Source organism: Caldibacillus debilis DSM 16016, assembly GCF_000383875.1.
GTDB classification, from domain to species: domain Bacteria; phylum Bacillota; class Bacilli; order Bacillales; family Caldibacillaceae; genus Caldibacillus; species Caldibacillus debilis.
In genome coordinates, this window is sequence record NZ_KB912879.1 from 57672 (window position 1) to 173014 (window position 115343).

The following is a 115343-nucleotide window of genomic DNA, read 5'->3' on the forward strand; positions in this document are numbered from 1 at the left end:
CAAGCTGTACATGGTCCCGCTCCTGGACGCATCGGAAAGGGAGACGAATCAATTGTTAATCTTCGATCTGAAGAACGAAAACTGGGAAACCGTCCGCTTGCCGTTCCAAAATGCGAGATATTTGAGATTGACCGATCATAAACTATATATTTTCGAAGAGAATACGGATGCCGATCACCATACGATGGCAATCATGAACCTGAAAACCAATGAAATCGAAGATACGGTAACGTTTGATTACGAGGCAAAAGAAGTCTTGATCGATAAGGATACAATGGTTTCCGGAAGCGATGGAAAGGTATACATTTATGATTTAAAAACGCGGAAATTGAAAAAGGCATTTGCCATTAAAAACGCGGACGATTGGATGTTTGGCAGTCTGTTGGTAAGGCCTGAGTGAACGCCTTCGGATCCGAGCGCCAAGATCTTTACATATCAAGGCTCCGGTCCACCGGGTTCGACGTTTTCCTCTCGCTGTCAAGGGACAAATCCCGGCCGTTTCAACCATTCCCGGGACCGGCAAAGGGGATGCGCGGATGCGTGGCGCCAAACGCCGGCCTTTCAAAGCTCCTTCCCCTGATGGGGAAAGGGCTTTTTTCATGCCGGAAAGGCCGCCCGATCGGGCAGCCTTTCCAAAAGCTCCTTCTGGATCACCGGGTGCCGACCGCCGCTGAAAATATCCGGACAGCTTTTGGCGATCGCGGGCAAACCCCGTCGCTTCGAAAATCCCCTTCGCCTTGCCTTTCATTAAATCGGTACAAAACCCGCAAAAGCTTCTGGCAGGGCGGGCCGCCCAAAAACGACCGGCTATAAGACCGTTCCGGGCATCACGCCCGTGCCGGGGATAGATTGCGCGCGTGCGGCTGTCAGTTTCTTTCCGGGAATATTACCCGTGCCGGGACTTTACGGGTGGCGCTGCGGGAAATGCCGGCATCCGGCCATGCGCGCGAATGGATCTGCCGGAGTTATGGCAAAACGACGGTTTCCTGTTGATTTCGAGCGATCAACATCCGGACACGGCCGGATTTGTAAAAATGGCATCAATCCCCGATCAGCTCGACATTCATATTGCTTTCGTTGATGACCGACACATCCTTCGGGATCCGCAAATAGATGAGATGATAAGGGAATGCCGAACCCTCGAAAGAACCATCATCGCCGTTCTGCTCATTTTTTCTTCCCAAAAATTGTTTCGTCACATCGTCCATATCAAAAAAGGCGTAGTGAACGTGCAATTTTTGCGGTCGGATGATGAATTGATCCTCGTCCCATTTCAACTGGGGCGGACGGAGCGGGATCACCGTCGTAAATCCGTTCAGTTTTACTTCGGCGGCATTTTTATAAAGCACGCCTTCGATTTTTCCGTCATTTGTCTTTTTTCGCTCGATAACAATCGAAAAATGCCAATCAAGATCCTCTCGATCATTTTTAATATATAATGCTTTAAACGGATATTGCTTTTCCCACCTTTTCTCGACCAACGAAGCGTCGGCTTCCTCCCCTTTCCCCGCCCGGACCGTCTCATACAGCTCGTCGTATTTTTTCAGCGGATCTTTTTCGACGACGGTCTCGATTTCCGTAAACCTTTCCTCCGGGATCAGGGCATACGCCACATGAACAATGCATAACAGGGCGATATAGCCGGCCAAAAAATAGTACACTTTTTTCCAGGGAAATATCGATCGTTTCGCCTTTGCAAAAAGAGTGGTCAAAAGGTAAATGAGGAAGACGAAAATCAAGATACTGATCAATGTGAAAGCGATCATGATTTCACCTCCATCCTGTTGGAGATCAGGATCGAAAGCAGGAACAGGAGCATGATGGTAAACAACATTTTGATCGAAAAAATCATAAAGGATGATTCATGGGTGTAAAAATGAATGCATTTCTGGAAAAATTGCCCGATCTTGCTCGTTCCATTGGAATACATGAATCCCAACCACAGGGCGGGCAAAATGGCGATAAACCGTTTATTGAGCTGCACGGCCATTCCGGTCAAATAACCGAAGCCGCATACCAGCAATAAATAAAGAACCATTGCCAATGCCCCGATGAATAACGAAGAAGCATCGGCGGCCGAGTCCGCGGGGGCCACAATCCGGCCGTCCGTAAAAAAAGCAACGATTACCTTTACACAAATCCCCGATAAATATATGCACAAACCGCCGATCAGACTGATGGTCGCCAAAAAGAGCATGTTCGACAGATGGCTCGTCACCCGATTCGTAACAAAGACAAAATCATCATAACGATAGGCTTTTGTCGTGATGAGGACCGCGGAAATAAATGCCCATATCATCGTAAAGAGAAAAACCATATTGGCGGAATAATGCGAATAGTCGATTTCCAGATAATTATCATGGGAAACGGATCCGCCCGCCGGACCGACGGAAAAGAAGATGCCCAACAATTGAAGGAAAATCAGTGAACTGAAAACTTGCGAATAAGATTTCATTTTAAAAAAATATTGCTTTTTGACAAGTTCAGACGGTTTCACTTCGACGAAAGACATCATCAATGCCTCCTTTGCGCTTCTTGGTCAAATACACGCACGTATCGCTCGACGACACCGGCGAAACCTCCACGCCCCAGCTCATCATCCGCGCCAGCTCATCTTCCGGGAAATCATTTCGAACAACGGTATAGACAAGGTCAAATCCCAATTCCTGCTCATGCAAAATTTCACGGTTTTTTACGCATCTTTCGATGGTTTCCCGCTTTCCTTTCAATCCGATCGCCCATTTTTTCAGGTCATCGGCGGATATGTGCAAAAGGGCCTTCCCGTCGTCGATCAACAGCACATTTTCCAGCAAATCTTCGATTTCTTGCAAATGATGGCTCGAAAGAAGAATCGTCCGCGGATGGGCGAGATAATCCTTTAACAACGCCCGGTAAAAATCCTTTCTGATCGCCGCATCCATCCCCGACGTCGGCTCGTCAAAGATCGTTAAGGGGGAGCGCGAAGCGAGCCCCAAAATCATGTGGAACGTGCTTTTCATCCCCTTCGAAAGATTCCGGTGATATTGGTCCGGCCGGAGGGAAAAATAGTCAAGAAGGCCCTTGGCCAAATGATGATTCCAATTTTTATAAAAGGATCCGGCCGTTTCTAAAATTTCATTTAATGTCAATGAATCCGGGAGGCTGATTTGGTCATCGATGAAGATGGAGTTGGCCGAGACGAAAAGATTGTTGAACGGCCGCCGGGAAAAAACTTGAATTTGGCCGGAAGTCTCCCGCAAATACCCGGCAATGATTTTCAGCAGCGTCGTTTTTCCGGCTCCGTTTCTGCCGACAACACCCGTAATCGTATTTTCTTCAATGGAAAAGGTCATGTTTTTTAAGATTTTTGTCCGCCCGTAGGATTTGACCAAATCCCGCGCATCCACCACGATCATGTTTTTTCCTCCCTTTCTTCATACGCCTTTTTGATCATCGCGAATAACTCCTCCACATCGACGCCCAAGGTTTTCGCTTCCGCCACTACCTCCTGCACCAATCGTTTCAGCGTTCGGTTTTTCCGTTTCTTAAGGATCTTCTCTTTGGCATCCGTCGTCACAAACATGCCCAGACCCCTTTTTTTATAAAGGATCTGTTCATCCGCCAATATATTCAGCCCTTTTGCCGCAGTGGCGGGATTAATGTTGAACATCTCAGCCAGCTGATATTGGGAATACACCTTTTGGTCGGCCGTAAAATTTCCCGCAAGGATTTCGTTTTCCAGCCATTCCGCGATTTGTATGTAAATGGGCTTTAAACCATCCGGATCAAAGATCAACCTATTTCCTCCCTTCGTCGGGCGAAACTTCCCGCATTTAGCGCAGATGCGGGGAGAGCAAGGATCAACACATTTCCCCTCTTAGAATTAGTGCATTACTGTTGTAATGTAGTATATAAAAGTTGGGTCGGAAATGCAAGGGATTCTTCAGGAAAATTTTCAAAAATATCCTTCCTTCACGGGAAGGATGGCTGGACTATTGAAGGATCCGCCGGATTCGATCGGTCCATTCGGCCCGACCCATTTTTCCTGATTCGGGATCTCCCGATTTCAAGATTTTCCCTCCATTTGCCGGCATCCACACAAAAAAAGGCAGCCAAAAAAGGCCGTTCCGGCCTTTTTATGGCTGTCCGGGTTGTTCCGTAAATCTTTGATCAAGTTCGGAATTTCGGATGCCGCCCATTCATCGGTTCCATCCGTCACTCCGGAATGTAAGGCAGCTCCCCGACTTTGGGTATGTTGATGACATGCGTATCCGTATAGGCAAGAATCCCCTCTTTGCCATATTCGCGGCCGATCCCCGATTGTTTCACGCCGCCGAAGGGGAAACGGACATCCAATCCCTGGACGGCCGCCGTGTTAATCATCGTGGTTCCGGCCTGAATGCGTTTGGCGACTTCCAGCGCATGGCGCTCTTCTCCCCAAACGGAACTGGTTAAGCCATAAATGCTGTCATTGGCCAGCCGAATGGCATGATCATCATCATCAAAGGGCAGGATCGGCACGGTCGGCCCAAACTGTTCTTCCACGACAATCGGGTCATCGTAATTGGCTCCTAAAACCAAAGTCGGCTGCAAGAAATAGCCGGTTTCAAAGATGTCCTCATCCAATACCTTGCCCAATTTAATGACCTTCGCTCCCTTGCGTGCCGCGTCGTCAATCAAGCTCTGCACATACTCCATTTGTCTTTTGTTGTTTACGGGACCAATCGTCACCTCTTTATTGAACGGATCGCCGACGCGAATCCACTTGTTTGCCGCTTCAATATATTTTTCCACGAATCGGTCATAAATCGAGCGGTCCACATATACCCGTTTCGCGATCATGCAGATTTGTCCGGCCGTCAGGAAATTGGAAATCACGAGGCGGCGCATGGCCCTTTCATCATTCACGTCAAAATCCCTTAAAATAATCGCCGCGTCATTTCCTCCCAGTTCCAGCGTCATGTCCTTGATGGTGTCTGCCGCAGACTTCATAATATGGGAAGCCGTTCGTGTTCCCCCGGTGAACGCGATTTTTGCAACTTTCGGATTCGTCGTTAATTCGACGCCGATGTCACTGTCCCCGTTCACAAGGTTTAATACGCCTTTCGGGAACTCATCGGCAATCATTTCAACGACCTTGCTTACGGCGAGCGGCGCAAACGGACTAGGTTTCAAAACCATCGTGTTGCCTGCCAGAAGCGCGGGCGCGATTTTGATCGTGGAGAGGGACAGCGGATAATTCCACGGTGTGATCGCCGAAATGACTCCCTTTGGATCCCTTGCGATGATGGTTCTCCCATTATCATGTTCGATGACTTCATCTTTCAGCACTTCTTTGGCATTGTCACAGGCATATTCCATCCACATTAAGGAAACGGCGATTTCTCCCTCCGCATCATACAAGGGTTTCCCGTGTTCCCTGGAGAGGAGTGTTACGATTTCCGGCGTCGCGTCCTTAATCTTCTGAATGGCTTTTCTCATCCGTTCGACGCGCTCATCGACGGAAGTTTCGGCCCAGCCGGGAAAGGCGCGGTAAGCGGAATCGATGGCCCTGGCCGCTTCCTCGCGGGTGTTGACCGGATAATAGCCGACGATTTCATCCGGACGGGCCGGATTTTCCCGCGGCGCCAATTTTTCGGATTTGATTTTTTCGCCGTCAATGATGGCATGGACAACGATCGGTTCTTGCGGCATAAAAAAACCCCCTTCACGCAAGTTGCATTGTTCTCCGGCCGCATTGGCATTTCAATTTGGCCAATATCAATACTATCACGACAAATTTTTATTTTCCATTAATTAGACTTAATATCAACACAGAATCATTTTTCAATAGAACCGGTGAGCAAATCCCCCGCAGGATCCCGTCCGGGCTGCGTTCGCCGCATGCAAGGAACGGCACCCCTTCGGCAGCCCTTCCGATAAAATCACGCCCCGAAAAGCCTCAAGTCTCATAAAATTTGCATCATTATGATAAGATAGAAATTATCTATCCTATGAAATCCATGAAGGAGGAAAGTCGTATGTCCCTGGAAAGCGTCAGAGCCCATCTGAAAAAATGGAACCGGGACCGGGATATTATGGTCTTCGATACCCCGAGCGCCACCGTGGAACAGGCCGCCGCAACCATCGGCGTCGAACCGGCCCGCATCGCCAAAACCTTGTGCTTCCGGGGCGAAGGAAAGCGGGCCCTCTTGGTCGTGACCGCCGGCGACGCCAAAATCGACAATAAAAAATTCCGCCATACCTTCGGTTTTAAAGCGCGGATGTTAAGCGCCGAGGAAGTGCTCGAACAAACGGGCCACGCGGTCGGCGGGGTTTGTCCCTTCGGATTGGCCAATGATTTGGACGTCTTTTTAGACCTGTCCTTAAAACGGTTCAAAACCGTTTTCCCCGCATGCGGAAGCATCAACTCCGCCATCGAAGTGAGCCCGGAAGAATTGCAGGAATATTCCGGGGCCAAGGATTGGATCGACGTCTGCAAAGATTGGCAAGAGCCGGTTACGGAAGGGAAAACTTCAGACGGCGCAGGGAAAACAGGATAATTCCCGTTCATTGCGGGTTTATCCTGTTTTTTTTTGGCAGTTCCGCAGCAGAAAAATTCATTTCGGCGGATACAGGTAATCCTTTTTGTCATGTCCCTCCCCACGGTTTGAGGAAAATGGAAGATTGCCGCACCGCGGCGCGTCTTTGTTTCCATTTTCCGTTCCCCGCACTCCCTCCTTATCTCCACCCACTTCTTCCCTGCCCCGTCCTTTTTGTAATCAAAGGTCCGGTCCGGACTCCCGGAATTCGCTCAACCCTCCTCTTCCCATTTCCACCTTTGCCGTTAAAATTCTCCCCTTCCATCGAAAAACCTCCCTTTGACATATTCCTGATATATTCCGCTGCTATTCTTTGAAGTGCAATCGGGTTGCCGCAAACGGAGTTTTATTCGTCGATTCCCTGGTTGGAAATACATGCAACCGTTCGCCTTCATCACCTGAAAGCGCCGCGGGAGCGGCACAAAGGACTTTTTCCGGGATCAGGGGCGAAGAAAATATGGAAGAAAGGAAGGTTGAACGGCAACGCCATCATCTCAATTTTTCCGTACGGCCTTTCCAAACAAGGTTTCCCGGAGAAATATTCCTCGCGTTATGCAATCCCGTTGAGAAGCGCCGGGAAACCATCATTTAAAACCTCTCCGCAAACGCGTATGATTTTTTGTACCGTTAATGTCCAAAGACGGTATGGACAATTGCCATAAACTGCGGCCGGAAGCAGGCAAACCATTTGACCAAATACCCTACAGGGTATATGATAGGGATAGTGAACAGGGCGGCAAAGTGTTTATCCGCCGTAAAATTTTCCTTTATTAAATACCCGTACGGGTATATGTATATATCCGGCGTGAAGGTGAAGATGCCGTTTCGGAAGCGGGAAAACCGGCCTTCCCCTTGGAGGCTGCTTTGCCGTCCGCGAAAGGAATCATCGTGGAGGGAGGAACAGGTTTTGAAAGAACTGTCCGCCAAGGAAGTGGAACGATTGCTGCAAGAAGGAAAAAAACTCAACATTATCGATGTTCGCGAAACCGAAGAGATGGCGGAAGGGAAAATTCCCGGGGCGGTAAACATTCCTTTGAGTATATTGGAATTCCGCCTTCATGAACTGGATCAAACGAAGGAATACATTTTGGTCTGCCGTTCCGGAGGCCGGAGCGGTCTTGCCGCCGAGCTTTTGGCGTCCCGCGGTTTCCAGGTCATCAATATGAGAGGCGGCATGCAGGCTTGGGAAGGAGAGGTGGAATGACCCTTTTTGTTCTTAACCTAGTAAAATGCGGGCCCTGCCGGAAAAATGATTGAAGATGAAGATCATCAAACCGCCGTCGTTCCGGCACCCGCCTGGCTGCCAACTGACGACATTCGGAACGAACCACAAATCCATTCACGGGAGGTTTGTGAAAATGAACAAAGTAACCGTTTATACAACGACCCATTGCCCTTATTGCATGATGTTAAAAAAATTTTTAAAAGAACAGGATATCCCATTTACCGAAGTCAATTTGGACAAAAATCCAAGCATGATCGCCAAACTCGTGAACACGACCGGCCAATTGGGCGTTCCGCAGACGGAAGTGAACGGGCGATGGATCATCGGCTATGACCCGGCACGTATTCTAGAAGCATTAAAATAAATCGGACTTACTGACCAATACCCACGGGATGCCCGTGCATCCCTCCGACCTTTCGGATCGATCGGGCCAAACATGCAAACATGGCAAAAATTCTAAAAAACGGGATCGCATGCGCCAATCGCCCGTAGGCGGGATACGCAAATGATCCTCCTATCGGCATTTCGGCGGAAAGGAAAAACCAACCGCAGGAGGGAACAGGATGGTAAGAAAAGTGATTATCGTCGGTGGAAGCGCCGGCGGGGCGACGGCCGCGGCCAGGCTTCGAAGGCTGAGCGAAGATGTCCATATTGTTTTAGTGGAACGGGGAGAGCATGTCTCCTATGCCAACTGCGGGCTGCCCTACTATATCGGCGGAATCATTAAAGAAAGAAAAAAACTTTTCGTGCAAACCGTTAAAGGATTGTCGGAACGATATAACCTTGATATCCGAATTCTCAGTGAAGCAGTAGGCATAAATCCAAACAAAAAAATCGTTCGAATCAAAAACTTGCAGACGGGAGAATGGTATGAGGAATCCTACGACAAATTGTTGCTGTCCCCGGGCGCGAAGCCGGTCATTCCTCCCATTCCCGGATTGGAGGAAAATGAAAGATTGTTTACATTAAGAAATATTCCCGATACGGATCGGATAAAAGATTTTATCGATCGGCATCAACCGCAAAAGGCGGCCGTCATCGGCGGCGGTTTTATCGGAATCGAAATGGCGGAAAATCTGGCCCGTCAAGGGATTGAAGTGACCATCATCGAGACGGCGGATCAGATCATGGCGCCGCTGGACTTCGAAATGGCGCAAATTTTGCACAGACATTTGCGGGAAAAAGGAATCCGGCTCATCTTTAAAAAAGAGGTGCAGGCCTTCAAAAACAAAGGGAAACAAATTATGCTTTCGGACGGAACAGAAATCGGCACGGATATGACCTTTCTCTCGATCGGAGTCCGGCCCGAAAACGAACTGGCGAAAACCGCCGGGCTATCCTTGGGCGAACGCGGGGGAATCATCGTCAACGAATATTTGCAAACTTCCGACGAACATATTTACGCCATCGGAGATGCCATCGAAACCGTGCATCCGATCAGCGGCAAAAAAGGAACGATTCCGCTGGCGGGCCCGGCCAATCGCCAAGGGAGGATCGCCGCCGACAACATCATGGGAAAAAAGGAGAAATATTACGGGACTCTCGGAACTTCCGTCGTGAAAGTTTTCGATTATACGGCAGCCGCAACCGGATTAAACGAAAAAACATTAAGGGGCCTGGAAATTCCGTACGAAGCCGTTCATCTTCACCCGAGTTCCCATGCCGGCTACTACCCCGGAGCCGGTCCCATCGCCTTAAAACTTTTATTCGATAAAGGGTCGGGAAAAATATACGGCGCCCAAGCGATCGGGCGCGAAGGCGCCGACAAAAGAATCGACGTCATCGCGACGGCGATCAAAGGCGGATTGACGGTCGATGATCTGACCGATCTCGAATTGTGCTATGCGCCGCCTTATTCGTCGGCAAAGGACCCGGTTAATCTGGCCGGCTATGTCGCCTCCAATATATTGGCCGGCGACTTGGAACAAATCCAATGGTATGAGGTGGATGAAATCATTGCCGGGGGAGGGTTGCTCATCGACGTTCGCGAAGCGAAGGAACGGGAACGGGGCTATATCAAAGGTTCGGTCCATATTCCCCTGAACGAATTGAGAAACCGGCTCGATGAACTGCCGAAGGGAGAAACGATTTATGTCGCCTGCCAATCGGGGCAAAGAAGTTATTTGGCCAGCCGGATCTTAAAAAACCATGGCTTTTCCGTAAAAAACCTGGACGGAGGCTGGAAAACTTATTCCTATGCCTACGGGCTCCTTCCGTAAAGGCGCAATGTTTCTGTGGTCCCGATTGAACAGAAATGGTGAATTTTCATGGGGGGAATGAACGAATGGAATACAATGCGCAGATGAAGAACAGGATCAGACGGATGGAAGGGCAGCTTCGCGGGATATTGAAAATGATGGAAGAAAATAAAGATTGCAAAGAAATCATTACCCAATTAACCGCTGTCCGTTCCGCATTGGATCGGACGATCGGCGTCATCGTCAGCGCCAATTTGGTCGAATGCGTGCTGGCGGCGCAACAGGAAGGAAAGCAGGCGGATGAACTCATTAAAGAAGCGGTCAATTTGTTGGTCAAAAGCCGGTGAATATTCGGAAGGGTTTTCCCGGAACGGTTGCGGAAACGGATCGGCACATCAAATTTCTCCGTTACATTTAAAGCACATCTGCCGGAGGTAAGCAAAAAATGGAAGACAAGGAATACTTAAATTTGAATTTGCCGGGGATCGGATTCCCGCTAAAACTGCCACGAATATGATCCGGCCCATTTTTCCATCATGAAAGGAGGGTTTTGGAAGTGGATGTTTTGGGGTATCTACTCCTTGCGGCCGTCATTTTCTTTGCCATCCGTCCCCTTCTGCCGGTGAAAGGGGTCAGGCAGATCAGCGCCGCCCAGCTGAAAAACGAATTAAAAGATAAAAACAAACAATTCGTCGATGTTCGCACACCCGGCGAATTCCAATTAAACCATATCCAGGGTTTTAAAAATATCCCGCTGCAGCAGCTGCCGCAAAGAATGAACGAGCTGTCCAAGGAAAAGGAAGTTGTCGTGATTTGCCAAAGCGGCATAAGAAGCAGGAAAGCCAGTTCCTTGTTAAAAAAGCACGGATTTAAAGTAACGAATGTTAAAGGCGGAGTGAGCGCCTGGCACTGACGGCGGACAATCCCGTCCGAAATCCGTTGGATCCTGCGCTTGGCTTCAAATGGGAACAGACAGAGTGGGAAACGCGGAATATGGGGCAACAAAGGCCAGTTATACCCGCCGGCATTTTCCAATCTGCCTGTCATGCCCGAACTTTTCAAATGAAGACTTGCCGGGCGGAACCATATGGAAGACGGTGACGATCCCCGCTTAATGAAGGAATATTGTCAGCCCACAATATCCTTCGGCTGGGAGGACCCGGGGGATCATTTTTTGACGATGGCGTAGGAATCAATCACCTCCATTGTATCCGTCCGGAAAGTCCCGATTTCAAAAGTTTCCGGCGTGACACGCGCGACGGAAAATGCCGGGGGGTACAGCTGGCTTTTTGCCGCCGCGTAGTCTTCGTTTTCACCCCGGACCAAATCATAATACTTGCTGCCGCTGGCGGAGTTGGCCGTAAAGTAAACGGTGCCCGGCGGGTCGACGACGCGGCCCCGCCCGTCGGTTCGCTGCACCGGCAGGGGCTGGTTTCCCTTCATCGGAAAGGTTCGGACATAGGAATGGTCATGCCCCATGAATACAACGTCAATGCCCAGTGCGTCAAGCGCGGGAACGAGGTCCTTGCGCAGCCGGATGATGTCCCGGTCCTGCGAATGGTTGGCCGCGCTGTAAATCGAATGATGGAAAACAACGAATTTCCATTTGGCATTTTGATTTTTTTCCAATGTTTCTTTCATGAACGCGATGTGTTCTCCCACATTCCTTACCGCAGCCTTGCCTTCGCCGTCCTTTTTGTTCGTATTCAAAACCATAAACAGGGCGTCGCCGTAGGCAAACCAATAGTCTCCGCCGGCTGACGTCCTTCCGAAGGAAGATTCATTCGGCACATGAAAATGATATCGGTACAGTTCCGATGCATCATGGTTGCCGACGGCCGTCGCAAAGGGGATTTGTTTTAAAAGACCCGGCGAAAAATAATCGGCATATTGCTCCTCATTATACGGGTCATCGACTTGATCCCCGGCGCAAATCACAAAACTTGTATCGGGGAAGGACCTGTACGCTTTTTTCAGCGTATCCTCCCATCCGGCCGCATCGGACGCCGAATCGCCGCTTGCCCCGATTTGCGGATCGGATACAAAAAGAAACGTGAAGGCGTCGCCCCGTCCGGTTTGAAACGTAAATGGGCCGGTCCACTTCCCCTTTCCGTCCCCCAGGCGGTAAACATATTCCGCGGAACTGTCCAAGCCGGTGACCGTTCCTTTATGGGACGAAAACCCGGGGCTGGCGGATGAAAGTAGCGCCTTTACCGTTTTCGCGTGATCAACGGGAAATTCGGAACCTTTCATGAAGGACTTTTCCGCGATTTGGATAACACCCGGTACCGATGTTTCCGGGGTATACCAGGAAAGGTTCACTTCCGTCTCATCCCTTCCGACACCTAAAGCGATATCCGTCGCTTCATACCCGTTTTCCACCGCACGATTCACCGCTTTTTTCTCCATGAAGGCGAATACGGCCAGGGAAAACACCGCCGCAATCAAAAGTGTGGCCAAAAAATATTTTCCTTTTCGCGACAATTCGATCGACCTCCCCATTTTCCGGGGATTGGAAAAAAGATCCGGCAGACGCCGGCTCCCGATTGTCCGTTTGCTATTGCAACAGGTGATGCAATAACCGGTCCTTATCGTCAAAAAATTGCTTCATCAAGGCGTAATGGTTTGTCTCTTCCAGCCTTTTTTCGAAGATCCCCTCCTCCGTCAGCTCAAAGATTTTTGCTTCCGGATAGGCCATGAGGATCGGGGAATGGGTCGAAATAATAAACTGGGATTCCCGGTTGACCAGTTCGTGGATTCTCCGCAGCATGGAGATCTGCCTGAGCGGGGACAAAGCCGCTTCCGGCTCATCCAAAATGTATAGGCCCTTCCCTTGAAACCGGTGGAGAAAAACCGAAAAAAAAGATTCCCCGTGGGATTGCCGATGCAGGGATTTTCCGCCGAAAGTCATCACCGCTTCGGGCCCCAATTCCTCCACATAGGTCGCCACATTGTAAAAAGACTCCGCCCGGAGAAAGAAACCGTCCTTCGGCCGGTATACCCCTTTTGCGATCCGCAAAAACTCATGCAGCCGGGAATGGGTGTCGAAGGTGGAAAAGCGATAATTCCGGGTCCCGCCTTCCGGATTAAAACCGAGGCCGACAGCGATCCCCTCAAGCAGCGTCGATTTGCCCATGCCATTTTCACCGATCATATAAGTCACATTGGGATGCAGATCCAATTCCCGGAGATTCCGGACGACCGGAAGGTTCAGGGGATATTCGTCATAGGAATCGATTCTTTCCCTTTTCAGCGTAATCCTTTTGATATATTGGGTATCCGGATTCAATTTCAATTTGTCCAACGGAGCTCCTTTCTTTTATTGGCCGATCTTCCTTGACGACTCCAATCAGCCATATCCAATCGAAAGATTTCTTTTCGTATTGTCTCTGTCAGATCAAGGAATGGGACTATCCCAAAAATACCTGAATCCCTCAATAGGTCAAGGTAGAAATATCCGACAAGAAGGTATTTTCGGGCCTTACGTATGGTGACGAATTTTCGTCATGGGCATGATCCTGCGAATTTTTCGGTAAGGTCCCGGGATCGGGCTTTCCGTCGGGATTTTACTTTCGTCCGGATCCGGGCTTTTTTCCGCATTTTTCTGTCGGTCTGGAATCGGGCTTGCTTCCCGGATCTTTCGTCAATCCCCGGAATGGGCCATGGTTTGCAGGGAGCAGGTCGCAGAAAACACCCAAGCCGATAAATCTTCTGTTACTCTCAGAAGATTCCTTTTTTAAAATTGCTAAAATCATTATATTTTTACCCTCAATTCTCTTAACCAATCAAAAGTATTGCCAATATAAGGAATATGGAATGCAAGGCAAACATTTGGCATCGGAATTCTGCTCTTTTTTTCTGGTCTATGTCTTTCCCAAGAAACCAATGCACAGTTATAGGTTTTCGCACAAGCGATCAACCAGCTGTCGGCGACGGATGCAAATTCGTTTTTGGCGGCATCGGTAAATTGGGACTGATGATAAGCCCAATTTATAATTTCTCTGTAGGATTCGATTACTTCTTCATTATCGGTAGATACAAACCACCTGCCGAATACTTGATTTACCCATATTTTCAATTCATCCTCTTCATGATAACGATCAATTTCATCTTTTACCCGGTCGATGCTGATGATGCGTCCCGCTTCCGCTTGCTGTTTTATTTTTTCCCAGAAGGAAGGGACGATGTCAAACGCATAATATTTTTTATATGCGTCAATAAAAATATTTGCGTCCAACAAATAGACTCGACCGCCGCTCACAGACCGTTCCCCCCAAAGCCCAATCGCTCGGCAAATTCGATAAAAGTTTTCCCTTGCAAGCCGGTCAGGCGATAGGCCTCGTGATGCAGCAACTGACCATCTTTCACGGCATTGATGACCGCTTCCGCAAATACACGGCCCACACGATAAAGTGAAGTATAATAAAAATTGCCATCACTGCTTTCCCGGTTTTCCCGTTGTTGGTTCACATATTGGCTTTGATAGAACTCAAAAAATTCATTTTTTGTAATTAATTTTAAATCCAATGCCCGGCGTGCGGAAACGATCTCACTGACCTTAAAATATCGGGCCACGAGCTGAAATCTGTCCGGTTCCTCCCTCACCTCAGGCCAGAAATCCAAAAGTTCCTTTTCAGGGACAAGGAATTCGGCGGCAACCCTGTTGCACGCTTCCTCAATGTTCGCATCCGCAGGCTGCAAACTTTCCAAATCGAAGGCTGCGCTCGCACCAAACCAAACATGGGCCAATTCATGGGCCAACGTAAACATTTGAGCGGCCTTGCCATCCGCCCCGTTGATAAAAATAAGGGGAGCATATTCATCCACAAGGACAAATCCTCGAAATTCATTCACGTCTAATTTTCTGTAGTTATTGTTCCCCACCACCCCATTGATGACGACTATGATTCGCTGCTCTTCAACCTTTCGAATGAAAAGACGGAAAGCTTCCTGCCAAGTTTTACATTCGGCCGCCCAGCCCTTTTTCAGTCCCAGCGTCCGCCTGATGTCCTCCGCCACTGTTAAATAATCATCGGTGATCTTGTATTTTCCGACAAATTTTAAAGGATGTTCTTCATTATCTATCAAATATTCCCTCATCCAGTCTTGGCGTCTTTCCATGGTATAGACCGTATCTTTGAGATTGGCGCTCGGATCCGTTTCAACCGAATCATTTTTCGTCCGGTAAAGAGGAATGGGCAGTTTTTCTTCCGGCGGTTCTTTCAGAAAAAAATAACCAAAGGGAGTAAATGTGAAATTAGCGAATTTTTCCAGTTGCTTAAATGTCGGAAGTTCTTCCCTCTTCATCCAATATTCAAACTTAGGGAAATTTTTCTTGATGACCTCCAAACATTTTCCCGAACGTTTAACGGCCCATTCCAATATTTCCGGATTTACATGAACCCTTGTCATGAGATCATCCCCTTGCCGGATGGATATGCCTGTCATTCATTGCCATTTTATCCTTCGGCCTATTCTATTATTTCGAAAAAAGGCAAAAAAATCCTTCCATTCCACCCGCCATTTCCGTTCTCACGGATGATTCCAAGGAACATGTCCCCCCTGCTTCCGCACGAAAACCTTGTGTTAAAATCATATTGTAGAACAGCCGCGAAAGGGGGATATTCCGATTCGACTCCAAGATAAAATAAGGAAACTCCCATCCTCCCCCGGAGTTTATTTGATGAAAGATGCCATCGGCCATATCATTTACGTGGGAAAATCGAAAAATTTGAAAAACAGGGTCCGGTCCTATTTTCAAAACGGCAAAACCCGCTCGCGAAAATTGGAAAACCTGGTCAAAAACGTTAAGGATTTGGATTATATCGAGACCGACACGGAATTTGAGGCGTTGCTGTTGGAAAATCAGCTCATTAAGAAACTGGATCCCAGATACAATAAAAAATTGAAAAATCCCCGATCCTATACCTATATCGCGATCCGTACGGGCGCAGACCGGCCCGGGATCCGGACGGCCGCCGCAAAAAAAGAAAATGACGGCAGCCTGTATTTCGGCCCCTTTCCCAACCGGACGACGGTGGAAAAAGCGATACGGGGATTGAAAGAATTTTTGCGAATCGACTGCACGAACCCATCAAGTTCCGGGCATCCCTGTCTGAACTATTCCCTCGGACTTTGCTTCGGGATCTGCCTCGGCGGGGAAGCCGCGATCCGATATCGGCAAATCCTGAGCCAAATCGCCCTGTTGCTGTCGGCGAAAGATGCGGCCATCCTGAAGGAAATGAAGGAAAAAATGAAAGAGGCGGCCGCCCGTTATGATTTTGAAACCGCCGCGAGATACCGGGACTATTGGATTTCCGTCCGTTCTTTAATCCAAAAGGAACAGGCGATCCGTTTTGCCGAAAAACGCCGCAACATCGCCTTGCTCGAAAGATTGAACGAAGAAACGTGCAAACTTTTTCTCATCAAAGGGAATCAAATCCTCTCCGCGGAACGGCTCCGGCTGGACAATCGGGGGCGCGACGGGCTGAAGCAGCGGATCAAATCCCGCATCGTATCGGTTTTTGGCCAAGCGGACGCATCCCCGCAGGAAATGCATAAGGAAAACGTCGATGAAGCGGAAATCATCTATCAATATTTGCGGAAATCCGGCCGCCCTTTTCTCGTCGTCCCGAAAAAATGGCTGCAAGATCATGGGGGCGGCAAATTGGACGAGGGCATCGACCGCTTGCTGGCAATTTTGCGGGCTTGAACCGGGAGCATGACCGAAATCGGGCGGTCGGCGGCGGCTCATCCCCCTTCCCCGCATCGCCCGGCATGCGGGTCGGGAAGGGGGCATTTTATGCGCAAGGAAGCACGTTGAGTTTTCTTTTTAGGAAAATTCGGTTGATTTTCAAATCCGTTTTCAAGAAAAAGCGCCGCACCCCGCAAGAAAAAAATTCCGTAATTTACCATCTTTTGTGTTTTTTCAACGGGAGATCGTCTTTGCATATGGCAATTGTCATTCCTCAACCAAACGGTCCGCCAGCGACAGGATCCGTTCCCGTCTTTCGGACGGAAGCTTTTCCAAAAAAGTTTTTAACGAGAAACGCAAGGTCTTTTCCGCTTCGGATACCTCCACGGCTTGAACGTCCGAGTGAAACGGCTGCCTTTTGATCAGGGCTGCGATTTCCATGTCTCCGAGGGAATCGAAAAGCAAAAGGATCTCTTTGACGCTCAGACGCGCGTCGAGCAATACGTCTTCCAGATCATCGAAAGCTTTCACTTTTTCCCGTATCAGGGCAAGCTTATCCGTTGAAAAGCGGCACACCAGCAACTCGGCAATCATTTCCCTGTACGCTTCATCGGCCATTTTCGCATTGGAGAAAAATCGGATGCTTGGCTTTCGTTCCGGGTGCAGCGGGGGAACGAAGGTTTTATCGAGCGTGTTCGTCCTGACGGCATGGAGAATATTCGCCGTGATCTTCGGCAGGCTTTTTTCGATATAGTCGCGGAGGGAAGGCCTTGTTAAATTCTCCAGTTCCGACAAATCGCCCGCTGCCTTCCGGATTTTGCAGGCAATGGCCCGATCTTCATCCCCCGACAGTTCCTCCTGGAGAGCGCGGACTTCTTCCGGGTTAATTTCCAACTTCCGGACATTCCCTCCCGCCAACAAACAGCCGATCGCCCCCGTCAGCACCTGTTCAAAAATATTGATCAGCAAATGTTGATAATTTTCATCATAGCCGCTGAGCAAATGATGGATGTCTTCCGCGGCAAAATGCCGGCAAAATTCATTTTCCAGGTAAACATTCTCGAGATATTTTTGGATAAACTCGACCCCGGCCAAGTCCGTAACGGGACGGCAAAGCTGATAATCGATGGAAGCCGGAATTTCGTGGGCTTCAAAATCCGGATTGTAGGTGTTGAAAAAGATCCCGATGCCGCTTTTGCCGAGGGTTGCGTTATACGCCTCATTGACGGTGACGATTTTGTTCTTTAAAACCAGATGATAAAAATGTTTTGCGGTATGAAGTTTTGCGCCGAGGATTTTCCGCCCTTTTTGATACATGTCCTTGACCGTTGCCGTTTTCAGTTCCTGCACCGCAGCTTCCGGATCGGGCAATGTCTTCAGATACAAGCCGATGGTGTACAAGTTGGATTTCATGATGCTTTCCGCTCTTTCCGTCCGGATCGAGCTGCTTTTGCCGCGGCTCCATTCGTCCGCTTTAGCCGCCAATAACTCAAGGCACTGCCGTTGGATCTTTTCCAAATCGGAATCGGTCAAAAACCCATAATGATGCCCCGCTTGCAAAAGGGAAAGGAAGTAGGTTTCGCCGCTCAAGTTTGTCCTGTCCATGATGCGGCGTTTTTCAATATCCGTCATCGTCAACCCCCATCTCATCTTCCGGACGATCCGGATCCGTACCGTCCCGCATCCGCCGGGCAAAGGAATCAAGGGCATCGGCAAGCAAAGCGGGGGACCCGTGGCATTTGCCGTCAAATTGTTCCTTCATGAATGCGATCAAATCATCATCGCTTATGAGATCCATCGTTTCATTTTTGAAGTAATAAAACAGTTCGGTAAGCTCCCGGAGGGTTTCGATCCAACCGTCCTTCGTGAGATACGGGGAATCGCAGAATTCCGCGATGATTTTCGGGATGACGCCTCCGCCGAATTCGATGCGGCCGTTGCTTTTTAATGCCCGGTCTCCCGTTTCCAGCAAATCAACGGCATCCCGCTCGGTGAGAACGAGTCCGTACCGTACGGTCATGGAATTGCAGCTGAGGATCTCCTCCACCGGCTTTTTTTGGATCAACGGGGAAAAAATATTCAGGATCTCCAACGGCATGGAAAGGATCACCTCCAAAAATTTTCGAAAAATGTATTGACAAAAACGAAAGAATGTGTTATGGTATAATGGGGATATTTAAACATATTTAACATTTATATTTTAACATCGCTGATCCGAAAAAGCAATCCGTTCGGGTTGGCGTCTTTTGTCCAAATTCGGGTGCCATTGGATTTTGCCTCCAACAGTCAAAACCGAAGGTTTGTGGAAAATTCGGCGTCCGGATGGGCGAATGCGGATCTTCACAAAAGGAAAGCGTGCCCCTTCTTTTTTCGCAACTTTTGGGAATCCGTCCCTTTCGGACAAATAAGGATCCGGTGCCACTCATCCGCGTCCGTTAGGCCCACCCGGAAAACCTCCGAAATAAAAAAAACCCCTCCCTTATGCCCGGAAGATCCGCCTATTCCGAATCGGTTCCATCGAACGTTCTTCCGTTTTCTTGGCCGGTCAGGAGGGCCGGATAATTTCATTCATCAACCGCCGTTTTTCCGCCCTTTTTTGGCCATGCGGCCGTCTTTCCCGCCGATGAACGGATAACCATGCAATAATCCTAGCCCGATTTTCTCTTTTTCGGCTTCGGCTCCGGCAGCTCGTCATACGTCGCTTTGGCCGCCGTTTCCAAAAGCTCTCTGTCGTCGATTTCATCGATTTTGAAATAGGGTTTCGCGCCTTCGTACGGCGGTTCCTCGATGACGGCGCCGAGCACCTTTTTGCCCCCTTCGGTCGGTTTGAGAAAAAATTGATTGTCGCATACCAATCCGATGATTTTTCCGTTGCAATAAATGCCATATTCTCCAAACATTTTTTTATAGGTGATGTTTCCCGCGCCCCTCATTTGATCACAAACATATTGGACAAATTCCGGATTTGAAGCCATTCCCATTTTCCCTCCGCAAGATGATTTTTTTTCGAGTGGCCGGCTCACCGCTCAGACAGCAATATCCTTCCCGCAATATGATCTTCTTTAAACCCCTATTCTTTTATGATCCCGGAACTCGATCCGTACATGACCACCTTCCCGTATTGGTTCCGGTATTCCGCTTTCATTTCGATCGTTTTGTATCCCTCCTTTTGTTCGACCTTTTCAATGATGACTTCACAAGTAACGGTGTCGCCGGTAAAAACGGGGCGGATAAATTCGCTCTTCAATTCCCGGGCGATATAATTCAAATCGCCGCCGATTTTTGTCCCGATGCTGGCCGTCAGCAGCCCGTGTACCATCAAACGGCCTTGATCGTCCGGCCGGACATGGTGGATTCCCCGGTCGCCCGTCAATTCGCCGAACCGCAGGACGTCTTCCGCCGTGAAGGTCCTCGACCAGGAAAACTTGTCCCCCGTTTGAATATTCATTCCTCTCCCCTCTTTCACGTAATCTTTTTCTTCTATTATAGCATTGAATGACCATTCACTCATTTTAATTTTTCCTTGACTTTCCCCCGGCAACACCCGATATTGGAAGCGCAAAACCTCCCTTCCCGGAAAAAACCGAATTTCACGGCCTGTCTTTATCACCGGAAAAATAAAAAGGTGCGGGCGCATTCGCTTGCGGATCAATCGTCCTCGCCGCCCATCCCTGGACCGGCGGTTTATAAGCACAAAAAAGGGGCCGCCCCTTAATCGGTTTGGCCCGAAAAGAAACCGCCCCCTTGCCCGGCCAGCCGGCGCAGGCTTTCTCCCTGCAGCCGGTACACCGTCCATTCATCCATCGGCCGCGCCCCCAAATGTTTATAAAACCCGATGGAAGGCTCATTCCAATCCAAGCAGCTCCATTCCAGCCGCCCGCAATCCCGATCCACCGCCAGCCCGGCCAAAAAGGAAAGCATCGCCTTCCCGATCCCCTTGCCCCGCATTTCCGGCTTCACATAAAGATCTTCCAAATAAATGCCCGGTTTCCCCAAAAAGGTAGAAAAATTATGGAAGAACAAGGCGAAGGCGACCGGCTGATCTTGATACTCGCCCAAGATCACCTCGGCGTTTTTTCTTTCAAAGAGGTACTTCGCCAGATCCGCTTCGGTCGCCTTCACCTCGTCGAGCATTTTTTCGTACTCGGCCAATTCTTTGATGAATCTCAAAATAAGCGGAACATCCTTTTTTTCGGCAAAGCGGATGCGAAAATCCGTCAACTTTGCATCAACCGCCATTGTAAATCTCTCCTTCCGATCCTGCCTTTCGAATATGTCAAGCTATTGGACTTGAATAGAACAAAAATATGGGAAAAACAACTTGCGAAAAATTTTGGCCATTTTTCCCCGCCGACGCATCAAACCGCGCCGTCCTTGGAAAAACGTCCTGGGAAACCCGCCAAGCGGAAAAAGTCTTCCAAGACCCATGATCTCTTCCCTTATTTTGAACCTTGACTGGAATGATATAAAATCAATGATAACAAAAGCAAACCCAAGGCAAGGATCTTCGTCCCGTTCAGGGGCATGCGCTCGCCACCGAAAAATCCGAAATGATCGATGACGGCGCCGAGCAACATTTGCCCGGCAATGGCCGACATCAAAGTGGCGGTAACGCCGATCCTCGGAACGGAAAAAACGACCATGAGCACATAAAAGGCGCCCAATATCCCTCCGGTCAATTGCCATTTCGGCACGGCGGCAGCCGCTGAAAGCTCGCCCCGGCCGAAAAAGATAACCACCATGAGCAGCACGAGGGTACCGATCGCAAAATTGATGAAGGTTGCCTCGATCACCCCCGATTTTTTGCCCAGTTCCCCGTTCACCTGGGATTGGACGGCGATGGCTGCACCGCCGAGCAATGCCAGAAACGGCAAGAAAAATTTCATCATGGCCATCTCTCCTTTTGTCAACCGGATTGCCGATCGCAAAAATATCTTTACAAATGAATATATTATTATTTTCCGAAACATCTCACAATCTATTTTTCGTTTCCGGACCGACAAAAAATAGATGATGTTTCTTTCCGCAGCCGGATGTCTCCTTCCGGGATGAACGGGGCAGGTTATGCACGCTCTTCCTTTTTCATCCTGATGGCATTCGAAAAGAACGGGATGAAGACGGTTTTTCCTCATAGCCATATTCCCGTTCATCTCGGCAATAGAGGTACATTTTTCCTTGTATACCTCCCCTTCTGCCTCAAGCACCGCAGCATCATCCTCATTTTTGAAGGAACGGTTGAACGATTCCTCCCGGACGGGCACATTCGTTTTTGACATTTTCAATCCCTTTTGCCGGGGATGCACATGGCGGTTCGACCGTTCCGTCTTTCCGGGGTGACGAAAACGAGCCGTCAAAAACGCGGGCCAAATCTTTTGCGAAAGGAAGGTGCGTTTGCGGATGAAATGGAAGAAACAAGCCGTCGAAGGCGGACTTACGGCGGGCGGACCGTTCCTCTTGTCAGGGCAGAAAAAGGCCTTTTCCTCCTTATGTTCATAAAATTTTCAAGGACTTCCATCAGGAAATTATGTCATAATAAAATCGGATTTATTGATAAAGATTCTCATTTTCGTCCGCACCAATTTGCTGGACGATTGGAGAGGGAGAGCCAACCGTGAACCTTACCGAACTGCGGCCGGGAGATAAAGGAATGATCGTGGATCTGTCCGGGGTCCACCCGCTCACCCAAAAACGGCTGCTCGATTTGGGCATATGGGAAGGGCGGGAAGTCTGTTACAAATGTTCTTTGCCTTTGGGCGGTCCGTGCATGCTGGAGGCGTGCGGCCAATGCATCGGGATCCGCAGAAAGGACGCAAAACAAATCCGTGTGGTGCGCGTGTAATGGAAGTGGCATTATTCGGAAATCCCAACACCGGAAAGACTTCCCTCTTCAATGAGTTGACCGGTTCCTATGAATATGTGGGAAACTGGGCGGGTGTGACCGTCGAAAAAAAGATCGGGAAACTGAAATGCGACTGCGGGATCCTTATCGATCTGCCGGGGATCTACGGCTTAAATCCCCTGACAAGGGACGAAGCCATCGCGACCCGTTTCCTGCTGGAAAACCGGTTCACTTCCGTGCTCAACATCGTGGACGCATCCCAATTGGCGAGAAATTTGCATTTAACGATCCAGTTATTGGAATTCGGCAAGCCCGTTTATATCGGCTTGAATATGATCGACGTGGCAAAGGGGAGAGGCTTGGAAGTCGACGCCGAGATCCTCGCAAAAAAACTGAACGTTCCGGTCGCTCCCATTATTGCCAGGACAGGGAAGGGCTGCCAAAAGATTTACGAATATCTGAAAGAAGCGCCCGGATCGGGAACGGACTTTAACATCGATTACGGGGCTTTGATCGAGAATGCCGTCGCATCCATTGGCCGGCTCCTTCCGGATATCCGCGGATTAAATAAACGTTGGCTGGCATTGCAGTACCTCGAAGGCAATCCGGTCGTCCGCTCCATGCCGGAGCTGCAAAGGGTGAAGGACAGGCTGCAGGCCGTTTACCGGGAACTGGAAGCGGATCTGCAAAAGGAAGAAGGCCCAGCCCCGCTCAAACAGGTCATTTATAAAAAAAGGCAGCAGTTTATTGACGAAATCATCGCAGAAGCCGTAAAAATAAAGGATCCCGCCAAACGGACCATGACGGAAACGATCGACCGGATCGTGACGAACAAATATGCGGGCGTCCCCATCTTTATCGCCGCGATGTATCTGATGTTCTGCATTACCTTCGATTGGGTCGGAGCCCCGCTTTCCGATCTGCTCGACCGGTTTATCTCCGGGCCTTTGACCGATTGGATTCAAGCCGGGCTAAGACAGGTCCATGCGGCCCCGTTCATTGAAGATATCGTGATCAACGGAATCATCGCCGGCGTCGGCGGCGTTCTCGTTTTCGTGCCGCAAATCTTTGTTCTCTTCTTCTTCATTTCATTCATCGAAGACTCCGGTTATATGGCCCGCATTGCGATGGTCATGGACCGCTTCATGGAATCCGTCGGGCTGAATGGAAAGGCCATTATTCCCCTCATCATCGGCTTCGGCTGCAATGTGCCCGGGGTGATGGCCGCGCGGACGATCGAACAGCCGAAGGAACGGCTGCTGACCGTCCTGCTGACGCCCCTGATGTCCTGCTCGGCGAGGCTTTCGGTCTACAGTTTGTTCGCTGCGGCCTTTTTTGAAAAATATCAGGCGATCGTCGTCTTGTCTCTCTATCTTTTGGGCATAGCCGCCGCGCTGCTGTTGGCGAAAGTCTTTTCTTATTTTATAAAAACGGAGGATTCCGTATTTGTTATCGAACTCCCCCCTTACCGCGTCCCGAACGCCCGAAGTTTATTCAGGAGCACATGGGACAAAGGGAAGGGATTCGTCCGAAAGGCGGGGACGATCATTTTTGCGGGGACTTGCCTCATTTGGTTATTGAGTTATGCGGGACCGGGCGGTTTGAACGTTTCCATCGATCAAAGCTTCCTTGCCCTGATTTGCGGCGCGATCGCCCCGGTTTTTTCCCCGCTGGGCTTCGGCACCTGGCAGGCGGCGGCCGCACTGGTGACCGGGTTTTTGGCGAAAGAAGTGGTCGTTTCGACGATGAACATCCTATACTTCGTGCCCGACGGTTCATCCCTTGTCCATGCGGTGACGGAAGCGTTCACGCCTTTATCCGCTTATAGTTTCATGGTGTTTACCCTGCTGTATATTCCGTGTTTGGCGACGGCGGCCACGATCCAAAAAGAAACCGGCTCGAAAAAATGGACCTTGTTCGCCATCGTTTACGCCTTGATCATCGCATACATTCTTTCCTTCGTCATCTTTCGCCTGGGCCTTTTGCTCGGATTGAACTGAAAGGGAGCGTTGACCATGTTTAGTGCCATCATTGGTGCACTGATTTTCGGGTATGCCGGCTTTGCCCTCGTGCGTTTCTTCAGAAAAAGCAAGGAAGGGCAGTGCGCGGCCTGTTCCTTGAACCGGTACTGTACAAAAACAAATGGCTGCCACGGGGATATGGACACAACCAACGGTTCGGCAAAAACCTTTCGGTAAAGGGCAAAGCCGATGAAAGCTCCCGTGGGGCTATTCGGTCCCGCAGGGGTTGATGCGCCGGGGGACGGAAACATCATAGGGGATCGCGGCGATCGCAAGGGGATTTTTTCCCGGCCGGGCAACACCTCATATTTTCCCCGATTCGCTTCAGTTAAAGAACGTTAAAAACATCCACCCTTCCGTTTCCGAAGGGTGGATGTTTGATTTGCGGGAGAGGCCTTTGACGGGTTCCCTGCCGTTATCGGACGATTTCGGGCTATATCCCGGACGGTCAGCTTTCATCGGACCAATCGGCTGCAGTTATTTAAAATCCGTTATTGATTATTATTGGCGTAAAAGAAAAAAATGTTTCGAAATAACTTTTCATTTTTATCCTTTATCTTTATAAACTTGGGCTCGTATTCGCTGATGAATTCCAGGATTCTTTCATAAAAGGGAAACAAGTGGTGTTCCAGCTTCGGCGCTTCTTTTATCTTGTCAAAGCCCAGCTCATTGATAAATTCGGAATCGGTCATTTTATAAAAAACGATTTTATAAGGATCATAATTTCCCACATTTTTACCCTTTTCTTTTTTAGCACTTTTATAAGGTCGTCAAGATATCCTGGCTGCGGGATTTCATTTTTACAACGAAAAGCCCAAATATAATCTCCGATCATCTGTGAAAGTCGGTCATACACGATCTCAACCGTCGCTCCATAAATATCATTTAACGTTATGACGAATCCACTTTCCTCATGTTTGGCGTATCCATCAACCAAGAGCTCCCTTAAAATATTGGCACTTGGATACCAATCATACAGTTTTGTTACCTCTCTCTTTGTATGGCAGTTGGCAAAGTTCTAAATCCGTTTCCAAAGGGAAAGGATGGAAAGGCATCCAGGAAGATGCTAATCTTTAAGTAAAAGAACAGTGGGGTGAAAAGAATGAAAACCATGAAATTGGGAAAAAGCGATTTGACGGTGTCCAATATTTCCCTCGGCTGCATGCGGATGTACAAATTATCGTTAAAAGAAGCGGAGGATGTCGTCCGGAACGCGCTGGAGCTGGGCATTACCTTTTTTGATCATGCCGACATATACGGAGAAGGAAGATCGGAAGAAATATTCGTCGAAGCGGTCGGCATGAACCCGTCCGTGCGGGAAAAAATTTTTATTCAAACGAAAACCGGGATCCGAAAGGGTTATTATGATTTTTCCAAGGAACATATCTTGCAATCGGTGGACCACAGCTTAAAAAGGCTGAAAACCGATTATATTGATGTGCTGCTCCTTCACCGGCCCGATGCCCTTGTCGAACCGGAAGAGGTGGCCGAGGCATTCGCCCTGTTAAAGGAAAGCGGAAAGGTCCGCTGGTTCGGCGTCAGCAACCATACCCCGATGCAAATCGAGCTGTTGAAAAAATATGTAAAGGAAGCGTTGATCGTCAATCAATTGCAGTTCAGCGTGATGCACACGAACATGATCGATGCGGGCATCCAAATGAATACCCTCTTCGAAAACTCGGTGGACAGGACCGGTTACGTATTGGACTATTGCCGGCTCCATGACATCACCATCCAAGCCTGGTCGCCGTTCCAATTCGGCTTCTTTGAAGGGGTATTCGTCGACAATGACCGGTTCCCGGAGTTGAACGCGAAGCTGGCCGAAGTCGGCGAAAAATATGGGCTGACGAAAACCGGGGCGGCCATCGCCTGGATTTTGCGGCATCCGGCCAAGATCCAGCCCATTGTCGGAACGATGAACATCCAACGGTTAAAAGAAATCGCCCAAGCTTCGGAAGTGAAAATCACAAGGGAAGAATGGTATGCCATTTACCGGGCTGCCGGCAACCGCCTCCCGTAAGAGCCGAGGCCCCTCGATGCGTTTTGAGAAAAGGCGGGACGGCAGTCCATCCGGCAAATGGGGGGACTCTCCATCCGAGATCGTACAGTGCCCGAGACATTCACGAATCATCCTGACCGATGGGCGGAGGTTTCTTTCGTTGAAAAATAAGAATCGTTTTTAACAACTCCCTCCTCTTTAGATTCGACGGCCGTTTTGGAACAACGTCAGGAGGGAGTGTCTTTTTCCCTTTTATTTGCGGGTGGGTACATTCGCCGGACGCAGGACCATGATTCCGAAATATATCCACCACCTCTGCGATATTGGTTTTTACAATGAAGATGGTTCATTTTTTCGAATTCAATTCGGCAAGAAAAAATGGTAAACTGGTCTATCAAGATTGCCGGAAGGCTCCCTCCCTCTGACATACAGATTGCAAAATGTTTAGCCGAGGCCATCAATTTTATGCTCCTACCCACCCTCCCTCTGACATACAGACTGCAAAATCATGATGGGCCTGCGTACGTTTTTCATTTAATCAAACGATTTTGAATGGGTCGACACGGATACGTCCGATCCCTTCCTTTGCCATGAAAGCTTTCCGGAGGGAAAGAAGGAAGCGCGGTGACGACCACCGCAAAAACGCCGGCATCATGCCGGAGATCCGGGAGGAGGACAAGAAATGATCACTTATGATCCGGAAGCGGAAGCGGCCTACATCTATGTGCTGCCCTCCTCGGCATCCGGAACCATCAAGTCCACCGAAGAGCTGCCCGTCAATGAATGTATCGTCGCAGGAAAATGATCGGATCTTCGGCATTGAACTTTTTCATGATTTGGCAAAAAAAATGCAAAAGTTTTCCTGTGAAAGACGAATATACACTTATACGACAGATTCGGATCTGTTCCGCTTTCGGATTTCATCCGCCGAAACCAAAAATATGAAAGCTGAACACGGGATCGTTTTTTTGCTTTTCAGATGAAAATTACATCGATGTTATCGGATTTGATATCCCGGATGCCGCCAAGTAAGGTAAAGATCGATTGTTCAAAATTGGCAAAGCTCGGATGCCAAAACCGATGATACCACCCAATTCAGACAAAAAACATGAAAAACTTCCGTATCATTGAGTGGTGCCGTGATTTCAATAGGGGAATTTTTTGTCGGTTCAAAATGCGGGATAAAAGGGGAAATGATTCTCTCCATTTATCTTTTCTTGCCGATACAACCCGGTTATACTCATAGTAAGGAGGTGAATGAGGTGGAACAACAAACCATGTTAAAAGAAATCTTAAAGGCGCTCGATCTGCATGCGTCTGACATCCGTTCGCAAATCGCCGACTTAAACGAAAAATTCCAGTCATTGGACAAAAAAGTCCAGTCATTAGACGATAAAGTCCAATCATTAGACAAAAAAGTCGAAGGGATGGACAGGGAATTTAGAAAGAAATTTGAGGAAATGGATAAGCGGATGCAAGCGTTGGAAGACCGATTGGAAAGCAGAATTGATCGGCTGGAAAATGAAATGAACGAACGATTCGATCGCCTGGAAACCAAAATCAACCACATCCGCATGGAACTTATCGAAACGCAAGAAACCGTCGATTTCCACTCGGTCAAGATCGCCCAACATGACCGGAAAATCCGCAACCTTTCCCAGCAGCAATAACCTCGGCTGGATCGCATCTCATCGATTTTCTCCACAGAAAATGAATCCACCGGCTGCCAACAATGGAATGGTGCGAGTTTTTTCCAAGAATAGGCACCTCTCCTCGCGTGATTTCAACCCGGAAGAGCAACGAACAGCGGCCTGATCAAATGTCTCATCAAAACAAACGATCAAGGAATATTGGACACTCACGTAAATCGGAAAAGAGTGAACCTTCACGTTTTCGGACGAATCGGGATTATCCCTTTGCATTAAGGAAGCAGAATTTCAACATTATTCTTTCCAATCCTTTTCCTGTGCAATGTGAACAATAGGCATCCTTTTGGCCTGCAAACCGGCATGCCGGCAAGATACCAATAATAATACTTCGCATACTTATTCAAGGTTGGAGGAAGATCTTTCACTTTATGAAAGGCTATGTTAAATCTTAATGTTGATATAAGAATAAAATTTAACCGCCTCCTTAGGAAGACAGTTAAATTTTACTATTGTTTCTCGTTAGAATGATGAGTTTAGCATAAATTTTTTTCTGCCCACTTTAAAACCATCTCCTCATTTGCAAAAGGAAATCCAAAGCTTTGCCTTTCTGCAACCTCAATTGCTAACCATCTGAATAGTTTATACGTCTCCTTCAATGCTCTTAATATATCGTCATGATCATAATGAGAAAATGATCCTCTCAAGCCTTGAATGACTTTTGGATCAGCCCACTCTTCTAAAAAACGCCCTGCATGCCATGTATCGTAATTCCAGCCTTTTGTAGCCCGGGAGTGCCATTCAATTAATTTCAATAACTTCCATTTCATATAATTATCCAAGCACCCTTTTGCTGTCCATAATTCTTTACGTTTAAGTTTTTTGAGGGTCCATATATAATGATATAAAAAGTCATTGACCAATTCTAAATATTCTTGTTGAGATGGAGGCTCCACTTCCTCTTTCTCAATCTTAATACCTACAATTTGGTTAATTATACCATCTTTATCGACTAAAATGCGTATTCCTTTGCTCAACGTGTATTTTGCGTGTTCAGGCAAACCATGGACTATCATTTGTTGAATAGTTGTGTTCGAATACACTGCAAAGTCCACATCTAACCCATCTTCAAACAGTACCCTTCTTTCCATTTCATTACCATCCGACGTTTTTTCAACAAACGTCAACCAATATTTACCCAAATATTGTAGCCACTCCGTAGTACTGATATAAATATCTGGCGTTGTAGAAACGATTGTTAAATCTAAATCTGACCATTCATCAGCAGGCTTTTCCTGTCTGGCATATGAACCTTGAATTAATACAGCCCTTATATCTTGTTGGCTTTCAGCCCAATCTTTTATCCTTTCAATTAGTGCTTCGTATTTTACATTTGTTGCATTCATATATCATCCTCCTTTACCTTAGTGATGATTTATTCATCTTGGATTACTGCCCATTCAGTGAGAAAAAGCTGCTCGTCGAAGTTTGGTGTTTGTCTCCTTTACAGTGCACAGGCAAGAGACAACCAACATATTTTCTTAATCGACGGTGTATTCTCATATTCCTTGCTGTCAATATAACGGAACCAAGCTAAATAATGATGCAAATACTTTGTCGCAACACCATTAAAGCGATCGATCCAGCGTTTCAGACGGCTAAGGTAACTGTTGACGTTTTGGATATGGTACACGCCTTTTACACGCTGTTTACCACGCGATTTGAAACGATAATGAGTCAAATCTTTTTCATTCGCATATGAACTGAACGCCCTCCATGAATCGGTACAAAGCACGTTTGAATCAGATAAGTATCCAGCAATAGCCTCATCGACGTTCGAACGTTAATGGTCTTTGCTGGTACGTCAAGTTTAACCGCCTGCCCATTGACGTAAGCCGTTTGATTGTCAATTTGAACTACAACCTTAACCCCATCCTTCGTACCTGTAGCTGTTCTGGTGGCATTATCCCACTCTACTTTCGCTCCAAGTAACTCGAAAATACCCCTGAGTGGGACTAAGGCACGTCCATCAACTGTTACTGCGGGTTGAGAGAACTCCTGTAACTCGCCTTTGATGATGACATTCACTACGTCCTGCTGCGAAACTGTTTGCGCAGTTACAACTCCGCTCGACCCGGATCATTGAACCTGTTAACGCCGCACACAACGAGAACGAAAGCATCTTCAGTTTTATGCGAATCGCCAATGACATCAACCTCCTAACACAAACTAAATTAATATGTACCCCGACAGGAGTGACGATAATTGTAATATTTTTTCAATTATCAAAAGTTTAAATTATCATTTATTATAACATGACTACTATTTGTATCAAAGAAGAAAAAATAACTCTCCAAGTGTAATTTATCGCAATAATTGATGCATCTACACTTGAATAAAGCGGTGTAGATGCAAAGTCGGAGATTTTAGTCCAAGTTGGAAAACGCATTCGTCAAATCAGAAAAGACCGAAACTTATCGCAACATGCGCTTGCCGAAAAATGCGGATTTACCTTCTCCTATATAGGCGGTGTCGAGAGAGCGGAGAAAAATATCTCTCTCCTCAATTTGGAGAAAATCGCTAATGGCTTAGAGGTTGGTGTCCATCAATTTTTTTTATCTACTCTTATCAATATGAGAATCTGACTGCCAAAGAGCAGTTGATCCAAGAACTCGTCTCGATGCTCATCGAACATGATCCCAAAACGATTGAGATGGCGAAAAACATCTTGAGCGAAGTTTTGAAATATACACGCCAGTAAGCCATGCCTGTTCTCAGAGCGGTATTGCTTCATTTCTCGGATAAGTCTCCATCCTCAGCTATGAATTTTTGAAGCTCCAGTAACATCCTCATGCCTGTTTTGATCCCTGTCCAGTATATCTGTTCGATCTCCAACGTGTGCCTCCGATTCATCACCTCCTCCCACTCCAGTACACATTGGAACTGTGGAAAGGCAAGCTCGGTTTTCAATTTTTCTTCCAGTTGGCGTTGCGCCTGATTCAACGCGTCAAACTTGGTTTGTTTTGCAATCTGTGCCGCCTGTTCATTGTAGAGTTGATCAATCGCTTGCCTCAGCCAGTCCGGACATGATTTCTGCATCATAAAATAAAAATCCCCTCCCAAGGTAAATTGTTGTAAATCTTACCGTAGAAGGGGATTGGTATTCAATATCCAGTTTTGACTCAACTTCAAGCTCACGCGATATGCGGGATTTTTTGCGATGCCTTTACTCGAGCGATTAACGCTTCCCTTTCAGAACGTAAGTTGTGGAATCAACGAAAGGGATCAATGATGGAAGGCAAAAACCGGTGAAAAGCTTTTCCCGGTTAATTTTCTCATCCAATAGGGCTCCATATAGAAAAAGCGGCGAACGCGGAACGGTTCGTATCACCAGGGCCTGAGTCCGCCGAACGGGACGATGAATTTTATACAAGTCGTTATTTAATAATGAAAAATGGGGTTATGGGAGGGCATGGAATAGCCCTTCCACCCCCCTTCACTTCCTGGCGCAATGTCATTACGATCCGAAACCCAATCAGCCCGAAGGGACATGGAGAGCGGCAGTACGGTTATAATCACGACAAAGGACAACTAAAACCAAAATGCATTTTTCCCATAATCCTCAAAAAACTATTCCCCATATCGGTAATGTAATGAATCCCAGTAAAACCAAGAATTTTAAAAGCATAGGAATGACCTCTCTTGGAGAGATAAATGGTCAATTGCATCCAAAAACCATTATCGTTTGTCAATGATTGCAAAAGAGGACAGCGCGCCTATTATCCATACCGGTATTCCTCTCTGAGACTGTATAGAAACGGAACTATTTATTGCGAGACGCCCCCACATAATAAAAAATTCGGACCGCCTGTGCGAAATGTTCCATCAACTTATGCCCCTTTTATTTCTTTCGTAAAAAAGAGAATGATACCCTGCCCGCCCGAAGCGTTAAACTCGGTTTATAAATGGAGCCTTACGGCCAGCAGGATTGATGAATATAACAAGTTCATTGTCCCTCTGTTAATGTTCATGCGCTAAATAACGCTCGGCAGACTCCAACACTCTTTCCTGAATGTCCGCATCCAACGGTGAAAATAATTTCGTATCCATTCCTGATCTGCGATTCTTTTTGCTTCTGGTCCATACGCCGATCACTTTTCCTTTATAGAGGATCACCGATTGAATATGCCCCGCCGGACGATAGACCTCCTTATAATATTGCTGCTGCAGGTAGAATTTTTCCTTATGCCCCAAAAGATAACAATCAAATTTTGGCAAAAAGGCGATCTCAGCGGGTTCGGCATTTTCCAATTCTTCCATGGAAAACGCAACATCATAGCGATGATCCGACTCACGCAGCTGCCCTTTTACCAGATGTAAAGCGCGCTTCACCCGCACGACGGAAACGCCGGACCAATAGGCGAAATCATGAATGGTGGCCGGTCCATATGCCATCAGATAACGAAGGAACAGTTGCGACAATGCGGCATCGGGATCCTCCGGCAAGAATGGCAGCCGCTGAGGCAGCCAATCCTTTGTTTTTACAAAAGTGACCTCAGAACCCTTTTGCGGCCCATGCACGATTTCACCCCAATACGCTAAATCTTTAAGGACCCCGCCCCAAGGTGACAACAAATTGGTAAGCCATTCCGACTTTGTCCCTAACAGCTGCTCCACTCCCTTTTGAATTTCCGCGCGCGTGGCGGGACCATTATCCAACACTTCAAGAACGGCCTTTGCCGCCAATTCCCGTTGTTTCCAAGTTGCATATTTTTGCAAATACCGACTCCACCTGTCTTCCCATTCCGGGCGCAATGCCGTTCTGAACATGGGCCAATCGCTGGCAATGATGACATGCATCGTTCCGCGGACTGTCCAAGTTCTTACCAGCGAACGCCTCTCCCATAAGTCTTTCTGAATTTTATCAGCCGTTACGTTTTTCAATCGCGCTTTGGCCGCCAGATACACACTTCCTTGCACCTGATCCTGGATGCCGCAAAGGTGCTCGATGAGTTGCACCAGGCCAAAATCTTCTTTTGGTTCCGTTAATTTTTGACGAATGGCATATTGTTTGCAGCGATCTTCATCCAACATGAATATCCCTCCTCATTGTCGGCGGGCCGTAACGATTTTGTCCAGGATCCACCGGGGGCACAGTGAATCAATACGGATGATTTGCGCGGGCGTAAACTTGAAGCAGCAACAAAAACAAAGGATTATTACGGAGAAAACCAAAATTTCCGTATTCACCTATTTTCGACTCAAACCGTTCTTTATCCGTTCTCAAGTTGGCGGAAGCAGGACGGATATGTATTCCTGCTCTTGCGAAAAAATGGAATCAGATCATATGGGAATATTCCATATTTTCTTCGCAAATTCCTCCATATTTCCGAAAAATCAGGACGGACAGAAACAGTCGGCGGTCGGGAAATCTTCCGGCCCTTCCAACTTCAAAAATCCATCGAAAAAAGGAGCCGCAAATCAGGCTCCCTTTCGAATCAACAAGATTACGCTTTCTACGTGAGACGTCTGCGGAAACATATCGACGGGCTGGATGTAGGCGATGTCGTATTTTTTCGTGAGCACGTGCAAGTCCTTGGCCAGGGTGGACGGGTTGCAGGAGACGTAAATGATTTTTTTGGCGTTCGCTTTTAACATCGTCTCGAGAAGGCCGGCGTCGCAGCCGGAGCGCGGCGGGTCGACGATGATGACGTCCGGCCGCCATCCTTCCTTGATCCACTTCGGCAAAATTTGTTCCGCTTTGCCGGCCTCGTACCGCACGTTTCGGATCCCGTTTAAGTCGGCGTTTTTCTTCGCGTCCGCCACCGCTTCCTCGACCGTGTCCATGCCCCGGATCTCCCCCGCTTCCTCCGCGAGCCAAAGGCCGATGGTGCCGACGCCGCAATAGGCGTCGACGACCTTTTCCTTGCCGGTGAGGCCGGCCGCCTTTTTCACTTCGTCGTACAGCTTGGCCGTTTGCTCCGGATTCAATTGGAAGAACGCGCGGGCGGAAAGTTCATAACGGAATTTTCCCAGCGTTTCCACGATTGCCTTCTTTCCCCACAAAAGCACCGATTCCTCGCCGAAGACGAGGGAGGTCTTCTTCCGGTTGATGTTTTGGACGATCGACCGGACTTCCGGCAGCCGCTTTCGGATCTCCGCGACGATCCGTTCCTTTTTCGGCAGATGATCCGTTGCCGTAATGAGGACGATTTGCAGCTCCCCGGTTTGGATGCCGGCCCGGGCCACGATCGAGCGGACGACCCCTTCCCTTTTCCGCTCGTCATAGATCGGGATCTCCAGGTCGGACAAAATCCGTTTCACCGTCACCGCCGCCTTGTTGATCAACGGGTGCTGGACGATGCACTTCGGGATGTCGATCAGCCGGTGGGAGTTCAGGCTGTAAAGCCCGGCGATGACCTTCCCCTTATTGACGCCGACCTGAAACTGGCTCTTGTTCCGGTACTCCCACGGATGGTCCGCCCCGATCGTCGGCCGGATGTCCAAGTTTTCCACATCGAGATTCGTATGCCTTTCCAAGGCCTGCACGATCAGATCCCGTTTTTCCTCCAATTGCCGGCCGTAATCGAGATGCTGCAGTTGGCAGCCGCCGCATTTTTCGTAAATCGGGCAAGGGGGCTTGACCCGGTGTTCGGACCGTTTTTTGATCTTAACGATATTTCCTTCGGCAAAGTTTTTATCTACTTTTGTAATCTCCACGAGGACCTCTTCCCCGGGAAGGGCGTCCTTGACGAAGATCACCTGCTTTTTGTAAAAGCCGACCCCTTCGCCGTTGATGCCGATTCTCTTTATGGTGAAAAAAACCCTTTCGCCGGGCGATATTTTGATGTTCGTTACGGGTTTCATCCGTCACACCTCGAAACTGATCCTGTATAAAAAATTTTTCCCTTTAAAAACGGCAATATGCGGCCTCCCTTGCCGTTACGCCCCCGGTTCGATGCTCCGCCACAAATAAAGGGAGGCATAGCTCAAATAGGGCTCCCATTCCTTGCCGATTTCCTCCATCTCCTGTTCCGTCGGCCGTTCCTTAAGGCCGAAAACCTTCTGGACCGCCCGTTGCAGTCCGATGTCCGCTTTCGGGAACAAGTTTTTTCGGCCGGCGCCGAACAATAAAAAGTTTTCCGCCGTCCACCGGCCGATGCCCCGATACCGGATCAATTCCCGGATGATCTCCTCGTCCTCCTTTTTGACGAGTTCTTGCAGATCGAGTTCGCCGCTGGCGACTTTTTCGGCAAAGCCGATGACATACTCCGTCTTCCGCTGGCTGAACTGCAGGGGGCGCAGCTGTTCGGGAGAGAGACGTGCCACATCCTCCGGCAACGGATAAAAGGGAACCCCGTCCTTGACGGTTCCGAAGGTTCGGACAAACCGTTCCGTTAAAACGTAGGCGAATTTCAGATTCAGCTGTTGATGGATGATACAGCGGGTGATGCTTTCGAAATAATCAAAATCGAGGACGAGCGGGGTGCCCCGGTGTTTTTCAAATATCGGCGCCAACGAGGTTTTCCGGAAATGGTCGTGAATGGGTTGGAGCGGCTCGTTGAACTGAAAGATCCGTTCGATTTCCTTCACGGCCTCATCCCGGTATTTGACCTCTTCTCCCTCGATCCGGACGGAAGGGGAATGGACATCCCCGGTTCCCCTTACTTTGATGACCACCGGCCGCTTTCGGATCCAAAGGGGTACCAGGATGGAACGTTCCGAACGATTGACCGCCCGGAGTGGGTCGAGGGCGTTGCGGGCCAGTACTTGATCGAAGTCGTAAGGGCCTTCTATCTTTTTTTCAATGCTCCACATGGGCGTCCTTCCTTTTTGCCGCAAATTTCTTCTTCCATATTATCTTAAACGATCAGGATTGGAAAGCAGGAAATCCTGCGGGTTCCGCTCCGCCACGCGCGGTTGCAGGGCGCGGACCGGGGGCTCCGGCTGCGAATCGATGGCTTTCGTCCGTGAAAAAAGCTTCAGAAGCCGTTATCACGCAAGACTAAAAGACCCGGGTAAAGATTCCGGGATACCGGAGGACAAATCCGTCGGCATCCACTTCAATATTCGTTTCAAAATTGCCGCTTTTGTAATGGAACTTCCTTCTTCCCACTGCCTCTTCGAGCAACTGATACCTTTGTTTCACTTTTTTCCACGCCAAATCCGGAACCGAAAGAAAGACCATCTCCAAATCCCTCGCATCATTTCGTTGCCACGGCAAACGATTGATCGGCAGCGAATTGGTAAACGGGGTACAGGACAGGTCAAGATCGGCAGCTCCCCTTAAGGGATAAATTTCCTCCCCCTTTTCGTTGAACCATCGTCCTTTTCCATCGGACAAAAGATGGAGCGATTTTTTCAGATTTTGAATCTCCAAATCCAGCTGTTTGACCGTCCAGTCTTGACCCAATACCAGGCTGTCGTTCACTTTATACGGGCGATTGCCGTCGATGCGGATCACGGTGCTGTCAACGTAAATGTTCGCATCATGAACGAAGAGTTCCAAAAATTCCGTTCCAAACGTTTCATTGCATTCCCAGATCAGAACAGTTTTTCTCTTAGGCGCCTCCTGCGTTTGATTCGGATGATCGGCGGGGATGCTTCAAAATTTTTTCCTTCGTGACCGCAAAGTTCCGCCTCCTCCCCATCGAAGGCGAACGATCGGCTGAAGATTTCCTGACGCTTTTCCTTCTCACGCAGTTATTCCCGCCGGGACCTTTTGGCCGGGAAGGCGGTGATGGCCAAACAGGTGATAAAAGCGGTGAAGGCGACGATCGCGGCAAAGGCCAATCCGAAAAATTCCATCGCCGTATCCCTTTCCGGCGTGTTTGGCTCCAAGGCAGCCATTCGAAAAATGAAAACGAACATCAGCAAAAAATAAAAACTACTACCGACAGTCCCCGTGATGAACCGCTCTTTCCTTCCCGGATTTTCGGCGTGATGAATGGCCATCCACACATAAATGCTGGAAAGCGCCGCAACAAACATGATGACGATATGCAAAAACGGAATCGGAAAGTGCATGGCCACGAAAGCAAAAAGCGTCAGAACAAAAATGGTCAACCCGAAAAGCAGAGCATTGATGAAAAATAAAAAGATTCCGCTTAACCAAGGATTTTGAAACCATTCGGCATTTTTCAGCTTTCTCGCGAGAAAATTTTCGGCGCCCACCTTCCCGATCAAATCATTTTTGTTGAGCAAGATCAAGGCAATGATGAGCAACCCGATGAGCAAAAAACTCATCCATTTCCCCCATTTCTTCTTATTGCATGGAAATTTCAATCTATTTATACAAAAAAATCGGGCGTTAAACAATATGGGGATCAGATCCGCGGAATCCTTCAGGATTTCGTAAATTTTTGATTATAAGCATATCCAAGAGAAGGCGCCTCCTTTGGGAAGTGTTGCGATGGACACTATTGTAGGACGCCTTCTCTTTTTTTGCCTATTGGATTGATCTTGTACCGAGAAAAATTTTACCCTTACATGGCATACATGGGGAAAGCCGAAGATCAGGGGAAGGGAAGGGGATTGCCGGGCTTGACGCCCGGCATTTTCCGAACGGGACCGGCGCGGGACGAAACCCTTATCCACGGTCATTTGAAAAAACGGCTCCGTTGTTCTGTCCCGATGCGGGGGCCGCCAAACCCGAAAGGAAAAGCCGGAGCGGACCGGGGCGCCGGCCTGGCGGCGAAAAGCGGGCCCGCCCTTTGGACAAAATTGTACCGATCATCGGAAAACCTGCCTTGATTTTAAACAAACCGCACCATATGTTGGACACCGGGACCGATGTTGGACATTTTTGTTGCGATGATGGACGTTTTTTCTGCGATGATGGATATTTTTTCTTTCATATTGGACATATTTTTTTCCATGTTGAACGTTTTAATTAAAATAATGGACAAATGATTGAAAATGTTGGACAGTCATCCGCGGTATTGGACAATTTTTTATCGATATTGAACGATTCGGCCGCCATTTTGGACATTCCGGCGGAAGTCCTCAAAGGAATGTTGGACAATTTTCCCATTATTTTGGACAAACGAATTTCCATTTTGAACATTTTTAAAAAATGTTGAACTTCTTTCCTTCTATGTTGTACAGTCCGGTTCTGACGCAAAATTGGATGTTAGACATTTCAATCCATCTGTTGTAATGCAAAAATGGATGTTGGACATTTCAGTCCATCGTTTCCGGTGAAAAATGGAAATTGGACATTTCGGTCCATCGATTCCGGTGTAGCCCTGGAAGTTGGACATTTCAATCCGTTTCTTTGCCGGAAACGATGCGGCAATGAAAGGTTCCAAGCCTTTGTCGGACATATAAAAAAATTTTCGCGGCCGAATCTGTCTGCGGCAAAAAACGATGGAAAATGCGGCGAAACGGCTCCCAATTCGGAAATTTCTGCCGGGATCAAATGGAATTTTGCGGCCGAGTACCCGCCGTGTTTTCTATATTTCCAGAATTGAAATTTTTGGCAGGCCCACTATAATTTTTGTTAAAACAAGCGGAATCAAATTGGAAAGGGGCTTGGATATTTACAGATGACGAAAAAAAGAGAAGCGCCGTACAAACTTCTGCAACTGGAGGCATTATTAAAAAGGCTTCCCGCGAACCATCCGAAAAGGCCTTTCCTCGAACAGGAATATCACAAAAGATTGGCCGGATACCGCGGCGAACAGGAAATCGACTTTTACTTGAACTACGTTTCCGACCATCATATCTCCTGTTTGAATAATATTCGTCTCAACTATGACTCCCAATATTTTCAAATCGACACCCTGGTGATTTCCCCCCAATACTTGCTGATACTGGAAATCAAAAATATCACCGGAACCATCTATTTCGATGAGCAATTTGGCCAACTGATCCGGATCTATGAAGGAAAACAGGAAGGGATGCGGGATCCGATATTCCAAGTCCAGCGGCAAAAAAATTTGCTGTTAAAATGGCTAAAAAAGAATCATTTCCCCCTTTGGCCGATTGAAGCGTTCATCGTCATCAGCAATCCTTCCACCATCATTAAAACCTCGAATACCCAGCCTCTCCATATTGTCCATGTCACAAAAATCCCTGAAATCATCCATCATTTAAATGAAAAATACCCTCCCGTCAAAACGTTGACGCCGGTCGCCGAACTGGCCGACAAAATAGCGGAAATGAATCAGCCGCTCGTAACCGATATTCTTGACGAATATGCGATCGATCCCGGGCATCTTATCAAAGGAGTCCGCTGTCCGAATTGCGATTTCATTCCCATGAAAAAAATATGGAAAAAATGGCAGTGTACGAAATGCCATTTCGTTTCCCAGCATGTATACGAAACTTCCCTTGACGATTACAAACTGATTTTTGGCAACAAGATTACGAACCGAGGATTAAGGGATTTTTTGAAGATCCGCTCCCGTTCGACGGCCTGGTATATTCTCCAAAAATTTGTAACCGAGAAAAAGGGAACGAATCGAAAAATGGATTATTTTTTTTGAAAACGGTAACGTTCCGCCCGCGGCGGAACGTTTCCTTTTGATTTAAACCCATGGGATGTTGGACAGTTTTCTATTAATGTTGGACACCCATTTCAATGATGGACATTTTTCGGAAGATGATGGACGTTTTTTCTGCGATGATGGACATTTTTTCTTTCATGTTGAACAAATTTTTCCCGATTTTGGACATATTTTTTAACATGTTGAACAAATTTTTGAAAATGCTGGACAGCCGTATGGGATGTTGGACATTTTTTTAATGATGTTGAACGATACGGCTTCGATGTTAGACAAACCGTCCGCAAGTTCAAAAGGAATGTTGGACAAATTTCTTATAATATTGGACAAACGAAGATTTATTTTGAACATTTTAAGAAAATGTCGGACATTTCAACTTCGATATCGGACATTCCGTCCCAGTCGAAGAGGCCCATGCTGGACATTTTCTGCAAACAATAAGGAAATAAAAATCTCGGGAATCTCCCCTTGGCGGAACAACCTTGCCCATCCCCATGCGGAGAAAACCTTCGCCTCCTCAGATTCCCCGTTCAACCACGGACAGCAACGTTTTCGTTCAAACCCGAAAATACCCCTTTGCATCGCAAGACACCCGAAAACCGAAACGAATAATCCTAAACCCATTGCATCGCAAGATCTAAACTTATTCAATCAAACCTGTAGACCTTTGCATCGCCAGACCGCAGCTTTTTCGATCAAACCGTCGGTCTAATAAATGATCCCGCGATCGAAATGTTTTTCCATCAGCAATGCGTCCAAGCTTTGAAACGTATACCCCCGCTGCTTCAAATCCCGGATGACCTTTTCCAAGGCATCCGCATTGTCCTTGGAAACCGAGTGCAACAGGATCACCGCTCCCGGATGGATCTGCTTCATAATGCTGTCGTAGGCGTATCGCCAGCCCCGCTGCCGGTCCCGGTGCCAATCGACGTAGGCCAGCGACCAGAACACGTGGATGTAGCCCTCCTCTTTGGCCACTTTCAACGTCCGCTCGCTGAAAATCCCCCGCGGCGGCCGGAGGTAGACCATTTCCTTTTGTCCCGTCAGCCGTGCCGTTTCCTCCTTGACTTTGCGCAGTTCCTCCCGGATCTTTTCGTCGGATGTAGCCGTAAAATCCGGATGGCTCCAGGAATGGTTCCCGATCGTATGGCCTTCCTTTACCATCCGCTTCACCAGATCCGGTGCCGACAACAAATAATGGCCGGTAACAAAAAAGACCGCGGGCACCTTCTCTTTTTTCAGCACATCCAAAATTTTTTCCGTATAGCCGTTTTCATAGCCGTTGTCGAAGGTCAAATAAATGTCCTTTTTGTCCCTGCTTCCCAAATAAACGGCGTCATATTTTTCCAAAAGCCGGTTCAATTCCTGCCCCGCATCCGGCGGCTGTTCGTTTTTCGCCCGCTGGAACCCCCAATGGATCGCCGAATCGGAAGCGGCCGCTCCCGCCGTTGTATGCAAAAAAATTCCCGCTGCCGTAATGAAAAAAATCAGCTTTTTCATGCGATCGTCCCTTTCTTGTCCCGTTTTTGTATGTTCCCGGGAGAATCCCGGTCCCGCTACCCGTTCCATCCGATTCTGCCTGCCGCGGATCCCTGCTCCCCTGTCCCGGATCCTTTTGCCCCGATAGTCGGGATTCCGAAGGAACGGGACCGGCCGCTCCCCGTTCCGTTTGCCGCTCCCGGTGCATAACTTAAACCCGATCCGGCCGGGCCTATTTGGTAACATGCCCCTGCAAATCCATTTGCCGTAGCTGCCCAAGTCTGTCCTGCCGGACCCATTCCGTATCGGAGCCTCGTCTAGCCGCTTCCGTCCCCCTTAGACCGTCCCAGGCCGCACGGGCAAGAGGAGGTGATGTTCCTAAACCGGAAGAGCAGGTCCCCTTGAGACCGTTTCGGCCGCCCTTCCCCGCATCAGAATTCATACCCGGACGTCCGCACGGTTTTTGACCGCCATCCGAATCCCATCCGGCCGTCCGCTCGGTTCCTGCGGCCTCTCATGAAGGGAGGTCCCATCCTAACGCGGAGCATCCGGCGAATTGAAGGTGAACTTCACATGGTCCTGGATCGGAATCCAGGCGCCGATTCCCTGAGTCGTTACGTTTTTCACCGAAAGGGACCGTTTTCCCCCTTTTAGGACCAAGTAGACTTCCCCGTACGTCACGACTCCTTTTTCATTGATGGCGGGAGCATAAGCATCCAAGTAGCCCAATTTTTTCGGGGGAATATTGTAATATTGGTCCTTTTTCGTCCCCGCGCCGAAAACCGTCTGGAAGGCCAGCGGCAGATTCGTTTTTTCAATGGCTTTTAAAAGCATCATTTCTTTCACATCATCGCTGTCCGGCACTTTCGCGGTGAGTCCTCCCCTTACGTTTTTCTGCATTTCCTGGACATAATGCATCTTATAAGGGGTCTTCCCGCCGCGGTTATCGTAATAATTCGTATTGATTTTTTGATATTCCCAGTTGGGGGATGTCTCATTGGATTCATAACTCAGCGGCCATTTTCCCAAATAGATGGTCGCCTTGGATCCGATGGCGAATAGCGGCTTGTGGATGGACGTTTCATTCAAAAGCAAAATGAGCTTCGGGTTTTCGATCTTCACCTTCGAAGATTGAATGAGCTCTTTCGTCAATTCGCTCGGCTGCAAAAAGGACAGATCTTTGGAAGGATTCGGATAGGTGTTTTCCTTCGCCACGTTCAGCACGGAAGTCGGAATTTTGTATTTGCCCCCCGCTGCAAATACGGAAAAAGGAAAAAGGGCTGCGGATAAAACGAAAACGAAACAAACCGTCCTTTGTACCCATCTTTTCAAGATCAACACCTTCCCTTTCCGTTTTCCCTTAGTTTTTTCTAAAAACCCTTTTCTTATCCCCTTTGAAAAGGCGGCATTGCGGAAAAAAATTGAATATTGACAAAATACTCTCCATACAATAGTACTAATCAACCGATAAGGGGGGAGACGTGAAGAAGGCAAAGCGAAGCCGGGTGTGTGCATGAACATCCGCCCGGCTCATTTTCCGCCATCCTAAGTTTGCCGATTGATAGGTCTCTTCGGTTTGGTTCGACATTCGGCGGAACGGACCTTCGGGCTTTTTGTCGGCCCGCCGACGGTCCGTTCCATTTTTTTGGGATTTTTACATCGGATCCCGCCCTTCCGTCCCGTTTCCCCTCCGCGTTTTGCCCGGCCGGCGCTTTTTCGATCTTTCTGATGCCAAGGCGGCATTCCCGCCTTTGAAAGGGCCGGGCGCACCGCACGAATGCGGACCGACAACCCGCCGCCCCCTTTTTTAATGTATTTCGCTTCTTCCTCATCCATCCGGAAATACCGGTATGTTCCCTTCTCGAAAGTTTTCGCCTGGGATGTCCCGCTGCGGCATTTCCCCCATGCGATGCCTTCTCCGCCACCTTTTATGAAAAATTCCCGAAGTTCATCGGCAGCCTCGTTCCGGCAAGAACCGGTTTTGCCGCGGATTTTCCCTGTCTTTAGCCATTGGGTCTGGCAAAAATCGGATCGCATTTGCCGGCGGCAAGTAAGTGTCCCGCCGTTTTCCCTGAATCACCGCAAACCTGTTCCGTTCCCCGCAAACATGATTCGCCCGGCGGCCGGGAAACCGGGCGCAAAACAGCTTTGCGAACGCCGTCACAGTCCCCCGTTCTATCCGCCATTGCCCCAACAACCGGACAAAAGGTAATCTCTTGCCCCGAATGGCGGACGCCGCCACGGCTCCCGCTTCCGATCCGTCCGCCATTGTCTCCGAAACCGGAGGGAAGAAAAGCTTGCATCCCCCCATGATCCGGCGAAGATATTCGCTTGCCGGTTTCCGGAATTCCGGTTACTATCAACTATGTAGGCTCTCCTGACGCATCGGCGAACAAGCCGTTTCCCGCAGCGGCGGATTGCTCCGATGCAGGAATACGCAAGAAAGGGTTTAACAATGACACTGACAAGGAAACATATTTGGATACTTACGACCATCGTCGGCATCTCCGGTTTGAACCAGGGACTATTATTGCCTTTGATCGCCCTCCTGCTGGAAGAAAAGGGCGTTTCTTCCACCGTCAACGGATTGCACGCCACCGGCGTGTATATCGGGATTTTGTTCGCTTCCCTTTTCATGGAAGCCCCTTTGCGAAAATACGGGTTCCGTCCGCTCATTCTCGGCGGCGGCCTGACCGTCACCCTTTGCCTGCTTTCCTTTCCCCTGTGGGATTCCCTACTTTTTTGGTTTCTTTTGCGGTTTTTGATCGGAATCGGGGACCAGACCTTGCATTTTGCGACCCAAACTTGGATCACCGCCTATTCCCCGGCGGGAAGCAGGGGAAAAATCATATCTTTATACGGGCTGTTCTTCGGCATCGGTTTCGCCGTCGGGCCGTTCTTTTTGCCGCTTCTGGCCATTCATTCCGCCCTGCCCTTTCTCGTATCGGCCGCCCTCAGCTTGGCGGCGATCTTGACGATCTTCCTGCTGGAAAACCAATACCCGGAAAAATCCGGGATCGAAACATACACGATCAGATCCACCTTGGTACGGTTCAAAAAAGTGCTGGCCCTCGCCTGGGCACCGCTCTTGCCGGCCTTTGGCTACGGCGTGCTTGAAGCGAGCCTGAACAGCAACTTCCCCGTCTACGGGCTGCGGATCGGTTTGGAGGTGGAAAAAATCTCCTTGATTCTGCCCGCCTTTTCCATCGGGGGAATCGTCTTTCAGCTTCCCCTGGGCATTATGAGCGACAAATACGGCAGGAGAAAGGTATTGCTGACCGTATTTGCCTTGGGCACGGTCCTCCTGTGGATCATGGGCATGGCGGAAACATCCTTCCTCGCCCTGTTTTTCTGCTTTTTCCTTTTCGGGATGCTCCTCGGCTCCACCTATTCTTTAAGCCTCGCTTTCATGACCGACAGCATTCCGAAGCAATTTCTTCCCGCGGGGAATTTGCTTTCCGGCGTTTGTTTCAGCTTCGGCAGCATTTCCGGTCCCCTGATCTGCGGCGCATTTATTCAATATTTCCAGTCGTTCAGCTATTTCCATTTCCTCTCCCTGTTCCTTTTGGCCATCTTCTTCGGCTTGGCCAAAAAACCGGCGCCAAAACCGGAAAGCATTCAAAAATAATTATCATTTTATCATCTTTTTCATTTATTATAATTCTTACTTTATAATTATTTTAATTTTAATATTGAACCTTTTCCTCCCTTAATGTATAATATGGGTAACAGAAGAAAACCGATGAATTCGCTTTTGTGCTGCCGGTTCCACGGCAGCATTCGCCGTTTTTTCGGGGTGCTGATTTTGATTCTTTTTCTCAATTAGAAAGGGAGGAAGGGGTACCAATGGAAGGATATGCGCAAATTTTCCATCATCGATTGAAAAAAGAAAGGGATTGGGAAAAGTGGCTGCCCCATATCGAGATGGCGATGGCCTTAATCAGCGGGATCCTCATCGGCTGCGGATGGCTGCTGGATAAAGCCGGGATGGAAAAATTGTCGGTGATCGCCTTTCTTTCCGCTTTTGCCATCGGCGGCTTTTTCAAGGCCAAGGAAGGGATCGAAAACACGATCAAGGACAAGGATTTAAATGTGGAAATGCTCATGGTGTTTGCCGCCATCGGTTCGGCCATCATCGGCTACTGGATGGAAGGGGCGTTATTGATCTTCATCTTTGCCGTCAGCGGCGCGCTGGAATCCTATACGATGAGCAAAAGCAAAAAGGAATTGAACGCCCTCATGTCCGTCGTCCCGGAAGAAGCCACGCTGCTGGAAAACGGCGTGGAACGGGTCGTCCCCGTCCGGCTGCTGAGGGTCGGGAACGTGATCCTGGTGAAGCCCGGCGAACGGATCCCCGCCGACGGCGTCGTTAAAACCGGCTTCACTTCCGTTGACGAATCGCCGATCACCGGCGAGTCAATCCCCGTCAGCAAAAAAGAAGGGGACGGGGTGTTTGCCGGGACCGTCAACGGAGCGGGCGCCATTACCGTGGAAATTACGAAACCGGCCTCGGAAACCTTGTTTCAGCGGATCATCGAACTCATCCAAAACGCCCAGGAAGAAAAATCGCCGGCCCAGGCCTTCATTGAAAGATTTGAAGGGATCTATGTCAAGGGAGTCCTCGCCGTCGTCGCGGTCATGATGTTCCTCCCCCATTACCTGTTCGGCTGGAGTTGGACGGAAACCTTTTACCGGAGCATGATTTTGCTCGTCGTCGCATCCCCGTGCGCTTTGGTCGCATCCATCACCCCGGCCACTTTGGCCGCGATCTCAAACGGAGCGAGGAAAGGCATCCTGTTCAAAGGCGGCGTTCACCTGGAAATCCTCGGGAACATAAAAACCGTCGCCTTCGACAAGACGGGGACTTTAACGAAGGGGAAACCGGAACTTACTGATATCATCGTCGACAAAGACTGGCCGGAAGAAAAGGTGCTGGAAATCGCCGCATCCGTTGAAAGCCGGTCGACCCACCCGCTGGCCCGTTCCATCGTCCGCTTTGCCAAAGACAAGGGAATCCTTTCCTTCCTTCCCGTCAACGAACTGGAAGACATATCCGGATACGGCGTCCAAGCCAAGATCAACAACGAAACCTGGCGCTTGGGAAAATGGGAACTGATGGAAAACAAAAACGGGGAATGGCTGAAAAAGGCGGAAACTTTCAGATCGGAAGGAAAATCGATCGTTTTCATGGAAAATGGCGAGAAGATCGTCGCCTTGTTCGCCTTGAAAGATGTGGTAAGAAATGAGGCGAAGAAAGCGATCCGCGATCTCCACCGCATGGGGATCCATACGGTTATGATCACCGGGGACAATGAAGAGACGGCCCGTTCCATCGCCGATGAGATCGGCATCCGGCAAGTGGCCGCCAAATGCCTCCCCCACGAAAAGGTGAACGTGGTGAAAAAATTGCTGGAAACCTCCGCTCCGGCGGCCATGGTTGGCGACGGAATCAACGACGGGCCGGCCCTGGCGAGCGCCAACGTGGGCATCGCCATGGGAGAAGGAACGGATGTGGCCTTGGAAACGGCGGATATCGTCCTCATGAAAAACGACCTGACGAAAATCGCCGATGCCATCCGGCTGTCCAAACGGATGAACCGGATCGTCAAGGAAAATATCTTCTTCTCCATCGCGGTCATCGTTTTGCTGATCGCTTCCAATTTCCTGCAGGCCATCAGCCTGCCCCTCGGCGTCATCGGCCACGAAGGAAGCACAATCTTGGTCATATTGAACGGATTGCGCCTCCTCCGCGGATAATCCCGCGAAAAAAGGGGCATTTCGGACGGCCCCCTCCGCCCGGTAAAACGGAAGCCGTCCCCGCGGCAAGTTTCAAAAAAATCCGCCCTCAAAGGAGCGTGGAGGACGGACCTTTTTGCAACAGCCCGGCGCCTCCTTGCGGTTGTCAAGGAAGGTGGCCAGGCTTTTTAAATATGGAGGATCTTCCTTGGATGCGAATCGGGCAGGAGGGAGCGGCTTACCCCCGTCCCCCACACCACCTGGCATGACAGCCTCGAATTGGGTTCGTGTCCCTCAGGCCGAGTGTTTGCCTCCAGCTTCCTTCAGATTCCGTCTCACGGGGGACACCCTTTCCTTCAGCTAACGGCAGGCGGTCGCCAGCCCCCGTTCAGGACTTTCACCTATAGATTGCACCCATGCCGGGCGCACGAAAAAAGGCCTTCCTCGCGGAAAGCGGGAAGGCCCTTCTTGAATGTTCTCCGCGAATAAGAAGCGACGGGGCGTTACCGACTCTCAACAGCGGCCGTCTTCCCGATCCTTTTCGCTGATCATCGCGTTTACTTCCCCGCCGATGATCAATATATAGGCGGTGATGTACAGCCAGAGGAGCAGGACGATGATGCCTCCCAGGCTCCCGTATGTATAGGAATAATGGGCGAAACGGTCCACGTAGTAGGAAAAGGCCAGCGATGAAACCATCCACCCCGCCGTCGACACGAGCGCCCCGGGGATGGCGCTGACGCAGGAGATCCTTTTGTTCGGCGTAAAATAATAGAGGAAGGTAAAGACGATGAATAAAACGATGGAGCTTACGCCCCATCTGAATGAATGCCATGCGGACAAAAAATCGCCCGTCAGCCCGAATTTGGAAAACAAATAAATCCCGAGCTGTTTTCCGAAAACGGGCAGCGCGAGGGCGACCAGGATGACGAAGATCATCGCCGCCGTCAAAAGGACGGAGATACCGCGGGTGATGAAGAACGGCCGGTTTTCCTTGACTTCATAGGCCAGGTTCATCGCCCGGATGATGGCGTTCATCCCGTTCGATGCCGACCACAGGGTGATGAGGATGCTGATGGACAAGATTTTCCCGTTATGGTCGGCCAATATCCTTTCCACCGCGCTTTCCAAGACCGTCATCGTTTCCTCCGGCGCAAAATCTTCCAAAAAATAAAGAATATCTTCCTCGCTGACCGGAAGAAAGGGCAGAAGGGAAAACACGGCCATCAGCAGCGGAAACAAGGACAGGAAGAAAAAATAGGACAACTGGGCGGACAAACCGGAAATATTATGCGCTTCCAACCGGCCGTACAATTTTTTTAGAAACCTTAATCCGGCACCGAGTTTTCCCATGGGTTCCACCATCCGTATGCCGCGGCGGACCGCCGCTACTATTCCTATTTTTCGATTAAGTCCTCCTATTTGTGTAAAATCCTGCTCCCAGTCAAGGGAACATCGCCTTCCGGAAATGGAACGGCTTTGCGCCCGCTACTTTTTACACAAATTCCTGGACTTCATCTATTTTTCATCATCATATTCCTTTTTATCCCTCAGCACCTGGGCGGTTTCGCCGATCAGCTTCACCGTTTCGCTGCCCGCCTGTCTGATTTCCTTTGCTTTTTCCGAAATGAAGGAAAGATCTTCCTGGAGCTGTTCGAAAGAACGCTTCGTCTGTTCGATTTTCTCCCGCCACCGCTCGCAAGTTTCCTTCGGATTTTTTACCGCCGCAGAGACAGTTTCGCAAGCCTCCCTTCCGATTTCCTTCATGCGGGCCCTCGTCTTCCTGTCCAGCAGGGTGAGCAGCCCGCCGATCACGGCCCCGGCCAGCATCCCTTTAAAAAACTTGTTTTCACCCATGGCAAATCCCCCTTTCCACTTTTAACAAACGAATATTCCGCAGCGGATTTCGCGAAAAAGGATCCTTCAGCCGAAAAATGAATCCGGCGGATCCGGCCCACGGGAAAGACGGACCGGAAAAGGAAAAACCATCATGCCGACGGAAGCCGGGAACCGGCGGAGGATGGTTTCCGCGAAGCCGGCCTTCCCATCCGGCGGCGAATTTTATGGCCATACCCGGGCCCTCCGGAAGGGATGGGAATGAACCGGCAGTCCCGGCCGCTTTTCTTCCGGACGGGACAAGACCGCGGGGAGAATGAGCGGGAGAAGGCGATCCGCGTTCGAACCCCGTTTAAAAGAACGCCCGCTTTCCGAAAAAGCGGGAAAAATCATACCTCGTCCTGGTCCGTTAAAATGAGCGGGCCGTCCTTTGTGATGGCGATGGTATGCTCGTATTGGGCCGAATATTTTCCGTCGATCGTCCGCGCCGTCCATCCGTTGTCGTCCATTTTCGACAGGTAGGAGCCGACGTTGACCATCGGTTCGATGGTAAACACCATCCCCTCTTTAATGCGGGGGCCTTTCCCCGGCAGGCCGAAATGGGGGACATCCGGCTTTTCGTGAATCACGGCCCCGATGCCGTGGCCGATGAACTCGCGGACGACGGAAAAGCCTTCTCCTTCCACATAGGTTTGAATGGCATGGCCGATATCGCCGATGCGGTTTCCCGGCACCGCCTGTTCAATCCCCAAATACAGGGCCTTTTTCGTCACTTCCAACAATTTTTTGGTTTCTTCGGACACTTCGCCTACCGGATAGGTCCAGGCGGAATCCGCCAGCGCGCCGTTCAGGTTGACGACCATATCGATGGTCACGATGTCTCCGCTTTTCAACGGTTCCTTGCGGGGAAAACCGTGGCAGATTTCATCGTTGACGCTGGCGCAGGTGGCATACTGATAACCTTTGTAGCCCTTTTGCTCCGGGGTCGCCCCGTGCTTTTGCAAAAATTCTTCCACAAATTCTTCAATTTCCCAGGTGGTGATGCCCGGCTGAATCATTTTGGCGATTTCTTTATGGCAAGCGGCAAGGATTCTTCCCGCTTCTCGCATTCTTTCGATTTCTCTCATGGATTTTAAAACAATCAATCTCTACACCGCCTCACGTTGAAAAATTCCCTGGTGCCCGATCAACGGCGCCATTGGCTGTATTTATCATATCACAACGGAACCCGTTGAAACAATAAAACCGGAACCCATGCCGGCGCTAAAAGAACGATGACGTTCGGGACGGAGATTCGGTCACTCGGGCTTCTTGCAACACTTGTAATTCCAATGCAGTTCCTGGAACAACTAACCGATCACTCGGCAGGGGCTTCTTGTAACCTTTCGGCCAACGGAACGACGGGTTCCGGACGTAAGCCCATGCGAACGGACCAATGATTCCATTTTCCTTTTCCGGAATACAGGTCCGGGGCGATTTGGAAAATCGGCGGCACAATCGCGGAAACTCCCTGCCGAAGCAAACAGGCACAAAACGGGGCAGATAAGACGGGAACTTCACGTTAAAAGCAAAAATCCGTGAACAGAACGAAAAAGTCGGGAAAACTATAAAAAAAAGAAAATTTTTGATAAAATGTTTTCATCATGTTGGAAAGGAGAAGTTTCCATGAAGGATTTTCAGGAAAAATTGGAAAAATACGCCGAATTGATCGTCAAGGTCGGGGTCAATGTGCAGCCCGGACAAACCGTGGTGATGAACGCCTATTTGCACGATGCCCCATTGGCGAGATTGATCGTGAAAAAGGCCTATGAACTCGGGGCAAAACATGTTTACATCGATTGGGCGGACGAGGAAATCACCCGGACCAAATACCGGCTGGCGCCGGACGAAGCCTTCGACGAATATCCCCACTGGCGGGCAAAGGAAAAGGAAGAGCTGGCCGAAAAAGGGGCCGCCTTCATCTCCATCGTTTCCGCCGATCCGGATTTACTGCGGGGCGTCGACCCCGGGCGAATTTCCCGGGCGAACAGGGCCGCTGGCAAAGCCTTGAACAAATTTTACCAATACATACAATCCGATTACGTCAGCTGGACGGTCATCGCTTCGGCATCCCAATCCTGGGCGGACAAAGTTTTTCCGGACCTGCCGCAGGAAGAACGGATACCCGCCCTTTGGGAAGCCATTTTCAAAACATGCCGCATCGATCATGACGACCCGGTCAAAGCCTGGCAAGAACATGACCGGAACCTGGAAAAAATCGTGAAGTACCTGAACGGGAAAAAATATAAAAAATTGCATTATCTCGCTCCCGGAACGGATTTAACGATCGAATTGCCCGAAAAGCATGTATGGGTGGGAGCGGGCAGCATCAATCACGACGGCAAACCGTTCATGGCCAACATGCCGACGGAAGAAGTATTTACCGCCCCGAAACGGGACGGCGTCGACGGCTTCGTCAAAAGCACCAAACCATTGAGCTACGGCGGAAATTTAATCGAGGATTTCACCATTACCTTTGAAAACGGCCGCATCACCCGGATCGAAGCGAAGAAGGGGGAAGAAATCCTGAAGCGGCTCGTCGAGACCGATGAAGGCGCCCGTTATTTAGGGGAAGTCGCCCTCGTCTCCCAGGATTCCCCGATCGCCCAATCGAACATTTTATTTTATAACACCCTGTTCGACGAAAATGCTTCCAGCCACCTCGCTATCGGCAGCGGCTACGCTTTTTGCGTGGAAGGCGGAAAGGAACTGAAAGAAGAAGAACTGAAGGAACACGGGATCAATGTGAGCATCACCCATGTGGACTTCATGGTCGGTTCCGATGAAATGAACATCGACGGGATCACCGCCGACGGCCGGAGAGAGCCGGTCATGAGAAACGGGAGATGGGCCTTCTCCCCCGAAGGAAATTTTCCCCAAGCTGAAACCGGAGGGGAAAATACGACGTATATATCCCCGAGGAGGAAGCAATAAGGAGGAAAAAACGGATGATTATTTCCACAACGAGCACTTTGCAAAATAAAGAAATCGTTGATTATCTTGGGGTGGTTTCCGGCGAAGTCATCCTGGGCGCCAACATCGTCCGCGACTTTTTGGCCAGCATCACGGATATCATCGGCGGAAGAAGCGGCACCTATGAAAGCAAATTGAGCGAGGGGCGGGATATGGCGCTGCGGGAAATGGAAGAAAAGGCAAGACGTCTGGGGGCCAATGCGGTCATCGGCGTCGATTTGGATTTCGAAGAATTGCGGGAAGGCATGATGATGGTCATCGCCACCGGAACGGCCGTTGTCGTCAGATAATCCGATTGTTCCGGATGTCCCCTGCCGGAGGATGCCGCGGAAGATCGTCCGAAGGCGACCGGAATCCGCAAATCTTTTGCCGTAGGCCTGCGCCGGAAGAAAGACCGGCCGCGGGCCTTTTGCTTTTTTCAGACACAAACCGCCCGACCATCGGGGAGAAGAAAATCGAAGGAAAGGGATGGGGGAAGAACCGGCGGCAACGGGCGAATAACGGAGAATGCCGATTCGCATAGGAGCCGGTTAAAACCTGAAGCCGGGCCTGGGCAAGGTCGGCACGCAAACGCGGGGCCTTCGCAGAGGTATAATGCCCACAAACGCTTGATTCAACCCCCCACCCGGCATTCACAAAGGACCCGAATTTTCACAGATTTCCACGTTTTTGATCTCCACATCTTTCAATCCTGGGAGAAATAGGTTACGATTCAATGGACACGCGGCTCTTTTTTTGTTGGTTTGCACAATGCCAAGAATAAAAGAAATCGGAGCCCACGTGTCTTATTCTTTGAATTGTTTCTAAACCCCAACAAATAGTATAGAGCCCCTATATTTTGAAATGTTTTCAAACCATGCAAATAGTATAACGCCAAAAAAGGATGCTCCCTATACCGGAGCATCCTTCCCTTTCCGCTTCCGCAACTCAGTGATTCGTATGGGATTGCACCGTGCCCGCGTTTTCCAGGCTTTTGTTTTTCAAATAGCCGAGGAAAAGCACGGCGCCAGTCATCGCGGCGATCAGCCCGTAATAGAGGAACGGATTGTCCGTCCGGATCAGGTCGGCGACCTTTTCATCCTTTAAGATCATTTCGCCGGCCGTCCATGCCAAAATGCCGGAGCCGATGTAGGCGATCCACGGGTATCGGTGCATGGCCTTCACAATCAATTTGGAACCGAAGATCATGATGGGAATGCTGATGAGCACGCCGATGGCAATCAATAAAATATGGCCGTCCGACGCGCCCGCGATGGCCACGACATTATCCAGGCTCATGACCGCGTCGGCCATAATGATGGTCGTCACCGCCTGGAAAAACCCGTCCTTGGCCTGGACGTTCTTTTCCCCTTCATTGTTGATCAGCACTTTGTAGGCGATCCAAAGAAGCAACAATCCCCCGAAAAAGTGGACGAGGGGAATTCCCAATAAGACCGCGATGACGGCGGCGAACAAGATCCTTAAGAGGATCGCCCCGAAAGTTCCCCAAAAGATGGCCAAATTCCTTCGCTTTTCATCCAGCTTCCGGGTGGCCATCGCGATGACGATCGCGTTGTCCCCCGACAAGACAATATCTATCGCAATGATCTTCATCAAGGCAATGAAGGTGGCACCGGACCATGTCAATTCGAACATTTACTTCCATCCTTTTTCTCTTAAAATCTATCTTTTCTCATTTTAAACGATTTTTTTCGCTTCTTCAAATGGAAAACTTCGTCCATTGAGTCAAGCGTATGTGGGCATTTTTTGGACCAGCGAAAAAATGAGAGCGAATACATTCTTTTAGGATTGCTCCTCTGTGAATTATTCTCGTTTTAAAAACCGGAACGTCCTTTTAACGTTTCTTGTATGGGCGATTGATTTCCTTTTTTGTACGGAAGATTGTCTCTTGTGGCTTCTCCAACCGTGCTCGTTACCTTTTCACGAAAATATTTCGGCGGTTTCTTTTCTCCCTTGGTAGTTTCGGTCCATCTTTTTATTTCCTTCATCCCCCGACTGTTCAACAACCAAGGAAAAATGTTCATCATTTTTGCCAAACGTTCAAAGAAAGATACTCTTTGTCCAAAATCCCGGGTAAAACGTCCGACATTCATTCCGGGTTACGGAACGGACGGTCCAACATTTCAACCGGAACGTCCAACATCTGAAAAAAAAATGACCAACATCGCCCGGGACTGTCTAACATTTTCAAAAAAATGTCCATCATTTGAAAATTTTTGTCCAACATGGAAAAAAATTTGTCCAACATGAACGGAAAAATGTCCATCATCGCGGAAAAAACGTCCATCACCGCACAAAAAATGTCCAACACCGTTCCCGGTGTCCGACATCCGCCGCGGTTTGTCCGGTATCCATGCGAATTCCCGCATATTGCCGAGTGTCCGCCTTGCCCGCCGAACCCCTTTGACCCCGGCAATTTGACTGTCACTCCGTATCTCCGGATCGGCCATTACGGTCGCGCCCCTCCCTCAATTCCGCGGAAAAACGGCGCGGAACATTTCCCCGGTCAACATCCGGCGGACGCCGCGCCGGCAAGAAAAAACCAAGTATGGCAACACCGGACGATCTTGACGATCCTCCGTATTCCCCGCATCTTTTCTTCCGCCAAAGCCGTGCAAAAGCAGGCCGCCCGCCTTTTTTATGCGGCAAGTCCTAATGTTCGGGTAAAATTCGACTTCCAGTCCAGCGAATATAGGCCATCGGAAAGGAACCGCTTTGCGGCTGGACTTCATCTTTTATGACATCTTCCGTTCCCGAAGCCTCATCGTATGGGTGATCCCCAATTTTTTGCAGATCGTCAAATAATACAAAAGGGCAAGGAGCAAGGCCCCCGTGTTCATGCCGACGATGACGCCCCCCATCTGCCAGCTGGCGCCGAAAACATATATCGTCAAATAGGATACCGCCGTCGTCCAAATCTGATAGAAAAAGGTCTCTTTAATCAGCCCCATCCCGATCAATATCCCCTGAAAGGGGATGGAAAAATAATGAAGGAAAAAATAGGGCCAGAGCAGCCGCAAATAAAACGCCGCCGTATCGGAGGGAACAAAAAGATCCGTCAGCGGATCGGCAAAAAAATAGATGCCCCCGCAGACGGGGATCCCGTACAAAAAGGTAAAGAGGATGACCCGTTTCAATAATTTCGCCAGTTTTTCCCGGTCCCGCCGAATGTAGGCACCGGCGACTTCCGGAACTAAAACGGTCATCAAGGAGTGGGCGATGAAGGCCGGGAAAAAACCGACGGCCATGGCGACCCCGGCCACCATGCCGAAATGTTCCGTCGCTTCGTTGAAAGAAAGACCGCCGGCGACCGTGGCAGATTTTATAAGAAACGGTTCGATGGTATTGCACAGGGCAAGAAAAAGCTGCATGCCCGTCGTCGGGACGGAAATTTCCAGCAGACGTTTGAAAACCTCTTTTCGCTCGACTTTTTCCTGGAAAGAAATATTTTTCAAGTACCGGATTTCCAACAGATAGTTGCTCATCAAATACAGGAAGGTTATCAATTCCCCGCAGAGAAAGGCAGAAACGGCGATGACGATCGACATTCCCAAGGGGAAATCAAAAAGCCGAAACAACAAGGCAAGACAAAACAATTGCACCGTCCGGCGGAACAGATTGGCGACAGCGATTTTATCCATCTGCCGGGTGCCCATAAAATATCCGCGGGCCACCGAAGTCAGCGAGACAAGGGGAATCAGGAGGAAGACCGCCCAGCGGATCCGGGGGTGAATATCGGAAAACACCGGAACGGCCGAAAAAAATACGAAAAAACACGCCATCAACAGCAGCATGGCCGCCGAAGCCAAGGCCACCGCATTTTTCAGCAGGGCCAGATGGTATTTTCTTTCCCTTTCGGCGACAAATTTGGCGATCGCGACCGGAAACTCCATGCTGGCCAAGATGATCACCAAAACGATGACCGGCAGGATCGTTTGATATTGGCCGATCCCGTATTCCCCCAATTCCCTCGCCAGCGTCATATTGATCAGCAAATCGACGCATTCGCCGATAAAGGCGCTCGCCGTCAGCACCAAAGTCCCTTTCACGAAAGCGTTCATCGGGTCTCTCCTGTCCTCGGTATTTTCTTGCCGATATGAGCGGACATTTTCACGGCCGTCAAGGCCGGTTGTCCGATGTTCTGCATATTTCTTTCATATGTATGAGACAACCGCGGGTCATTTCCCACGCCTTGCGGGAATCGATCATTTTTCTTTCATATGTATGAGACAACCCTCCGAAATATTATCCGATTTTCGGGGCCCGCAAAGGTAAGGAAGCCGCCGGCCACCGTCCGCAACTGTTTAATAACAGTTACGAAGTTATATATATAACAGATAAAAAATAACAGGATAAAACCTTTATAAACAAGGGTTTCTTCAAATTTGACAGATAAGTGAATTTTTATGAAACAGATATTCCTTTACCAATCAAATCGTACTATAATAAAGGTAGAAAAAGATTGTTCAATATTGAGCAAAATTTTTTTAAACGAATATGCTCACTATTGAACATAATTTAAGGAGGATGAAAAAATGAATGCCTGGGAAGGTTTTAAGGGCGGAAAATGGCAAGAGGAAATTGACGTCCGCGACTTCATCCTGAAAAACTACACCTTGTACGAAGGGGACGAAAGTTTCCTGGAAGGGCCGACGGAAGCGACGAAAAAATTGTGGGACCAAGTCATGGAGCTGTCGAAGAAAGAACGGGAAGCCGGCGGCGTCCTCGACATGGATACCAAGATCGTTTCCACCATCACTTCCCACGGGCCCGGCTATTTGAACAAGGATCTGGAAAAAATCGTCGGATTCCAAACGGACAAACCGTTTAAACGGGCCTTGATGCCCTTCGGCGGCATCCGCATGGCCGTGCAGGCGGCGGAAAGCTACGGCTACAAAGTCGACGACGAAGTGAAGCATATTTTCACCGAATACCGCAAAACCCACAACCAAGGGGTATTCGACGTCTACACGCCGGAAATGCGGCTGGCGAGAAAGGCGGGGATCATCACCGGTCTTCCGGATGCCTACGGCCGCGGAAGAATCATCGGCGACTACCGGAGGGTTCCCTTGTACGGCGTCGATTTCCTGATTGAACAAAAACAAAAGGATATGGCGTTAATCGGCGGCGACGGGGTCATGACCGACGACGTCATCCGCGACCGGGAAGAACATGCGGAACAAATCAAAGCGCTGCAGGAATTGAAAGAGATGGCCAAATCTTACGGATTCGACATCTCCAAACCGGCCACGAACGCCCGGGAAGCGATCCAATGGCTCTACTTCGCCTACCTTGCCGCCATCAAGGAACAAAACGGAGCGGCCATGAGCCTGGGACGGGTTTCCACCTTCCTCGATATTTACATTGAACGGGACTTGCAAAGGGGCATATTGACGGAAAAAGAAGCCCAAGAATTGATGGACCACTTTGTGATGAAGCTGCGCCTGGTCAAATTCGCCAGAACGCCGGAATATAACGAATTGTTCAGCGGCGACCCGACTTGGGTCACGGAAGCGATCGGCGGCGTCGCCCTCGACGGACGTCCGCTCGTGACGAAAAACTCCTTCCGCATTTTGCACACGCTGGACAACCTGGGTCCGGCTCCGGAACCGAACTTGACGGTGCTCTGGTCCGTCAAATTGCCGGAAAACTTCAAACGGTATTGCGCAAAAATGTCGATGAAGACGAGCGCCATCCAATATGAAAACGACGACATGATGCGGGAAATTTACGGCGATGATTACGGCATTGCCTGCTGCGTCTCGGCGATGCGCATCGGCAAGCAAATGCAATTCTTCGGCGCCCGCGCCAACCTGGCCAAAGCCCTGCTGTACGCCATCAACGGCGGCGTCGACGAAAAACTGAAGGTTCAAGTCGGTCCCGCCTACTCGCCGATCACTTCCGAATATCTCGACTACGACGAAGTGATGGAAAAATACGACCGGATGCTCGATTGGCTGGCGGGTTTGTACATCAACACCTTGAACGTCATCCATTACATGCATGACAAATATTGCTATGAACGTCTGGAAATGGCCCTCCACGACCGGGATGTGATCCGGACGATGGCCTGCGGCGTCGCCGGACTGTCCGTCGTCGCCGACTCGTTGAGCGCGATCAAATATGCGAAAGTCAGGACGATCCGCGATGAAAACGGCATCGCCGTCGATTACGAAGTGGAAGGGGACTTCCCGAAATACGGGAACAACGATGACCGGGTCGACCAAATTGCGGTCGAATTGGTGAAAAACTTCATGAACAAACTGAAAAAACATAAAACCTACCGCAATTCCATCCCGACCCAATCGATTTTGACCATCACATCCAACGTCGTGTACGGGAAAAAGACCGGAAGCACTCCGGACGGCCGGAAGGCGGGCCAACCCTTCGCACCCGGCGCCAACCCGATGCATGGACGGGATACGAAAGGGGCGCTCGCATCCCTCAGCTCCGTTTCCAAATTGCCCTATGAATATTCTCTCGACGGGATCTCCAACACCTTCACGGTCGTGCCGAAGGCGTTGGGCCGCGATGAAGAAACCCGCATCCAAAACCTGGTGTCGATGCTGGACGGCTATATGACCAAACGGGGACATCATTTGAACATCAACGTCCTAAACCGGGAAACCCTGCTCGATGCGATGGATCATCCGGAAAAATATCCGCAGCTGACGATCCGGGTATCCGGTTATGCCGTCAACTTCATCAAACTCACCAGGGAACAACAAATCGATGTGATCAACCGGACGTTCCACCAAAGCATGTGATTCGGGCGGCAAGAATCCGGATTGACGCCGCCGGACGTCCAAAAACCGATGGCTATGCAAAACAAGGGACACCGATGAACCGGAAGCCGGGCAACCGGTTCCCGATCCGAAAAATCGGGCCCGTTCCCGGAAGAGCACCGGCGCCCTCGAATCTCTCCCCCCAAAACGCCGGTGCTTCTTCCCCCAATTTCATTTATTGGAGTGATCTTGATGGTAACCGGGCGAATCCATTCCACCGAATCTTTCGGAACCGTTGACGGTCCGGGCATCCGGTACGTCGTTTTTACCCAGGGCTGTCCCCTTCGCTGCCGGTATTGCCACAACCCGGATACATGGAAAATGAACGGCGGAAAGGAAATCACCGTCGAAGAGATCATCCGCGAGGTGAAGGACTATCTCCCCTTCATCGAATCCTCCGGCGGCGGGATTACCGTGAGCGGCGGCGAACCGCTGCTGCAAATCGAGTTTTTGACGGAACTGTTCAAAGAATGCAAGAAGCTCCATATTCATACCTCCATCGACACCGCCGGAAGCTGTTTTTCCAGGCGGGAATCTTTCCTCAAAAAACTGGAGGAACTTTTAAAATACACCGATTTAATCTTGTTGGATATCAAACATATCGACCGTGAAAAGCATAAAAATATCACGGGCATGAACAACGACCATATTTTGGATTTCGCCAAATACCTTTCCGACAAAAAAATCCCGGTCTGGATCCGGCACGTGCTCGTTCCCGGTTTGACCGACTTCGATCCCGATTTGAAACGTTTGGCCCGGTTTTTGCGGACGCTCACGAATATCGAAAAAATTGAAGTTCTCCCCTACCATAAATTGGGCGTCTACAAATGGAAAACGTTGGGCATCCCCTACACGCTGGAACATACGGAGCCGCCTTCGGAAGAACGGGTGAAAAACGCCGAAAAAATTTTGAACAGCGCCCGCCTTCGCGTCCTTTGATTGCGCGTGAAGGCGCATTTTTTTGGCGTTTTCCCCGGCCGTCCGGGAAGGCGGCATTTCCCTATTTTCGCCCTTTTCGGAAGAAGGGTCTTTTCTTTCGGGAAACCCGAGATCCCGTTGCCACCGGCGGGCCGGAAGCCGAGTTTCGTTCAAAATGACGGCCTTTGACGAACATAACTGCCGGAGGGCATGATGACACCGCCAATTCCTTTTGGGAGGCTACCGACTCTGACGAATATAACTGCCGGCGGGCATGCCCTCAAACGGACAGCAAGTTTTGTAAAATGAAGCTCCCGGCGGAAACGGGACAAGAAACCAAACCGGGCACCCTTATGAATGTCCGGGCAAAGTTGGTTCCCGCAAAGGAAAACGAAGAGCCGGAAACCGCCCGCCGCCAAGATATCCGAAGGAAACCGGAAGAAGGTTGAAACCCGGGGCGATCCACCGGCGACGGCGAAGGGCTGATTGAAAAAGAAACGGGGGCAACGCCCCCTTTTTTTCCGCAAAAAATAACTATTGATAGGAACATGTTAATCAGCTACATTCGACTGGGTATAATATCAAAATAATAAATCAAAAGTCTATTTAACTCATGTAAATTAAAACCGCGATCAATAGGATCAATAATAACGGTTGGACGAATTCTTTTTTCTTTATCTTTGCCTCCTTCGGCAGATTGCTCCGGCAGACTTTTCCGCCATGGGAGCCCCACCTGATTAAAAAATGAAGGCCACTCCAAACGCGGTACCGTTAATGGCGATCGGCTTATGATCGGCCGGAGGTGAATGCACCTCTTGTCCATCCGCCTTTTCGGTCGTGCATTGAAGATCGTCGATTGAAAATCCTAATTTTGCAGCCGTTGACAACAAATTGCATCCTTATGGATTGACCATTGCCAAGACTAAGAAAAGCCCTTTCTCCACATCAATTTCCAAGCGATCCATTCATTCACATTTTTCAATATATCATGCGATTGTTTCTTCCAAAATCCTCCATATTTATTGAAAATTTTTTATAAACAGGAAACGGCGGATTTGAAGTTAAAATAAAAATAATAATAATTTTTCCAAAATACTTGATCATTCGTTCCCGGTCGTATATGTATATATCAGACGGATTTTTTAGAAAACGGTTGCAAACAGGAAAGGGGGATGGAGATGGGAAACGTCTACTTTTTCACCGGCTTTCCGGGCTTTATTTCCAACCAGCTGCTCGCCAAATTGCTGGAAAGGAAAGAGGCGCCCGAAGCGATTTATGCCCTGGTTTTGCCCGAGATGACGGAAAAGGCGGAATCACAGCGGCAAAATCTCCTGAAAATGACAGGGTTTCCTGGAGAAAAATTCCTCGTGATTACGGGCGATATTACAAGGAAGGGTTTGGGCATCGATCCGGACGTGCAAGAAAAATTGGCGGAAACCGTTACCCACGTCTTTCACCTGGCGGCGATCTATGACTTGGCGGTCCCGAAGGATATCGCCTACAAAGTCAACGTGGAAGGGACGAGAAATGTCAACGACTGGGTGCGCGGGCTTAAAAGCTTGCGGCGCTATGTTTATTTCAGCACCGCCTACGTCGCCGGGAAAAGGGAAGGCGTGCTTTACGAGCACGAACTGGTCCGGCCTCCTTCCTTCAAAAATTACTACGAAGAAACGAAATACGAGGCGGAAGTCCTGGTGGACGCCCTAAAACGGGAAGTGCCGCTGACGATCATCCGGCCGGGCATCGTCAAAGGCCATTCCCAAACCGGGGAAACCTCAAAATTTGACGGGCCTTATTTTATTTTGAATTTGATCGACCGGCTCCGCTTCCTGCCCATTTTTCCCGGCATCGGGAATACGGAGGCCGTCGTCAATCTCGTCCCGGTCGACTTTATCGTCGATGCCGTTCTCTACCTAAGCCACGCGAAGACCGGGGAAGGAAAAACGTACCATTTGACCGACCCGCGCCCGTACAAAGTCCGGGAAGTATATGCCATGATCTTGAAAGAGATGCTCGGGAAAACCCCGAAGGGCCGCATTCCCCTCCCCGTCCTGCGGGCGGCCTTATCCGTTCCTTTGATCCGCCGATGGTTTATGACGGAAAAGGAAGTGACCGATTATTTCACCTGGATGGGAAACTTCGATTCGTCCCAGGCGCAAAAAGATCTGGGAGAAACCGGGATCCGATGCCCGGATCTGAAAACACAGATCCCTGCCATGGTAAAATTCTATTTGGAAAACAAAAATAACGAGCAATATCAGCTGAACATCCGCTGACCGGCCTTCGTTTTTATGCCGGAGTTGCCGCGAAATCCCCGGGCGGACGGGAAGACAGGCCGTGTTCCAAAAATGGGGCTTGCCGGCGCAAGAAGGCGGTGCCGCGTTCCCCGCCGTCTGCCGCCTGGCGGACCCGGTTCCGTCCCGGAAAAGCCCTTCCGATTATTTTATTTCAGGAGGTGGAAAAATTGGTTTTGGTTGCCGTCAATCCCGCGACGGGGGAAAGAATCGAAGAGATTGAAGAAACGGACATCGGAAAGGTCCAAACCTTCTACGAAAAAAGCCGGCGCGCCTTTTCCCGCTGGAGCGGCCTGTCCCTCGATGAAAGGCTCGGCTATTTCCTGCGGTTGAAAAAGGTGATGGCCGAGGCCATGGACGAGATCGCAAAAACCGTCTCCCTGGACACGGGGAAAGTGCCGACGGACGCCCTGGTGTCCGATGTGATGCCGACCATCGAAAGCATCGAATTCGTTTTGAAACACGCGAAAAAATCCTTAAGTCCGCAAAAAGTGAAGACCCCCCTCCTTTTGTTCGGGAAAACATCCTACGTGGAATATATGCCCCGGGGGGTGGTTCTTGTCATTTCCCCGTGGAATTATCCGCTGCAATTGGCCATGGTTCCCGCCGTCAGCGCGCTGGCCGGCGGAAACACGGTCATCTTAAAACCGTCGGAGGTGACGCCCCTCGTCGGCAAACTGATCGAATCGCTGTTTCAAAGAGCCGGTTTTCCGGAACACGTCCTGCAGGTGGCCCACGGCGGAAAAAAAGTGGGCAGCGCCTTCGTAAACGGAAAACCGGACTACATTTTCTTCACCGGATCGGTCAAGACGGGAAAGATCATCCAGAAGGCGGCGGCCGAGCATCTGATCCCGACGACCTTGGAACTGGGCGGCAAGGATCCGTTCATTGTTTTTGCGGACGCCAACCTCGAACGGGCCGCCAAAGGGGCGGTTTGGGCCGCATTCACCAACTGCGGGCAAGTGTGCATGAGCGCGGAACGGATCTTCGTGGAAAAATCCGTTTACCTCGAATTCGTCGAACGATTAAAAGAGGAAACCCGATCTCTCGTCCTCGGCCAAGGCGAAGATGCGGATATCGGGTCGATGACCTTCCCCGGCCAGAAGGAAATCGTTCGGGAGCATGTGCTGGATGCCTTGGCGAGGGGGGCAAAATTGGAGACGGGGGAACATCCGGACCGGTGGACAGAGGATTCCCTCTTTGTAAAACCGATGGTAATGACCAATGTGCCGTTGGATGCAAAGATCATGAAGGAAGAGACCTTCGGTCCCGTTTTGCCCGTCGTTCCCTTTGAAACGGAAGAGGAAGCCGTAAAACTCGCCAACGATACGGAATACGGCCTAAACGCCAGCGTCTGGTCTAATGATTTGGAAAGAGCGCGGCGGGTGGCGGCAAAACTCGTATCCGGCGCCGTCGTCATCAATGACGCGGTCATCTCCGTCGCCAATCCCCATTTGCCCTTCGGCGGCGCCAAAAACAGCGGCATCGGACGCTACCACGGAAAGGACGGGCTGCGGATTTTCTGCCACGAAAAAGCCCTCGTCATCGACCGGGGCCGTCTCAAGCGGGAGGTGCAATGGTACCCGTACAAAGGAACCTATCCTTTGTTTTTGCGCCTTTTCCAAAGTTACTTTGGGGAAAGGAAAAATTGGTTCGCCTTTTTCCAAAGTTTCCTTCGTTTGATGAAAAGAAACTGAACCCTCCCCCGGTACTCCGTCATCGACCGATAGGATATGTACCATGAATGCCGTTATCTTCACGGGATTTTCGGACCCGGAAAGAACCTGCATGGGGAACGGGTGCTGGACGCCATCCGGACGCCGGATCGGAACGCATTTCCCGAATGGCCGAGCGCGGGGGACGGCCGCCGGCAAGTGAAAGTAGTCCGCCCATATATCCGCAAAAATTGCCGGCGCATTTGTCTGATGCAGGTGTGCCGCTTTCAACGGCAAGAACAATCGCAAACGTATCGATGTATTCTAAATGGGGTATTCATTTGACTGACCGCCAGGAAACATTCGAACAAAAAGTAGCGAAGCTCGAATATAATATAGACCTGTTGCGGGATGTTCTCGCGGACCAAGAAAAATTTATCTTTTGGGATTGGGTGATCGCTCACCGGCTGAATGAACAAGAAGTCAGAGGAAGCATTAATAAATTCAATGAAAGAATAAAGGGACCCCCAATGTTCATGAATATCAAAATGAAATTCGTAAAATAAACAATTTAGAATCTAAAATGCCAACTGACAAAACCTTCAAATTGCAATTGCTCAAGCGGTTATCGAAAACGGGAATATGTAAAGAGTTACCTAGTTACTTAATTGAAAAGATGCGTGAAAAACTTGATACGGCTGCGGTTGCAGTCTTTTTTTTATGTTCTCGGACCTGGTACTTCCGGTTGGATGGTCATGGATCATCATGGAAGATTTATTGTCCAACTTGGATGGTCATCTGTCCAACATGGGAGGTTTATTGTTCAACATAGAGAAGAAATATTCGACAGTCATCCATTCTCTGGCCAGAATGTCCAACATTTTCATTTTCTTCGTCCCCGGATGGTTCAACATCCCAGGCACAATGTCCAACATTTTTTGCCGAACGTTCAAGCAAAGATCCTTTTTGTCCAACATCTTGAGTAAAACGTTCAACATTCCTTTCGCCTTTCCGGGCGGACTGTCCAACATATCCACCTTAACGTCCAACATCTTTAAAAAATCGTCCAACACCGCATGGGACTGTCCAACATTTTCAACTATTTGTTCATCATTTCAAAATTAATGTCCAACATGGAAAAAAATTTGTCCGACATCAAAGAAAAAATGTCCATCATCCGGGAAAAAACGTCCATCATCGGGCAAAAAATGTCCATCATCGTTCCCGGTGTCCAACATCCGCTGCCGTTTGTCTAACATCAATGCACCTAACGATTTTCAAAAAATGGAAAAGGATGCAAGATGCGGCGAAAGCCTGATTCTTTTCATGCGGTTCAAAAAATTTCCTCCAAACACCCCATTTAATCTGTTTGAAATCGGGGTATTCTTGCTATTCCATGGCTTCTGCTCCTTCAGTTGTCTCATTAATCTGCCAAGGAGCAGCCCCCTTTTTCCTTATCTTCTTCTTTTCCCGCCGCGCTAATGCCTGGTTCGAGTGATCTTTGATCACTTACTTATTGAAAACGCCCAATTTTGCCCGGAAAAATTTTACTCAACTCAGCCCTGTTTTTCACTGGATTTGCTTCCTTTCCTGCCGCGCTTTTACCCGGTGGTCCCCTCATTTGGGGATCCCCGACCGATCACACGCCTAATGAGAGTGTTCGTCCACATGTATTTTACTTATATCAAGGAGGGAGTGCCTGATGCTTGCGGCACACCTCCTTTTTCTTTTCCCTTTTCCGCCCGGAAAGATGGCCATTCACCCATTGGGCCTCTTCCTCATATATTGAAAAAGAGAAAAACAGACGGAGGAGTGAAGCGAATGGATCAGGTTTGGCATTTGCAGGATCCGTATTTTTATCAGGCTCTGCAAAATCTGGCAGGAAAAACGGTCGTCGTGCAAACGATCCGGGGATCGGTCCGCGGCGTATTAGACCAGGTCATGCCCGATTTTCTCGTCGTCGATATGGCAGGAAACCCCTTTCATATCCGGACGCAACAGATTATTTGGGTCGTCCCGGGCCCGCTGCAACCGTCTTAAGGAAACAACAACCATTGGGGGGATTTCGCGATGATGCATCGGATTAACAAATTGCTGATCGAGCTGCCCGTTCCGGAACACGGGGATATGAATGCCGCGGCGGCCGTCCAGGATCTGCTCGGCGGAAAATACGGGGAGATGTCGACATTAAACAATTACATGTTCCAATCCTTTAATTTTCGGGGCAAAAAAAAATTCAGGCCTTTCTATGATTTGATTGCCAGCATTACGGCGGAAGAGTTCGGCCATGTGGAACTCGTCTCCTATACGATCAATCTGCTGTCCCGGGGAAACACGTTCCCCGGCGACCCGGATGTCACCCCGCTGCAAAACGGAAAGGACGCCAGGTATGCCTTGCATTTCGTTTCCACCGCCCAAACCGCCTATCCCGGGGATTCGATGGGGAGGCCGTGGAACGGCGAATTCGTGACCAATACGGGAAATTTGGCGGCGGACCTGCTCCATAACTTTTTGTTGGAAATCGGGGCGAGAACCCATAAAATGCGGGTGTATGAAATGACCGACAATCCGGTTGCCCGGGAGCTGACCGGTTATTTGTTGGTCCGGGGCGGCACCCATATCATCGCCTACGCGAAGGCCTTGGAAGTGTTGACCGGAGTGGATGTGGGGAAGATGCTCCCGATCCCGAGCCTTGACAATAACAAATTTGACTACGCCAGAAAATTCATGGAACGGGGACTGTACAATGTGCTTTACACCTGGGGGGAAGACGATTACCGGGACATCGCCAAGATCTGGAAAGGAAGAAACCCGGAAACCGGCGAAGAGTTGCGGGTCATCCACGGAACGCCGGAAGGCGCGCCGATCCCCGAGCTGGATGAACTTCCCGAACAGTTTGCCCCCGGCATCGACCGGGAGGATTATCAAAGAATATTAAAAAGGCTGATGGAAAACCTTTGAGAACAGCCCCGCATTAACGCCCGATGCGGGGATTCTTGAACGCCCGGCCCAGCGGCTTCGCATCGCCCGGGGGATGGGGTCTCCCGGCTTGGACTGGATTGGGAAAAAATGTCCAAGAGCGGCACAACGGGAGACGGCATCCTTTTCCGGCCCGATGTCATTGCGGAGGGGCCTTCCTAGGCGGCTCCAAGCCGGCCTGCGCAAAGAAAGAAGATCGGCGGGTTGGGACCCGGTGCTGTAAATGTGCTGAATCCGCCGGCCTGCGCAAAGGAAGATGAACGCCCCGGCCGGGACGACATAACCCCCGCCTTCCGTGCCTGCCGGTCTGCCCGCGGATGAAGGGAAAGTTCCCCGCCTTTCCAGGAGGGGATATTGTTATGGAAGCGAAACGGAATTGCCGGATCCGGCGGCACGAACCGTTTCCGGGCGGACATCCGCAAGCGGGCTTTGAAGCGCTCCGATTTTTTCCAAAGAAAAAAAGGGGATGGAACCCCCTTCTTTCCGGTTCCGGGGCAAAATCCTCGGGAGGACTATGCCCGGATCCACTTCCAAATCTCCTTCGGCGTCGCGTTTTTCCCGTAGAGGAGGATGCCGATTTTAAAGATCTTTCCGGCGAGCTTCATGAACAGCCAAACGCTCGCGGCGAGGACGGCCAGGGACAGGACGATCTCCATCCAGCGCCATTCGTCCAAAAGAACCAGGCGCAGCAGCAGAATCACCGGCGAGGTAAAGGGGACATAGGTTAACACCTGCGCCAAGGTTCCGGACGGATCCGCGGAAACCGGCCCGATAAAGAACAGGGGGATAAACGGAAGCATGATCACCAGCCCCTGGAAGTTTCCGGCGGTGGAAATATCCGACATCGTCGCCCCGATCCCGACAAAGAGGGCGGCAAAGAGCAAATAGCCGAGAACGGCGATCAAAAGGAACAGCAGCAATTCGGGCACAAACAAGTATCGGAAGAGGGGAAAATCCGTTTTCCACAGGACAAAGGGAATGCCGAAGGCGATGAATACGGCGACCTGGATCAGTCCCAATACGAAATAGCCGACGATTTTCCCCTGCATCAATTCGTTCGGGGTGACGGAAGAAAGGAGGATCTCCGCGATTTTGTCCTTCTTTTCCTGGGAGGCGCTCTGGAAGATCATCATCCCCGAAAAGATGATGCAAAGCAGGATGACCCCCGCAAAAATCCCGGGAACCGCTTTTTTCATGGCGGCTGCTTCGCCGCCGTCCTTATTCCTTTCCGGGCTTTGCGCCCCTTCATCCGCCCGCACGGGCTGGACGGAAATCGGCTTTGTGACAACGGCCAGCTGTTCTTCCGTCAGGCCGAGCCTTTGCAGCTGCAAAAATTTGACCGGTTCTGTCAGCATCTGGATCTGGCTGATGGCTGCGTCGGGAAAATCGTCGCCTGTATAGAGGGGCAGAACCCCTTCCGAAAAGGCGCGCTCATCCGCGAACAGAAAAGCCGCTTTCTCCCTTTTCGCCAGTTCCTTGCCGACGTCCGCTTCCTTCACGTCCGTCCGGAACAATCGCAAGGGGAGATGATACCGGTCCGCCGTTTCTTCCAAGCTTTCAAAAACCCCCAGTCCATCGTTGACGTAGATTTTCATCGCCTGCTTTTCGTCCTCGGCCCCGCCGCCGGACAAGCTTCCCAAGATCCCGAAGACCACCATCAGCGCCGGGGTCAGAAACAGGCTGATAACGAAGGTTTTGTTTTTTAAATTCCGTTTGATTTCCCATCTGGCCACTTTCATCGTATTAAGCATCAATTTCACCCGCTTCCTGCAGTTTTTCCTTTTCCTCCGCCAAAAGCATCCTTCTGTCCGTCGCCACATCCAAGAAGATTTCATGCAAGGAAATCCGGTCCATCGCCAGTTCCCGGATGTCCAGATCCTCCGGCAAATTTTCAGCCAGCGGGCCGGGTTCACGGATTTCGTCAAGTACAAAACCGAAACGTCTTCCTTTTGCTCCACCCGCTGCACGTCGGGGATCCGTTCGAGCCGGGACGCGTCGTTGTTTCCCCGGATCGTGCATTTGAAATTGGCGTATTCGGTCTTTACTTCATCCAAGGTGCCGTAAATGACCTTTTGCCCCCGTTGGATCATGAAAAGCCGGTCGCAGATTTCTTCCACCAGGTTCATTTGATGGGAAGACAAGAGGATCGCCGTCCCCTGCTTCGCCAAATTCCGGATCTCTTCCTTAAAAAGTTCCTGGCTGACCGGATCGAGCCCCGAAAAGGGTTCGTCCAGGATCAGCAGTTCCGGTTCATGCAAGATGGCAGAAATGAACTGCACTTTTTGGGCCATGCCCTTGGACAGCTCTTCCATTTTCATCTGTTCCTTACCTTCCAGATCGAATTTTTTCAAATAGGCAAGGGCCCGCTCCTTTGCCTTTTTTACCGGATAATCTTTCAAATCGGCCAGATACAGCAAAATATCCATGACTTTGACGTTTTTATACAATCCCCTTTCCTCCGGCAAATACCCGATTTTATGCCGGGGAATGCCCCTTCCTTCGTAGCCGTGGAAGGTGATCTTTCCCGCGTCCGGGTACATGATCCCCATAATGTTCCGGATCGTGGTCGACTTGCCCGCTCCGTTCGGCCCCAAAATCGCCATGATTTCTCCCTTGCGGACTTCGAAGGAAATATGATGAAGGACTTTTCTGTCTTTAAACGATTTTTCCAGCCCTTCGACGGTCAATAAGACTTCCATCGCCAGTTCTCCTCTCCAATGGGTAATTTCTAAAACCGTAAAAATCGCGGACGTTCCCGAATAGGCTACCGGTGCGGACGGCGCCCGAGGCGGAGCGGAAGTCGTCCCCGTCTCCCGGCGCGGCAAAAAGATGCCCCTTTTCCGTTTTCCCGTCCGCCCCTACTTTAAATCTTTCTTCATAAAGATCCTTTGCGAAAGGAACAGCGAGAGCAAATACGAAGCCAAGGCCGCCGGCGCCGCGATGAGAAACGGGTGGTCCGAAAATGATGCGAAAATTCGTCCGGCCCCATGGAACAGCCATGGGACGTCCCCTTTCACCAACAGCTTCAGGGCGAGGAAAAAGGCGCCCGGCAGCAGAATAAAGAGCAAAACTTGCACCACGAGAGCGAGAATATAGGAAAATCGGAAGTAAATCGGAAACGAAAGGGCATAGATGACCAATGACACACAGACAAAAATGAAGGCGGTGCGGCCGGAAACCGGCGGATATTCGAAATAAGGAAGAAAACGATGGGCCAGTTGGTCAATCAGAACCAAATAGGCCAAAGTCAGGAAAGCAAAGAGGGCGGCAAACAAGTATCTCGCCCGGATAATTTCCCGCCTGCTGACCGGAAGGCTGACCAAAAACTGGTTGATCCCCGCTTGCTGGTCACAATAAAACATACCGATCAGCAAACCGATCTGCAGCCCCACAAAGGAAGCCGCGGGGGAAATATTCATCACATACAGATACGGAATCAGAAATAGAATCATAAGCAAATAGTTCCTATTAATGAATAAATCCTTTTTCAACAAAGCGGTCATCGGCCATTTTCCTTTCTCGTCATGAAATACAGGATGTCCTCCAGCGACGCCGGTTCGACGAGAAAATCTTCCAATCCGGCAAGGAAGGACGGATCGCCCGCGTAAAGCCCGGTGAACCCGCCGGACGTCTGTTTCCAGCCGGCGAACAGATTTTTCAGATCGCTATCCAGCTGCTCGGCCGATCCTTTCACAAGGAAAAATTGTTCCCGGATCTCTTCCATGCTTTTTTGGAATTCCAGTTTCCCCCGGTTCATGAAAATGATGTAGTCGGCGATTTGATCGAGATCTTGCGTAATATGTGTGGAAAAGAATACGGTTTGCCGTTCATTCACCATCAATTCCTGCAGCTCTTCCAAAAGTTCGCGGCGAAAAACCGGGTCGAGCCCCGATGTCGGTTCATCCATGATGATCAATTCGGGCCGGTGGGACAGGGCGAACAACAGGGAAGTTTTCATTTTCATGCCCTGGGAAAATTTTTTTATCTTTTTCCCTTCGGGCAGCTCAAATTTATGCAAATATTTTTGGTACAGCTCCTCCTCCCAGTCTGGATACAGCGGGGCGATCATCGCCTTCGCCTTTTTGATGTTGAACTCTTCGTACAAAAACAGCGTGTCGTAGACGAAACCGATCTTTTGTTTCAGCTTCACGTCGTCATTCGGCCTGCCGAAGATCCGGATTTCCCCTTTGTCCGGCTTCATCACGCCCATGATCATCCGGATGACGGTGCTTTTTCCCGAACCGTTGGGGCCGATGAACCCCGTTATGTAACCTTGCGGCACGGTAAAATTTAAATTTTCGATGCGAAACCCTTTCCACTGTTTCGTTACATTTTCCACCTTGATCCCATCCATTCCCATGATCCCCTTCCCAGATGAAAGCGTGAATCGATCGATCTTTCTCTCCCGTCCCGGACGGCTTCCATCCCGCCGCAGCATTTGCCGCGCCCTTTCGTGCCGGTTCGGGTTAACGGCGCGTTCCGGCGGCCGGTCCGGCCGGCAAAGGTCCGTTCCCGTTTTCCATTTCCGGCTAACGGCCCCCTTCCTTGTAGTAAATTCGGACCATGTCCACCAATTCTTGTTCGGAAAGCCCGATCCGTTTTCCTTCGCTAACGAGGTTCTCCAGTTGATTCTCCAGCTCCCGTATCCGCCACTCCCGCAGGACATGGGTCTGTTGCCCCGCGACGAAGGTGCCTCTTCCTACCGTCGAAACGAGAAACCCCTCCTGTTCCAATTCTTCGTAAGCCCGTTTGGTCGTAATGACACTGACCCTCAGTTCTTTGGCCAGCTCACGCATCGAAGGTAGGGGGTCGCCTTCTTTCAATATTCCTTTCATGATCTGTTCCTTGATCTGCTCTTTGATCTGCAAATACAGCGGTGTTTTGCTCGTTTGGGAAAGAAGGATGTTCATGGCCGCACCCCCTTCGATTGTAAATATTGTATATATTATCTATACACAATATATATATTATTAACAATGTTGTCAACCTCCTCCTCGTCCCGTCCTCCGCCAAAAGGATTGGGAAGAAACCGGGCGAGGTGTCACCCGCCCGTGCCTTCGCCCATACCATATACTGTACTGTTCGGGAAAACGGAAACGGGAACCTTGCGCCCGGATGCGGCGCCACTCTATGATGCGCTGCCGCAGTAAATAAATGGGGAAATTCTTTGCGAAGGAGATGGTTTCTTTGTGCGGGATCGCAGGCTGGTTCGATTTGAGGGACGATTTGTCCGGGAAAAAAGTGGTCATCGGAGACATGTGCGAAACACTGGCCAACCGGGGGCCGGATGAAGAAGGGTTTTGGCTGAATTCCCATGTCGCTTTCGGTCATAAGCGTCTCGCCGTCATCGATCCCGAGGGCGGGCAGCAGCCGATGGTCCGCCGATACGGGGACAATGCCTACGTCATTACTTACAACGGAGAATTGTACAATACGCAGGAATTGAGAAAGGAATTGGAAAATTTGGGGCATCGGTTTACCACGGACTCCGACACGGAAGTTTTACTCGTCAGCTTCGTCCAATGGGGGCCGAAGTGCGTCGAATATTTGAACGGGATTTTTGCCTTCGGCATTTGGGACGGGAAAGAAAAGCAATTGTTTTTGGCCAGGGACCGTTTCGGCGTCAAACCCCTTTTCTACGCTTTGCGGGGCGGAGGAATCATCTTCGCTTCGGAATTAAAAGCGATCCTGGCCCATCCGGCGGTGAAGGCGGAGATCGACCGGGACGGCTTGAGCGAGGTCTTTTCATTGGGCCCATCCCGCACCCCCGGCTCCGGGGTATTCAAGGACGTCTTTGAAGTCAAGCCCGCCCACTGTCTCCTCTTCAACGGGGACGGCTGCAAAACGTGGAGGTACTGGCAGCTGACCAGTGAAATGCACACGGATTCCTTGGCGGAAACCGTGGAAAAAGTCCGCTTTCTTGTCACGGATTCCATCAAGCGGCAGCTGGTTTCCGACGTGCCGGTCTGCACCTTTTTGTCCGGCGGGCTCGATTCGAGCACCATCACCGCCTTGGCGGCCAGGCATTTTCACGAGACGGGAAAGGGAAGGCTGCACACGTATTCCATCGATTATGCGGACAACGATAAATTTTTCCGGGCGAACCTGTTCCAGCCCGATTCGGACAATGAGTGGATCCGCCTCGTCTCCGAAACCTTCGGGACCGAGCATCACCGGATTACCGTCGGGACGACCGCCCTCGCCGAAGCCTTGGAGGACGCCCTCATCGCCCGCGATCTGCCGGGCATGGCCGACATCGATTCGTCCCTTCTCCTGTTTTGCCGGGAGGTGAAAAAAAGGGCGACCGTCGCCCTGTCCGGGGAATGCGCCGACGAAATCTTCGGCGGCTATCCCTGGTTCCACCGGCCGGAATTGGCCGATGACGATTCCTTCCCATGGATCCGTTCGAAGCGGCTGCGGGCGAGGATCCTTTCCCGGGAAACGAAGGCGTTGATCGACCCGGAGGCTTATATCAAAAGGCGCCTCGGCGAAACGCTGAAGGAAGTGCCCCGCCTCGCGGGGGAAGGACCGGATGAAGCGAAAAGAAGGGAATTGTTTTATCTCAACATGATGTGGTTTATGGCGACCCTCCTTGACCGGAAAGACCGGATGAGCATGGCGGCGGGTTTGGAAGTCCGGGTCCCCTTCTGCGACCACCGCCTCGTCCAATATGTGTGGAATATTCCTTGGGAAATGAAGATGCTCGGCGGGAGGGAAAAGGGGATCTTGAGGAAGGCGATGGAAGGCGTCCTGCCCGGGGAAGTGCTGCAGCGGAAAAAGAGCCCCTTCCCGAAAACCTTCCATCCGGAATATGAGCGCATCGTCGGGCGGCGGCTGGAAGAAATCCTCCATGACCCCGCATCTCCCATTTTGGATTTCATCGATAAGGAGGAAGTGTTAAAACTGATCCGGGAACAGCCGGAGGACGACAGCCCTTGGTTCGGGCAGCTGATGGCCAAAGCCCAGCTGCTGGCCTACCTGATCCAGGTAAACCTTTGGCTGGAAAAATACAAGATCGCATTTTCCGGTTGATGCAGCCCGCTCCATTTCCGCATAAAAAACCGAAGGCCGGAAAGCCGTTTCGGCGGCGGCCGATCCGGCCTTCCCAAAAACTTCCTTCGGGTTCCCGAGATTTTCATCCCCGGCGACCGATCCGGCCTTCCCGATGACCTCCTCCGGGCTCCCGCGTTCGCCGGCGTCCGGAAACAAAAAGGGCGGAAGGAAAGGAATGGCAACCATCTGCAACCATCCTTTCCTTCCGCCCCGACCTCGGCAATCGGCGGAAGCGGCCGCATGCCGGCCGCGGGCGGCCCCGCCCCTTCCGTTTGGTTTATCCGGCCGCTTTCACTTCATGGCCTTGCGGACATGATCCGGGATCATGACCACCTCGGTCGTGATGGATGGCGAAGGATAATCCTCATCGATGCACTCGTACCAAAAAGCCAAATGCTTTTTGTCAATTTCGTGCTCCGATTCTTCCACATCGATTCCCCCTTCGCCTTGTACGGAAAACCAATAGAGGTATTCCCCCGTCTCATCTTTTTCGCGAAAGATCGCCTCCACATACATCTTTTCATCTTTCAGGGTGAGAAGCACCTTATCCATGTTCTGGTTGAGCAATTCCATCCATTCATCGACCCGGTGGGATTTCCCTTCTTTCACACGAAATTTGCTCAATTCAACCTTCATGGCAACCCTCCGGTGGAAAATATTCTGAATTCGCCGATCACGGCCGGATCCGTTCCGTCGGGCAAAATTGCCCCGATGAAAAATATTTCCGGATCCCCCGCTGCCGGAATTGGCCGCAGCAGGCCGCAAACGGCCATCCTTCAAAAGACGCCCCGCTTTTTATAAAACCTTGTTATTCTCCCTCAGGTCAAAATCCCGTTCCCCGGACAATCCGGGATAAATTTTCCGCATCTTTGCCGGGCCGAGCATGAAGAGGGTGACCGCAAGCAGACAGAGGGAGGAAGGAATGATCGTCCAAACCGATCCCACATAGTCCATCAACAGGCCGTAAATCATCATGGAAAAGGGAATCAGGGCCTGGGCCATCGTTTCCACGACCCCGAAAATCCTTCCCCGGTAGGCCTCATCGACGGACTTCTGCAGCATGACCAGGACCGGCGTATTGATGGTCGTGATCGCGATGCCGTACAGGATGGCCAAAAGAAGATAATAGGCCATCAACGCGAAACCATCCATCGAAACGAACAAGGGCGCCGTACACAGGGAGATGATGGCGGAATAACTGATCAATCCCCGCCGGGCGACCAGCAGCGGATACTGGAATTCCTTTCTCACGGTAAAATAAAGGGAACCCAGCAGCATGCCGACGGAAAAGGTGCCTTCGATGATCCCGTACTGTTCCGGCGTCATTTTCAGCTGCCGGATGAGAATAAAAGGGAACCCGACGAGAATGGCGGGCGTGAAAAAATTGACGACGAGCGCCGTCCAAACGACGAGCCAGGCGGAGGCGTGGTTTTTTAGGTAGCGCAATCCGGAAACGACGCCCTTCCACATGCCTTCGGAATGTTTTTCCTCCCCTTGGCCTTTCGAAAACAGGCGAAAATCCATCGTGCTCTCCAAAAGGACGGCGACCGTATAGGAGATGGCATGGATCAGCAGGAAAACATTCATGGAGACGGCTCCGTATAACATCCCCGCGATTACCGGCCCGCCGACGGAAGAAAGGGAAACCACCGCCTGGTTCAGGGCCGTCGCCCTCTGCACCCTTCCTTCGTCGACCAAATTCAAAATCGATGAAGTGAACGCCAGGCCGTTAAAAGTGATGAAAACGGAAAGGGCGGCGGTCGTCAAATAAATCCCCCACAGGGACAACCCCTGATACAGGCAGAAGAGCAGAAGCCCGGAAACGCTCAAGGCCGCCAAAAGCTGGGAGACGATGACGATCATCTTTTTCGAATAACGGTCGACGATATATCCGGCAAAGGGGGACAATAACGCCCTCGGAACCGTGCCGCAAATCATGTTGAGGGCGAAATTCGCCGCCGATCCGGTCAAGTTCAATACATAAAGGCTGATCCCGAAGGTATATATGCTGTTTCCCGTCAAAGAAATCAATTTGCTGACGGTAAACGTCCACAGGTGATAGGCCGCCTTCCTTAATTGATACCCTTCATTCATTCCCATCCCCCCGAATCTTTCGCATTCCGAATCCAATGAAAGGGACACCTGTGCCCGCGTGTGCCCTCCGCTCGGGTTTCTCGCGGAAAAAACGAACTTCTTTGGGAAATGTTTTTCCCTCCGGTTCCGGGTCATGTGCCTCCCCGGACGGAAGGAGCGCGGAAAACCGCTTGGAAAGGAAACTTGGAAAGGATTGTCCGGCACCGCCGGCCGAAAGCACGGACGGCCGCCAAAAATAAAACGCGACCGGCGTTTCCGGCCCGGCCGCCGGCTGAAGCACGCGGGAAAAACCGACCGGAATGGAACCCTGTCCATCCGCCTCCGGTGCCGCTAAACCGGACGGGAAAAACGTCTCCGGCTGTCCGGACGGTCAGCGCCGGAAAGAGGGTTCCGTCCGTATCCGGGCTCCGTTTCTGTTTCACATGCCTTAATTAAAATTTCACGTACCTTAATTAACCCTTCGATAAAGGCTCTCCCTTTTCCTGTTTTTTTACGAAAATCCCTTCTTTCCGTTTCACGGAAAAAATCGGGAAATATCGACATCCGCCGACAACCTTGCGGTCCGATCCCATGAAAAGGGAAAAAGCGGCGGAAAATTCCGCCGCCGCCCGTTCCCGGGAAAATCTTCCGGACGAAGCGCATCCGCCTGCAAACGGGGGAATCCTTGCTTCCTTCCGCGTTTCGGGCAAGTCTTTTCCAAATCGTTTTTTCGGAGAAGAGATGATACGGGTCATATCCGGTTTTCCGGATGCAGCCCTTCCCCATCCCCTGCCCGGATTTCCCAATTATGGTTGCAGACGGCCTTTACGGTTTTCTTTTCCAAAAAATAATTGGCCAAAAGTTCCGTCATATCCGTCTGGATCTCCCTGACCACTTCCCGGTTTTTAAACATGGTGTATTCCCCGCCGCCGCTGGCGCGGTAATTGTTGATGACGACGAGCAATTCCTGGTCGTCTTCCACCTTCTGATTCTTATAGGTGAGACGGACCACCCTTTCCCCGACCGGTTTCGAAACATCGATGACATATTCGATGCCTTCCCACATGTCGTAATTGTAATGCTGGGGCTTCGGATGGCTGAACGCGGGATTTATGGCCAGTTCCCCCTTCTCGTTCAGACAGAAATAGGACGCCGACCGTTCCAAAGCGGCTTTCAAATCTTTCCCGGTGATTTTCACCACGACCAAGGTGTTCGGATAAACATAGCTTGATACGATGTCCCGCATCGTCACTTCATGCCGGAAACCCTTCACTTCATCATGAAACAGGGCCGTTCCGGAAATATCCGCACCGCTCGCCTCCATTTGCACCCGGTTGATCAGTTCGATAAAGGGATGTTCCTTTACCCGCGCTTCAAAGGGATCTTTGATCGTCATGTCCCCTTCGATCCGGCCGATCGGACGGTCGAGCCATTTTTGGGTGGCTTCCTCATATTTTTCGCACAGCCGGATCACTTCCCGGTCTTCCGGCACATTTTCCAATGGAAGGATTTCCGAGCGTTTTCCGATGATTGTCCACCGGCCCTCCGCCTTCTTCAGGCGGATCGTTGCCTTTCCCAAATATTGGCCGTTGCATCCCGGCTGGAGGACGACGACCCCGTTGATCGTTTTCCCCCAAATCTTCCGGTGCTGATGGCCGGTTAGCAGGCAATCGATCCCCTCCACCTCCATGCAAAGCCGGTACGCCACATTTTCCCCCGTCTCCGCTTCATCCGGCGCCCCGGTATCCGGATCCCTTTCGAAGCCGCCGTGATAGGAAAGGACGAGGACATCGGGTTTTTCTTCGGCGCGGATTTTTTTCACCCATCTTTTTGCGCTTTCCACCGTATCCTCGAATCGGAGGGACCGGATATGTTCCGGTTTTTCCCAATTGGGTATGTAATGGGTCGTTAAGCCCAGTACCGCGACTTTCAGGCCGCCCTCGAAAAGCTTTATGATATAGGGTTTCCCGAAATAGGGCTCCCCCGTCCCCTTATCCAGGAGGTTGGCGGAAAGCCAGGGAAAATCGGATTGTCCCACCGCCCGTTCCAAAACTTCCATCCCGTAATTAAATTCATGATTGCCGACGACCGCCGCGTCATACCGCAAATGATTCATCACTTTGACCACCGGGTTCATTTCGCCGGACATGAACTTGACATAATGGTAGGTGAGGGGAGTGCCTTGGATGTTGTCGCCGTTGTCGATCAGCAGCACGTTTTTTTCCTTGCGGCGGATCTCCTTCACGAGGGTCGCGATCTTCGCCATGCCGAGCCCGGCGTAGGCGTTCGTTCCGTAATTGACGGGAAAAATATGCCCGTGGACATCGCTCGTCTCCAATACGATTAAGGTCGTTTCCGTTTCACGCTCCATCGTTTCCGCTCCTTTCCCAATCTGAAGGGATGGAGAAAGGGCGCCGCCCTTTAGGCGCCCTTCCTTAAACAATCCGTTCAGGGATATACAGTCATTCCGCTTCCATATGTACCGGCATCTCACCCTCAAACAATCCGTTTCCGGATATAACCCGAGAGCAAATCGATGACGGTCACAACGAGGATGATGACGAAGAGGATCATGCCCATGTCGTTCCAATTCCGGTTCGCCGAGGCGAAGTAAATCAACGTCCCGATGCCACCCGCTCCCACATAACCGAGGACGGAGGAAGCGCGGACATCGATTTCGAAACGGTAAATGGCATAAGAAAGGAATTCCGGAATGATTTGCGGAAGGATTCCGTGAAACAGGATCTGAATTTTGTTCGCCCCGTTCGCTTCCATCGCCTCGACCACCTTCATGTCGATGGATTCGAGCACTTCCGAATACAGCTTCCCGAGCATGCCGATGGAACCGACGGCAATGGCCAATACCCCGGCGAACGGCTTCGCTCCCACCGCCACGACGAACAATATGGCCAAAATCAGATCGGGAAAAGCGCGGATCGCGCTCAAAATCCACTTGCCCGCCACCGTCAAAACCCGGTTCCTCGTCATGTTCCGGGCGGAAAGAAAGCCCAGCGGGACGGCAAGGACGGCGGCGGAAAGGGAACCGATGAAGGCGATAAACAGGGTTTCCATCATTTTGTCCATCACTTGGGGGAAGGTTTCCCAATTCGGGTCGAACAGCCTGGGGATGACCCGGTGAAAGTTATTGGCCATCCTTTCCCCCGCTTTGGCAAAATCGATTTCAATGCCGGTGAAGGTCCAGATGTAAATGGCGATGACAGCCAGGGCGATCAGCCAATTTCTGGCCCGCTTCGCAAAGGGCCGCTTCTTTTTAGGCGGTAACTGGAGCGCCATTACACGATCGCCTCCCTGATCTTCGTGCTGATGAACTCGATAATGACCACGGCGGCAAAGATGACGATGATGATCGCCATCGCCTGCGGATAGTTATAAAACTTGATCTGCTGGTCAAGCAAAAGCCCGATGCCGCCGGCCCCGACCAAACCAAGCACGACCGAAGCGCGGATATTGATTTCCAGCACATATAAAACAAAGGAGAAAAACTGCGGCAGCACCTGGGGGACTAGCCCGAAGCAAATCGTCTGCAAGGAATTGGCTCCGGAGGCCCGCATCGCTTCGATCGGCTTCATATCCACCGCTTCGATGGTTTCGCTGATCAATTTGGCCAGGATGCCTAAGGAAAAGATGATCAACGCCAAGATCCCCGACAATGCCCCGATCCCGAAAAGGCCGACAAAAATGACCGCCAACACGATATCCGGGATCGTCCGCAAGATGTTCAGGAAGGTGCGGACCGTAAAATAAACCCACCGGTTGGGCATGATATTCCGCGCGGCCAGCAGGCTGAGCGGGACGCAAAGCAGGGCGGCGAAGGTGGTGGCGATGACCGCCATCTGGATCGTTTCCGCAAGCCGTTTGATCACGGCGTCCATAATGTCAAAATCGGGCGGGAAAAATTTCACAAAAACCTGCACCATATTGGGAATCCCCGTGGCCAAAGAGGAAAAGGTGACTTCCGTCCGTTGCGAACTGTAGATCAAAAGGCCGACCATCACGACGAAGAGGACGGTAATCCTCGTTTTCGTTTTCATCGGATAGACAGGGGGCGCGTAAACTTGGCCGGAAACGGGTTGATCCTGCTTCTTCACCACTATTCAGCACCTCCGCGGAAATCTTCCTCGCGAATCGGACGCCCGTAGATGTCCTCAAAGGTCTTCTCCGTCACCTGCGACACCGGCCCGTCAAACACGATTTCCCCTTCCCGCATGCCGATGATCCGCTCCGCGTATTCCATCGCCATATCGATGAAGTGGAGGTTGACGATCGTCGTGATTTTATCCTCCTGATTGATCTTTTTCAAATATTTCATCACCTGATGGGAGGTGGGCGGATCGAGGGAAGCGACCGGTTCGTCGGCCAGTATGTATTTCGGCCGCTGGGTCAATACCCGGGCGATGCTGACGCGCTGCTGCTGGCCGCCGCTCAATTCATCCGCCCGGCTGTACAGTTTGTCCTCGATGTTGACCCGTTTTAGGCTTTCATAGGCTAAAGCGAGATCTTCCTTTTTAAACAGGTTGAAAATCGACCGGAGCGTGCCGGTGTGCCCCAATCTCCCCGCCAATACGTTCTTCAGGACACTGGACCGTTTGACCAGATTGTAATCCTGGAAAATCATCCCGACTTTCGTGCGGAGACTGCGCAATTCCTTTCCTTTGTAGTTGAGGATGTTTTCCCCGTCGACGAACAGCTCTCCCGACGTCGGGGTCACCAGCCGGTTGATGCTGCGGATGAAGGTCGATTTTCCGGCACCGGATAAGCCGACGATGACGACAAATTCCCCGTCATTGATCGTGACGTTGATGTTTTTCAGGCCCTGCGTGCCGTTCGGATACACGAGAGAGACGTTTTTAAACTCGATCACAGAAATTCCACCCCTGGTTTTCGATTTCATCCGTATGAACCGTGAAAGCGGATTGGGCAAAAAATGCGCCGCATCTTGCTTCAGGTGCACCGTGGAAACGGATCGGGCGAAAAATGCGCCGCATCTTCCCATCCGTTGCAGTTTTAAAAAAAGAGGGAATCGCTTCCCTCTTTTCAGTCGGAAAAACCTTCCCGTTTTTTATTCCAAAGAAATATCTTCCTTGAATTTTTCATAGGTTTCCTTGACGACTTGATATTCATCATCCGATGCTTCCGCGATGGCGTCCCAGTTGTAAACCTCGTTCATGATTTTGATCATTTCCTTATCGTCGTTGAAGGACAGGAAAATTTCCTTGATTTTTTGCACCAGTTCATCGTCCAATTCTTTCGTTACGGAGATCGTGTCATTGGGGATCGGATCGGTATAGCCGATGACCTTCAGTTTTTCCATGACATCCGGATATTCGTCCTTCAGCTCCGTCCGCACATCTTCAAAGGTCGTCGCCACGTCCGCATCGCCTTCGTAAACGGCGATGGCCGCGTTGTCATGCCCGCCGGCAACCAAGTAATCTTTAAAAAATTTCGTTTGCAATTCTTCCTTGGATTTGAGATTAAATTTTTCCATCAGCTGGGAGGCCGGGAACAAAAAGCCCGAAGTGGAGGTCGGATCGGCGTAGGCCCAAACCTTCCCCTTCAAATCTTCCAGCGAGTCGATGCCGGAATCGGCCCGAACCACGTATTGCGCCCGGTAAGTTCCCGATCCGTAGCGGATCGACTTCAACAGCACTTCCACGCCGTACTGTTCATGGGCGATCACGTAGCCGAAGGCCGGGATGAAGCCGATTTGCACCTGATTGGCTCCCATGGCTTCGATTAAGGCATTGTAGCTGGTCATCGTGACGGCGCTGACCTTCATGTCCAATTCTTCGCTCAAACGGTCGGCCAAGGGCTTCACCGTTTCAGCGATTTTGTCGGAATCTTGGGAAGGGACGAACCCCATGACCAATTCTTTCGGTTTATTTTTCTCTTTTCCGCCTTTTCCTTCGTCCGAGTCGGATCCGCAGGCCGAAAGGCCAAACACCAAGGCGAAGACGGCAATCAGGCTGAAAAACTTTTTCATCCTCAATTTCCCCCCTAATTTTTTTCCACGGTTTTATTATGACCGAAAGCTCGCCATATTTCTACATCACTCTTAAAATTTTAATCTTTCGTCTCCCCCCTTTTTCCGTTCAGGCGTCCCTTCAACCGTCCCCGGAAGGCGCGGAAACTGTCAAAAAAGCGCCCTGCCGTTCTGACGGCAAGGCGCTCCTTTCGTTTTCAGGGAAAAGGGGCGCATCATGCCCTTTCCCGTTTTTCCTCTATCATTTACCTTGCCAGCCTCGCGGGACTGTTTTAAAGGTATGCCTTTCTTATTAGCCATTATGGCAGTTATTCCCCGGCCTGTCAATCGGATCTTGAAGGAGCCGGCCGGCAAAAGGCGGGGCTTGCCGCCAAAAAAGGAAGGTCTCGGCCCGACCATTCATGCGGGGTGCCGGCCCATTTTTCACTTGGGATGCCATGCGGCGTTGCAACATGACCGATCGGCGGAGCAAAACGGCCCAATCAATTTGAAACGATTTTGACATACACCCCCGCTTCCGCTTTTTTCCGCGCCTCTTCGGTCAGCCGCCTTACACGCTCCGATATTCGGGACGCCCGTACCGGCCCGTTTTCATAAAGGACGGCCGGGTCAATCCATCGCGCTTTGGCCTTCCAATGAAAATCATAATCGGATTTGTCTTCTTTAACTTTTACGTTCCGGTGGATTTGCTCCAGAAGCCGCATGATCTCCTTATCCCCCGATGCGCGCAGCAAGTCCAGCACTTCCTCATCGGTTCCGAGCAAGTCATTTCGGCCGATCAGCCGTTTCTCCAAAGCCAATTTTAACGTTTTGGCCAAAAGATGATAGCCGTACACATTCAAGGGATGCAGGAAAAATTCGATAACCTCTTTGTAATAGATGCCGGCAAACCATTCGGCGGCCGCAAGATCCTGAAGGACGATTTTCCCGTCGATGACGGCCAGCCGGTTCAAAAAATGATGCACTTCTTCGATCGTGATGTTTCCGTGTTGATACATGTCCCGCAGCGTATAATCGATCCGGTCGGCGCACAGCTCGGGGGCCGGCCGCTCCAGCAATTTCCAACGGGCGCCGCCGGAAAGCAGGCTTTGCGCATCATAGCCATATTTTCCCAGGATGGCAGGGATTTCAGAATCCGCGATGATTCGCTGAAAGATCTTTTCATGGTAATCTTCCTTTTCATTGTCAAAAACGAAATCAACCACGTGGGAGAATGCGGTATGGGATACATCGTGAAGCAGGCCCGCGATTTGTTCCTCCAAGGAGCCGCCGAGTTTCCGGATGAGGAGCATGACCCCGACGGAATGTTCGTATCTCGTGACATTCCATTTCCCATTGACCAAATAACTTGCCCCGCCTTGGCGGATGCCTTTCAATCTTTGAACGGGCCCGCTGAAAACAAGCGCTTCAAGAATCCCTTCGATGACAAATTCCCCGTAAATTTTATCCTTGATTCTCATTTCCTCGCCCCCAGATCGGATCGGAAAAAAACGAATGCAAATGTCGGGACCGGGTTTTCCCGCCTCCGGCCCTTGGGATGCCGGTTTGTTGAATCGGGACAACCGCGTTTTACCGCCTTCGATGGATTTGATAAGCCCTTCGTTCGGCATATTCCGCGCACGCCCGGCAAATCTTTACCGTTTTTCCCCGGGGATCGATGGATTTGCGGAGAGGGGAAATCTTTCGTTTGCAGATCGCGCATCTTCTCCCGAAAAAATCGAACAGTCCCATAGTCCACCTCCCCGGCCGCATTTTCCCCTGCGGAAGCCTCCTTCCCGGGAGTCTGCCGCCTGGAAAAAATTCTCCTGCCTCCATTTTAAGGTCCCGGATGCAAAACCGGAAATCCTTTTTGAACAAATTGACCGTTTCTGTTCCATTTGATATGATGAAAACCGGATTTACGGATGGACTTTGCGCCTTTCCACAGCCTGCGGCAAAGGATGGGAGCCGCCCCGCCATGCCGGCGGAAACGCCGGGCGAAAAGGAGGCTTTCGGCAGCCTTGCCGCTTTCCGTCAGAAAGGCTGCTTCAAAGGTTGAGGCGCGCTTTTTTTTATGGATAAATAACAAGGAAACAAATAAGGAATTCTAAAAAGGGCAGGGAACAAACCGTCGCAAAAAGTCGCTGCCCGGATGGAGGAACAACCATGCGCCGTTTTTTCGCCTTTCAGGAAAGAAACACATCCTATAAACAGGAAACGATCGCGGGCATCACCACCTTCCTTTCCATGGCCTATATCCTGATCGTGAACCCTGCGATCCTCAGCCAGGCGGGAATGGACAAAGGGGCCGTCTTTACGGCGACCGCCCTGACCGCCATCATCGGCACGCTGATCATCGGCCTTTTCGCCAATTATCCGGTCGTCATCGCGCCGAGCATGGGGCTGAATTCCTTTTTCACCTTCACCGTCTGCCAGGCGATGGGCATCCCCTGGGAAATCGCCTTGACCGGGGTATTTGTCTCCGGGGTCCTGTTTTTGCTCCTCAGTTTATTGAAGATCCGGGAAATGATCATCAACATGATCCCGCAGGATCTGAAGCATGCCATCGCTGCCGGGATCGGCTTTTTCATCGCCTTCATCGGGTTGAAAAACGCGGGGATCATCACGGCCAACGGGGGAACGATCATCGGCCTGGGCGATCTGGCGACCCCGGAAGCGCTGTTGGCCCTTTTCGGCTTCGGGGTCACTTATTTGCTGTTCGTCCGCGGCGTAAACGGAGGAATCTTTTTGGGCATGGGGATCGCGACGATCGCCGGCATCGCGACGGGCGTCATCGAAAAACCGGCCTCCTTCATCGGATCCATCCCGAGCCTGAAGCCGACTTTCGGTGTCGTCTTCAGCCATCTTCATGAGCTTTGGACCCCGGAAATTTTCGCCGTCATTTTTACTTTTTTGTTCGTAGCCTTCTTCGATACCGCCGGCGCCCTGATCGCCGTCGCCAGCCAGGCGGGGCTCGTCAAAGACAACAAAATCCCGAACGCGGGACGGGCGCTCGTGTCCGATTCGGCGGCGACGATCATCGGCTCGATTCTCGGGACTTCGACGACGGCGACGATGATCGAATCCAACGCCGGGATCGCCGCCGGCGGAAGGACCGGCTTTACTTCCCTCATCACCGCCGCACTGATTTTTCTGTCGATGTTTTTCTCGCCGGTTTTGAGCGCGATCACCGGGGAAATCACCGCCGCGGCGCTGATGATCGTCGGCGCGCTGATGGCGATGGAGGTCAAGAAAATCAACTGGAAGAATCCGGAAATCGTCATTCCCTGCTTCATGACCATCCTCATGATGCCCTTGTCTTCCAGCGTGGCCACGGGGATTGCCGCCGGCTTCATCCTGTACCCGATCGGGATGATCGTTGCGGGAAAAGGAAGGGACGTGCATCCGGTCATGTATATCCTCTTTCTCGCCTTCCTCGCCTATTTTCTTTACATGTAGGAGCTTTCGGGGGCCGTGCAGAAGGTTCGGCCGGCCGGCATCAGGCCGGCTTTTTCCCGCCGGATGAACCGTCTTTGGACAGAGGAGGAGGGCAAGGGGCGTTTCTTTTTATGGGCGCCGGACGCGGTCCTTCTATGGGTTCGTAAAACCGGGTTGAGACCGCCGGCCTTGCGGATGACGCGAGCGCTGATTTTCCCCTCCCCCGTCGGCATGGGGACGGCCTTCGGCGATCCCCTGTTCAGCCTTTTCCTAATTGAAAAGAATCGGACTTCCGGATCGGGCGATCCGGGGGACCGCTTTTCAGCGCCAACATCCGCATCGCAAGCGAAGACCTTCGCCGTCCACCTTCCTCCGAAAGCGGCAGGCTGTTCGTCCGGAAACGGCCTCAAGCCTTGGCAACGGCTGTGGAGACGAGATGAAGATCCCTCCCTCCTTCTGCATCCTTCCAAGAGAACCTCACCCGCCATTTCCCTATCTTTGAAAACGGGTTCTCTCCTTATCGCTTTTGTCCATACCCCGCCTCTTCCCTTACATACGATATTGAAAAAGGGAAAAGGGGTTGGATTTTTTGTCTTCCGAGTACATGTATCATCATTGCATCAGGCACGTCGGCAAGCCGGTCGCCATCCGGACGCGGGACGGATTTCTGCACAGGGGAATCATCACCCATGTCAACCGTTCCCATGCGTTTTTGCGGCCATTCCCGAATCGGGGGAATTACGGTTATCACTTGTTCTGGGGATTCGGCTTGGGATTGGGCATCGGCATCGCTCTCGGTGCGATCGTATCGTTGTCCCTCATTCGGTTTTGGTGATCGCACCCCGCCCGGTCAAATTCGGCCATTTGATCAATGCGTCCGCCGGCCCATGTTTAACGGTCCTTCCGGGGACAATCACACATTTCCGTCAAAAGACGGAAATGTTTTTTTATCCCGGAAAAAACCGTTTTCCCGGCCTTTTGGCCCCCCTCTTCCCGGCCATCAGAATCGACATTTTAAAGGCGATTTGGATTTGGCCGCATTTTACGAATATAATGAAGGTATAATTTAGGAAAAAGGGGCTTCTTCCCGAAAAAGCAGTTGGAACGTTTTCGGCAATAACATTAAGGAAAGAAGTGATCTCGTTGGAAAAGTGGCATGCGCTTTCTGCCGAAGAAACGGTTGAAAAATTAAAAACCGATCCGGAAAAAGGACTGTCGGAACGGGAAGCGGAGGAGCGTTTGAAAACCTATGGGGAAAACCGCTTCGCCGAACAAAAAAAGCCGACCATTTGGAAGATGCTGTGGGAACAAATGAACAGCCTCCTCATCTACATCCTGATCGCGGCGGCAGCCATTTCCGCCGTTGTCGGCGAAATCAGCGATGCGGTCATCATCCTCCTCGTCATCCTGTTAAACGCCGTCATCGGGGTCGTCCAGGAGTCCAAGGCGGAAAAGGCGCTCGAGGAATTGAAAAAGATGGCCTCCCCGAAGGCCGTCGTCCGCCGGGACGGGATCGTGCGGGAAATCCCCTCCGAGGAAATCGTTCCCGGAGACATCGTCCTTATCGATGCGGGACGCTTCATTCCCGCCGATCTGCGCCTCATCGAAACGGCCAACTTGCAAATCGAGGAATCGGCCTTGACGGGGGAATCGGTGGCCGTGGAAAAGGATGCGGCTTGGCGTTCCGACGATGAAGTTCCGCTGGGGGACCAAAAAAACATGGCCTTCATGTCCACCCTTTCCGTTTACGGCCGGGGCACGGGCGTCGCCGTCCGCACCGGGATGAACACGGAAATCGGCAAAATCGCGAAAATGCTCGGAGCGGAGAAAAAGGAAGAAACGCCCCTGCAAAAAAAGCTGGATCACTTGGGAAAGGTGCTCGGCATCGGAGCCATCGCCATCTGTTTGATCATGTTTTTCATCGGCTTTTTCCAAGGACGTCCGCCGCTGGAAATGTTCCTGATCGCCGTCAGCCTGGCCGTCGCCGCCATTCCGGAAGGTCTGGTCGCCATCGTCACCATCGTTTTGGCCATCGGCGTGCAAAAGATGATCAAACACCACGCCATCGTCCGCAAACTGCCCGCCGTGGAAACGCTCGGTTCGGTCAGCGTTATCTGTTCGGATAAAACCGGGACGCTGACGCAAAACAAGATGACGGTGACGAAGGTCTTTACCGGGGAAAAATACATATCCGCCGAAGAACTCGATCCGGAAACGGACGGGCAGTTTTTGAAAGCGGCGATGCTGTGCAACGACGCGCAAGTCAGCGAAAAGGAAAGCTCCGGCGACCCGACGGAAATCGCCCTCGTCCGGCTCGGCTTGAAACATGGCCTGAAAAAAGAAGCATTGGAGAAGGAATATCCGCGCGTCTTCGAAATCCCCTTCGATTCCGGGCGGAAAATGATGACGACGATGCATGAGCGGGAAGGCGGCTATATTTCCTTCACCAAAGGGGCGCTGGAAAGCGTTCTGCCGAGAATCACCCGCATCGAAAAGGGCGGCAAAACCGCCGCCATCACCGAAGAAGACAAGGAAAAAATATTGGCCGTCGCCGATCAAATGTCCGATGAGGCGCTCCGCGTGCTGGCCGTCGCCAAAAAGACGGTGAACGGCATGGAGGAGGCCGACGGTTCGCTGGAAGAAGATCTGACATTCCTCGGCCTGGCGGGGATGATCGATCCGCCCCGGGAAGAAGTCAAACCGTCCATCGAACAGTGTAAAAAGGCGGGCATACGGACGGTCATGATCACCGGCGACCACCGGAAGACGGCGTTGGCCATCGCCAGGCAACTAGGCATCGCCCAAGACGAGGAAGAGACGATGACGGGCCAGGAACTGGACGCCGCGAGCGATACGGAACTGAGGGAAAAGGTGAAATCGGTCCGCGTCTTTGCCCGGGTGTCGCCGGAACATAAGGTCCGGATCGTATCGGCGCTGAAAGAAAACGGCTTTATCACCTCGATGACCGGCGACGGGGTCAACGACGCCCCTTCCCTGAAGCAGGCGGACGTGGGCGTCGCCATGGGCATCACCGGCACCGACGTCGCCAAAGGGGCCTCGGATATCATCCTGACCGATGACAATTTTGCCACCATCGTCCGGGCGGTGGAACAGGGACGAAACATTTACAACAATATTAAAAAGTCCATCCTGTTCCTGCTCTCGTGCAATCTCGGGGAAATCACCGCCCTCTTTTTCGGCATTTTGCTCGGGCTCCCCGCCCCGCTGACGGCCGTGCAGATCCTCTGGGTGAACCTGATCACCGATACCCTGCCCGCCGTCGCCCTAGGCATGGACCCGGATGATCCGGATGTCATGAAAGAAAAGCCGCGGGATCCGAAGGAAAGCATTTTCGCCAAAGGGAACGGGGCGTATGCCTTGCTGAACGGGATGCTGATCGGCTTTATCACCCTGTTCGCCTTCCTGGAAGGGCTGCGCTATTATTCCGGGGCGGATTCCCTATTCGCCGTCGATTTTGCCCGCCTTTCCGCGGACACCGTCACCCACGCCCAAACGATGGCGTTCATTACCTTGAGTTTTGCCCAGCTGTTCCATTCCTTCAATTTGCGGAGCAGGAAAAAATCGATATGGAAAGTCGGGCTGTTTTCGAACCGCTATTTGCTGGGGGCGTTCTTGATCGGGGCCGCCATCCAATGCCTTTTGGTCTACACTCCCTTTTTCAACCGGGTCTTCGGCATCCACGTTTTATCCGGTGCGGATTGGCTCTTCATTCTCGGCATGTCCGTGTTGCCGGTCGTCTTCAACGAATTGGTGAAAGCGGGAAAGCGGATTTTTTCCTGAAGGGAAACGGATCGGGCTTGGCAAATATGGCCAAGCCCTTTTTTGAAATCCGCGGACGCCTTTTCGGCACCCTCTCCTTTTCCCCATTCCCGTGAAGGAAAAAACGCAAAGGAAATCCTCTTTGCGGAACCTTTTCCCTTCCCTTTCCGTCTAATTGCAAACGGATGGGAAAACGAAGAAAAGCGGGTGGGAAAATGAAAAAACTGCTTCTCCTTTTCATGGCCTTCGTTTTGGCGGGATGCGGGGAAACCGGTTCCGTCACAGAAAGGGATCTCGAAGAGGACGTCCAAAATTTGCCCGGTGATAACGGGAACGCTCAAAAACCGGCCGATCGTAACGGGGCCGTTCAAAAACTGGCCGCCGCCGTCAACGGGTTCGCCTTCGATCTTTATCCCCTTTTGCACGAATCCGCGGAAGGAAAAAATCTGTTTTTCTCGCCGGCGAGCATCCATCTGGCGCTGGCCATGACCTATAACGGGGCCGCCGACGGAACAAAGGAGGAAATGGCCGCCGTCCTGCATGCGGACGGGATGGAGACCGGGGAATTGAACGGGTCGTACGCCTCCTTCCTGAACATGGCGGAAGCCAAAAAGGGGAAAAACGAACTCAAGCTGGCCAACTCGCTTTGGCTGAAGAAAGGATATCCTTTTTTGGAAATCTACAAAAAGACCGTCCGGGAAAATTACGGGGCATCTCTGCACGAGGCGGATTTTGCCGATCCGCAAACCGGGGAAGCGATCAACCGTTGGGTGGAAGAAAACACGAAGGGAAAAATCAAAAATATGGTGAACCGCATCCCGCCCGGCACCGTCGCCTATTTGTTGAACGCCGTTTATTTCAACGGGAAATGGGCGTTTCCCTTCAACAAAGAACAGAATTTTGAAGACGATTTTTACGCCGGAGGAAAAAATCCGGTCACCGTCGAATACATGACCAACGAGCGGGAATATCCTTACTTTGAGAACGGGCAATTCCAGGCCGTCGAACTGCCGTACGCGGGGAAGGAATTTTCCCTGGCGGTCATCCTGCCGAAGGAGGGGGAATCCTTGGAAGAAATCGTCGGGCAGTTGACGCCGGAGGAATGGGAGAGATGGAGCCAATCCTTCACCCCCAGGCGGGGAACCGTCACTTTGCCGAAATTCCAAATGGAATACGAAACCTCGTTGAATGAACCCCTTCAGCGCTTAGGGATGGAATCGGCCTTCAGCGGGCTGGCGGATTTTTCAAACATGGTGGAAAACGGCGGGGTTTCCATCGATGAAGTCAGGCACAAAAGCTACGTCCGGGTGGACGAAAAAGGGACGGAAGCCGCCGCAGCCACCTCCGTGGCGATCGTAGAATCGGCCGCAGGCGACAGTTTTCACTTCAAAGCCGACCGCCCGTTCCTCTTTCTGATCCGGGAAAACCGTTCGGGCATGATCCTGTTTATCGGGGAACTGACGGAGCCCGGGGCAAAATGAGCGGTTGTCCCTAGAGGGTTCCAGGATTCGAACCGGCAGAATCAGGGGCAAAATGTGGGACGGGCCCCCCTCCGGGAACCGGGGAAACCGGCGCCTGCCCTGATCCCCGGATCGCCGCCGGGGAAACGAAGGGAAGCATCCGTCGTCGTTGACCGTCAAAGGTGGGCTTCGAAATTCCCAAGAATCCATGAATGTTTTTCTGCCCATTCCGCGCGAGATACGCGGAAGAGATCCCCGCAGATTTGCCCTGTGCCATTTGAGCGCGACCGAAACCCTATTTTTCAGTGAAAATGCCGACGGGGCGGAAGGATTCACTTGCTCTGATTTTGAATGCGCCAACCGGGAGCGTGTGCGAGATGCCGATGCAAAAAAAATGCCCTTACTGTAACCGCCAATAGCCGTCAAACGACTATTTTTGAAACATCGTATTTACAAGATTACTTGTCCGAATTGTGAAAAAAGTTAAAATCAACTTTCGCATCAAGATTTATTTTTCCATCGTTTTTATCATCCCCTTTGCCATCCTTTTGGTCATGAGCCGGGATCGGATGATAAAAATGTTTCTTCTGTCCGTATGGGTCATCATCAGTTTTTTTTATCCTTGAACCTTTGTTGCTTCAATACAAATGAACGCCGGGTCCTTTGACGGACCTGTTTTTTCTGCATTCGTTTTTCCGCCGTCCGACTCCGATCATTCATCCGCCTTCCGCCGCCGGATTCGACCGGTACGGAACTTTTCCCTTTTTCCGCTCCGATGACCGCCGACAAGCGTTCCAACATGGACGCGCGAATAGGCATCAAGGCCTCAACCGCCGGACGCCTCCCCGCGGCGAGGAACTTTTTGTGGAAGCGATTGCATCCGGTGTAGTCTCCGCAGCAACCGCTCCGCCCGCCCGGAATCCGGCCCTTAAAAGCGGAGCCTTTGGCATGGCGGTTTGTCCCGGTCGGACAGGCGGAAATGGGGAAAAAATTTTAAAATAATTTTTGCTCTTTTCTTCTTTACATTTTCGGGAAAGAGGTTAAAATAGGGGTATTGTTAAATATGGAAATGGGGTCTTCTGTTTGTCACTCGTTTCACATGAATCGAACGAATACCGGAAACAGACGCTGTTCAGCCTGACTTGGCCGTTGTTCGTGGAACTTTCCCTCCATATGGGCATCGGCATCATCGCCACTTTGATGATCAGCCATTATTCCGATTATGCGGCAGCGGGGATTGGCGTCGCCAACCAACTGTTGACCATCTTCATCCTTCTTTTCAACATCACGTCGATCGGCGCCACGATCCTGATCGGCCAGCACCTGGGAGCGGAAAGTTACGATGCGGCGCGAAGGCTGGCCCGTTCGGCGGCGGGGATGAACTTTTGGATCGGCATGGTGCTATCCGTCTTCGTCCTTTTCTGGGGGAAATATTTACTGAACTTCTATGCCATTGAGGGCAGCGTGCTCCGGCATGCCGTCACTTTCATGCAAATCACCGGCGCTTCCCTCTTCCTGGAATCCGTTTCCCTGGCCTTCGGAGCCGTTCTGCGGAGCCACGGATACACGAAGGAATCGATGATCGTTTCCCTGTTCATGAACGGGATCACGGTCGCGGGAAACTTCCTCGCCATCTACGGCCCCTTCGGGCTGCCCGTAACGGGCGTCGCCGGGGTTTCCTGGGCGATCGTGGCCGCCCGATTGTTCGTCGCGGGCGCCCTCATCTACTTGCTGAACAAAAAGATCGCTTTGCGGCTCCATATCCGGGATCTTCTTTCGATTTCGAAAAGGGACATGAAAGATCTGCTGGCCATCGGCGTCCCCTCCGCGGGCGAAAACCTGTCCTATCAGTTTTCGCAAATCGTGATCACCAGCTTCGTGTCCGTCATCGGCGCGGAGGCTTTGGCCGCCCGGGTCTATATTCTCAATATTTCCATGGTTTGCTACCTGTTTACCGTCGCCGTTTCCCAAGGTTCGCAAATCTTGATCTCCCGTTCCATCGGCGCCCGGGATTTTGAAGGAGCCTTTCAGCGGGGAATCCGCACTTTGAAGATGTCCTTTTGCATCTCCGCCGCCATTTCCCTGATCATCGCCTTTACCGGATCGCCCTTGCTCCGGATCTTTACGGACAATCCGGAAATCATCGCCATCGGCGTCCCCGTCCTGTGGTCGATCGTCTTCATCGAACCGGGCCGGGCGTTGAACATCGTGTTGATGGGGGCGCTGAAATCGACGGGGGACGTGAACTTTCCCGTGATCATCGGGATGATCTCCATGTGGGGAATCGCCGTGGTGTTCAGCTATCTCCTCGGCATCTCCTTCGGTCTGGGGCTTTTGGGGGTCTGGATCGCCCAAGGCCTGGACGAATGGTTCCGCGGCGCCTTCGCCTACCGCCGCTGGCTGTCCCAGCCGTGGCTGAAAGTCAAAGTGAAAGTGCCCGTCAATCATTGAAATCCGCCCGCCGGATGCGCTTCTTTCGGCGGGCGCGGCATCCGGAAGGGAAAGGGATATCGTCCGCCCGGATGTCGAACCGTTCCCGGAAAAATTCCCCGGGAAACCGCGGCGATCTGGGGCGGCCGGCCGCTTCAACCGCGGGCGGCTTGGGCCGCATCATCCGGGGAGATCTGTGCCCGCTCCCGGCGGTCGGCAAGCCGTTTCCGCTGACGAACCGCAAACTCCTTGCCCGATTTGAAGTCCGAAAATTCGGGCAAAAAGAAGCGGGGACAAAGCGATTCCATTTCCGGAAGGCTTTGTCCCCCGGCCGAGAGCAGGATGTCACGCAAACATGCGACTTGTTTTCGCACGGCGGACGAATCGAGCCGTCCGGGCGGAGCCGCTTTCGCCGACGGGCGTTTCCGCCGTCCGCCGTTCCGCGACCGGCTTTTTCGCCGGTTATTTGATTTTCACCGTAATCACCGGGGTGAATTTTCTCTCCTTATACTCGTCCAACTCGCCTTCGGAAAGGAGCCCGAGGGCGATCGCCGCCTCCAGCTTTCGGTAATCCGGCTTTTTGATGTATTGGATGCAGTCCCGCAAATTTAATTCTTCCAGCTTCCGGACCACTTCCTCCTCCTTGTAGCTCTCCCTCACCCGGATTTGCCGCTGCAGACGGTAAGGGCCGATTTCCTTTTCCCCTTTTTCGGAGTTCCCTACCTTGGCGTCAAAATAATCGTTAAACTGCCGTTTTAATTGATTCAGTTCCTTCTCGATTTCCTTTTCCTTCTTCACCAGTTGAAAAAACCGCGCCACCATTTCCTCCGTGATCACGATGCTTCCCATTTTTTCTCCCCTTTATCCGTTTTCTGTTTTATTTGTATGACAACGGGAGAAAAATAGAAGCCGGTCATCCCTTTCTTTTCAAGAAGAGAAGGACGCTTCGGTAGATTTGGTTCAACACTTCGGAGAAAACGATGCCCATGGCGATGGCCCCCGCGATCAAAAAGACTTTTGCCGCCTCCTCGACGGCCAGATTGTATTTGTTCTCCGCAAAATAACGCATGGCGTTGTAGGCCAGTCCCCCCGGCACGAGGGGAATGATTCCGCCGATGATAAAAACGAGGACGGGGGTCTTGTACCGTTTGGCGAAGGCGATGCTGATGACCCCGGCGACGAGGGATGCGGCAAAACTGGCGGGAACGGGATCGCCCCCATTTTCCGTCGTGACAAAATAGAGCAGCCAGGCGACGGAACCGACAAGGCCGCACTGGACAATCGACCGTTTCGGGACATTAAAGATAATGCCGAAACAGGCGGACGCGATAAAACTGGTGACCAATTGTTCCATCAGCAATACGACCACATCCCTTTCCCGATCACAAAAACATCTGCACCATGGCCACGCCCGAGCCGATGGCGAAGGCGGTCAAAAAAGCCTCCGCCCCTCTGGCGATGCCCGCCACGAGGTGGCCGGCCATCAAATCCCGGATGGCGTTCGTAATTAACAGGCCGGGCACAAGGGGCATCACCGAACCGATGATAATTTTATCCGTCTCCGCCCCCCAGCCGATGCGGACGAAAAAAGCCGCGGCAAGGGCGATGACGACCGAGGCGGAAAACTCGGAAAAAAACCGGACCTTGGCCAGGCGATCGACGGTGAGAAACCAAAAATAGCCGATGCCGCCGGTGAAAAAGGCCGGGAAAAAATCCCCCCATTGCCCGCGGAACATGATCAAAAAACAGGCGCTCGCCAATGCGGAGACAAAAATCTGCAGGGCGGGTGAATAGAGCAACGTCTCCTTTTCAATCCGTTTCAGCTCCACGAGGGCTTGTTCCACCGTCCATTTCCCCGCGCTGATTTCCCTGGACAGATGATTGACGGCGGCGATTTTATTCAAATCGGTCGTCCGTTTCACGACCCGGATGATGTTGGTTTTGGGCGACTCCCCGCCTTGCAGGGAAAAAATGATCCCGGTCGGGGTCACATAGCTTTCGGCATTTTCCGCACCGAAGGAAGCGGCGATGCGGACCATCGTATCCTCCACCCGGTAGGTTTCCGCCCCGCTCTCCAACATGATCTTTCCTGCCAATAAACAGACTTCGCTGATTTTCAGAGAAGATTTCATCCTGCCACCCTTTCCAAACGAACTGGCTCCCTGTTCCCCGTTTTTTCGAATTCCGGAACCGATGGAAAACGTGCCGAAAGGATTTGCGGCCCGGAAACGGGGCGAAGGAAGGAGTAGAAACATCGTCGGAGCGCGCGGAACGAACCCCATTTTCTCCGAAGGGAAACGGGCGCTCTCCCGTTTGTCCGGGAATGGCGGCACAGGCCCGATGGCCGGCCGCGTCTTTGCGAAGGGTTTCGCCGAAAAGGATTCCTATTCATTGTAAAAGTTTCCGAAAGACCGTGTCAAACTTGTTCCTGGCGGAAATTGAGTCAAAAAAAGGAACTTTTTTTAAGCGCTTTCGCCGGTTGGAAACAAGATTAGCATCTTCTTACGAACTAGTCTTTAAAGCTTTTCCCCCGCCGGTCGAATCCTCCCGTGCCGGAGACGCCCGGCAAACGCTCCGCTTCCCGCCCTCCTGCTAAAAACCCGAGCAGGAGGGGCGACCGATCCCGTCCTGCCGACGGCAAACGCCCCGCTTCCCCGCCCGCAGATCCGTTCACTCCCTGCTAAAAAAAGGGACAGAAAGGACCGGCCATCCCGTCCGGCAGGCCCCGCCGGCTTCCGCCGGACTTTCCCCCGAAACATGCTTCCCTGCCATTCCGTCCGTGTCGGACTAGGGAACTTGGCAAAACTTTCCCCCGAAGCATCCCCCCCTGCCGCTCCGTACGAATTTCCTTTGAAGTTTGACTCCCTGCCCGGCGTTTGAAAACGGGAGCCGGCGCTTCCGCCCCGTTCAATGGTTGGCGAACCCGTCTTTTTTCCCTTTCTCCCAGTTCCGGGAAAACCGGTCCGGGATAAATGCCCGATCACCCCACGCTTTGCCGTCATATCGTATAGGGAAAATATCCAAATGAAACGAAAAGAGGAGGGATGCCCGATGTTCCCGAACGGCTATTATCTTCCCCAGGATGTTTCCGGTTTCTATTTTTACGATCCGCAGGCAAGCGCCTACCCCGAATACCCGGCCGATCATTTCCAACCCGATATCCGGCAGCAGCAGCCGCTGGAACGGCGGGTCGAACGGATGGAAAGGGAACACGGACGGATGGCCCAGGAAGTAACCAGGCAAAACAACGAGATCCGACGCCTGGCCCAGGAAGTCCGTAGGCTCAATGACGAGATCGGCAGGATCAATCAGGAAATCCGGAGGATCAACGAGGTAAACCAACTGCAAACGAGGCGCCTGATGCGGTTGAATCAAAGGCTTCGCGCGGTCGAAAACCGGTTCAATTTCCCCTTCGTCCCGACGGAAGACGGGTTTTAAACGGGGAGTCCATCGCCCGCAGCCGACGGATGTGATCTTCCAGCGGAAAGGAGTGCCGCCTAAAAACGCGGCGCTCCTTTTTTGCCTCCTTTTAGCCGGAATGCGCCAACCGTCCCTTTCGCGAGGGGCTGCTTCCCGCTGCGGTTTTCCCCCGGCGGTTGTCCCGCCGATTCGGCTTTGCCAACACAGGATGAGAACCGCGAACCGTTTCCTTCGGTCCGTTGAAAAAGAATCCTACTTTAAAACGAAGGCGGATTTGTTTTTGGACAAATCCGCTTCACGGGGACGATAAGAGGGCCCAAGAAGCCCGGCCATTGCGGCGACAGCTAAAAACTTTCACGGGGATAGAGAATGTGGGAACTTTACGATGTTCTTTCCGATGGTTCATTCTCCCTTTCCCTCGCCCTTTTTTCGGAGATAAAGCCAAGAATTCAGGTAAAACGAAGCGGGCGCAGAGCTGTTCCGTTACCGGAAGACTATGTTCCCTGGACCGGGATTCTGCCCAAACATGAGGACATGGTCTCTTCGAGGGACTCGTTCGCTGCCGCGCCCCGCATCCCGGAGATTTTTAAACGATTCGGCAAATCTCCACGCAAAAACTTGTGATTTCGGACGCCATTCTATATACTTGTTTTGTTACCTGCGGAGGAGGCGCCGGCGCGGTTCGCGACAACCCGCGAAAATGCCAAGGAGGAATGGATATGAAGCTGAAGACGATCGCTGTCAACGGAATAATCGCCGCGTTATACGTGGCCGTATCGGGCGTGATCCAGCCGATCGCCTTTACCAACATTCAGTTAAGGATTCCGGAAATTTTCAACCATCTCATCGTGTTCGATAAAAGATATTTTTTCGGGATTGTGACCGGGGTGTTTTTCGCCAACCTGTTTTTCTCCCCGATGCTCCCTTATGATCTGTACTTCGGCGTCGGGCAATCGGCCCTCGCCCTTCTGGCAACCATCTTTTTCAGCAGGCTGACCAAAAACATTTGGGCGAGACTGCTGTTCAACACGGGCGTGTTCACCTTCACCATGTTTCTGATCGCCTGGGAATTGAAAATCGCCCTGGATCTTCCCTTCTTTCTCTCCTGGCTGACGACGGCGGCCGGGGAATTCATCGTCATGGCCATCGGCATGCCGTTGATGCACGCCATTCATAAAAGAGTCCGTTTCGACAAACTCCTTTAAATTCGGGAAAAGGGGGCTCCTTGCTCCCTCCTTCCCCGGATTGTTTTGGAACGTCCGAAGATGTCTTCCCGTGAACGGAAAACTTGAATTTTTAAAACCGCACGAGACCTTCCCCCTGCAAAAATTTCCTCGAGAACCGGCAAAGAGCCCCGTCGCTTCTGCCCGAAGGGAATACCGGACATTCCCCCATCTTCCGGCAGGAATTCTAAGCCGCGGCCATGTCCTAAGCCGGCTGTCATTGGCATACCAAAAGAGGATCCTTGTCCGTTTCCGTAAATTTCCGGCTTCCTTTCCCGACCCGACGACTAATGAGCCTGCCCTATCAAAACCCTTGTTTCCGGCAGGAGTGAAATACGAGAAGTTGTTTCGCACAGGGCAAATCCCATGCCCTTTCGGACCAAACCAAAAGTTGCGCTTATGTCTTGCAAAGGAGGGCGCCGAAAAGACCTGGGAATCCGGCCGCCTCCCCTTTCCGGGACTTGCGCCCTCCCAATTCTGGCGCCGTACTTTTTACCTGTCCCTTCCCGCTTGTCCGGGGAAGGGCCTTTTTTATTTGCAGATTACAGAAAAAAGGAATTTCTCGCTTTTTACCGAAATAAGTAGAAACGCAGGATTTTTCGGCATGATCCGGCGACAACTTTACATGAAAACGAGAGGAGGACGGCCATGCTGGAGACCCTTCATTTGACCAAACAATTCAAGCGTTTGAAAGCCGTCGATGATGTCAACCTTCATTTAAACAAAGGCGAGATTGTCGGGCTGCTCGGGCCGAACGGGGCGGGGAAATCGACGACCATCTCCATCATCTCCACCCTGATGCCGCCCACTTCCGGAGAGGTGCTGCTGGAAGGGGAAAGCGTTTTGCAAAACCCGGGGAAGATCCGGAAAATCATGGGGGTTGTTCCCCAGGAAATCGCCCTTTACAACGATTTTTCCGCAAGGGAAAACCTGCATTTTTTCGGCAGGATCTACCGGATGTCCGGGGAAAGATTGAACCGAAAAATCGACGAAGTGCTGGAGATCATCGGGCTTTCCGAACGGCCGAAGGATCTTGTCAAAACCTTTTCCGGCGGAATGAAGCGGCGGTTGAACATCGGCGCCGCCCTTTTGCATGATCCGGAATTTCTCATCATGGACGAACCGACCGTCGGCATCGATCCCCAATCGCGAAACTACATCCTGGAGACGGTAAAAAAGCTGAACGAGGAAAAAAGGATCACCGTCCTTTATACGAGCCATTACATGGAAGAAGTGGAATTTTTGTGCGACCGGATCTACATCATGGACCAGGGCAGGATCATCGCCCACGGGACGAAGGAGGAATTGAAGCGGCTGATATCCGGGGAGACCACGATCCTCCTGAAAGTCGGGCAGGTGAACGAAAGGTTCATGGGAGCCTTGGGGAATCATCCGGTCGTAAAAAACTTCACGGCGGAAGACAACCATTTTACCATCCTTACGGAAAAGGAAGGCAACGTCTTTTCCCACTTATTCAAACTGGCGGAAGAGACGGATACGGACATCACAAGCGTGGAAATCAAAACCCCGACGCTGGAGGACGTATTTTTGCACCTGACCGGAAAGGCATTGCGGGATTAAGGGGTGAAAGGATGCTCGGCACATTTCTGAAAAAACAAATTTTGCTGATGGTGAGAAACAGGCAGGAGATCATCGTCCTGTTGATCATGCCCTTCGTCTTGATCTCCATCCTCGGTTTCGCCCTGGGAAATCTCCTGAATCGGGGAGAAATCGATTTGAACGCGAAACTCGCCGTCGTCCACCACGGCGATGAAGAGGAGGATTTGGCAAAGATCAAAAAGGAAACGGCCGAATGGCAAATGCCGGCGGAGCAGCAGCGGGCGATGGAGGAAGCCCTGCGGGCGATGGCGCCGCTTTCCCTCCTGAAAAAAGAAGTATTTCCGCCGTTGGAATCGGAAGGGCTGTTAAAAGTGGAATACATCAGCGGCGATGAAGCGGAAAAGCGAAAGAAGGATTTCGCCGCCATCTTGGAAATCCCCGAACATTTTACCTATGACCTGCTGCATTATTTTCTTTTCGAAGAAGGGGAAAAACCGAAACTGTCCCTGACCGTCCGGGAAGGCAATGAAATCTCTTCGCAAATGATTGAAGATATTCTCCTGCAAGTGGAAAAACAATATGCCATCTTCCGGGCGATCGGCAAAACGGGCGGCGAAGGCGCCCCCTTACAGCTGACGGATGCGCCCATGGAAGGGTCTTTCGAAACGGTTTCCAAAAGCGAACCGATCAACGCCTTCACCTATTACACGGCGGGGATGGGCGTCATGTTCGCCCTGTATATCGCTTCCAACATGGCCTCCTATGCCTTGCGGGAAAAACGGTCGAACGTTTTCCACCGGATCATGCTGGCCGATGTGAAACGGGGCGCGTACCTATTCGGCATTTTTGCCTCCGGGGCAATGTTAGCCTTCATCCAAATCATGATCTTGTTCGGGCTTTCCTTTTTCGTCTACAAGGTCAAATGGCCGGATCTTGCGTCCTTTTTCCTCGTTTCGGCCTTTCTCAGCCTTGCGGTGGGGAGCATCTCCGTCTTGCTGACTTCCGTCAATTACAAGTTGAATTCGGAAAATGCCTCGAATCTGTTCAGCAGCATCATCGTTTCCATCTTTGCTTTCCTGGGGGGAAGCTATTTTCCGGTCAGCCAAATATCGGAGACATTGCAGAACCTGGGCAGCTACACGCCGAACGGGGCGGCCTTCAGCGGGTATTTGAAAATTTTGCAAGGATACGGGATTTCCGAAATCAGTCCGTCGCTCCTGGCCCTGGGCATTTTCACCGCAATCATCTTTTGCATCGGGATCTTCCTTTTCCCGGGAAGGAGGAATGAAGCATGACGGCAGTGCTCGCGGCAAAATTCCGTCTGTTTCTGCGGAAACCTTGGCCTTTCCTCGCCATGACCGGTTTCTGCATCGTTTTCGCCTTTCTGTTCGGCGGGATGAAGGTCACCCATATCGAAATTCCCGTCTCGAGCAAGCTTTCCGAGGCGGAAACAAAATCCATGCTGAAAGAACTGAATCAATCGGATTTATTCATTTTCACCGAAAAGAAGGAAGAAGAGTTGAAAAGGCTGGTCCGGGACGGGCGAAGCGAAGCCGGGCTCATCTTGGAAGAGGATCATTTCCGCATCATCCGGGCGACCCACACGCCGAATATCCTTTTGCTCAGCCAGTTCGTCGGGCAAATTTACCGGCAGGAACTTCTGAAAAAACAACTGGCCGAAAACGCCGGACCGGACGGTTCCAAAGATGCGGAACAAGCGTTCGAAACGTCCCTGTCCGATCCCCTCTTTTCCGTCGAAAAGAAAAGCTACCGGAGCGACGGGACGGTTGTCATCAACACCCGGCTCCAGTCCCTTTTCGGTTTTTCCCTGTTTTTCGTCATCTACACCATCGCCTACAACCTGCTCGGGATCTTCATCGAAAAACGGGAAAAAATCTGGGACCGGCTGATCATTTCTTCAGTAAAAAAATGGGAGATTTACGCCGGAAACCTGATTTACGGGTTTTTAACCGGCTATGTTCAAGTCGCGATTGTTTTCTTCGTCTTCCGTTTGGCCGGGGTCGATTTCGCCGGGCGTTTGGGCGAGGTTCTCCTCGTTTTGATTCCCTATGTCCTGGCCATCGTGGCCTTGTCCGTCTTCATCATCGGCATCGTAAAAACGATCGAACAGTTCCATGCCATCATTCCCCTTGTTTCCGTCGCCATGGCCATGATCGGCGGGGCTTACTGGCCGATCGAGATCGTGACATCCAAGGCGATGCTTTTCCTCTCCAAATTGATGCCGATCCGATACGGCATGGATTTGCTGAAGGGGGTCGTCATCTATCGGGAATCCCTCGCGGAGCTATGGTTCCCGACCTTGATCCTTTGCTCTTTCGGGATCGCCTTTACCGCCCTCGGCATCGGCCTGATGGAAAGAAAGTCGGCCGGTTAAGCAAGCGGCGGCAGCGCGGCTGGCCGAACTTCCTGAAGAAGGAGGGAATAAGATGACCATTCGAAGGGCAAACCCATCCGACGCCAAGGGAATCGCCAGGGTGCACGTGGACAGCTGGCGGACGACCTATGCCGGGATCGTCCCCGATGGCTATTTGCAGCGATTATCCTATGAATCGCGGGAAAAACTTTGGCAAGCGGAAATCGCCCGCAGCGCCGTCTTTGTGGCGGAAAACGAACAGGCACAAATTATCGGCTTCGCAAGCGGCGGGAAGGAGCGGACCGGAAAATACCCGGGCTACGAAGGAGAGCTATACGCCATTTACCTTTTAAAAGAACATCAAAGAAAGGGGATCGGAAAGAAGCTGGTAAGAGCGGTGGCGGAAGATCTTTTGCGCCAGGGCTTTTCCTCGATGACCGTGGCCGTGCTGAAGGAGAATCCTTCCCGCTTCTTTTACGAATCCATCGGCGGGATACGGATCGGCGCCGAGGAAATTGAAATCGGCGGGAAAAAACTGGAGGAATGGATTTACGGCTGGAAGGATCTCCGGTCATTCCTCGCGGCGCTTGCAGAAGATTCATCATGAAAAAGCCGCGGCGGGAAAGCACCTTTTGAGAGGGTGCGGAAAAGGAAACAAGATGACCCCCGAAACCGGGCGGTCATCTTGTTTTTTTGCCGAACCCAGTTCAATCCAAATTCGGAACGCCCGCGACGGAAGGCGGCCGCCGGAGGCTTCCGGTCGGGTGAAGCAGCCGCCGCCTTTCGCATCGAAAACGGCGTTTCCCTTGATCGCATAAGCGTCCGGGCCGCTTTTCAGATGCGGAAATGGGAACCCGCAGCCAAAAAGGGGAAGCGGAAAACAAGGCAGAGCGGTCCTTCCTAAGTCAGGAACGGAATCATTCCCTGGCTTGAAATTCGATTTCGAAAAATGGAAACCCTTCCTCTTCTTCCGGAACCGGGACAAATCCCAAACGTCCGATTAAAACTTGCGGATGCGGGATTCGCATTCCACTGCAGCCAGGAGGCGCCGTTTTTTTCCGACCATTCCCGGATCCGCTGAAACAGCAAGGCCCCGATCCCCCTGTTTCTGTATTCCGCGAGCACAAACAAATCATGAAAGCGATGGATGCTTTTCCCCGTCCGCAAATGGGGGCCGTAATCTTGCACCCAGGCATAGCCGACGGCTTGATGGCCGGCATAGGCGACCGGTATGTAGTGGCTCGGGCTCTGGACATAGGCCAAAAACCGTTTTTCCGCCGATGTCCGGGCATCCGTTCCCCCTCTTTTTTCCAAAAGAAACCATAAATTTTCCCAATCTTCTTCCTTTGCCGTCCTTACGACAACGTCCATTTTCCTCTTTTCCCCTCCCTAAAAATGCATCCGCTCAAATTTCCTGCTTTTTGAAACGTCAGCGGAAAATCTTTCGTCTAAACCGGCAAAAAAGAAGGTGAGCCGTTGATGATGAGAAAAGCACTGATTCTTCTTTGCACCGCCTTATTTTTGGGAGGATGCCTGGAACAGCCCCTCAAAAAACCGCCCCAGGCGGAAATAACGATCGAGGGCCGGCGCGTCTCCGCCGTCCAGGGCTCCTATTGTTGGGAAGAAGTTTGCGCGGATGCGAAGTATTCCTCCGCCTTTGAGGCGGGGACGGAAATCCGGCCGGTCGAAGTTTCCCCCGGCACACGGGTCAAGATCCGTTTTCCGGAAGAGCCGGACCATTTGACCGTCGCGCAATGGACGGATGAGCATTCCTCGTCGGAAGTGAGAATGAAAGACCATGCCTTTGCCGTCCCGGACAAAGAAGGACTGTATGTTTATGAACTTTCCGCCCGCTGGAAAGAAGGCGAAGCAAGCTTTGCCTTTTCCGTCGAGGTAAAGGAGTGAGGCGCCGTATCCGGATTGCGGCCCCGGACCTTCCCGGATGCAACAGGCGGAAAGGACGGATGGGCCTCATGAATGTTTCCGAACGGAAAAAGCGGAAAGGATGGATAAGGTCCGATGAAAATTTTCCGGAACGGAAATCCGCCGGAAGATTAACCCAAACGGTTGATCGTGCCGCAGGATCGGGAAGGATCCCGCAAAAAAAATGCAGCGCGGATGAAAGACGTCGGCGAAACGAAGGGGTTCTCCAAAAAATGAAAGGAGATCTTGCCCCCATCCGGAACTTCCGGAGGAACCGATCGGTCCGAATATTGAAACGGCTGATTCCCAGCCGGGCATAGGCCCGCTTTTTGACGCCGCGCCCAAAGGGACAAAACCGGAGAGAAAAATTACGGATCAAACAAAGCGCGGCCGTTCCCGCTCTTTTCCCAGGAAATCTCCGCCGGCATCCGGCCTGCCTCCATCAGACTCCCCTTCGCTGCGAACGGAAGCTCCCCTTCGGTTTCGCCGAAGGAAAGATGCGTCCCGACGCCGCCCTTGATGCTGAAGGGAATCATCCGTTTTTTTTAAAAAAAGATTTCAAAGACCCGAGCAAATCGCTGAAGAAAAGGATGGAAAGCAGCCCGCTGATCGTCAATACATTGGCGATCTTGCCATCGAAAGCGAGCGTGCCGATTAAGATTAAGATCATGCCGATGTAAAACCCGGGATCGGACAGTTCTTCCATAAAATCCTTTTTTTCGTCAATTTTAATTTTTTCTTGCAATGTTTTATCGTTTTTTATCAAATCGTCAATCGTCACCTGGAACATATCGCTGATTTTGATCATATTGCTTATATCCGGATAGCCCTTGTCCGTTTCCCACTTATAGACGGCCTGGCTGGAAACATTCAACGCCTTCGCCAAATCATCCCGAGACATCCCCCTTTCTTCCCTCAGCTTCTTTAACTTGCTGCCAAACCCCATCGATTTGCCTCCTTAAATTGTTCTCTTTAAAAACAGGCTACAACAAATCCCCTTTTTTTGAAATAAACTTTTGGTTGAAACGAAAAACTTTAAGTTATTTTCGCACCAACGCCGCTTTTTGCTTTCCGGTACATGCCTCCCCGGCTTTTTTCGGTCCGGTTCCCACAAATTTTTCTAAAATATTTCATAAGAATAAATATATTAATATATTGAAAATATTAAATAATTCCAGTAAAATGACTTTAAATTCCGTATCTTCCGGGTTTTTCCTCGGACCAGAAATGGAATCGCTTACATCCTTCGCGCCGGACCCTTTTCCCATTTTATGAAATTCAAAATAAAGGAGGTTTCTTATGAGCAAGCCGAAACTCTATGTCCTGGACACGGGGACGATGAAGATGGACAAGAATTACTTGATAGCCATGCATAATCCGGCGAGCATCGACAACCCGAACCCGCCGGGGGAATTTATCGAATTTCCCGTTTATGCGGTGCTCATCGACCATCCGGAAGGGAAAATTTTGTTCGATACCGGATGCAATCCGGAAGGCATGGGAAAAAACGGAAGATGGCCGGAAAAGGTGCAAAAGCTCTTTCCCGCCTTCCAAGATGAATCCTGCTACTTGATCAACCGGCTGGAACAATTGAAGGTCAGTCCGAAAGACATTAAATATGTGGTGGCCTCCCATCTCCATCTCGACCACGCGGGCTGCCTGGAGCTGTTCACCAACGCGACGATCATCGTCCATGATCTGGAGCTCGCCAACGTCATGAAACAATACGCGATGACGAAAGACATGGGCGCCTATATTTGGGCGGACATCCATGCATGGATTAAAAACGATTTGAAGTGGCGGACGATCACGGAAGAGGAGGACGAAGTCGAACTCGTCTCCGGCGTGAAAATTTTAAACTTCGGCCCCGGTCACGCTTACGGCATGCTCGGCCTGCACGTGGTTCTGCCCGGCAAGGGGGGAATCATCCTGGCTTCGGATGCGGTGTACACGAAAGAAAACTACGGACCGCCCGTGAAGCTGCCCGGGATCCTTTACGATTCCATCGGATTTTCCAAGACGGTCGAAAAAATAAGAAGATATGCAAAAAAGACGAATTCGGAAGTCTGGTTTGGCCACGACGCGGAACAGTTCAAAACCTTCATCAAATCCACCGAAGGGTATTATGAATGACCGAAAACGCTTCTTTTTTTCATTTTCCTGCGGGAGTGGAGGGATCGGAGCATGAAAATCAAATCGGCGGTTTTGCGGGCGTCCGGTTTGGAACGGCCTTACGCAAAAAGCCAACCGATCAAGATCGAAACGCTGGAACTGGATCCCCCCGGTTACGGAGAAGTATTGGTGCAGATCAAGGCGGCCAATCTTTGCCATTCCGATCTGTCCGTCATTGACGGATCACGACCCCGGCCATTGCCGATGGCCCTCGGCCATGAAGCGGCGGGAGTCGTCGTCGAGGCCGGCGAAGGGGTCGAGGACCTGGAACCCGGCGACCATGTCGTCTGCATCTTCGTCCCGAGCTGCGGCCAATGCCTCCCCTGCAAAGAGGGGCGGCCCGCCTTATGCGAAAAGGGCGCCGAAGCCAATGGGAACGGCACCCTGATCAACGGGTCAAGGCGATTGCACAAAGGGGATGAGCCGATCCACCACCATCTCGGCGTATCGGCCTTTTCCGAATACGCGGTCCTCTCGAGACATTCATTGGTCAAGGTGGACCCCGGCATCCCCTTTGAAAAAGCCGCTTTATTCGGATGCGCGGTCATTACCGGCGTGGGCGCGGTCGTGAACACGGCAAACATCCGATTGGGCAGCACCGTCGCGATCGTCGGCCTCGGCGGAGTGGGATTGAGCGCATTGCTGGGCGCCTCCGCCGCCGGGGCAAGCCGGATCATCGCCGTGGACATCAACGAAACCAAACTGCAAAAGGCCAAAGAACTTGGCGCGACGGATACGTTTAATTCCCGAGACAAAGAGGTGGTGGAAAAGATCAAAGCGGCGACGGACGGCGGCGTGGATTACGCCTTCGAAACCGCCGGAGCCGTGCCGGCCATGGAAGTGGCCTACGCGATTACAAGACGGGGAGGCACCACCGTCACGACGGGCCTGCCCCACCCGGAACATCATTTTTCCTTCCCCCAAGTGACGCTTGCGGCGGAAGAAAGGACGATCAAAGGTTCTTATTTGGGAAGCTGCGTGCCGCAGCGGGACATCCCCCGATATATCGAATTGTTCAAACAGAACCGGCTGCCGGTCGACCGCCTGGTCTCCCACATCATTTCCTTGGAAGAAATCAACGAAGGCTTCGATCGATTGGCCGACGGCGAAGCGTTTCGGATCCTGGTTCGATTTTGACGGGAAAAAGGAAGCCCCGTCCTCCGTTGAAGGCGGGGTTTTCGCCATCTTCTGGCCGCTTTTCTGTTCCGCGGGCCCGCTGCCCGGCCGGCGCCATCCTCTTTTTTCCCTGGCTGACGCGGTACATCCCGATGGAAAACGGGCCGAACCTTTCATTTTCTCTCCGGTCTTCTTCACGCGAAGCAAGGTCTTTCCCGATGAAAGCTGACCGGACCCGGCTTCAGCGTTTTTTCCTGTACAGCCACTCCTCCGACCTTTGATACCCGTTTTTTTCATAAAAGGCCTGGGCGGCCTTGTTGTTCTGTCCCGTCAATAACTGAAAACCCTTCACATTCTTGTCTTTAAAATAATCTTCGGCAAATGCCAGGAGGGCCGTCCCGACGCCCTGCCGGCGGTATTCTTCTTTGACAAACAGCTCCGTGATCTCCGCATAGTTCATCGCATAGCACACGGATTTGAAAAGTTGAACGCAGCAAAAGCCGGCTGGCACTCCGTCAACGAATGCGAGAAAAACCTTTTCCCGGTCGTTGTTCATCAGGGAATCGGCCATAAGTTCCTTCGTCGTGACACCCTGGCCGTTAAATTGCTCATTGAGTTCGAACAATGGATCCACATCATGGATCGTGGCGAGCTTGATCTCCATAAAACTCCTCCCTCAAAACCCGAATCGATGGGCATCCGTTATTCGTCCCGGGACCGTTCATCGGAAAGTTCGGTTCTCAAGGTAACTCGCGCCGCTCTCCTCAACTCGCGGTTTCTTGTTCTATTTAAAGAGTAAAAAAGAGCCAATTTTTTGCAACGCTCTCCTCAACTCGCGGTTTCCTGTTCAGCGAGCACTTCGATCATCAAGACCACGGCCCTTTCCAAATCCGCCTGGGACCAGCTCGGAAGGGCAGGCTGCCGGACCGCCAGCTCGTGGGAGGCGGGCAAATGGACAAAACCGCCGAGCACGGGCCTGTTTTCGCTCTTTATCTTATGCAGCACCGAATACATAATATGGTTGCAAAGATACGTCCCGGCCGTATTGGAAATTTGGGCGGGATATCCCTTTTCATTCAGCCGGTCGACCATCCGGCGGATCGGCAGCGTGGAAAAATAGGCCGCCGGGCCGTCCGGAACAATCGGTTCGTCCCGGACAAAAACGCCGCGATTATCCGGTCCCCCGTCCTTGCAATTGATGGCGACCCGCTCCGGGGTGATCTTCGTCCTTCCCGCCGCAAGACCGAGGGAAAGGACGATATCCGGTTCGATCTCCTCCAGATGGCCCAAACAAACGTCGGCCGATTCGGAAAAATCCACGGGAAGGACCCGCCCAAAAATTTGCAGGCCGCCGATCCTTTTCCCGTCCAGATGTTTGACGATCGGTTCCGTCGGATTCACCGGGTGATCTTGGAACGGAACGAAACCGGTCAGTAACAGCTTTTTCACTTGAACCACTCCCCCGTATGATTTTCTCCAAGCGAAGCAGCCGCTTCTTTTCCCAAATTCACCGGCCTTTTTGCGCAAAAAGCGGATTAAAATTCAACGGCCTTCCATCGTTGCAAAAACGAACAATTCAACCTTTCCGCCAGTCCCTTTTTCACGGACTCCAGGTTCAAACGGTGAACCTCCCTCTCATCCCGGATGAATCGGCGGACCGCCTGGATTCGGTAAAAGGGAACCTTCGCTTTTCCATCTCGGCCCGAATGGGCCGACCAACCATCTCGGATCTGTAAAACGGTAAACCTCTCCTGTTTGATCCCCTTGAGCCGAATGTGGTCAAAAATGTGGTCAAAATGCATGTTGATTCCTTAAATTTCTTGTTCCTTCAACGTCATTCGGACGACGGCTTCCACATGCTTCGTCTGGGGAAACATGTCCACCGGCTGCACCGCTTCCGTCCGGTAGCCGCCGTCTTCCAAAATCCGCAAATCCCGGGCCAAGGTGGCCGGGTTGCAGGAGACGTAAACGACCCTTTGCGGGGACATCTTCAGGATCGTTTCAAGCAGGGAAGGTTCGCAACCTTTCCTCGGCGGGTCGACGACGATGCAATCGGGCCGCAGGCCCGCTTCGTACCATTGTTCCATCACCGTTTCCGCCTTTCCCACGGCAAATTCGGCGTTCCGAATGCCGTTTAATTCGGCGTTCCGCTTTGCATCCGCGACCGCTTCCGGAACGACTTCCACCCCGTATATCTTTTTCGCCCTTCCGGCGAGGAACAGGGCGATGGTTCCGATGCCGCAATAGGCGTCGATGACGGTTTCTTCGCCGGTCAATCCGGCGTATTCCAACGCCTTTTCGTACAACACCCGGGTCTGGACCGGGTTGACTTGATAAAAGGATTGGGCGGATATGGCAAAACGGATGTCCCCGATCTTGTCGTAAATCACGTCCCTTCCCCAGAGCACCCGCGTTTCCTCGCCCAAAATGACGTTGGTCCGCTTCGGATTAATGTTTTGGACAATCGATTTCACGTCCGGAAAGGCCTCCACGATCCCGCGGACCAATTTTTTCCTGTTGGGGATCTCATCGGTGCGGGTAATGAGGACGACCATGATCTCCCTCGTGGCAAGGCCATATCTCACCATGATATGGCGGAGGACGCCCTCGTGCCTTTCCTCATCATAAGGCGGAATCTGCAAGTTCCCGCACAGCTCCTTTACCTTCTGCACCACTTCATCGGTTTTTTCCATCTGGATGAGGCACCGGTCCATGTCGATGATCTTGTGGGTGCGCTCCCGGTAAAAACCGGCGACAAGCTCCCCGTCCTTCATCCCGACGGGCACCTGCACCTTGTTCCGGTACCGCCACGGGTCCCCCATGCCGATGATCGGCCGGATGTCGGCGTGGGCAATCTTCCCGATCCGCTGCAGACAATCCCGGACATGTTTTTCCTTCATGCGCAGCTGGGCGGCATAGGACATATGCTGGAGTTGGCACCCTCCGCATTGATGATACACGGGGCAGGGAGGGATCCGGCGATCGGGGCTTTCGACCGCAAGTTCCAGCAGCTTCCCGTAGCCGTAGCTTTTGTTGGTTTTCAACACCCTTACGGTGCCCCTTTCCCCCGGCAAGGCGCCGGGAACGAAAAGGGGATAGCCGTCCGCTTTGGCCACGCCTTGTCCGTCATGGGTGACATCTTCAAATTCGGCCTCGATGGTTTGATTTTTCGCAACGGGTATGTCCGCTTTCTTCGCCATCTTTTCCACCCTTTTATTCCCGCATCGGAGCGGGCAGACTTCCTGTACGGTTCCGTCTACAAAAAAAATTTCGGCCGGACGGGCCTGCCGTTAAAAAAGTTTCCATTGAAACATTCCGGATTTTCACGAAAAAAGGGCAAAAAGACCTCCGGCCGCCTTCCGTTGATTCGGCAGCATCTATAGATTCTCTTCCAAAATTTTCTTGTCTTCCGGACGGAGTTGATCGATCGGTGCAAATACCTGTAAATGACGGCAAATATTGGTAAACGTTGCGGGGGTTTCCCCGCCCAATTCCCCGTCCAGATTGATCAAAACCTTTTCCGGTGAAGAAACTTTAATCCGGGAAGCCTTGGCAAAAATGATTTTCGGATCGTTTAAATGTTCCCCGCGGAGGGCCATTGTCGCCAGCCGGATAAAATCCGCCAAATTCGTCTTCTTCAGGATGAGCAAGGAAAAATAACCGTCGTTGATCGAAGCGTAGGGAAACAGTTTTTCAAAGCCGCCCACGGAGTTCGTCAATCCGATCAAAAACAGCATCGCTTCCCCTTCAAACATCTGGTCGTCATATTCGAGATTGATGTAAGTGGGCCGTATCGAAGGCAGGATCTCGATCCCCTTCAAATAATAGGCCAGCTGGCCCAACATCGTCTTCAGTTTGCTGGGCACCTCGTAGGTCAGCTCCGTCAGCCGGCCCCCTCCCGCGATATTGATAAAATATTTATCGTTCATCTTCCCGATATCCACCGGGATCGTTTCTCCCTGGAGGATGATCTCCGTCGCCCGCAGCACGTCGCGGGGGAGATGGAGGGCGCGGGCGAAGTCATTGGTCGTCCCGACCGGAATGATGCCGAGCTTCGGCGGATTCTTCTGCCGGGCAAGGCCGTTGACCACTTCGTTCAACGTTCCGTCGCCGCCGGCCGCCACCACGATGTCGCAGCCCCGTTCCACGGCGGATATGGCGGCCTCCGTCGCGTCCCCTTTGCCCGTGGTGGCATGGCAGGAGGTTTCAAACCCGGCCTGCTCGAACCGCTGCAGCACCTCCGGCAAATATTTTTTAAAGATTTCCCGCCCGGAAGTCGGATTATAAATGATCCTTGCTCTTTTCATCGTCATCATCCATTTTTTCATGAATTCATCGAATTAATTCTTTATAATAAAATCATATAATAAGGCCGGTTTCCTTGCAAATTTTTCAAGGCGTTTCCAATCCGCCGCCGGGCCCGCCGGGCAGGACGGAAAAGGGCGGCCTGGGCCGTTTCATCGGCAAAGCCTGGCGAATAACCATTATGCCCATCCTTCAACCGTTTGATGATCGATCATCTCCGGAGAGACGGGACGGCCGTAAAGGACGGCAATCCCTTGCCCTTTTCCGCTTGCGCGCCGCACCCGCCTTTCCCGCCGGACCCGATTCATGCCGGCAAATTCCAGGGAAAGAAGCATTTACTTATTCCCGCAAATCTTTTAATATTTTAATTAGTTTGTTTATAAAGGAGAAGTGAGTCATGAAAGATGCGTTAAAGGCTTACCGGTTTCCCATCATCCTGCTCTCATCCATCATCCTCGGGAGCGCCATCGGGCTGATTTTCGGGGAAAAAGCCGCTGTGCTTAAACCTTTGGGCGACCTGTTTTTAAACCTTTTATTCACCATCGTGGTCCCGCTCGTGTTTTTTTCCATCGCTTCGGCCATCGCCAATATCGAAAGCATGAAAAGGCTGGGGAACATCCTCGGTTCGATGATGGTCGTGTTCGTGGCGACCGGCATTATCTCTTCCATTCTTATGCTCATCGCCGTCATCCTGATTCCCCCCGCCCAAGGCGTCCACATCACCCTCACGGAGCCGGAAAACGCGGAAAAGCTTTCGCTGGCGGATCAGCTGGTGAAAACCTTTACCGTTTCCGATTTCGTCAATATTTTTTCCCGGGAAAATATGTTGGCGCTGATCGTCTTTTCCGTGTTGGTCGGCCTTGCCGCCGGATTGTCGGGGGAGAAGGGGAAAGCCTTTGCGAAATTTCTCGACAGCGGAAGCGAAGTGTTTGTGCGATTGACCCAAATCATCATGTATTACGCCCCCGTCGGTTTGGGCGCCTACTTTTCCTCGTTGATCGGGACTTTCGGGGCCCAATTGCTTGGGGATTACGCCCGGGCCTTTCTCATCTACTTCCCCGTTTCCATTTTCTATTTTCTCGTCGGCTTCACCCTATATGCCTTTTTGGCCGGCGGCAAAAAGGGAGTTGTTACCTTCTGGAAACATATTTTATCCCCCGCCGCCACGGCTTTGGCGACGGGAAGCAGCATCGGCACGCTGCCGATCAATTTGGAAGCGGCCCGGAAGATCGGGGTGCCGAAGGACATCCGGGAAACGGTGTTGCCCATCGGCGCCACCATTCATATGGACGGTTCCTGCCTTTCCGCCATATTGAAGATCGCGTTTGTCTTCGGCATCTTTAACATGGATTTTTCCGGCTGGGATACCTTTTTGACCGCCATCGGCGTCGCCGTCCTTTCCGGCGTGGTCATGTCGGGCATCCCCGGCGGCGGTTTTATGGGTGAAATGTTGATCGTGTCCCTGTACGGGTTTCCGCCGGCCGCCCTCCCCATCATTTCCGCCATCGGCGTCGTCGTGGACGCCCCGGCGACCATGATCAATTCCACCGGGGACACGGTGGCCGGGATGCTCGTCACCCGCCATCTGGAAGGAAAAGACTGGATGGAAAAGGCCGAAGAAGCCGAACTTGTCTGACAAAAAACGAACAAAGATTCATGCCCCTTTGCCGAAGGGCGCTCCGGGCACCGAGTCCGGTGCGCCCTTCGTATTTTTTTATAGTAATATTTTCATAAAATTTTGTATAATGGAAGAAGAGAAACGAAAGGAGGTGCGGTGGTTGGCTTACCATACCGTGTTGTTAAACCGGATGTACGTGAACGGCAAATGGGTCAAGGCGAAAGGCAATCAAACCTTTCCCGTCACCAACCCGGCCACGGGAAAAACGATCGGCTCCGTCCCGGACGGAGGGAAAGAAGACGCACGGCTCGCTGTTGACGCCGCCCATGCCGCTTTCCCAGTCTGGTCCGGCAAAACTGCCGAGGAACGGAGCTATTATTTGAGGAAATGGCATGACGCGATTTTAGATAACAAAAATGAGATCGCGGAGATTCTCGTTCTCGAACAGGGCAAACCGATGAAGGAAGCGCTGGGGGAAATTACATATGCGGCCAGCTTCCTGCTGTGGTATGCCGAAGAAGCGAAGCGCATATACGGGGAAACCATCCCCGCATCGGCGCCGGACAAACGGATTTTGGTTTTCAGGCAGCCGGTGGGCGTAACGGCGGCGATCACCCCTTGGAATTTCCCCGCCGCCATGATCACGAGAAAAGTGGCCCCCGCTCTGGCGGCCGGCTGCACCGTGGTCATCAAACCCGCCGAACAGACGCCATTGACGGCGTTAAAGCTCGCGGAAGCGGCGGAGATGGCCGGATTTCCCCGGGGTGTCATCAATGTGGTCACGGGAAACCCGGAAGAAATCGGTGCAGCCTGGCTCGAGGATCCCCGGGTGAGAAAGATCACCTTCACCGGTTCCACCGAAGTCGGCAAATTGTTAATGAAGGGCGCGGCGGACACGGTCAAAAAAATTTCGCTGGAATTGGGGGGACATGCCCCGGTCATCGTTTTTGAAGACGCCGATTTGGATCTGGCCGTGCAAGGCACCATCCTGTCCAAATTCCGGAACGCGGGCCAAACTTGCATATGCGCCAACCGGGTTTACGTCCAGGAATCCATTTTCGAACCGTTTGTTGAAAAACTGGCGGAAGAAACGAAAAAATTGGTCGTCGGCTACGGCCTCGAACCGGAAACCCAAATCGGGCCCCTGATCGATGAATCGGCTTACCTGAAGGTAAAAAGCCATATCGAAAACGCCGTGGCCATGGGGGCGAAGATCGTCTGCGGCGGGAACCGGGTGAACGATTTTGAAGGCGGTTACTTCCTGGAACCGACGGTATTAACCGATGTGAAAGACGACATGAAAATCATGAAGGAAGAAACCTTCGGACCCGTGGCTCCCGTTCTCACCTTCCGGGACATGGAGGAAGTGATCGAACGGGCGAACGATACGCCCTACGGGCTGGCCGCCTATGCGTTCACTTCGAATTTAAGGACGGCCTTCCTCGTTTCGGAACGGCTGGAATACGGCATCGTCGGAATCAACGATCCCCTTCCTTCCGTCGCCCAAGCCCCCTTCGGCGGATTCAAGGAAAGCGGGCTGGGACGGGAAGGCGGCCATCACGGCATCGACGAATTTTTGGAAATCAAATATGTTTCGATGAAGTTGTAAAATAGATTTTTCGTTCCCCGGTTTTTTCGGTGCTTCTTTTCGCTTCCGCATTTTTTCAATGCGAACCCTTCGATCCCGCGGCTTCGCCGGAATCCGCCGCTTCCGCTCCGGGATGGACGGGCCCCAATGGGAAGGACAATAAGTCCGGAATGAACGGTCAAGCCAGATGAAACGGACGATAAATTTCGGCCCGGGATAAAGGGACCCGTCTAACGGAACGGACGATAAAACTTGGCCTCGGATGAACGGGCCCGCCCATGGGACGGGCGATAAAACTCCCTTTAGGATGTACGCCCCGATGAGACGGCCGAAAAACTTCGGCCCAGGGCAAACGGTCCGCCCAATGAAACGGGCGATAAAACCAGGAAATATATCGGATGCGCACCCGGGTTTTCACTTCTTCGCCGGCTGTCCCGGCTTGACGGGACGGCTTTTTTTCGTCTTTTTCCGAAAATCGCCCGGCGGAAAATCCGCAAGACAAGCCGTGCGCCATCCGCGGGACAAAACCCCCCACAGTCCCCATGCCTTCCCTCCGCCTAAAAATCCCGTTCGGAAAAAACCAATCTTCAACACATTCTTGTAAATTGAACCGACAATATTTGTGATGAAATCGCATTCATGATCGGGTTGAACCATTGTATGCTAAAGATAAGGGAGGTGGCTGCGGATTGATCACATTGGATGACCGAAGTTTGCTGATCTTCAAAGAATTGCTCGTTTCCCCGCGCATCAAAGGGAAAGACTTGGAAAAAAAACTGAATCTCACAAGAAGGCAAATCAACTACAGCATCCAAAAAATCAACGACTGGCTTGCGGACAACAGCCTCCCGATCATCGAAAATCAACGGAATGTCGGATTTATCGTCGACCGTTCCATCATCGAAAGGGTACCGGAATTGCTCCAAATCAGACCGGCGCTTGAATACATCCCGACGAAGAAGGAACGGATGAATCTCCTGTTGCTCATGATCCTGGCGCGCCGGGAGGAGCTTTCCCTGTTCCATCTGGCATCGGCATTAAAGGTGAGCAAAAATACGGTCTTACATGATTTGAACCTGATGGAAAAAAAGTTGAAAGAAAGACAGCTGGCATTAAAATACACGCGGCGCGACGGTTACTTTATCGAAGGGAAAGAGATCGCGAAGCGCAAACTGATCGTCGACACCGTCAATAAAATTCTCCACATGCCGGAGGGATGGAAATGGATCAACGCGATCACCGGCATTACCGAAGAAGATCTCAACCGTCTGAAGCGGAAACTGGAGGTGGTTGAAAAACGGTTGAACAAGCGGTTTACGGACCAGCAGCTGAACACGTTGGCCGTCATTTTCTTGATTCTTTTGCAACGGATGAAGGACGGAAAACACCCGGAACCTTTCGACATCAGCTATGTGGATATTTCGAACACAAAAGAATACCAGGCCGT

Annotated in this window: 99 protein-coding genes and 1 pseudogene (2 of these 100 cut by a window edge); 46 read left to right on the forward strand and 54 right to left on the reverse strand. The window is 51.3% G+C overall.

Annotated features, from left to right (window positions below; genetic code table 11):
* Window positions 1–400: the 3' end of a YncE family protein gene (locus A3EQ_RS0100390; RefSeq protein WP_020153208.1), read on the forward strand. The gene continues 683 nt to the left of window position 1, outside the view; only the last 400 of its 1083 coding nucleotides appear in the window; its start codon lies off the left edge, out of view; the stop codon is at window positions 398–400.
* A 640-nt stretch (window positions 401–1040) separates the two neighbouring features.
* Here A3EQ_RS0100390 and A3EQ_RS0100400 read toward each other — a convergent pair.
* The 5 genes from A3EQ_RS0100400 to A3EQ_RS0100430 form a co-directional block, all read right to left on the reverse strand.
* Complete coding sequence (locus tag A3EQ_RS0100400) at window positions 1041–1766, reverse strand: hypothetical protein (protein WP_020153210.1); 726 nt, start codon at window positions 1764–1766, stop codon at window positions 1041–1043.
* Window positions 1763–2512 carry a hypothetical protein gene (locus A3EQ_RS0100405; RefSeq protein ID WP_020153211.1) on the reverse strand — a complete coding sequence of 250 codons (750 nt, stop codon included), beginning with the start codon at window positions 2510–2512 and terminating at the stop codon, window positions 1763–1765. Before A3EQ_RS0100405 ends, A3EQ_RS0100400 begins: the two co-directional genes overlap by 4 nt.
* Window positions 2484–3395 carry an ABC transporter ATP-binding protein gene (locus A3EQ_RS0100410; RefSeq protein WP_020153212.1) on the reverse strand — a complete coding sequence of 304 codons (912 nt, stop codon included), beginning with the start codon at window positions 3393–3395 and terminating at the stop codon, window positions 2484–2486. Before A3EQ_RS0100410 ends, A3EQ_RS0100405 begins: the two co-directional genes overlap by 29 nt.
* A complete protein-coding gene (locus A3EQ_RS0100415; RefSeq protein WP_020153213.1) occupies window positions 3392–3775 on the reverse strand; it encodes a GntR family transcriptional regulator in 384 nt (127 codons plus the stop codon). Before A3EQ_RS0100415 ends, A3EQ_RS0100410 begins: the two co-directional genes overlap by 4 nt.
* 419 nt (window positions 3776–4194) lie before the next feature.
* The gene (locus A3EQ_RS0100430) at window positions 4195–5673 is read right to left on the reverse strand and encodes an aldehyde dehydrogenase family protein (RefSeq protein ID WP_020153216.1); all 1479 of its coding nucleotides are present in this window, start codon (window positions 5671–5673) and stop codon (window positions 4195–4197) included.
* 326 nt (window positions 5674–5999) lie between these two features.
* Between A3EQ_RS0100430 and A3EQ_RS0100435 the strand changes: the two genes are divergently transcribed.
* The 6 genes from A3EQ_RS0100435 (at window position 6000) to A3EQ_RS0100475 (ending at window position 10896) form a co-directional block, all read left to right on the forward strand.
* Entirely contained in the window at window positions 6000–6521 is a 522-nt protein-coding gene (locus A3EQ_RS0100435; protein ID WP_020153217.1) for a YbaK/EbsC family protein, read from the forward strand.
* A 946-nt stretch (window positions 6522–7467) separates the two neighbouring features.
* Window positions 7468–7764, forward strand: coding sequence for a rhodanese-like domain-containing protein (locus A3EQ_RS0100455; RefSeq protein ID WP_026499613.1), 297 nt, complete (start codon window positions 7468–7470; stop codon window positions 7762–7764).
* 154 nt (window positions 7765–7918) lie between these two features.
* Window positions 7919–8149 (forward strand): glutaredoxin family protein, encoded by a 231-nt coding sequence (locus A3EQ_RS0100460; protein WP_026499614.1) that lies wholly within the window; start codon window positions 7919–7921, stop codon window positions 8147–8149.
* A 199-nt stretch (window positions 8150–8348) separates the two neighbouring features.
* The gene (locus A3EQ_RS0100465; protein WP_020153222.1) at window positions 8349–10004 is read left to right on the forward strand and encodes a CoA-disulfide reductase; all 1656 of its coding nucleotides are present in this window, start codon (window positions 8349–8351) and stop codon (window positions 10002–10004) included.
* A 65-nt stretch (window positions 10005–10069) separates the two neighbouring features.
* A complete protein-coding gene (locus A3EQ_RS0100470) occupies window positions 10070–10330 on the forward strand; it encodes a metal-sensitive transcriptional regulator (RefSeq protein WP_020153223.1) in 261 nt (86 codons plus the stop codon).
* A 209-nt stretch (window positions 10331–10539) separates the two neighbouring features.
* Complete coding sequence (locus tag A3EQ_RS0100475) at window positions 10540–10896, forward strand: rhodanese-like domain-containing protein (RefSeq protein ID WP_026499615.1); 357 nt, start codon at window positions 10540–10542, stop codon at window positions 10894–10896.
* A 254-nt stretch (window positions 10897–11150) separates the two neighbouring features.
* Here A3EQ_RS0100475 and A3EQ_RS20395 read toward each other — a convergent pair whose 3' ends face one another.
* The 4 genes from A3EQ_RS20395 to A3EQ_RS0100500 all read right to left on the reverse strand — a co-directional run bounded on the left by A3EQ_RS20395 (window position 11151) and on the right by A3EQ_RS0100500 (window position 15332).
* Window positions 11151–12467, reverse strand: coding sequence for a purple acid phosphatase family protein (locus tag A3EQ_RS20395; protein ID WP_020153225.1), 1317 nt, complete (start codon window positions 12465–12467; stop codon window positions 11151–11153).
* A gap of 73 nt (window positions 12468–12540) precedes the next feature.
* Window positions 12541–13278: an AAA family ATPase gene (locus A3EQ_RS0100485; protein WP_026499616.1), complete on the reverse strand. Its 738-nt coding sequence runs from the start codon at window positions 13276–13278 to the stop codon at window positions 12541–12543.
* 459 nt (window positions 13279–13737) lie between these two features.
* Entirely contained in the window at window positions 13738–14244 is a 507-nt protein-coding gene (locus tag A3EQ_RS0100495; RefSeq protein ID WP_020153227.1) for a DUF4411 family protein, read from the reverse strand.
* Complete coding sequence (locus A3EQ_RS0100500) at window positions 14241–15332, reverse strand: ImmA/IrrE family metallo-endopeptidase (RefSeq protein WP_244874547.1); 1092 nt, start codon at window positions 15330–15332, stop codon at window positions 14241–14243. The genes A3EQ_RS0100495 and A3EQ_RS0100500 overlap by 4 nt, the downstream gene beginning before the upstream one ends.
* Window positions 15333–15663: 331 nt before the next feature.
* On the opposite strand from A3EQ_RS0100500, the gene A3EQ_RS0100510 reads away from it, so the two are divergent.
* Complete coding sequence (locus A3EQ_RS0100510) at window positions 15664–16695, forward strand: GIY-YIG nuclease family protein (RefSeq protein WP_407637019.1); 1032 nt, start codon at window positions 15664–15666, stop codon at window positions 16693–16695.
* A gap of 249 nt (window positions 16696–16944) precedes the next feature.
* Here the strand turns inward: A3EQ_RS0100510 and A3EQ_RS0100520 are convergent, their stop codons facing one another.
* The 6 genes from A3EQ_RS0100520 to A3EQ_RS0100555 all read right to left on the reverse strand — a co-directional run bounded on the left by A3EQ_RS0100520 (window position 16945) and on the right by A3EQ_RS0100555 (window position 21563).
* Window positions 16945–18309, reverse strand: coding sequence for a DUF6179 domain-containing protein (locus A3EQ_RS0100520; RefSeq protein WP_020153232.1), 1365 nt, complete (start codon window positions 18307–18309; stop codon window positions 16945–16947).
* Entirely contained in the window at window positions 18296–18775 is a 480-nt protein-coding gene (locus A3EQ_RS0100525; protein ID WP_020153233.1) for a DUF6323 family protein, read from the reverse strand. Before A3EQ_RS0100525 ends, A3EQ_RS0100520 begins: the two co-directional genes overlap by 14 nt.
* A gap of 550 nt (window positions 18776–19325) precedes the next feature.
* A complete protein-coding gene (locus A3EQ_RS0100535; protein ID WP_020153235.1) occupies window positions 19326–19652 on the reverse strand; it encodes a TfoX/Sxy family protein in 327 nt (108 codons plus the stop codon).
* A gap of 95 nt (window positions 19653–19747) precedes the next feature.
* Window positions 19748–20125 (reverse strand): MaoC/PaaZ C-terminal domain-containing protein, encoded by a 378-nt coding sequence (locus tag A3EQ_RS0100540; protein ID WP_020153236.1) that lies wholly within the window; start codon window positions 20123–20125, stop codon window positions 19748–19750.
* A 263-nt stretch (window positions 20126–20388) separates the two neighbouring features.
* Entirely contained in the window at window positions 20389–20898 is a 510-nt protein-coding gene (locus A3EQ_RS0100550; protein ID WP_407637022.1) for a GNAT family N-acetyltransferase, read from the reverse strand.
* A gap of 218 nt (window positions 20899–21116) precedes the next feature.
* Window positions 21117–21563, reverse strand: a complete 447-nt coding sequence (locus tag A3EQ_RS0100555; protein ID WP_026499620.1) for a DMT family transporter — start codon at window positions 21561–21563, stop codon at window positions 21117–21119.
* Window positions 21564–22288: 725 nt separating this feature from the next.
* Between A3EQ_RS0100555 and A3EQ_RS0100565 the strand changes: the two genes are divergently transcribed.
* Genes A3EQ_RS0100565 through A3EQ_RS0100575 form a run of 3 tightly spaced genes read left to right on the forward strand, consistent with a single transcriptional unit; the run spans window position 22289 to window position 24714 of the window.
* Window positions 22289–22516 (forward strand): FeoA family protein, encoded by a 228-nt coding sequence (locus tag A3EQ_RS0100565; RefSeq protein ID WP_020153241.1) that lies wholly within the window; start codon window positions 22289–22291, stop codon window positions 22514–22516.
* A complete protein-coding gene (feoB, locus tag A3EQ_RS0100570; protein ID WP_020153242.1) occupies window positions 22516–24516 on the forward strand; it encodes a ferrous iron transport protein B in 2001 nt (666 codons plus the stop codon). Before A3EQ_RS0100565 ends, feoB begins: the two co-directional genes overlap by 1 nt.
* Window positions 24517–24531: 15 nt before the next feature.
* The gene (locus A3EQ_RS0100575; RefSeq protein ID WP_020153243.1) at window positions 24532–24714 is read left to right on the forward strand and encodes a FeoB-associated Cys-rich membrane protein; all 183 of its coding nucleotides are present in this window, start codon (window positions 24532–24534) and stop codon (window positions 24712–24714) included.
* 314 nt (window positions 24715–25028) lie between these two features.
* On the opposite strand, the gene A3EQ_RS0100580 is transcribed toward A3EQ_RS0100575, so the two are convergent.
* Complete coding sequence (locus A3EQ_RS0100580) at window positions 25029–25268, reverse strand: hypothetical protein (protein ID WP_020153244.1); 240 nt, start codon at window positions 25266–25268, stop codon at window positions 25029–25031.
* Between the two features lie 371 nt (window positions 25269–25639).
* Here A3EQ_RS0100580 and A3EQ_RS0100585 point away from each other — a divergent pair, with 371 nt between their 5' ends.
* From A3EQ_RS0100585 to A3EQ_RS0100605, 3 genes are all read left to right on the forward strand, one after another.
* A complete protein-coding gene (locus tag A3EQ_RS0100585; protein ID WP_020153245.1) occupies window positions 25640–26557 on the forward strand; it encodes an aldo/keto reductase in 918 nt (305 codons plus the stop codon).
* A 661-nt stretch (window positions 26558–27218) separates the two neighbouring features.
* The gene (locus A3EQ_RS21960) at window positions 27219–27341 is read left to right on the forward strand and encodes a DUF2283 domain-containing protein (RefSeq protein ID WP_020153247.1); all 123 of its coding nucleotides are present in this window, start codon (window positions 27219–27221) and stop codon (window positions 27339–27341) included.
* Window positions 27342–27798: 457 nt separating this feature from the next.
* Window positions 27799–28206: a hypothetical protein gene (locus A3EQ_RS0100605; protein ID WP_020153249.1), complete on the forward strand. Its 408-nt coding sequence runs from the start codon at window positions 27799–27801 to the stop codon at window positions 28204–28206.
* Window positions 28207–28718: 512 nt separating this feature from the next.
* Here A3EQ_RS0100605 and A3EQ_RS20405 read toward each other — a convergent pair.
* The 3 genes and pseudogenes from A3EQ_RS20405 to A3EQ_RS21595 form a co-directional block, all read right to left on the reverse strand.
* A complete protein-coding gene (locus A3EQ_RS20405) occupies window positions 28719–29588 on the reverse strand; it encodes an aminoglycoside 6-adenylyltransferase (RefSeq protein WP_020153250.1) in 870 nt (289 codons plus the stop codon).
* 98 nt (window positions 29589–29686) lie between these two features.
* Window positions 29687–30025: pseudogene (locus A3EQ_RS21970) on the reverse strand (IS1595 family transposase); the annotation flags it as partial.
* On the reverse strand, window positions 29920–30270 hold the full coding sequence (locus A3EQ_RS21595; protein WP_020153251.1) for a copper amine oxidase N-terminal domain-containing protein: 351 nt from the start codon (window positions 30268–30270) through the stop codon (window positions 29920–29922). The gene A3EQ_RS21595 and the pseudogene A3EQ_RS21970, both read right to left, overlap by 106 nt.
* Before the next feature lie 368 nt (window positions 30271–30638).
* Between A3EQ_RS21595 and A3EQ_RS21975 the strand changes: the two genes are divergently transcribed.
* The gene (locus tag A3EQ_RS21975; protein ID WP_244874554.1) at window positions 30639–30827 is read left to right on the forward strand and encodes a helix-turn-helix domain-containing protein; all 189 of its coding nucleotides are present in this window, start codon (window positions 30639–30641) and stop codon (window positions 30825–30827) included.
* A gap of 145 nt (window positions 30828–30972) precedes the next feature.
* Here A3EQ_RS21975 and A3EQ_RS0100625 read toward each other — a convergent pair whose 3' ends face one another.
* The 6 genes from A3EQ_RS0100625 to A3EQ_RS0100655 form a co-directional block, all read right to left on the reverse strand.
* A complete protein-coding gene (locus tag A3EQ_RS0100625; protein ID WP_020153253.1) occupies window positions 30973–31284 on the reverse strand; it encodes a hypothetical protein in 312 nt (103 codons plus the stop codon).
* A 918-nt stretch (window positions 31285–32202) separates the two neighbouring features.
* On the reverse strand, window positions 32203–33276 hold the full coding sequence (locus A3EQ_RS0100630; RefSeq protein WP_020153254.1) for a winged helix DNA-binding domain-containing protein: 1074 nt from the start codon (window positions 33274–33276) through the stop codon (window positions 32203–32205).
* A gap of 387 nt (window positions 33277–33663) precedes the next feature.
* A complete protein-coding gene (gene rlmD, locus A3EQ_RS0100640; RefSeq protein WP_020153255.1) occupies window positions 33664–35049 on the reverse strand; it encodes a 23S rRNA (uracil(1939)-C(5))-methyltransferase RlmD in 1386 nt (461 codons plus the stop codon).
* Window positions 35050–35124: 75 nt separating this feature from the next.
* Window positions 35125–36000: a DNA-3-methyladenine glycosylase family protein gene (locus A3EQ_RS0100645; protein WP_020153256.1), complete on the reverse strand. Its 876-nt coding sequence runs from the start codon at window positions 35998–36000 to the stop codon at window positions 35125–35127.
* 187 nt (window positions 36001–36187) lie between these two features.
* Window positions 36188–36784 carry a putative glycolipid-binding domain-containing protein gene (locus A3EQ_RS20420; RefSeq protein WP_081626155.1) on the reverse strand — a complete coding sequence of 199 codons (597 nt, stop codon included), beginning with the start codon at window positions 36782–36784 and terminating at the stop codon, window positions 36188–36190.
* Between the two features lie 101 nt (window positions 36785–36885).
* Window positions 36886–37428 (reverse strand): hypothetical protein, encoded by a 543-nt coding sequence (locus A3EQ_RS0100655; RefSeq protein WP_020153258.1) that lies wholly within the window; start codon window positions 37426–37428, stop codon window positions 36886–36888.
* A gap of 1301 nt (window positions 37429–38729) precedes the next feature.
* On the opposite strand from A3EQ_RS0100655, the gene A3EQ_RS0100680 reads away from it, so the two are divergent.
* On the forward strand, window positions 38730–39671 hold the full coding sequence (locus tag A3EQ_RS0100680) for a nuclease-related domain-containing protein (RefSeq protein WP_020153263.1): 942 nt from the start codon (window positions 38730–38732) through the stop codon (window positions 39669–39671).
* Between the two features lie 726 nt (window positions 39672–40397).
* On the opposite strand, the gene pdaA is transcribed toward A3EQ_RS0100680, so the two are convergent.
* Both pdaA and A3EQ_RS0100695 read right to left on the reverse strand, forming a co-directional pair.
* Complete coding sequence (gene pdaA, locus A3EQ_RS0100690) at window positions 40398–41189, reverse strand: delta-lactam-biosynthetic de-N-acetylase (RefSeq protein ID WP_026499623.1); 792 nt, start codon at window positions 41187–41189, stop codon at window positions 40398–40400.
* 513 nt (window positions 41190–41702) lie between these two features.
* A complete protein-coding gene (locus tag A3EQ_RS0100695; protein WP_026499624.1) occupies window positions 41703–42500 on the reverse strand; it encodes a YfkD famly protein in 798 nt (265 codons plus the stop codon).
* A gap of 1093 nt (window positions 42501–43593) precedes the next feature.
* On the opposite strand from A3EQ_RS0100695, the gene A3EQ_RS0100710 reads away from it, so the two are divergent.
* Both A3EQ_RS0100710 and A3EQ_RS0100720 read left to right on the forward strand, forming a co-directional pair.
* A complete protein-coding gene (locus A3EQ_RS0100710) occupies window positions 43594–44796 on the forward strand; it encodes an MFS transporter (RefSeq protein ID WP_407637020.1) in 1203 nt (400 codons plus the stop codon).
* Window positions 44797–45014: 218 nt separating this feature from the next.
* Window positions 45015–46925, forward strand: a complete 1911-nt coding sequence (locus tag A3EQ_RS0100720) for a heavy metal translocating P-type ATPase (protein ID WP_020153271.1) — start codon at window positions 45015–45017, stop codon at window positions 46923–46925.
* Between the two features lie 492 nt (window positions 46926–47417).
* Here A3EQ_RS0100720 and A3EQ_RS0100725 read toward each other — a convergent pair whose 3' ends face one another.
* The 3 genes from A3EQ_RS0100725 to map all read right to left on the reverse strand — a co-directional run bounded on the left by A3EQ_RS0100725 (window position 47418) and on the right by map (window position 49885).
* Window positions 47418–48257, reverse strand: coding sequence for a YihY/virulence factor BrkB family protein (locus A3EQ_RS0100725; protein WP_020153272.1), 840 nt, complete (start codon window positions 48255–48257; stop codon window positions 47418–47420).
* A 165-nt stretch (window positions 48258–48422) separates the two neighbouring features.
* Entirely contained in the window at window positions 48423–48761 is a 339-nt protein-coding gene (locus A3EQ_RS0100730) for a YtxH domain-containing protein (protein WP_020153273.1), read from the reverse strand.
* Window positions 48762–49129: 368 nt separating this feature from the next.
* Window positions 49130–49885 (reverse strand): type I methionyl aminopeptidase, encoded by a 756-nt coding sequence (gene map, locus A3EQ_RS0100745; protein WP_020153276.1) that lies wholly within the window; start codon window positions 49883–49885, stop codon window positions 49130–49132.
* A 520-nt stretch (window positions 49886–50405) separates the two neighbouring features.
* Here map and A3EQ_RS0100755 point away from each other — a divergent pair.
* Both A3EQ_RS0100755 and A3EQ_RS0100760 read left to right on the forward strand, forming a co-directional pair.
* Window positions 50406–51713 (forward strand): aminopeptidase, encoded by a 1308-nt coding sequence (locus A3EQ_RS0100755; protein ID WP_020153278.1) that lies wholly within the window; start codon window positions 50406–50408, stop codon window positions 51711–51713.
* 14 nt (window positions 51714–51727) lie between these two features.
* Window positions 51728–52042: a YbjQ family protein gene (locus tag A3EQ_RS0100760; RefSeq protein ID WP_020153279.1), complete on the forward strand. Its 315-nt coding sequence runs from the start codon at window positions 51728–51730 to the stop codon at window positions 52040–52042.
* A gap of 637 nt (window positions 52043–52679) precedes the next feature.
* Here A3EQ_RS0100760 and A3EQ_RS0100770 read toward each other — a convergent pair.
* The 3 genes from A3EQ_RS0100770 to A3EQ_RS0100790 form a co-directional block, all read right to left on the reverse strand.
* The gene (locus A3EQ_RS0100770) at window positions 52680–53387 is read right to left on the reverse strand and encodes a TerC family protein (protein WP_020153281.1); all 708 of its coding nucleotides are present in this window, start codon (window positions 53385–53387) and stop codon (window positions 52680–52682) included.
* 488 nt (window positions 53388–53875) lie between these two features.
* Complete coding sequence (locus tag A3EQ_RS22350) at window positions 53876–54202, reverse strand: hypothetical protein (RefSeq protein WP_154652786.1); 327 nt, start codon at window positions 54200–54202, stop codon at window positions 53876–53878.
* Window positions 54203–54487: 285 nt separating this feature from the next.
* Complete coding sequence (locus A3EQ_RS0100790; RefSeq protein ID WP_020153285.1) at window positions 54488–55813, reverse strand: oligosaccharide flippase family protein; 1326 nt, start codon at window positions 55811–55813, stop codon at window positions 54488–54490.
* A 474-nt stretch (window positions 55814–56287) separates the two neighbouring features.
* On the opposite strand from A3EQ_RS0100790, the gene pflB reads away from it, so the two are divergent.
* From pflB to A3EQ_RS0100860, 8 genes are all read left to right on the forward strand, one after another.
* Window positions 56288–58519 (forward strand): formate C-acetyltransferase, encoded by a 2232-nt coding sequence (gene pflB / locus A3EQ_RS0100795; protein ID WP_020153286.1) that lies wholly within the window; start codon window positions 56288–56290, stop codon window positions 58517–58519.
* 210 nt (window positions 58520–58729) lie between these two features.
* Window positions 58730–59476, forward strand: a complete 747-nt coding sequence (pflA, locus tag A3EQ_RS0100800) for a pyruvate formate-lyase-activating protein (RefSeq protein ID WP_020153287.1) — start codon at window positions 58730–58732, stop codon at window positions 59474–59476.
* A gap of 1157 nt (window positions 59477–60633) precedes the next feature.
* Complete coding sequence (locus A3EQ_RS0100820) at window positions 60634–61731, forward strand: SDR family oxidoreductase (protein WP_020153291.1); 1098 nt, start codon at window positions 60634–60636, stop codon at window positions 61729–61731.
* A 188-nt stretch (window positions 61732–61919) separates the two neighbouring features.
* On the forward strand, window positions 61920–63446 hold the full coding sequence (locus tag A3EQ_RS0100825) for an aldehyde dehydrogenase family protein (RefSeq protein ID WP_040369005.1): 1527 nt from the start codon (window positions 61920–61922) through the stop codon (window positions 63444–63446).
* 47 nt (window positions 63447–63493) lie between these two features.
* Complete coding sequence (locus tag A3EQ_RS22355) at window positions 63494–63970, forward strand: hypothetical protein (RefSeq protein WP_154652787.1); 477 nt, start codon at window positions 63494–63496, stop codon at window positions 63968–63970.
* 510 nt (window positions 63971–64480) lie between these two features.
* Window positions 64481–64660 (forward strand): hypothetical protein, encoded by a 180-nt coding sequence (locus A3EQ_RS0100845; RefSeq protein ID WP_020153296.1) that lies wholly within the window; start codon window positions 64481–64483, stop codon window positions 64658–64660.
* 565 nt (window positions 64661–65225) lie between these two features.
* Window positions 65226–65444 carry a YuzF family protein gene (locus A3EQ_RS0100855; protein ID WP_020153297.1) on the forward strand — a complete coding sequence of 73 codons (219 nt, stop codon included), beginning with the start codon at window positions 65226–65228 and terminating at the stop codon, window positions 65442–65444.
* Between the two features lie 30 nt (window positions 65445–65474).
* Window positions 65475–66365 (forward strand): manganese catalase family protein, encoded by an 891-nt coding sequence (locus A3EQ_RS0100860; RefSeq protein WP_020153298.1) that lies wholly within the window; start codon window positions 65475–65477, stop codon window positions 66363–66365.
* Between the two features lie 530 nt (window positions 66366–66895).
* On the opposite strand, the gene A3EQ_RS23185 is transcribed toward A3EQ_RS0100860, so the two are convergent.
* The 4 genes from A3EQ_RS23185 to A3EQ_RS0100890 all read right to left on the reverse strand — a co-directional run bounded on the left by A3EQ_RS23185 (window position 66896) and on the right by A3EQ_RS0100890 (window position 71293).
* On the reverse strand, window positions 66896–69082 hold the full coding sequence (locus A3EQ_RS23185) for an ABC transporter permease (protein WP_407637021.1): 2187 nt from the start codon (window positions 69080–69082) through the stop codon (window positions 66896–66898).
* 159 nt (window positions 69083–69241) lie between these two features.
* Window positions 69242–69886 carry an ABC-2 transporter permease gene (locus tag A3EQ_RS0100880; protein ID WP_020153300.1) on the reverse strand — a complete coding sequence of 215 codons (645 nt, stop codon included), beginning with the start codon at window positions 69884–69886 and terminating at the stop codon, window positions 69242–69244.
* A complete protein-coding gene (locus tag A3EQ_RS0100885) occupies window positions 69883–70737 on the reverse strand; it encodes an ABC transporter ATP-binding protein (RefSeq protein WP_026499629.1) in 855 nt (284 codons plus the stop codon). Before A3EQ_RS0100885 ends, A3EQ_RS0100880 begins: the two co-directional genes overlap by 4 nt.
* A gap of 175 nt (window positions 70738–70912) precedes the next feature.
* Complete coding sequence (locus A3EQ_RS0100890) at window positions 70913–71293, reverse strand: GntR family transcriptional regulator (RefSeq protein WP_020153302.1); 381 nt, start codon at window positions 71291–71293, stop codon at window positions 70913–70915.
* 277 nt (window positions 71294–71570) lie between these two features.
* Here A3EQ_RS0100890 and asnB point away from each other — a divergent pair, with 277 nt between their 5' ends.
* Window positions 71571–73415: an asparagine synthase (glutamine-hydrolyzing) gene (gene asnB / locus A3EQ_RS0100895; protein WP_026499630.1), complete on the forward strand. Its 1845-nt coding sequence runs from the start codon at window positions 71571–71573 to the stop codon at window positions 73413–73415.
* Window positions 73416–73727: 312 nt separating this feature from the next.
* Here asnB and A3EQ_RS0100900 read toward each other — a convergent pair whose 3' ends face one another.
* From A3EQ_RS0100900 to A3EQ_RS0100955, 8 genes are all read right to left on the reverse strand, one after another.
* A complete protein-coding gene (locus A3EQ_RS0100900; RefSeq protein ID WP_020153305.1) occupies window positions 73728–74072 on the reverse strand; it encodes a DUF6176 family protein in 345 nt (114 codons plus the stop codon).
* Between the two features lie 159 nt (window positions 74073–74231).
* Complete coding sequence (locus A3EQ_RS0100910; protein WP_040369012.1) at window positions 74232–75530, reverse strand: MFS transporter; 1299 nt, start codon at window positions 75528–75530, stop codon at window positions 74232–74234.
* Between the two features lie 730 nt (window positions 75531–76260).
* Window positions 76261–77880, reverse strand: a complete 1620-nt coding sequence (locus tag A3EQ_RS0100925; RefSeq protein ID WP_020153310.1) for a bifunctional metallophosphatase/5'-nucleotidase — start codon at window positions 77878–77880, stop codon at window positions 76261–76263.
* A 125-nt stretch (window positions 77881–78005) separates the two neighbouring features.
* Window positions 78006–78803 (reverse strand): phosphonate ABC transporter, permease protein PhnE, encoded by a 798-nt coding sequence (phnE, locus tag A3EQ_RS0100930; RefSeq protein WP_020153311.1) that lies wholly within the window; start codon window positions 78801–78803, stop codon window positions 78006–78008.
* The gene (gene phnE, locus A3EQ_RS0100935; RefSeq protein ID WP_020153312.1) at window positions 78803–79621 is read right to left on the reverse strand and encodes a phosphonate ABC transporter, permease protein PhnE; all 819 of its coding nucleotides are present in this window, start codon (window positions 79619–79621) and stop codon (window positions 78803–78805) included. Before phnE (A3EQ_RS0100935) ends, phnE (A3EQ_RS0100930) begins: the two co-directional genes overlap by 1 nt.
* Window positions 79621–80391 (reverse strand): phosphonate ABC transporter ATP-binding protein, encoded by a 771-nt coding sequence (gene phnC, locus A3EQ_RS0100940; protein WP_026499631.1) that lies wholly within the window; start codon window positions 80389–80391, stop codon window positions 79621–79623. The genes phnE (A3EQ_RS0100935) and phnC overlap by 1 nt, the downstream gene beginning before the upstream one ends.
* Window positions 80392–80589: 198 nt before the next feature.
* A complete protein-coding gene (gene phnD, locus A3EQ_RS0100945; protein ID WP_020153314.1) occupies window positions 80590–81510 on the reverse strand; it encodes a phosphate/phosphite/phosphonate ABC transporter substrate-binding protein in 921 nt (306 codons plus the stop codon).
* A 482-nt stretch (window positions 81511–81992) separates the two neighbouring features.
* Complete coding sequence (locus A3EQ_RS0100955) at window positions 81993–82970, reverse strand: HD domain-containing protein (RefSeq protein WP_026499632.1); 978 nt, start codon at window positions 82968–82970, stop codon at window positions 81993–81995.
* Window positions 82971–83655: 685 nt separating this feature from the next.
* Here A3EQ_RS0100955 and A3EQ_RS0100970 point away from each other — a divergent pair.
* From A3EQ_RS0100970 to A3EQ_RS0101025, 5 genes are all read left to right on the forward strand, one after another.
* Window positions 83656–84948, forward strand: coding sequence for an NCS2 family permease (locus A3EQ_RS0100970; protein ID WP_020153319.1), 1293 nt, complete (start codon window positions 83656–83658; stop codon window positions 84946–84948).
* 568 nt (window positions 84949–85516) lie between these two features.
* Window positions 85517–85762: a hypothetical protein gene (locus tag A3EQ_RS0100980; protein WP_026499633.1), complete on the forward strand. Its 246-nt coding sequence runs from the start codon at window positions 85517–85519 to the stop codon at window positions 85760–85762.
* A 308-nt stretch (window positions 85763–86070) separates the two neighbouring features.
* On the forward strand, window positions 86071–88728 hold the full coding sequence (locus A3EQ_RS0100995) for a calcium-translocating P-type ATPase, PMCA-type (RefSeq protein WP_020153324.1): 2658 nt from the start codon (window positions 86071–86073) through the stop codon (window positions 88726–88728).
* A 194-nt stretch (window positions 88729–88922) separates the two neighbouring features.
* Window positions 88923–90188 carry a serpin family protein gene (locus A3EQ_RS20440; protein WP_020153326.1) on the forward strand — a complete coding sequence of 422 codons (1266 nt, stop codon included), beginning with the start codon at window positions 88923–88925 and terminating at the stop codon, window positions 90186–90188.
* A 1062-nt stretch (window positions 90189–91250) separates the two neighbouring features.
* Window positions 91251–92618 (forward strand): MATE family efflux transporter, encoded by a 1368-nt coding sequence (locus tag A3EQ_RS0101025; protein WP_020153329.1) that lies wholly within the window; start codon window positions 91251–91253, stop codon window positions 92616–92618.
* A gap of 441 nt (window positions 92619–93059) precedes the next feature.
* On the opposite strand, the gene A3EQ_RS0101035 is transcribed toward A3EQ_RS0101025, so the two are convergent.
* From A3EQ_RS0101035 to A3EQ_RS0101050, 3 genes are all read right to left on the reverse strand, one after another.
* Window positions 93060–93446 (reverse strand): hypothetical protein, encoded by a 387-nt coding sequence (locus tag A3EQ_RS0101035; protein ID WP_020153331.1) that lies wholly within the window; start codon window positions 93444–93446, stop codon window positions 93060–93062.
* Between the two features lie 64 nt (window positions 93447–93510).
* On the reverse strand, window positions 93511–93966 hold the full coding sequence (locus A3EQ_RS0101045) for a threonine/serine exporter family protein (RefSeq protein ID WP_020153332.1): 456 nt from the start codon (window positions 93964–93966) through the stop codon (window positions 93511–93513).
* A gap of 13 nt (window positions 93967–93979) precedes the next feature.
* Window positions 93980–94729 carry a threonine/serine exporter family protein gene (locus A3EQ_RS0101050; RefSeq protein WP_026499634.1) on the reverse strand — a complete coding sequence of 250 codons (750 nt, stop codon included), beginning with the start codon at window positions 94727–94729 and terminating at the stop codon, window positions 93980–93982.
* Between the two features lie 892 nt (window positions 94730–95621).
* On the opposite strand from A3EQ_RS0101050, the gene A3EQ_RS0101065 reads away from it, so the two are divergent.
* The 6 genes from A3EQ_RS0101065 (at window position 95622) to A3EQ_RS0101105 (ending at window position 101781) form a co-directional block, all read left to right on the forward strand.
* Window positions 95622–96035: a hypothetical protein gene (locus A3EQ_RS0101065; RefSeq protein ID WP_244874548.1), complete on the forward strand. Its 414-nt coding sequence runs from the start codon at window positions 95622–95624 to the stop codon at window positions 96033–96035.
* A gap of 701 nt (window positions 96036–96736) precedes the next feature.
* Entirely contained in the window at window positions 96737–97222 is a 486-nt protein-coding gene (locus A3EQ_RS0101075) for a QueT transporter family protein (protein WP_020153337.1), read from the forward strand.
* Window positions 97223–97888: 666 nt separating this feature from the next.
* Entirely contained in the window at window positions 97889–98821 is a 933-nt protein-coding gene (locus A3EQ_RS0101090; protein ID WP_020153340.1) for an ABC transporter ATP-binding protein, read from the forward strand.
* An 11-nt stretch (window positions 98822–98832) separates the two neighbouring features.
* Entirely contained in the window at window positions 98833–100095 is a 1263-nt protein-coding gene (locus A3EQ_RS0101095) for an ABC transporter permease (RefSeq protein ID WP_020153341.1), read from the forward strand.
* Window positions 100092–101195: an ABC transporter permease gene (locus tag A3EQ_RS0101100; RefSeq protein ID WP_020153342.1), complete on the forward strand. Its 1104-nt coding sequence runs from the start codon at window positions 100092–100094 to the stop codon at window positions 101193–101195. Before A3EQ_RS0101095 ends, A3EQ_RS0101100 begins: the two co-directional genes overlap by 4 nt.
* Window positions 101196–101247: 52 nt before the next feature.
* The gene (locus A3EQ_RS0101105; protein ID WP_020153343.1) at window positions 101248–101781 is read left to right on the forward strand and encodes a GNAT family N-acetyltransferase; all 534 of its coding nucleotides are present in this window, start codon (window positions 101248–101250) and stop codon (window positions 101779–101781) included.
* 293 nt (window positions 101782–102074) lie between these two features.
* Here A3EQ_RS0101105 and A3EQ_RS21605 read toward each other — a convergent pair whose 3' ends face one another.
* Window positions 102075–102545, reverse strand: a complete 471-nt coding sequence (locus A3EQ_RS21605) for a GNAT family N-acetyltransferase (protein WP_051091380.1) — start codon at window positions 102543–102545, stop codon at window positions 102075–102077.
* A 108-nt stretch (window positions 102546–102653) separates the two neighbouring features.
* Between A3EQ_RS21605 and A3EQ_RS0101120 the strand changes: the two genes are divergently transcribed.
* The gene (locus A3EQ_RS0101120) at window positions 102654–103079 is read left to right on the forward strand and encodes a hypothetical protein (protein WP_020153345.1); all 426 of its coding nucleotides are present in this window, start codon (window positions 102654–102656) and stop codon (window positions 103077–103079) included.
* A 550-nt stretch (window positions 103080–103629) separates the two neighbouring features.
* Here the strand turns inward: A3EQ_RS0101120 and A3EQ_RS0101135 are convergent.
* Window positions 103630–104043: a helix-turn-helix transcriptional regulator gene (locus tag A3EQ_RS0101135; RefSeq protein ID WP_020153348.1), complete on the reverse strand. Its 414-nt coding sequence runs from the start codon at window positions 104041–104043 to the stop codon at window positions 103630–103632.
* A 353-nt stretch (window positions 104044–104396) separates the two neighbouring features.
* Between A3EQ_RS0101135 and ahlS the strand changes: the two genes are divergently transcribed.
* Window positions 104397–105230 carry an AhlS family quorum-quenching N-acyl homoserine lactonase gene (gene ahlS / locus A3EQ_RS0101140; protein WP_020153349.1) on the forward strand — a complete coding sequence of 278 codons (834 nt, stop codon included), beginning with the start codon at window positions 104397–104399 and terminating at the stop codon, window positions 105228–105230.
* 51 nt (window positions 105231–105281) lie between these two features.
* Window positions 105282–106406, forward strand: coding sequence for a zinc-dependent alcohol dehydrogenase family protein (locus A3EQ_RS0101145; RefSeq protein ID WP_020153350.1), 1125 nt, complete (start codon window positions 105282–105284; stop codon window positions 106404–106406).
* 220 nt (window positions 106407–106626) lie between these two features.
* On the opposite strand, the gene A3EQ_RS0101150 is transcribed toward A3EQ_RS0101145, so the two are convergent.
* From A3EQ_RS0101150 to A3EQ_RS0101175, 4 genes are all read right to left on the reverse strand, one after another.
* Entirely contained in the window at window positions 106627–107049 is a 423-nt protein-coding gene (locus A3EQ_RS0101150; RefSeq protein ID WP_020153351.1) for a GNAT family N-acetyltransferase, read from the reverse strand.
* 164 nt (window positions 107050–107213) lie between these two features.
* Window positions 107214–107834, reverse strand: coding sequence for a pyroglutamyl-peptidase I (pcp, locus tag A3EQ_RS0101155; protein ID WP_026499637.1), 621 nt, complete (start codon window positions 107832–107834; stop codon window positions 107214–107216).
* Window positions 107835–108196: 362 nt separating this feature from the next.
* Window positions 108197–109585, reverse strand: coding sequence for a 23S rRNA (uracil(1939)-C(5))-methyltransferase RlmD (gene rlmD / locus A3EQ_RS0101165; protein WP_020153354.1), 1389 nt, complete (start codon window positions 109583–109585; stop codon window positions 108197–108199).
* Window positions 109586–109762: 177 nt separating this feature from the next.
* Window positions 109763–110692, reverse strand: coding sequence for a diacylglycerol kinase (locus A3EQ_RS0101175; RefSeq protein ID WP_020153355.1), 930 nt, complete (start codon window positions 110690–110692; stop codon window positions 109763–109765).
* Window positions 110693–111087: 395 nt separating this feature from the next.
* On the opposite strand from A3EQ_RS0101175, the gene A3EQ_RS0101190 reads away from it, so the two are divergent.
* The 3 genes from A3EQ_RS0101190 to A3EQ_RS0101205 all read left to right on the forward strand — a co-directional run.
* Window positions 111088–112326: a dicarboxylate/amino acid:cation symporter gene (locus A3EQ_RS0101190; protein WP_020153358.1), complete on the forward strand. Its 1239-nt coding sequence runs from the start codon at window positions 111088–111090 to the stop codon at window positions 112324–112326.
* A gap of 172 nt (window positions 112327–112498) precedes the next feature.
* A complete protein-coding gene (locus A3EQ_RS0101195; protein WP_154652801.1) occupies window positions 112499–113917 on the forward strand; it encodes an NAD-dependent succinate-semialdehyde dehydrogenase in 1419 nt (472 codons plus the stop codon).
* A gap of 668 nt (window positions 113918–114585) precedes the next feature.
* Window positions 114586–115343, forward strand: the 5' portion of a protein-coding gene (locus tag A3EQ_RS0101205) for a BglG family transcription antiterminator (protein ID WP_020153361.1). The gene runs 1297 nt beyond the window's last position; 758 of the gene's 2055 nt are visible here — the first part of the coding sequence; it begins with the start codon at window positions 114586–114588; its stop codon lies beyond the right edge, outside the window.

What these genes read in the sequence shown, in the direction of transcription:
- A3EQ_RS0101100 (WP_020153342.1), top strand. Translation starts at nt 100,092, where the DNA reads ATGACGGCAGTGCTCGCGGCAAAATTCCGTCTGTTTCTGCGGAAACCT.
- A3EQ_RS0100760 (WP_020153279.1), top strand. Translation starts at nt 51,728, where the DNA reads ATGATTATTTCCACAACGAGCACTTTGCAAAATAAAGAAATCGTTGAT.
- A3EQ_RS0100885 (WP_026499629.1), bottom strand. Translation starts at nt 70,737, where the DNA reads ATGGATGGGATCAAGGTGGAAAATGTAACGAAACAGTGGAAAGGGTTT.
- A3EQ_RS0101105 (WP_020153343.1), top strand. Translation starts at nt 101,248, where the DNA reads ATGACCATTCGAAGGGCAAACCCATCCGACGCCAAGGGAATCGCCAGG.
- A3EQ_RS0100430 (WP_020153216.1), bottom strand. Translation starts at nt 5,673, where the DNA reads ATGCCGCAAGAACCGATCGTTGTCCATGCCATCATTGACGGCGAAAAA.
- A3EQ_RS0100540 (WP_020153236.1), bottom strand. Translation starts at nt 20,125, where the DNA reads ATGAATATTCAAACGGGGGACAAGTTTTCCTGGTCGAGGACCTTCACG.
- A3EQ_RS20405 (WP_020153250.1), bottom strand. Translation starts at nt 29,588, where the DNA reads ATGAATGCAACAAATGTAAAATACGAAGCACTAATTGAAAGGATAAAA.
- A3EQ_RS0100925 (WP_020153310.1), bottom strand. Translation starts at nt 77,880, where the DNA reads ATGGAGCGTGAAACGGAAACGACCTTAATCGTATTGGAGACGAGCGAT.
- A3EQ_RS0100770 (WP_020153281.1), bottom strand. Translation starts at nt 53,387, where the DNA reads ATGTTCGAATTGACATGGTCCGGTGCCACCTTCATTGCCTTGATGAAG.
- A3EQ_RS20440 (WP_020153326.1), top strand. Translation starts at nt 88,923, where the DNA reads ATGAAAAAACTGCTTCTCCTTTTCATGGCCTTCGTTTTGGCGGGATGC.
- A3EQ_RS0100725 (WP_020153272.1), bottom strand. Translation starts at nt 48,257, where the DNA reads ATGGGAAAACTCGGTGCCGGATTAAGGTTTCTAAAAAAATTGTACGGC.
- A3EQ_RS0100855 (WP_020153297.1), top strand. Translation starts at nt 65,226, where the DNA reads ATGGATCAGGTTTGGCATTTGCAGGATCCGTATTTTTATCAGGCTCTG.
- A3EQ_RS0100680 (WP_020153263.1), top strand. Translation starts at nt 38,730, where the DNA reads ATGACGAAAAAAAGAGAAGCGCCGTACAAACTTCTGCAACTGGAGGCA.
- A3EQ_RS0100730 (WP_020153273.1), bottom strand. Translation starts at nt 48,761, where the DNA reads ATGGGTGAAAACAAGTTTTTTAAAGGGATGCTGGCCGGGGCCGTGATC.
- A3EQ_RS0101120 (WP_020153345.1), top strand. Translation starts at nt 102,654, where the DNA reads ATGATGAGAAAAGCACTGATTCTTCTTTGCACCGCCTTATTTTTGGGA.
- A3EQ_RS0100820 (WP_020153291.1), top strand. Translation starts at nt 60,634, where the DNA reads ATGGGAAACGTCTACTTTTTCACCGGCTTTCCGGGCTTTATTTCCAAC.
- A3EQ_RS0100845 (WP_020153296.1), top strand. Translation starts at nt 64,481, where the DNA reads ATGGGACTGTCCAACATTTTCAACTATTTGTTCATCATTTCAAAATTA.
- A3EQ_RS0101135 (WP_020153348.1), bottom strand. Translation starts at nt 104,043, where the DNA reads ATGGGGTTTGGCAGCAAGTTAAAGAAGCTGAGGGAAGAAAGGGGGATG.
- A3EQ_RS0100720 (WP_020153271.1), top strand. Translation starts at nt 45,015, where the DNA reads ATGGAAGGATATGCGCAAATTTTCCATCATCGATTGAAAAAAGAAAGG.
- pflB (WP_020153286.1), top strand. Translation starts at nt 56,288, where the DNA reads ATGAATGCCTGGGAAGGTTTTAAGGGCGGAAAATGGCAAGAGGAAATT.
- A3EQ_RS0100460 (WP_026499614.1), top strand. Translation starts at nt 7,919, where the DNA reads ATGAACAAAGTAACCGTTTATACAACGACCCATTGCCCTTATTGCATG.
- A3EQ_RS0100410 (WP_020153212.1), bottom strand. Translation starts at nt 3,395, where the DNA reads ATGATCGTGGTGGATGCGCGGGATTTGGTCAAATCCTACGGGCGGACA.
- A3EQ_RS0100535 (WP_020153235.1), bottom strand. Translation starts at nt 19,652, where the DNA reads ATGGCTTCAAATCCGGAATTTGTCCAATATGTTTGTGATCAAATGAGG.
- rlmD (WP_020153255.1), bottom strand. Translation starts at nt 35,049, where the DNA reads ATGAAACCCGTAACGAACATCAAAATATCGCCCGGCGAAAGGGTTTTT.
- A3EQ_RS0101075 (WP_020153337.1), top strand. Translation starts at nt 96,737, where the DNA reads ATGAAGCTGAAGACGATCGCTGTCAACGGAATAATCGCCGCGTTATAC.
- A3EQ_RS0101065 (WP_244874548.1), top strand. Translation starts at nt 95,622, where the DNA reads ATGAAACGAAAAGAGGAGGGATGCCCGATGTTCCCGAACGGCTATTAT.
- A3EQ_RS0101050 (WP_026499634.1), bottom strand. Translation starts at nt 94,729, where the DNA reads ATGAAATCTTCTCTGAAAATCAGCGAAGTCTGTTTATTGGCAGGAAAG.
- A3EQ_RS0100435 (WP_020153217.1), top strand. Translation starts at nt 6,000, where the DNA reads ATGTCCCTGGAAAGCGTCAGAGCCCATCTGAAAAAATGGAACCGGGAC.
- A3EQ_RS22350 (WP_154652786.1), bottom strand. Translation starts at nt 54,202, where the DNA reads ATGGCCGATCCGGAGATACGGAGTGACAGTCAAATTGCCGGGGTCAAA.
- A3EQ_RS0100970 (WP_020153319.1), top strand. Translation starts at nt 83,656, where the DNA reads ATGCGCCGTTTTTTCGCCTTTCAGGAAAGAAACACATCCTATAAACAG.
- ahlS (WP_020153349.1), top strand. Translation starts at nt 104,397, where the DNA reads ATGAGCAAGCCGAAACTCTATGTCCTGGACACGGGGACGATGAAGATG.
- A3EQ_RS0100465 (WP_020153222.1), top strand. Translation starts at nt 8,349, where the DNA reads ATGGTAAGAAAAGTGATTATCGTCGGTGGAAGCGCCGGCGGGGCGACG.
- A3EQ_RS0100400 (WP_020153210.1), bottom strand. Translation starts at nt 1,766, where the DNA reads ATGATCGCTTTCACATTGATCAGTATCTTGATTTTCGTCTTCCTCATT.
- A3EQ_RS0101090 (WP_020153340.1), top strand. Translation starts at nt 97,889, where the DNA reads ATGCTGGAGACCCTTCATTTGACCAAACAATTCAAGCGTTTGAAAGCC.
- A3EQ_RS22355 (WP_154652787.1), top strand. Translation starts at nt 63,494, where the DNA reads ATGCCGTTATCTTCACGGGATTTTCGGACCCGGAAAGAACCTGCATGG.
- A3EQ_RS0100405 (WP_020153211.1), bottom strand. Translation starts at nt 2,512, where the DNA reads ATGTCTTTCGTCGAAGTGAAACCGTCTGAACTTGTCAAAAAGCAATAT.
- A3EQ_RS0100520 (WP_020153232.1), bottom strand. Translation starts at nt 18,309, where the DNA reads ATGACGGATATTGAAAAACGCCGCATCATGGACAGGACAAACTTGAGC.
- A3EQ_RS0100890 (WP_020153302.1), bottom strand. Translation starts at nt 71,293, where the DNA reads ATGAACATCCTTCTTTCCCAAACGAGCAAAACACCGCTGTATTTGCAG.
- A3EQ_RS0100880 (WP_020153300.1), bottom strand. Translation starts at nt 69,886, where the DNA reads ATGACCGCTTTGTTGAAAAAGGATTTATTCATTAATAGGAACTATTTG.
- A3EQ_RS0100645 (WP_020153256.1), bottom strand. Translation starts at nt 36,000, where the DNA reads ATGTGGAGCATTGAAAAAAAGATAGAAGGCCCTTACGACTTCGATCAA.
- pdaA (WP_026499623.1), bottom strand. Translation starts at nt 41,189, where the DNA reads ATGAAAAAGCTGATTTTTTTCATTACGGCAGCGGGAATTTTTTTGCAT.
- A3EQ_RS23185 (WP_407637021.1), bottom strand. Translation starts at nt 69,082, where the DNA reads ATGGAAGTCTTATTGACCGTCGAAGGGCTGGAAAAATCGTTTAAAGAC.
- A3EQ_RS0101150 (WP_020153351.1), bottom strand. Translation starts at nt 107,049, where the DNA reads ATGGAGATCAAGCTCGCCACGATCCATGATGTGGATCCATTGTTCGAA.
- A3EQ_RS0101095 (WP_020153341.1), top strand. Translation starts at nt 98,833, where the DNA reads ATGCTCGGCACATTTCTGAAAAAACAAATTTTGCTGATGGTGAGAAAC.
- A3EQ_RS0101195 (WP_154652801.1), top strand. Translation starts at nt 112,499, where the DNA reads ATGTACGTGAACGGCAAATGGGTCAAGGCGAAAGGCAATCAAACCTTT.
- A3EQ_RS21960 (WP_020153247.1), top strand. Translation starts at nt 27,219, where the DNA reads ATGATCACTTATGATCCGGAAGCGGAAGCGGCCTACATCTATGTGCTG.
- feoB (WP_020153242.1), top strand. Translation starts at nt 22,516, where the DNA reads ATGGAAGTGGCATTATTCGGAAATCCCAACACCGGAAAGACTTCCCTC.
- A3EQ_RS0100625 (WP_020153253.1), bottom strand. Translation starts at nt 31,284, where the DNA reads ATGATGCAGAAATCATGTCCGGACTGGCTGAGGCAAGCGATTGATCAA.
- A3EQ_RS0100710 (WP_407637020.1), top strand. Translation starts at nt 43,594, where the DNA reads ATGCAGGAATACGCAAGAAAGGGTTTAACAATGACACTGACAAGGAAA.
- phnD (WP_020153314.1), bottom strand. Translation starts at nt 81,510, where the DNA reads ATGAAAAAGTTTTTCAGCCTGATTGCCGTCTTCGCCTTGGTGTTTGGC.
- A3EQ_RS0100790 (WP_020153285.1), bottom strand. Translation starts at nt 55,813, where the DNA reads ATGAACGCTTTCGTGAAAGGGACTTTGGTGCTGACGGCGAGCGCCTTT.
- A3EQ_RS0101035 (WP_020153331.1), bottom strand. Translation starts at nt 93,446, where the DNA reads ATGGGAAGCATCGTGATCACGGAGGAAATGGTGGCGCGGTTTTTTCAA.
- A3EQ_RS0100525 (WP_020153233.1), bottom strand. Translation starts at nt 18,775, where the DNA reads ATGCCGTTGGAGATCCTGAATATTTTTTCCCCGTTGATCCAAAAAAAG.
- A3EQ_RS0100555 (WP_026499620.1), bottom strand. Translation starts at nt 21,563, where the DNA reads ATGAAATTTTTCTTGCCGTTTCTGGCATTGCTCGGCGGTGCAGCCATC.
- A3EQ_RS0100910 (WP_040369012.1), bottom strand. Translation starts at nt 75,530, where the DNA reads ATGAATGAAGGGTATCAATTAAGGAAGGCGGCCTATCACCTGTGGACG.
- pflA (WP_020153287.1), top strand. Translation starts at nt 58,730, where the DNA reads ATGGTAACCGGGCGAATCCATTCCACCGAATCTTTCGGAACCGTTGAC.
- A3EQ_RS0100575 (WP_020153243.1), top strand. Translation starts at nt 24,532, where the DNA reads ATGTTTAGTGCCATCATTGGTGCACTGATTTTCGGGTATGCCGGCTTT.
- A3EQ_RS0100470 (WP_020153223.1), top strand. Translation starts at nt 10,070, where the DNA reads ATGGAATACAATGCGCAGATGAAGAACAGGATCAGACGGATGGAAGGG.
- A3EQ_RS0100755 (WP_020153278.1), top strand. Translation starts at nt 50,406, where the DNA reads ATGAAGGATTTTCAGGAAAAATTGGAAAAATACGCCGAATTGATCGTC.
- rlmD (WP_020153354.1), bottom strand. Translation starts at nt 109,585, where the DNA reads ATGGCGAAGAAAGCGGACATACCCGTTGCGAAAAATCAAACCATCGAG.
- A3EQ_RS0101190 (WP_020153358.1), top strand. Translation starts at nt 111,088, where the DNA reads ATGAAAGATGCGTTAAAGGCTTACCGGTTTCCCATCATCCTGCTCTCA.
- A3EQ_RS0100860 (WP_020153298.1), top strand. Translation starts at nt 65,475, where the DNA reads ATGATGCATCGGATTAACAAATTGCTGATCGAGCTGCCCGTTCCGGAA.
- A3EQ_RS0101175 (WP_020153355.1), bottom strand. Translation starts at nt 110,692, where the DNA reads ATGAAAAGAGCAAGGATCATTTATAATCCGACTTCCGGGCGGGAAATC.
- A3EQ_RS0100955 (WP_026499632.1), bottom strand. Translation starts at nt 82,970, where the DNA reads ATGAGAATCAAGGATAAAATTTACGGGGAATTTGTCATCGAAGGGATT.
- A3EQ_RS0101145 (WP_020153350.1), top strand. Translation starts at nt 105,282, where the DNA reads ATGAAAATCAAATCGGCGGTTTTGCGGGCGTCCGGTTTGGAACGGCCT.
- A3EQ_RS21605 (WP_051091380.1), bottom strand. Translation starts at nt 102,545, where the DNA reads ATGGACGTTGTCGTAAGGACGGCAAAGGAAGAAGATTGGGAAAATTTA.
- A3EQ_RS0100655 (WP_020153258.1), bottom strand. Translation starts at nt 37,428, where the DNA reads ATGAGTTTTTTGCTCATCGGGTTGCTCATCATTGCCTTGATCTTGCTC.
- A3EQ_RS0100585 (WP_020153245.1), top strand. Translation starts at nt 25,640, where the DNA reads ATGAAAACCATGAAATTGGGAAAAAGCGATTTGACGGTGTCCAATATT.
- A3EQ_RS0100900 (WP_020153305.1), bottom strand. Translation starts at nt 74,072, where the DNA reads ATGAAGGTTGAATTGAGCAAATTTCGTGTGAAAGAAGGGAAATCCCAC.
- phnE (WP_020153311.1), bottom strand. Translation starts at nt 78,803, where the DNA reads ATGGCGCTCCAGTTACCGCCTAAAAAGAAGCGGCCCTTTGCGAAGCGG.
- A3EQ_RS0100630 (WP_020153254.1), bottom strand. Translation starts at nt 33,276, where the DNA reads ATGTTGGATGAAGATCGCTGCAAACAATATGCCATTCGTCAAAAATTA.